This is a genomic window from Escherichia sp. E13S3, from assembly GCF_004212325.1.
Lineage (GTDB): Bacteria > Pseudomonadota > Gammaproteobacteria > Enterobacterales > Enterobacteriaceae > Escherichia.
The window spans coordinates 1-110,632 of record NZ_RHJR01000019.1 but is presented as its reverse complement, the minus strand read 5'-3'; the positions used below and the strand labels follow the sequence as shown (position 1 = coordinate 110,632).

127 protein-coding genes, 2 tRNA genes and 8 pseudogenes are annotated in these 110,632 nt (G+C 48.9%); 50 read left to right on the top strand and 87 right to left on the bottom strand.

Annotation, left to right across the window (positions count from 1 at the left end; all coding sequences use genetic code 11):
- Together D9597_RS20055 and D9597_RS20050 are read left to right on the top strand one after the other, a co-directional pair.
- Nucleotides 1-673, top strand: a 673-nt coding sequence (locus tag D9597_RS20055; protein WP_130224223.1) for an autotransporter outer membrane beta-barrel domain-containing protein, incomplete at its 5' end; no start/stop codon positions are given.
- A gap of 133 nt (nucleotides 674-806) precedes the next feature.
- Complete coding sequence (locus D9597_RS20050) at nucleotides 807-1,439, top strand: LysE family transporter (RefSeq protein ID WP_130224221.1); 633 nt, start codon at nucleotides 807-809, stop codon at nucleotides 1,437-1,439.
- A 400-nt stretch (nucleotides 1,440-1,839) separates the two neighbouring features.
- On the opposite strand, the gene yahK is transcribed toward D9597_RS20050, so the two are convergent.
- From yahK to D9597_RS20010, 9 genes and pseudogenes are all read right to left on the bottom strand, one after another.
- Nucleotides 1,840-2,889: an NADPH-dependent aldehyde reductase YahK gene (yahK, locus tag D9597_RS20045; RefSeq protein WP_130224219.1), complete on the bottom strand. Its 1,050-nt coding sequence runs from the start codon at nucleotides 2,887-2,889 to the stop codon at nucleotides 1,840-1,842.
- Between the two features lie 86 nt (nucleotides 2,890-2,975).
- Nucleotides 2,976-3,056: pseudogene (locus D9597_RS23410) on the bottom strand (hypothetical protein); the annotation flags it as partial.
- Between the two features lie 83 nt (nucleotides 3,057-3,139).
- Nucleotides 3,140-3,550 (bottom strand): ASCH domain-containing protein, encoded by a 411-nt coding sequence (locus D9597_RS20040; protein ID WP_130224217.1) that lies wholly within the window; start codon nucleotides 3,548-3,550, stop codon nucleotides 3,140-3,142.
- Nucleotides 3,551-3,869: 319 nt separating this feature from the next.
- Nucleotides 3,870-5,252, bottom strand: a complete 1,383-nt coding sequence (locus D9597_RS20035) for an amidohydrolase family protein (RefSeq protein ID WP_130224215.1) — start codon at nucleotides 5,250-5,252, stop codon at nucleotides 3,870-3,872.
- 9 nt (nucleotides 5,253-5,261) lie between these two features.
- Entirely contained in the window at nucleotides 5,262-6,212 is a 951-nt protein-coding gene (locus tag D9597_RS20030; RefSeq protein ID WP_130224213.1) for a carbamate kinase family protein, read from the bottom strand.
- Between the two features lie 153 nt (nucleotides 6,213-6,365).
- Nucleotides 6,366-7,784 (bottom strand): DUF1116 domain-containing protein, encoded by a 1,419-nt coding sequence (locus D9597_RS20025; protein ID WP_130224211.1) that lies wholly within the window; start codon nucleotides 7,782-7,784, stop codon nucleotides 6,366-6,368.
- Nucleotides 7,784-9,331 carry an acyl-CoA synthetase FdrA gene (gene fdrA / locus D9597_RS20020; protein ID WP_130224209.1) on the bottom strand — a complete coding sequence of 516 codons (1,548 nt, stop codon included), beginning with the start codon at nucleotides 9,329-9,331 and terminating at the stop codon, nucleotides 7,784-7,786. The genes D9597_RS20025 and fdrA overlap by 1 nt, the downstream gene beginning before the upstream one ends.
- Nucleotides 9,321-10,184 (bottom strand): DUF2877 domain-containing protein, encoded by an 864-nt coding sequence (locus D9597_RS20015; RefSeq protein ID WP_130224207.1) that lies wholly within the window; start codon nucleotides 10,182-10,184, stop codon nucleotides 9,321-9,323. Before D9597_RS20015 ends, fdrA begins: the two co-directional genes overlap by 11 nt.
- 39 nt (nucleotides 10,185-10,223) lie before the next feature.
- Nucleotides 10,224-10,829: an ankyrin repeat domain-containing protein gene (locus tag D9597_RS20010; RefSeq protein ID WP_130224205.1), complete on the bottom strand. Its 606-nt coding sequence runs from the start codon at nucleotides 10,827-10,829 to the stop codon at nucleotides 10,224-10,226.
- A gap of 257 nt (nucleotides 10,830-11,086) precedes the next feature.
- On the opposite strand from D9597_RS20010, the gene D9597_RS20005 reads away from it, so the two are divergent.
- Complete coding sequence (locus tag D9597_RS20005; protein WP_001013880.1) at nucleotides 11,087-11,584, top strand: DUF1097 domain-containing protein; 498 nt, start codon at nucleotides 11,087-11,089, stop codon at nucleotides 11,582-11,584.
- 91 nt (nucleotides 11,585-11,675) lie between these two features.
- On the top strand, nucleotides 11,676-12,608 hold the full coding sequence (locus D9597_RS20000; RefSeq protein WP_001084392.1) for a LysR substrate-binding domain-containing protein: 933 nt from the start codon (nucleotides 11,676-11,678) through the stop codon (nucleotides 12,606-12,608).
- Nucleotides 12,609-12,649: 41 nt separating this feature from the next.
- Here the strand turns inward: D9597_RS20000 and D9597_RS19995 are convergent, their stop codons facing one another.
- Together D9597_RS19995 and D9597_RS19990 are read right to left on the bottom strand one after the other, a co-directional pair.
- Entirely contained in the window at nucleotides 12,650-13,738 is a 1,089-nt protein-coding gene (locus D9597_RS19995) for an EAL domain-containing protein (protein WP_130209778.1), read from the bottom strand.
- A 139-nt stretch (nucleotides 13,739-13,877) separates the two neighbouring features.
- Nucleotides 13,878-17,879 carry an autotransporter outer membrane beta-barrel domain-containing protein gene (locus D9597_RS19990; protein WP_130224203.1) on the bottom strand — a complete coding sequence of 1,334 codons (4,002 nt, stop codon included), beginning with the start codon at nucleotides 17,877-17,879 and terminating at the stop codon, nucleotides 13,878-13,880.
- 597 nt (nucleotides 17,880-18,476) lie between these two features.
- Here D9597_RS19990 and D9597_RS19985 point away from each other — a divergent pair.
- A pseudogene (locus tag D9597_RS19985) lies at nucleotides 18,477-18,706 on the top strand (choline dehydrogenase); the annotation flags it as partial.
- A gap of 95 nt (nucleotides 18,707-18,801) precedes the next feature.
- On the opposite strand, the gene D9597_RS19980 reads toward D9597_RS19985, so the two are convergent.
- The 4 genes from D9597_RS19980 to D9597_RS19965 all read right to left on the bottom strand — a co-directional run bounded on the left by D9597_RS19980 (nucleotide 18,802) and on the right by D9597_RS19965 (nucleotide 23,034).
- A complete protein-coding gene (locus tag D9597_RS19980) occupies nucleotides 18,802-19,497 on the bottom strand; it encodes a lactate utilization protein C (protein ID WP_130224199.1) in 696 nt (231 codons plus the stop codon).
- The gene (locus D9597_RS19975) at nucleotides 19,490-20,917 is read right to left on the bottom strand and encodes a LutB/LldF family L-lactate oxidation iron-sulfur protein (RefSeq protein WP_130224197.1); all 1,428 of its coding nucleotides are present in this window, start codon (nucleotides 20,915-20,917) and stop codon (nucleotides 19,490-19,492) included. Before D9597_RS19975 ends, D9597_RS19980 begins: the two co-directional genes overlap by 8 nt.
- Before the next feature lie 10 nt (nucleotides 20,918-20,927).
- Nucleotides 20,928-21,647 carry a (Fe-S)-binding protein gene (locus tag D9597_RS19970; RefSeq protein WP_130224195.1) on the bottom strand — a complete coding sequence of 240 codons (720 nt, stop codon included), beginning with the start codon at nucleotides 21,645-21,647 and terminating at the stop codon, nucleotides 20,928-20,930.
- Between the two features lie 517 nt (nucleotides 21,648-22,164).
- Complete coding sequence (locus D9597_RS19965; RefSeq protein ID WP_130224193.1) at nucleotides 22,165-23,034, bottom strand: aldo/keto reductase; 870 nt, start codon at nucleotides 23,032-23,034, stop codon at nucleotides 22,165-22,167.
- A gap of 394 nt (nucleotides 23,035-23,428) precedes the next feature.
- Here D9597_RS19965 and D9597_RS19960 point away from each other — a divergent pair, with 394 nt between their 5' ends.
- Nucleotides 23,429-24,280 (top strand): helix-turn-helix domain-containing protein, encoded by an 852-nt coding sequence (locus tag D9597_RS19960; RefSeq protein WP_130224191.1) that lies wholly within the window; start codon nucleotides 23,429-23,431, stop codon nucleotides 24,278-24,280.
- A gap of 139 nt (nucleotides 24,281-24,419) precedes the next feature.
- Here the strand turns inward: D9597_RS19960 and fdeC are convergent, their stop codons facing one another.
- Nucleotides 24,420-28,673, bottom strand: a complete 4,254-nt coding sequence (gene fdeC, locus D9597_RS19955) for an inverse autotransporter adhesin FdeC (protein WP_130224189.1) — start codon at nucleotides 28,671-28,673, stop codon at nucleotides 24,420-24,422.
- A gap of 564 nt (nucleotides 28,674-29,237) precedes the next feature.
- Here fdeC and D9597_RS19950 point away from each other — a divergent pair.
- A complete protein-coding gene (locus tag D9597_RS19950) occupies nucleotides 29,238-30,089 on the top strand; it encodes an aldo/keto reductase (RefSeq protein ID WP_130224187.1) in 852 nt (283 codons plus the stop codon).
- A gap of 26 nt (nucleotides 30,090-30,115) precedes the next feature.
- The gene (locus D9597_RS19945; protein ID WP_130218362.1) at nucleotides 30,116-31,105 is read left to right on the top strand and encodes an aldo/keto reductase; all 990 of its coding nucleotides are present in this window, start codon (nucleotides 30,116-30,118) and stop codon (nucleotides 31,103-31,105) included.
- A 34-nt stretch (nucleotides 31,106-31,139) separates the two neighbouring features.
- Here the strand turns inward: D9597_RS19945 and D9597_RS19940 are convergent.
- Nucleotides 31,140-31,586, bottom strand: a pseudogene (locus D9597_RS19940) (LysR substrate-binding domain-containing protein); the annotation flags it as partial.
- Between the two features lie 119 nt (nucleotides 31,587-31,705).
- On the opposite strand from D9597_RS19940, the gene D9597_RS19935 reads away from it, so the two are divergent.
- The 4 genes and pseudogenes from D9597_RS19935 to rpmJ form a co-directional block, all read left to right on the top strand.
- Nucleotides 31,706-32,011, top strand: coding sequence for a hypothetical protein (locus D9597_RS19935; RefSeq protein ID WP_130224185.1), 306 nt, complete (start codon nucleotides 31,706-31,708; stop codon nucleotides 32,009-32,011).
- A gap of 133 nt (nucleotides 32,012-32,144) precedes the next feature.
- Complete coding sequence (locus D9597_RS19930; RefSeq protein ID WP_130210792.1) at nucleotides 32,145-32,396, top strand: DUF1471 domain-containing protein; 252 nt, start codon at nucleotides 32,145-32,147, stop codon at nucleotides 32,394-32,396.
- 329 nt (nucleotides 32,397-32,725) lie between these two features.
- A complete protein-coding gene (ykgR, locus tag D9597_RS19925; protein WP_064530486.1) occupies nucleotides 32,726-32,827 on the top strand; it encodes a small membrane protein YkgR in 102 nt (33 codons plus the stop codon).
- Nucleotides 32,828-33,214: 387 nt separating this feature from the next.
- A pseudogene (gene rpmJ, locus D9597_RS19920) lies at nucleotides 33,215-33,316 on the top strand (50S ribosomal protein L36); the annotation flags it as partial.
- A 113-nt stretch (nucleotides 33,317-33,429) separates the two neighbouring features.
- Here the strand turns inward: rpmJ and D9597_RS19915 are convergent.
- The 3 genes from D9597_RS19915 to D9597_RS19905 all read right to left on the bottom strand — a co-directional run bounded on the left by D9597_RS19915 (nucleotide 33,430) and on the right by D9597_RS19905 (nucleotide 36,212).
- Nucleotides 33,430-34,119, bottom strand: coding sequence for a tetratricopeptide repeat protein (locus D9597_RS19915; RefSeq protein ID WP_130224183.1), 690 nt, complete (start codon nucleotides 34,117-34,119; stop codon nucleotides 33,430-33,432).
- 59 nt (nucleotides 34,120-34,178) lie between these two features.
- Nucleotides 34,179-35,474, bottom strand: coding sequence for a PHB depolymerase family esterase (locus D9597_RS19910; RefSeq protein WP_130224181.1), 1,296 nt, complete (start codon nucleotides 35,472-35,474; stop codon nucleotides 34,179-34,181).
- A 90-nt stretch (nucleotides 35,475-35,564) separates the two neighbouring features.
- Nucleotides 35,565-36,212 (bottom strand): class I SAM-dependent methyltransferase, encoded by a 648-nt coding sequence (locus D9597_RS19905; protein ID WP_130218372.1) that lies wholly within the window; start codon nucleotides 36,210-36,212, stop codon nucleotides 35,565-35,567.
- A 120-nt stretch (nucleotides 36,213-36,332) separates the two neighbouring features.
- Between D9597_RS19905 and D9597_RS19900 the strand changes: the two genes are divergently transcribed.
- Both D9597_RS19900 and D9597_RS19895 read left to right on the top strand, forming a co-directional pair.
- On the top strand, nucleotides 36,333-37,031 hold the full coding sequence (locus tag D9597_RS19900) for a TetR/AcrR family transcriptional regulator (RefSeq protein ID WP_130218374.1): 699 nt from the start codon (nucleotides 36,333-36,335) through the stop codon (nucleotides 37,029-37,031).
- A 116-nt stretch (nucleotides 37,032-37,147) separates the two neighbouring features.
- The gene (locus tag D9597_RS19895) at nucleotides 37,148-37,486 is read left to right on the top strand and encodes a DUF1294 domain-containing protein (protein ID WP_130210782.1); all 339 of its coding nucleotides are present in this window, start codon (nucleotides 37,148-37,150) and stop codon (nucleotides 37,484-37,486) included.
- Nucleotides 37,487-37,534: 48 nt separating this feature from the next.
- Here the strand turns inward: D9597_RS19895 and D9597_RS19890 are convergent.
- A pseudogene (locus D9597_RS19890) lies at nucleotides 37,535-37,907 on the bottom strand (tyrosine-type recombinase/integrase); the annotation flags it as partial.
- A 266-nt stretch (nucleotides 37,908-38,173) separates the two neighbouring features.
- Between D9597_RS19890 and D9597_RS19885 the strand changes: the two are divergent.
- Genes D9597_RS19885 through D9597_RS19875 form a run of 3 tightly spaced genes read left to right on the top strand, consistent with a single transcriptional unit; the run spans nucleotide 38,174 to nucleotide 40,706 of the window.
- Nucleotides 38,174-38,536 carry a GtrA family protein gene (locus D9597_RS19885; protein ID WP_130224179.1) on the top strand — a complete coding sequence of 121 codons (363 nt, stop codon included), beginning with the start codon at nucleotides 38,174-38,176 and terminating at the stop codon, nucleotides 38,534-38,536.
- Complete coding sequence (locus tag D9597_RS19880; protein WP_130224177.1) at nucleotides 38,533-39,456, top strand: glycosyltransferase family 2 protein; 924 nt, start codon at nucleotides 38,533-38,535, stop codon at nucleotides 39,454-39,456. Before D9597_RS19885 ends, D9597_RS19880 begins: the two co-directional genes overlap by 4 nt.
- On the top strand, nucleotides 39,453-40,706 hold the full coding sequence (locus D9597_RS19875; protein WP_130224175.1) for a glucosyl transferase: 1,254 nt from the start codon (nucleotides 39,453-39,455) through the stop codon (nucleotides 40,704-40,706). The genes D9597_RS19880 and D9597_RS19875 overlap by 4 nt, the downstream gene beginning before the upstream one ends.
- Nucleotides 40,707-40,828: 122 nt before the next feature.
- Here the strand turns inward: D9597_RS19875 and D9597_RS19870 are convergent, their stop codons facing one another.
- From D9597_RS19870 to D9597_RS19770, 21 genes are all read right to left on the bottom strand, one after another.
- Nucleotides 40,829-41,269, bottom strand: a complete 441-nt coding sequence (locus tag D9597_RS19870; protein WP_165383554.1) for a tail fiber assembly protein — start codon at nucleotides 41,267-41,269, stop codon at nucleotides 40,829-40,831.
- Nucleotides 41,241-42,032 (bottom strand): phage tail protein, encoded by a 792-nt coding sequence (locus tag D9597_RS19865; RefSeq protein ID WP_130224171.1) that lies wholly within the window; start codon nucleotides 42,030-42,032, stop codon nucleotides 41,241-41,243. The genes D9597_RS19870 and D9597_RS19865 overlap by 29 nt, the downstream gene beginning before the upstream one ends.
- A complete protein-coding gene (locus tag D9597_RS19860; RefSeq protein WP_130224169.1) occupies nucleotides 42,032-42,712 on the bottom strand; it encodes a DUF2612 domain-containing protein in 681 nt (226 codons plus the stop codon). Before D9597_RS19860 ends, D9597_RS19865 begins: the two co-directional genes overlap by 1 nt.
- Complete coding sequence (locus D9597_RS19855; RefSeq protein WP_130224167.1) at nucleotides 42,709-43,908, bottom strand: baseplate J/gp47 family protein; 1,200 nt, start codon at nucleotides 43,906-43,908, stop codon at nucleotides 42,709-42,711. Before D9597_RS19855 ends, D9597_RS19860 begins: the two co-directional genes overlap by 4 nt.
- A complete protein-coding gene (locus D9597_RS19850; protein ID WP_001270634.1) occupies nucleotides 43,908-44,261 on the bottom strand; it encodes a hypothetical protein in 354 nt (117 codons plus the stop codon). Before D9597_RS19850 ends, D9597_RS19855 begins: the two co-directional genes overlap by 1 nt.
- Nucleotides 44,261-45,013 carry a Gp138 family membrane-puncturing spike protein gene (locus D9597_RS19845; protein WP_130224165.1) on the bottom strand — a complete coding sequence of 251 codons (753 nt, stop codon included), beginning with the start codon at nucleotides 45,011-45,013 and terminating at the stop codon, nucleotides 44,261-44,263. Before D9597_RS19845 ends, D9597_RS19850 begins: the two co-directional genes overlap by 1 nt.
- A gap of 64 nt (nucleotides 45,014-45,077) precedes the next feature.
- The gene (locus tag D9597_RS19840; RefSeq protein ID WP_000110002.1) at nucleotides 45,078-45,506 is read right to left on the bottom strand and encodes a hypothetical protein; all 429 of its coding nucleotides are present in this window, start codon (nucleotides 45,504-45,506) and stop codon (nucleotides 45,078-45,080) included.
- Nucleotides 45,506-46,237 carry a hypothetical protein gene (locus D9597_RS19835; RefSeq protein ID WP_130224163.1) on the bottom strand — a complete coding sequence of 244 codons (732 nt, stop codon included), beginning with the start codon at nucleotides 46,235-46,237 and terminating at the stop codon, nucleotides 45,506-45,508. The genes D9597_RS19840 and D9597_RS19835 overlap by 1 nt, the downstream gene beginning before the upstream one ends.
- A gap of 149 nt (nucleotides 46,238-46,386) precedes the next feature.
- Complete coding sequence (locus D9597_RS19830) at nucleotides 46,387-46,728, bottom strand: hypothetical protein (RefSeq protein WP_001214055.1); 342 nt, start codon at nucleotides 46,726-46,728, stop codon at nucleotides 46,387-46,389.
- A gap of 3 nt (nucleotides 46,729-46,731) precedes the next feature.
- Nucleotides 46,732-47,793: a hypothetical protein gene (locus tag D9597_RS19825; protein ID WP_130224161.1), complete on the bottom strand. Its 1,062-nt coding sequence runs from the start codon at nucleotides 47,791-47,793 to the stop codon at nucleotides 46,732-46,734.
- 2 nt (nucleotides 47,794-47,795) lie between these two features.
- On the bottom strand, nucleotides 47,796-48,098 hold the full coding sequence (locus D9597_RS19820) for a hypothetical protein (protein WP_130224159.1): 303 nt from the start codon (nucleotides 48,096-48,098) through the stop codon (nucleotides 47,796-47,798).
- Complete coding sequence (locus tag D9597_RS19815; protein WP_001420197.1) at nucleotides 48,098-48,685, bottom strand: phage baseplate protein; 588 nt, start codon at nucleotides 48,683-48,685, stop codon at nucleotides 48,098-48,100. Before D9597_RS19815 ends, D9597_RS19820 begins: the two co-directional genes overlap by 1 nt.
- On the bottom strand, nucleotides 48,685-50,673 hold the full coding sequence (locus tag D9597_RS19810) for a lytic transglycosylase (RefSeq protein ID WP_130224157.1): 1,989 nt from the start codon (nucleotides 50,671-50,673) through the stop codon (nucleotides 48,685-48,687). The genes D9597_RS19815 and D9597_RS19810 overlap by 1 nt, the downstream gene beginning before the upstream one ends.
- Nucleotides 50,663-50,839 (bottom strand): hypothetical protein, encoded by a 177-nt coding sequence (locus D9597_RS23405; protein ID WP_023141050.1) that lies wholly within the window; start codon nucleotides 50,837-50,839, stop codon nucleotides 50,663-50,665. The genes D9597_RS19810 and D9597_RS23405 overlap by 11 nt, the downstream gene beginning before the upstream one ends.
- An 11-nt stretch (nucleotides 50,840-50,850) precedes the next feature.
- A complete protein-coding gene (locus tag D9597_RS19800; protein WP_000393960.1) occupies nucleotides 50,851-51,303 on the bottom strand; it encodes a phage tail assembly chaperone in 453 nt (150 codons plus the stop codon).
- Nucleotides 51,304-51,306: 3 nt separating this feature from the next.
- Nucleotides 51,307-51,747, bottom strand: a complete 441-nt coding sequence (locus D9597_RS19795) for a DUF3277 family protein (RefSeq protein ID WP_000109249.1) — start codon at nucleotides 51,745-51,747, stop codon at nucleotides 51,307-51,309.
- A gap of 10 nt (nucleotides 51,748-51,757) precedes the next feature.
- Entirely contained in the window at nucleotides 51,758-52,903 is a 1,146-nt protein-coding gene (locus tag D9597_RS19790; protein WP_097736400.1) for a DUF3383 family protein, read from the bottom strand.
- Between the two features lie 3 nt (nucleotides 52,904-52,906).
- On the bottom strand, nucleotides 52,907-53,470 hold the full coding sequence (locus D9597_RS19785; protein WP_130224155.1) for a hypothetical protein: 564 nt from the start codon (nucleotides 53,468-53,470) through the stop codon (nucleotides 52,907-52,909).
- Nucleotides 53,445-53,834 carry a hypothetical protein gene (locus D9597_RS19780; protein ID WP_001142484.1) on the bottom strand — a complete coding sequence of 130 codons (390 nt, stop codon included), beginning with the start codon at nucleotides 53,832-53,834 and terminating at the stop codon, nucleotides 53,445-53,447. Before D9597_RS19780 ends, D9597_RS19785 begins: the two co-directional genes overlap by 26 nt.
- A complete protein-coding gene (locus D9597_RS19775) occupies nucleotides 53,821-54,375 on the bottom strand; it encodes a hypothetical protein (RefSeq protein ID WP_054413226.1) in 555 nt (184 codons plus the stop codon). The genes D9597_RS19780 and D9597_RS19775 overlap by 14 nt, the downstream gene beginning before the upstream one ends.
- On the bottom strand, nucleotides 54,372-54,779 hold the full coding sequence (locus tag D9597_RS19770; protein WP_032197767.1) for a DUF4054 domain-containing protein: 408 nt from the start codon (nucleotides 54,777-54,779) through the stop codon (nucleotides 54,372-54,374). Before D9597_RS19770 ends, D9597_RS19775 begins: the two co-directional genes overlap by 4 nt.
- Here D9597_RS19770 and D9597_RS23150 point away from each other — a divergent pair.
- The gene (locus D9597_RS23150; RefSeq protein ID WP_161622305.1) at nucleotides 54,778-55,011 is read left to right on the top strand and encodes a hypothetical protein; all 234 of its coding nucleotides are present in this window, start codon (nucleotides 54,778-54,780) and stop codon (nucleotides 55,009-55,011) included. The genes D9597_RS19770 and D9597_RS23150 overlap by 2 nt on opposite strands.
- Here D9597_RS23150 and D9597_RS19760 read toward each other — a convergent pair.
- From D9597_RS19760 to D9597_RS19645, 24 genes are all read right to left on the bottom strand, one after another.
- A complete protein-coding gene (locus tag D9597_RS19760; RefSeq protein ID WP_001473318.1) occupies nucleotides 55,008-55,949 on the bottom strand; it encodes a major capsid family protein in 942 nt (313 codons plus the stop codon). The two genes, D9597_RS23150 and D9597_RS19760, sit on opposite strands and share 4 nt — an antisense overlap.
- Nucleotides 55,950-55,960: 11 nt before the next feature.
- Nucleotides 55,961-56,467, bottom strand: a complete 507-nt coding sequence (locus D9597_RS19755; protein WP_130224153.1) for a hypothetical protein — start codon at nucleotides 56,465-56,467, stop codon at nucleotides 55,961-55,963.
- Nucleotides 56,468-56,470: 3 nt separating this feature from the next.
- Nucleotides 56,471-57,691, bottom strand: a complete 1,221-nt coding sequence (locus D9597_RS19750) for a DUF2213 domain-containing protein (protein WP_086259026.1) — start codon at nucleotides 57,689-57,691, stop codon at nucleotides 56,471-56,473.
- Nucleotides 57,692-57,705: 14 nt separating this feature from the next.
- Nucleotides 57,706-58,440, bottom strand: a complete 735-nt coding sequence (locus D9597_RS19745; RefSeq protein ID WP_141033465.1) for a phage minor head protein — start codon at nucleotides 58,438-58,440, stop codon at nucleotides 57,706-57,708.
- Nucleotides 58,331-59,797, bottom strand: coding sequence for a DUF1073 domain-containing protein (locus tag D9597_RS19740; RefSeq protein WP_130224150.1), 1,467 nt, complete (start codon nucleotides 59,795-59,797; stop codon nucleotides 58,331-58,333). Before D9597_RS19740 ends, D9597_RS19745 begins: the two co-directional genes overlap by 110 nt.
- Nucleotides 59,797-61,419 (bottom strand): TerL protein, encoded by a 1,623-nt coding sequence (locus D9597_RS19735; RefSeq protein ID WP_130224148.1) that lies wholly within the window; start codon nucleotides 61,417-61,419, stop codon nucleotides 59,797-59,799. Before D9597_RS19735 ends, D9597_RS19740 begins: the two co-directional genes overlap by 1 nt.
- A 2-nt stretch (nucleotides 61,420-61,421) precedes the next feature.
- Nucleotides 61,422-61,976, bottom strand: a complete 555-nt coding sequence (locus D9597_RS19730; RefSeq protein WP_130224146.1) for a terminase small subunit — start codon at nucleotides 61,974-61,976, stop codon at nucleotides 61,422-61,424.
- A 133-nt stretch (nucleotides 61,977-62,109) separates the two neighbouring features.
- On the bottom strand, nucleotides 62,110-62,352 hold the full coding sequence (locus tag D9597_RS19725; RefSeq protein WP_240780448.1) for a hypothetical protein: 243 nt from the start codon (nucleotides 62,350-62,352) through the stop codon (nucleotides 62,110-62,112).
- A gap of 387 nt (nucleotides 62,353-62,739) precedes the next feature.
- Complete coding sequence (locus D9597_RS19720; RefSeq protein ID WP_130224144.1) at nucleotides 62,740-63,177, bottom strand: lysis protein; 438 nt, start codon at nucleotides 63,175-63,177, stop codon at nucleotides 62,740-62,742.
- A complete protein-coding gene (locus tag D9597_RS19715) occupies nucleotides 63,174-63,650 on the bottom strand; it encodes a glycoside hydrolase family protein (protein ID WP_130224142.1) in 477 nt (158 codons plus the stop codon). Before D9597_RS19715 ends, D9597_RS19720 begins: the two co-directional genes overlap by 4 nt.
- Nucleotides 63,634-63,957: a phage holin, lambda family gene (locus tag D9597_RS19710; protein WP_000783734.1), complete on the bottom strand. Its 324-nt coding sequence runs from the start codon at nucleotides 63,955-63,957 to the stop codon at nucleotides 63,634-63,636. Before D9597_RS19710 ends, D9597_RS19715 begins: the two co-directional genes overlap by 17 nt.
- 433 nt (nucleotides 63,958-64,390) lie before the next feature.
- On the bottom strand, nucleotides 64,391-65,014 hold the full coding sequence (locus D9597_RS19700; protein WP_130224140.1) for an antitermination protein: 624 nt from the start codon (nucleotides 65,012-65,014) through the stop codon (nucleotides 64,391-64,393).
- On the bottom strand, nucleotides 65,011-65,676 hold the full coding sequence (locus D9597_RS19695; protein ID WP_130224138.1) for a serine/threonine protein phosphatase: 666 nt from the start codon (nucleotides 65,674-65,676) through the stop codon (nucleotides 65,011-65,013). Before D9597_RS19695 ends, D9597_RS19700 begins: the two co-directional genes overlap by 4 nt.
- A complete protein-coding gene (locus tag D9597_RS19690; RefSeq protein WP_130224136.1) occupies nucleotides 65,673-66,284 on the bottom strand; it encodes a recombination protein NinG in 612 nt (203 codons plus the stop codon). Before D9597_RS19690 ends, D9597_RS19695 begins: the two co-directional genes overlap by 4 nt.
- The gene (locus D9597_RS19685; RefSeq protein ID WP_064529141.1) at nucleotides 66,277-66,447 is read right to left on the bottom strand and encodes a protein NinF; all 171 of its coding nucleotides are present in this window, start codon (nucleotides 66,445-66,447) and stop codon (nucleotides 66,277-66,279) included. The genes D9597_RS19690 and D9597_RS19685 overlap by 8 nt, the downstream gene beginning before the upstream one ends.
- Nucleotides 66,444-66,626: a NinE family protein gene (locus tag D9597_RS19680; RefSeq protein ID WP_001254221.1), complete on the bottom strand. Its 183-nt coding sequence runs from the start codon at nucleotides 66,624-66,626 to the stop codon at nucleotides 66,444-66,446. Before D9597_RS19680 ends, D9597_RS19685 begins: the two co-directional genes overlap by 4 nt.
- Nucleotides 66,623-67,033, bottom strand: coding sequence for a recombination protein NinB (locus D9597_RS19675; RefSeq protein ID WP_130224134.1), 411 nt, complete (start codon nucleotides 67,031-67,033; stop codon nucleotides 66,623-66,625). The genes D9597_RS19680 and D9597_RS19675 overlap by 4 nt, the downstream gene beginning before the upstream one ends.
- Before the next feature lie 2 nt (nucleotides 67,034-67,035).
- A complete protein-coding gene (locus tag D9597_RS19670) occupies nucleotides 67,036-67,356 on the bottom strand; it encodes a hypothetical protein (RefSeq protein WP_130224132.1) in 321 nt (106 codons plus the stop codon).
- A 17-nt stretch (nucleotides 67,357-67,373) separates the two neighbouring features.
- A complete protein-coding gene (locus tag D9597_RS19665; RefSeq protein WP_105476856.1) occupies nucleotides 67,374-67,580 on the bottom strand; it encodes a hypothetical protein in 207 nt (68 codons plus the stop codon).
- 72 nt (nucleotides 67,581-67,652) lie between these two features.
- Nucleotides 67,653-69,029: a replicative DNA helicase gene (locus tag D9597_RS19660; protein WP_130224130.1), complete on the bottom strand. Its 1,377-nt coding sequence runs from the start codon at nucleotides 69,027-69,029 to the stop codon at nucleotides 67,653-67,655.
- Nucleotides 69,026-69,847 carry a replication protein gene (locus D9597_RS19655; RefSeq protein WP_130224128.1) on the bottom strand — a complete coding sequence of 274 codons (822 nt, stop codon included), beginning with the start codon at nucleotides 69,845-69,847 and terminating at the stop codon, nucleotides 69,026-69,028. The genes D9597_RS19660 and D9597_RS19655 overlap by 4 nt, the downstream gene beginning before the upstream one ends.
- The gene (locus D9597_RS23145) at nucleotides 69,834-69,995 is read right to left on the bottom strand and encodes a hypothetical protein (RefSeq protein WP_000166961.1); all 162 of its coding nucleotides are present in this window, start codon (nucleotides 69,993-69,995) and stop codon (nucleotides 69,834-69,836) included. The genes D9597_RS19655 and D9597_RS23145 overlap by 14 nt, the downstream gene beginning before the upstream one ends.
- A 34-nt stretch (nucleotides 69,996-70,029) precedes the next feature.
- Entirely contained in the window at nucleotides 70,030-70,308 is a 279-nt protein-coding gene (locus tag D9597_RS19650) for a lambda phage CII family protein (protein WP_001177649.1), read from the bottom strand.
- Between the two features lie 108 nt (nucleotides 70,309-70,416).
- Nucleotides 70,417-70,602, bottom strand: coding sequence for a Cro/CI family transcriptional regulator (locus D9597_RS19645; RefSeq protein WP_000276886.1), 186 nt, complete (start codon nucleotides 70,600-70,602; stop codon nucleotides 70,417-70,419).
- A gap of 80 nt (nucleotides 70,603-70,682) precedes the next feature.
- On the opposite strand from D9597_RS19645, the gene D9597_RS19640 reads away from it, so the two are divergent.
- The 20 genes and pseudogenes from D9597_RS19640 to D9597_RS19540 all read left to right on the top strand — a co-directional run bounded on the left by D9597_RS19640 (nucleotide 70,683) and on the right by D9597_RS19540 (nucleotide 80,068).
- Nucleotides 70,683-71,333: a LexA family transcriptional regulator gene (locus D9597_RS19640; protein ID WP_001095981.1), complete on the top strand. Its 651-nt coding sequence runs from the start codon at nucleotides 70,683-70,685 to the stop codon at nucleotides 71,331-71,333.
- 318 nt (nucleotides 71,334-71,651) lie between these two features.
- Entirely contained in the window at nucleotides 71,652-71,957 is a 306-nt protein-coding gene (locus D9597_RS19635) for a hypothetical protein (protein WP_085455276.1), read from the top strand.
- Nucleotides 71,958-72,076: 119 nt separating this feature from the next.
- The gene (locus tag D9597_RS19630) at nucleotides 72,077-72,298 is read left to right on the top strand and encodes a hypothetical protein (RefSeq protein WP_240780447.1); all 222 of its coding nucleotides are present in this window, start codon (nucleotides 72,077-72,079) and stop codon (nucleotides 72,296-72,298) included.
- A 32-nt stretch (nucleotides 72,299-72,330) separates the two neighbouring features.
- A pseudogene (locus D9597_RS23400) lies at nucleotides 72,331-72,423 on the top strand (regulator); the annotation flags it as partial.
- An 8-nt stretch (nucleotides 72,424-72,431) separates the two neighbouring features.
- Complete coding sequence (locus tag D9597_RS19620) at nucleotides 72,432-72,902, top strand: hypothetical protein (protein ID WP_000167595.1); 471 nt, start codon at nucleotides 72,432-72,434, stop codon at nucleotides 72,900-72,902.
- A gap of 142 nt (nucleotides 72,903-73,044) precedes the next feature.
- On the top strand, nucleotides 73,045-74,013 hold the full coding sequence (locus D9597_RS19615; protein WP_130224124.1) for a cell envelope biogenesis protein TolA: 969 nt from the start codon (nucleotides 73,045-73,047) through the stop codon (nucleotides 74,011-74,013).
- Nucleotides 74,014-74,037: 24 nt separating this feature from the next.
- A complete protein-coding gene (locus D9597_RS19610) occupies nucleotides 74,038-74,169 on the top strand; it encodes a protease FtsH-inhibitory lysogeny factor CIII (RefSeq protein WP_000638547.1) in 132 nt (43 codons plus the stop codon).
- Complete coding sequence (gene kil, locus D9597_RS19605) at nucleotides 74,154-74,306, top strand: host cell division inhibitory peptide Kil (RefSeq protein ID WP_130224122.1); 153 nt, start codon at nucleotides 74,154-74,156, stop codon at nucleotides 74,304-74,306. Before D9597_RS19610 ends, kil begins: the two co-directional genes overlap by 16 nt.
- Nucleotides 74,307-74,390: 84 nt before the next feature.
- Complete coding sequence (locus D9597_RS19600) at nucleotides 74,391-74,699, top strand: hypothetical protein (protein ID WP_000604106.1); 309 nt, start codon at nucleotides 74,391-74,393, stop codon at nucleotides 74,697-74,699.
- Nucleotides 74,696-75,598, top strand: a complete 903-nt coding sequence (locus D9597_RS19595; RefSeq protein WP_000065849.1) for a RecT family recombinase — start codon at nucleotides 74,696-74,698, stop codon at nucleotides 75,596-75,598. Before D9597_RS19600 ends, D9597_RS19595 begins: the two co-directional genes overlap by 4 nt.
- Entirely contained in the window at nucleotides 75,582-76,064 is a 483-nt protein-coding gene (locus D9597_RS19590) for a siphovirus Gp157 family protein (protein ID WP_074532610.1), read from the top strand. Before D9597_RS19595 ends, D9597_RS19590 begins: the two co-directional genes overlap by 17 nt.
- An 11-nt stretch (nucleotides 76,065-76,075) precedes the next feature.
- Nucleotides 76,076-76,390 (top strand): hypothetical protein, encoded by a 315-nt coding sequence (locus D9597_RS19585; RefSeq protein WP_000753555.1) that lies wholly within the window; start codon nucleotides 76,076-76,078, stop codon nucleotides 76,388-76,390.
- A gap of 16 nt (nucleotides 76,391-76,406) precedes the next feature.
- Nucleotides 76,407-76,688: a DUF5405 family protein gene (locus tag D9597_RS19580; RefSeq protein WP_130224120.1), complete on the top strand. Its 282-nt coding sequence runs from the start codon at nucleotides 76,407-76,409 to the stop codon at nucleotides 76,686-76,688.
- Nucleotides 76,685-76,852: a DUF2737 family protein gene (locus D9597_RS19575; RefSeq protein WP_001214451.1), complete on the top strand. Its 168-nt coding sequence runs from the start codon at nucleotides 76,685-76,687 to the stop codon at nucleotides 76,850-76,852. Before D9597_RS19580 ends, D9597_RS19575 begins: the two co-directional genes overlap by 4 nt.
- Nucleotides 76,849-77,634: an ead/Ea22-like family protein gene (locus tag D9597_RS23395; protein WP_130224118.1), complete on the top strand. Its 786-nt coding sequence runs from the start codon at nucleotides 76,849-76,851 to the stop codon at nucleotides 77,632-77,634. The genes D9597_RS19575 and D9597_RS23395 overlap by 4 nt, the downstream gene beginning before the upstream one ends.
- 107 nt (nucleotides 77,635-77,741) lie before the next feature.
- Complete coding sequence (locus D9597_RS19565) at nucleotides 77,742-77,984, top strand: hypothetical protein (protein WP_240780446.1); 243 nt, start codon at nucleotides 77,742-77,744, stop codon at nucleotides 77,982-77,984.
- Nucleotides 77,962-78,241: pseudogene (locus tag D9597_RS19555) on the top strand (DNA polymerase III subunit theta). Before D9597_RS19565 ends, D9597_RS19555 begins: the two are co-directional and overlap by 23 nt.
- A gap of 89 nt (nucleotides 78,242-78,330) precedes the next feature.
- Nucleotides 78,331-78,675, top strand: coding sequence for a hypothetical protein (locus tag D9597_RS19550; RefSeq protein ID WP_097729908.1), 345 nt, complete (start codon nucleotides 78,331-78,333; stop codon nucleotides 78,673-78,675).
- 2 nt (nucleotides 78,676-78,677) lie between these two features.
- Nucleotides 78,678-79,028: a helix-turn-helix domain-containing protein gene (locus D9597_RS23390; RefSeq protein ID WP_130224114.1), complete on the top strand. Its 351-nt coding sequence runs from the start codon at nucleotides 78,678-78,680 to the stop codon at nucleotides 79,026-79,028.
- A complete protein-coding gene (locus D9597_RS19540; RefSeq protein WP_240780449.1) occupies nucleotides 78,950-80,068 on the top strand; it encodes a site-specific integrase in 1,119 nt (372 codons plus the stop codon). Before D9597_RS23390 ends, D9597_RS19540 begins: the two co-directional genes overlap by 79 nt.
- 14 nt (nucleotides 80,069-80,082) lie before the next feature.
- Here D9597_RS19540 and D9597_RS19535 read toward each other — a convergent pair.
- The 3 genes from D9597_RS19535 to proB all read right to left on the bottom strand — a co-directional run bounded on the left by D9597_RS19535 (nucleotide 80,083) and on the right by proB (nucleotide 82,641).
- Nucleotides 80,083-80,158: transfer RNA gene (locus D9597_RS19535), tRNA-Thr, on the bottom strand.
- Between the two features lie 114 nt (nucleotides 80,159-80,272).
- Nucleotides 80,273-81,526: a glutamate-5-semialdehyde dehydrogenase gene (gene proA, locus D9597_RS19530; protein ID WP_130224110.1), complete on the bottom strand. Its 1,254-nt coding sequence runs from the start codon at nucleotides 81,524-81,526 to the stop codon at nucleotides 80,273-80,275.
- A gap of 11 nt (nucleotides 81,527-81,537) precedes the next feature.
- Nucleotides 81,538-82,641: a glutamate 5-kinase gene (proB, locus tag D9597_RS19525; protein ID WP_001285288.1), complete on the bottom strand. Its 1,104-nt coding sequence runs from the start codon at nucleotides 82,639-82,641 to the stop codon at nucleotides 81,538-81,540.
- A gap of 287 nt (nucleotides 82,642-82,928) precedes the next feature.
- Between proB and phoE the strand changes: the two genes are divergently transcribed.
- A complete protein-coding gene (gene phoE / locus D9597_RS19520) occupies nucleotides 82,929-83,984 on the top strand; it encodes a phosphoporin PhoE (protein WP_130218396.1) in 1,056 nt (351 codons plus the stop codon).
- A gap of 100 nt (nucleotides 83,985-84,084) precedes the next feature.
- Here phoE and crl read toward each other — a convergent pair whose 3' ends face one another.
- From crl to gpt, 3 genes are all read right to left on the bottom strand, one after another.
- The gene (crl, locus tag D9597_RS19515; protein WP_130209675.1) at nucleotides 84,085-84,486 is read right to left on the bottom strand and encodes a sigma factor-binding protein Crl; all 402 of its coding nucleotides are present in this window, start codon (nucleotides 84,484-84,486) and stop codon (nucleotides 84,085-84,087) included.
- Nucleotides 84,487-84,543: 57 nt separating this feature from the next.
- Entirely contained in the window at nucleotides 84,544-85,788 is a 1,245-nt protein-coding gene (frsA, locus tag D9597_RS19510) for an esterase FrsA (RefSeq protein ID WP_130224108.1), read from the bottom strand.
- A gap of 92 nt (nucleotides 85,789-85,880) precedes the next feature.
- A complete protein-coding gene (gpt, locus tag D9597_RS19505) occupies nucleotides 85,881-86,339 on the bottom strand; it encodes a xanthine phosphoribosyltransferase (protein WP_001291990.1) in 459 nt (152 codons plus the stop codon).
- A 260-nt stretch (nucleotides 86,340-86,599) separates the two neighbouring features.
- Here gpt and pepD point away from each other — a divergent pair, with 260 nt between their 5' ends.
- Nucleotides 86,600-88,057 carry a cytosol nonspecific dipeptidase gene (gene pepD / locus D9597_RS19500; protein ID WP_130224106.1) on the top strand — a complete coding sequence of 486 codons (1,458 nt, stop codon included), beginning with the start codon at nucleotides 86,600-86,602 and terminating at the stop codon, nucleotides 88,055-88,057.
- 56 nt (nucleotides 88,058-88,113) lie between these two features.
- Here the strand turns inward: pepD and prfH are convergent, their stop codons facing one another.
- The 5 genes from prfH to lafU form a co-directional block, all read right to left on the bottom strand.
- Nucleotides 88,114-88,728 carry a peptide chain release factor H gene (gene prfH / locus D9597_RS19495; RefSeq protein ID WP_130224104.1) on the bottom strand — a complete coding sequence of 205 codons (615 nt, stop codon included), beginning with the start codon at nucleotides 88,726-88,728 and terminating at the stop codon, nucleotides 88,114-88,116.
- Nucleotides 88,725-89,864, bottom strand: a complete 1,140-nt coding sequence (locus D9597_RS19490; RefSeq protein ID WP_165383553.1) for an RNA ligase RtcB family protein — start codon at nucleotides 89,862-89,864, stop codon at nucleotides 88,725-88,727. The genes prfH and D9597_RS19490 overlap by 4 nt, the downstream gene beginning before the upstream one ends.
- Nucleotides 89,865-90,109: 245 nt before the next feature.
- Nucleotides 90,110-90,562, bottom strand: coding sequence for a GNAT family N-acetyltransferase (locus D9597_RS19485; protein WP_001059855.1), 453 nt, complete (start codon nucleotides 90,560-90,562; stop codon nucleotides 90,110-90,112).
- Nucleotides 90,559-91,614, bottom strand: coding sequence for a DNA polymerase IV (dinB, locus tag D9597_RS19480; RefSeq protein WP_001226157.1), 1,056 nt, complete (start codon nucleotides 91,612-91,614; stop codon nucleotides 90,559-90,561). The genes D9597_RS19485 and dinB overlap by 4 nt, the downstream gene beginning before the upstream one ends.
- Nucleotides 91,615-91,684: 70 nt before the next feature.
- On the bottom strand, nucleotides 91,685-92,470 hold the full coding sequence (lafU, locus tag D9597_RS19475; RefSeq protein WP_000207556.1) for a putative lateral flagellar export/assembly protein LafU: 786 nt from the start codon (nucleotides 92,468-92,470) through the stop codon (nucleotides 91,685-91,687).
- Here lafU and D9597_RS19470 point away from each other — a divergent pair.
- From D9597_RS19470 to D9597_RS19460, 3 genes and pseudogenes are all read left to right on the top strand, one after another.
- A pseudogene (locus D9597_RS19470) lies at nucleotides 92,442-94,154 on the top strand (flagellar biosynthesis protein FlhA); the annotation flags it as partial. The gene lafU and the pseudogene D9597_RS19470 sit on opposite strands and share 29 nt — an antisense overlap.
- Before the next feature lie 104 nt (nucleotides 94,155-94,258).
- Entirely contained in the window at nucleotides 94,259-94,537 is a 279-nt protein-coding gene (locus D9597_RS19465; RefSeq protein WP_130209691.1) for a type II toxin-antitoxin system HicA family toxin, read from the top strand.
- Nucleotides 94,530-94,886 (top strand): type II toxin-antitoxin system HicB family antitoxin, encoded by a 357-nt coding sequence (locus D9597_RS19460; RefSeq protein ID WP_130224098.1) that lies wholly within the window; start codon nucleotides 94,530-94,532, stop codon nucleotides 94,884-94,886. The genes D9597_RS19465 and D9597_RS19460 overlap by 8 nt, the downstream gene beginning before the upstream one ends.
- Nucleotides 94,887-94,942: 56 nt before the next feature.
- Here D9597_RS19460 and D9597_RS19455 read toward each other — a convergent pair whose 3' ends face one another.
- Nucleotides 94,943-95,692: a C40 family peptidase gene (locus D9597_RS19455; protein WP_130224096.1), complete on the bottom strand. Its 750-nt coding sequence runs from the start codon at nucleotides 95,690-95,692 to the stop codon at nucleotides 94,943-94,945.
- A 312-nt stretch (nucleotides 95,693-96,004) separates the two neighbouring features.
- Between D9597_RS19455 and dpaA the strand changes: the two genes are divergently transcribed.
- Nucleotides 96,005-96,745, top strand: coding sequence for a peptidoglycan meso-diaminopimelic acid protein amidase (gene dpaA, locus D9597_RS19450; protein ID WP_001225684.1), 741 nt, complete (start codon nucleotides 96,005-96,007; stop codon nucleotides 96,743-96,745).
- On the opposite strand, the gene D9597_RS19445 is transcribed toward dpaA, so the two are convergent.
- Both D9597_RS19445 and lpcA read right to left on the bottom strand, forming a co-directional pair.
- Nucleotides 96,716-97,483 carry a class II glutamine amidotransferase gene (locus D9597_RS19445; protein ID WP_000333380.1) on the bottom strand — a complete coding sequence of 256 codons (768 nt, stop codon included), beginning with the start codon at nucleotides 97,481-97,483 and terminating at the stop codon, nucleotides 96,716-96,718. The genes dpaA and D9597_RS19445 overlap by 30 nt on opposite strands.
- A gap of 104 nt (nucleotides 97,484-97,587) precedes the next feature.
- On the bottom strand, nucleotides 97,588-98,166 hold the full coding sequence (gene lpcA, locus D9597_RS19440; RefSeq protein WP_016159301.1) for a D-sedoheptulose 7-phosphate isomerase: 579 nt from the start codon (nucleotides 98,164-98,166) through the stop codon (nucleotides 97,588-97,590).
- A gap of 239 nt (nucleotides 98,167-98,405) precedes the next feature.
- Here lpcA and fadE point away from each other — a divergent pair, with 239 nt between their 5' ends.
- Nucleotides 98,406-100,850, top strand: a complete 2,445-nt coding sequence (fadE, locus tag D9597_RS19435; protein ID WP_130224094.1) for an acyl-CoA dehydrogenase FadE — start codon at nucleotides 98,406-98,408, stop codon at nucleotides 100,848-100,850.
- Nucleotides 100,851-100,892: 42 nt separating this feature from the next.
- On the opposite strand, the gene ivy is transcribed toward fadE, so the two are convergent.
- Nucleotides 100,893-101,339, bottom strand: a complete 447-nt coding sequence (ivy, locus tag D9597_RS19430) for an Ivy family C-type lysozyme inhibitor (protein ID WP_205712914.1) — start codon at nucleotides 101,337-101,339, stop codon at nucleotides 100,893-100,895.
- 180 nt (nucleotides 101,340-101,519) lie between these two features.
- Here ivy and yafV point away from each other — a divergent pair, with 180 nt between their 5' ends.
- Entirely contained in the window at nucleotides 101,520-102,290 is a 771-nt protein-coding gene (gene yafV, locus D9597_RS19425; protein WP_130224090.1) for a 2-oxoglutaramate amidase, read from the top strand.
- A 99-nt stretch (nucleotides 102,291-102,389) separates the two neighbouring features.
- Here yafV and D9597_RS19420 read toward each other — a convergent pair.
- Both D9597_RS19420 and dnaQ read right to left on the bottom strand, forming a co-directional pair.
- A tRNA-Asp gene (locus D9597_RS19420) sits at nucleotides 102,390-102,466 on the bottom strand.
- Nucleotides 102,467-102,598: 132 nt separating this feature from the next.
- Nucleotides 102,599-103,330, bottom strand: coding sequence for a DNA polymerase III subunit epsilon (gene dnaQ, locus D9597_RS19415; protein WP_001366128.1), 732 nt, complete (start codon nucleotides 103,328-103,330; stop codon nucleotides 102,599-102,601).
- Nucleotides 103,331-103,394: 64 nt separating this feature from the next.
- Here dnaQ and rnhA point away from each other — a divergent pair, with 64 nt between their 5' ends.
- Nucleotides 103,395-103,862, top strand: coding sequence for a ribonuclease HI (gene rnhA / locus D9597_RS19410; RefSeq protein WP_096939563.1), 468 nt, complete (start codon nucleotides 103,395-103,397; stop codon nucleotides 103,860-103,862).
- Here the strand turns inward: rnhA and D9597_RS19405 are convergent.
- Nucleotides 103,859-104,581, bottom strand: a complete 723-nt coding sequence (locus tag D9597_RS19405) for a class I SAM-dependent methyltransferase (RefSeq protein WP_130224088.1) — start codon at nucleotides 104,579-104,581, stop codon at nucleotides 103,859-103,861. The two genes, rnhA and D9597_RS19405, sit on opposite strands and share 4 nt — an antisense overlap.
- A 33-nt stretch (nucleotides 104,582-104,614) precedes the next feature.
- On the opposite strand from D9597_RS19405, the gene gloB reads away from it, so the two are divergent.
- The gene (gene gloB / locus D9597_RS19400) at nucleotides 104,615-105,370 is read left to right on the top strand and encodes a hydroxyacylglutathione hydrolase (protein ID WP_130224086.1); all 756 of its coding nucleotides are present in this window, start codon (nucleotides 104,615-104,617) and stop codon (nucleotides 105,368-105,370) included.
- Between the two features lie 71 nt (nucleotides 105,371-105,441).
- Nucleotides 105,442-106,800 carry a murein transglycosylase D gene (gene mltD, locus D9597_RS19395; protein ID WP_130224084.1) on the top strand — a complete coding sequence of 453 codons (1,359 nt, stop codon included), beginning with the start codon at nucleotides 105,442-105,444 and terminating at the stop codon, nucleotides 106,798-106,800.
- 47 nt (nucleotides 106,801-106,847) lie between these two features.
- Here mltD and D9597_RS19390 read toward each other — a convergent pair whose 3' ends face one another.
- A complete protein-coding gene (locus D9597_RS19390; protein WP_130224082.1) occupies nucleotides 106,848-107,618 on the bottom strand; it encodes a class I SAM-dependent methyltransferase in 771 nt (256 codons plus the stop codon).
- Nucleotides 107,619-107,694: 76 nt separating this feature from the next.
- Complete coding sequence (locus D9597_RS19385) at nucleotides 107,695-108,495, bottom strand: endonuclease/exonuclease/phosphatase family protein (protein ID WP_089628352.1); 801 nt, start codon at nucleotides 108,493-108,495, stop codon at nucleotides 107,695-107,697.
- Nucleotides 108,496-108,735: 240 nt separating this feature from the next.
- Between D9597_RS19385 and yafC the strand changes: the two genes are divergently transcribed.
- Entirely contained in the window at nucleotides 108,736-109,650 is a 915-nt protein-coding gene (yafC, locus tag D9597_RS19380) for a DNA-binding transcriptional regulator YafC (protein WP_130224080.1), read from the top strand.
- Here the strand turns inward: yafC and dkgB are convergent.
- Nucleotides 109,647-110,450, bottom strand: coding sequence for a 2,5-didehydrogluconate reductase DkgB (gene dkgB / locus D9597_RS19375; protein WP_130224078.1), 804 nt, complete (start codon nucleotides 110,448-110,450; stop codon nucleotides 109,647-109,649). The genes yafC and dkgB overlap by 4 nt on opposite strands.
- Nucleotides 110,451-110,632: the final 182 nt, after the last annotated feature.

Here is a 110,632-nt window from a genome sequence, read left to right as displayed (position 1 = left end):
CAAGTGTGACACGCATTCCAATCTGACCGGGTACAACTCACGTGGGCAAATCGACGGCTACAGTGTGGGCGTGTATGGCACCTGGTACGCTAATGAAGCAGACAAAACAGGGACTTATGTTGACAGCTGGTTGCTCTATAACTGGTTTGATAACACCGTCTCCGGCGAGTACCTGCCGAGTGAGAAATATCACTCTGACGGCATCACCGCCGCCATTGAAGCGGGTTATACCTTCCGTCTTGGTGAAAGCGCAGATGCCCGCACCAGCTACTGGCTGCAGCCCAAAATGCAACTGACATGGATGGATGTGAAGGCAGACAACCATACGGAAGACAATGGCACGCTGGTTGAGGACAGCACCGAAGGCAACCTGCAAACACGTCTGGGGGTGAAAGCATATCTGCAGGGTCATCATGCTATTGATGATCATAAAGAGCGTTCTTTCCAGCCTTTCGTGGAAGCCAACTGGATTTATAACTCCCGCAATTACAGCGTGAAGATGGATGGCATCAGTGATGAGATCATCGGCGCGCGTAACGCAGGCGAGTTAAAAGTCGGGGTGGAAGGTCAGCTTACTCCGCGTCTGCAACTGTGGGGTAACCTCGCCCAGCAGTTGGGCGACAATGGTTACAGTGATACCCAGGGAATGCTGGGCATGAAATATCTCTTTTAATGCCACTTTGCCACCTGTCACGTACAGGTGGCACTCTTTTGAGATCCACGGTCTTTGTGATCGCGCTCGCATTCAGTCATTTTTACTATAAATATGATGAAGTTAATTCAGCTTATTTATGGGTGAAATCACTATGGACCCTTTGCACGCCGTTTACCTGACCGTCGGACTGTTCGTCATCACCTTTTTTAATCCTGGGGCAAATCTTTTTGTCGTGGTACAAACCAGCCTGGCCTCAGGCCGTCGTGCAGGTGTACTCACCGGGCTTGGCGTGGCGCTTGGCGATGCCATCTATTCCGGGTTGGGATTGTTTGGGATGGCGACGCTCATTACCCAGTGTGAAGAGATATTCTCACTCATTAAAATCGTCGGCGGCGCTTATCTTTTATGGTTTGCCTGGAACAGTATGCGCCGACAATCAACACCACAGATGAGTGCATTACAGCAGCCGCTTAATGCTCCCTGGTATGTATTTTTCCGCCGTGGACTCATTACCGATCTCTCTAATCCACAAACAGTTTTATTTTTTATCAGTATCTTCTCAGTGACGTTAAGCGCAGAAACGCCGACCTGGGCGCGGTTTATGGCCTGGGCAGGGATTGTGCTCGCATCTATTATCTGGCGTGTATTTCCTAGTCAGGCGTTTTCTTTACCCGCCGTGCGTCGTGCATACGGGCGTATGCAGCGCGTTGCCAGTCGGGTTATTGGTGCGATTATTGGTGTCTTCGCGCTACGGCTGATTTATGAAGGAGTGACACATCGGTGAGCTGATAATTGTAACCAACCCAATTGAGAAATTGGACCGCCATCGAGGCCTCGAACCCCGTACCATACAACAATCCTGGTTGTCGTCTGCTCTTCCTGATGAGCTAATGGCGGTTTTTTGATACGAACCTTACAGCATATTTCCTGTCAGGCCCTGGTGCGATGCATAAGATACAGAAACTGCCCTACGCGAACATGACGGAATTATGATTTTTTTCATATGAATGTCAACTCATACATTCACAAAATATCTTTGTTGATCATTTAGCAAGCAACACTAAGTTTATGTCGGCTGAGCACTTTACACAGGCAGCGAACTCTTGCCCCTGCGCTGAATGTTGTCGCTCTCTTAGTGCCGGAGAGCGACGTTATATGCAGCACTATGCGCTATATTTAATTTTTCAGTCCGTTAGCGTGCCATTATCAATCACAAAGCGATATTTCACATCGCCGCGCAACATTCGCTCATAGGCTTCGTTAATTTGATCGGCCCGAATCATCTCTATATCAGCAACGATGCCATGTTCGGCGCAAAAATCGAGCATCTCCTGAGTTTCTGGAATGCCGCCAATCATCGAGCCGGCAATTGAGCGACGTTTCATGATCAGGTTAAAAACCTCCGGCGACTTATGCGGCGTAGCGGGAGCGCCAACCAGCGTCATGGTGCCATCGCGTTTCAGCAAAATCGTAAAATCATCGAGATTATGCGGCGCAGCAACTGTATTTAAAATGAAATCAAAACTCTTCACATGGGCCGCCATTTCATCGGCATTACGCGAGTTAACGACTTCATCAGCCCCCAGGGCTTTTGCCGCTTCGCGTTTTGATTCAGAAGTGGTAAACGCCACCACATGCGCCCCCATCGCGTGGGCCAGCTTGATTCCCATATGCCCCAGACCGCCAATGCCGACCACGCCCACTTTTTTACCTGGCCCGGCCTGCCAGTGGCGCAGCGGTGAATAGGTCGTAATGCCTGCACACAGCAACGGCGCAACGGCGGCAAGCTGCTCTTGCGGGTGGCGAATACGCAAAACGTAACGCTCATGAACAACAATTTGCTGCGAATAACCGCCCAGAGTATGGCCCGGCTCGTCTGGCGTCGGCGCGTTATAGGTCCCTGTCATGTGGTCACAATAGTTTTCCAGCCCGTCTTCACACTCTTCGCAGTGTTTACAACTGTCAACAATACAGCCGACGCCCACCAGATCGCCCGGCGCATGTTTTTCCACCTGATCACCAACGGCCACCACGCGCCCCACAATTTCATGGCCAGGCACACAGGGATAAACCGTCCCCGCCCACTCCGAACGGACCTGGTGGATATCGGAATGGCAGACACCACAATAAGCGATTTCGATTTTGACATCATGCGGTCCCGGTTCACGTCGGGTGATGTTCATCGGTTCCAGCGGTTGTTTAGCGGAATATGCACCAATAGCTTTGATCTTCATTGCGTTTACTCCTGGTTAGCTATGTGTGTTTGGCGATGCCTGATATGTCATCGCGGCAAAACGCGTCCATTGAATATAGCCAATATTTAAGCCGCCCGATCCAGCCCCAACATACCGCGTACCTGAATGAAACAGAGCAGCAACGTTCCCCACAGGGCCAATAGAAGTGTTTTTTGCCATGCGTAAAAGCGCAAAATAAATAAAACTGGCGATATTTATGTTGGTTTTGGGGCGCAGATAAATTAATTATCTACACAACGTCAATAAGGGCATACTCTTCGAAGATAACGTCCATTTCTGGCGAATAACTTCCTTCCGCCTCGAAAAAACGACGGTGTTCATTACGCCAATATTTAAGACTGAGATCACCTTCGCCTTCTTTACGGGCAAACTCTTCAGTGACATCAGAAAAGCGCAGTAAATGCAGGCCAATAATTCTGATAACACAAACAGGCTCGCCAGCGCTATTTTGCACAATCTTATACTCACCAATCATCGGAAACGCGTTGTCATCAATACATCCCGCCAGCGAACCACAGGAAGCAGTTTTAACACCAGTCGCAATCAACGTTGCGAGGTGATCGGCCAACGCTGCTGAATCGCCAAAAGTACAACAGGAAGCATGAGGATATTTTTGTGAGATATTTTCTTCTATGGACATGGGAATATTTACGCAATCATGGAAAAATAAATCACATCATAATTACTCTTGATAATAATCAGCAAGAGTATCATTGGTTTTTCTACGCTTAATCTTTTTTATCCGAAGCAGGTCACATTTATGGCTTGATAAATATCTTTGTTAACACTCTTTTTTTGTGTATTTCTCTCAAATAATCCCCTAAAAATTAGGCCTGGAGATTATAAAGTTCAGGATGATTCATGAGCAAACCACTGCCGACACACTCATATTCAGATAGCCCCACTCCCTGGGGCTTTAAATCTCTTACTTTCACCGTTGCAAACACATCAAATGCGTATCAACCTGCCACACTCCCCCACACCAGCTGTCCTTTATGGAACGTCGCCGTTCTCGGCGAGATACGCGCCACCGCCTCGGCGGAACAGGAGGCATCCACCAGCACAAAGCTGGCGTCATCCTGCGCTTTTGGCCACACACGCTCGCCTTTTTCATTCAGCGGCAACACATCGCCAGTGGCTAAAAACAGCGAGCGGGATAAATTCTGTTCGTTAGGACGAATATAAAGCTGCGCGTAGAGATTGGCTTTTTCCAGCATGTCGCCCAGGCCGTAAGGCGACCAGTGGTCGATAACGCTGTCAGTGCCAGTCATCACTTTTACACCTTTGTCGTGGAGCTGTTTGAGCGGCATATGCAACGTGCCAATCGGCACCGTCGAGGCGATAGAAATTTGCTGCGCCACCATCCGGTGCGCCAGTTCATCTACTTGTTGCTCGTTGAGCGTAGCCAGCGCAAAGGCGTGGCTGATGGTCAGCTTGCCTTTCAGCTGCGGCGTTTTCTCTACCGTTTCAACCATATAATTGATGGCTGCCACGCCCGCCGGAGTGGTTTCGTGCAGGTGAATATCGACGCCTTTGTCGTAGTCCAGCGCAATCTGGAACATGGTGTCGAGGGATTTTTCCATCGCGCCATCGACACTGGTCGGGTCCAGCCCGCCGACGTAATGCGCCCCCGCCTGCATCGCTTCGCGCATTAAAGGTTCCGATTTCGACAGCAGCAAACCGTGCTGCGGGAAGGCGACGATTTCACACTCGAAGCCCGCCTGACGTCGTGCCAGCACCGCCTGCAAATTTTGCAGATTTTTCAGGCCGGAAACCGGTTCGATATTACAGTGGCTGCGGGCAATGGTGGTGCCTTTCGACTGCAATAAATCGATCAGCTTTTCTGCCCGCTCCTGAGTGTACGGTTGCAGCTCCGGCAGCATTTTCTGCTCGAGCTTGATCATGTCCTGGATGGTGGTGCCTGCCGGACGATTGAGCGAGCGCCACGGCCCGCCGTAAAAGGTTTTGTCGAGATGAATATGCATGTCGCGGGTGGTGGGCAGCATCAACTTACCGCCAGCATCATAGTGCGGCAGCGTGGCGTCCGGATGCTGTTTGTTCTCGCGCAGGGCGACAATTTTACCGTCCTGAATCTCCACGGTCTGGCGCGCCGTGCGGGTCTGCACCGCCACGCCATTTTCGTAGTCAAATCCAGTTTCCAGCAGCACGTTGTCGAGATAGTAATGCGGGTCCGTGATTTTCATGGTGTTGTTCGCTTCGCAGTTTAGGGTGCCAGCTACCGCCGCATGGGCGAGCGGCACAGAGGTACCGAACAGCGCGGCGGCGGTGACCATCTTACTGCTCTGGCTCAAAAACTCACGACGGCTATTGCTTTCTTTCATCTTACGTCCTTACGTTTTAATAATATGGGTGCCCGTTTCCCCGCGCAGCGCCGCAGGCAGGCATTCCGGCGTGGTGATAATCACTTCTTTGCCGCCCTGTTCCAGGAACGTCAGGCTGGCGATGATTTTTGGCAACATGCTGCCGGGCGGGAAATGCCCTTCCTGCATATAGCGGATCATGGTGGCAATATCCACCCGATCGAGCGCCTGCTGCTGCGGTTTGCCAAAGTGGATACAGACTTTTTCGACGCCGGTGGTGATCACCAGAATATCGGCGTGAATTTCGCGAGCCAGTAGCGCGGTGGAGAGGTCTTTGTCGATAACCGCGTCCACGCTTTGGTAATCCCCCGCTTCGCTACGCACCACCGGAATTCCGCCGCCGCCTGCGCCAATCACCACAAAGCCTTGTTGGATAAGCGCCTTAATGGCAGGCGCTTCGACAATACGTTTCGGTTCCGGCGAGGCGACTACGCGGCGATAGCCCCGTCCGGCATCTTCAACAAAACGCCAGTCAGGGTTTGCCTTTTGTAGTTCGTCACGCTGGCTTTCACTGAAGAATGCGCCAATGGGTTTGGTGGGATGAGCAAACCCAGGATCGTTTTTATCCACTTCCACCTGAGTCACCACGGTGACGGCTTTTTTCTCGCCGTGACGCGCCAGTCGGTTGTTCAACGCCTGTTGGATCAAGTAGCCAATGCCGCCTTGCGTATCCGCCACACAGTTCGCCAGCGGCGTTAAGGGCAGCCCTTCGCGCTCGTGGGCAATCTCCGCACGGCGTAAATCCAGCCCGACCTGCGGCCCGTTGCCGTGGGTCAGCACAATGTCGTAATCGGAAGCCAGCATTTCCAGCACTGTATCGGCGACGGCTTTTACCGCCTCCGCCTGATGCTCAATCGACTGGCTGGCGTTATCTTTGATAATGCTGTTGCCACCAATGGCAACGACCACAAGTTCTTTCATGTTGTTATGTCCGCTACAGAGGGTGATGAGGTTATGACCAACGCCAAATTGCCTGATGCGCTACGCTTATCAGGCCTACAAATTCTCGTGCCACTCGTAGGCCGGATAAGGCGTTCACGCCGCATCCGGCAGAAACAACGCGCACTTTACAGTTCAGACGCCGTAACGTTCGCACCAGCCAAGAATGGCTTTCTCGAAGCAGGCGAATGGTGGATGCACAATACCCGCACCAATCATGCCGACGCCCGCATCTTTATGGGCGATGGCGGTGTTGATCACCGGTAGAATGCCGCTGCTACCGACGCGGGTGATGTCGATAGCCGACGGCACGCCCATAAAACCGAGCAGCGGAATGGTGACGTTCGGGTTTTCACCGAGGGTGATTTCACGCATCTGACGGGAGAAATCGATAGCTTCTTCCACCGTGCCGCCCACCAGCGCGACGATCGCAGGCGCGGTCGCCATAGCAAATCCGCCAATGCCGTAGGTTTCGGTGATGGCGCTGTCGCCGATATCCAGCCCCGAATCTTCCGGCTTATAACCGGCAAACATCGGGCCGATGACCTGCTGCGCCGGGCCGGTAAACCATTGCCCCGGTAATCCGCTGACCCGCAGGCCAAACTCGACGCCGTTACGCGCCATGGTGGTGACCACGGTGCTGTATTCGATGCCGTGCGCCGCATCCATCGCCGCTTTACACATCGCCATCCACGTCGGGCCGGAGAAGTAGTCGCTGCTGGCGACAAACTCAAACACTTCGCGCTGTTGCTCGACGGAATAACCTGCCTGAATAATCCCCGGCGTCAGCGCCTGAATCAGCAGCGTCGTCCCGGCGTTATTGCGGTTATGGCATTCATCGCCCATATGCAGCGCCTGCGCCAGCATTAAGCGCAGATCGATCTCGCCGATAATTTTCAACGCGTCGCGCAGCATTGGCCCCTGCACATCGCGCATCCAGTTCAGGCGGTCAATCACGCTCTGGTCGTTAGCGCCCATACGCAATATCTTCGCCATCTGCTCGCTCATATTGGTATAAGCGATGTTGCCGTAGGTTTTGTTTTTCACGATGTGCATAAACATCGAGGCAGAGGTAACGCCCGCCATCGATCCCACGCAGTCGTGCTCGTGGCACGGCGAGAAGGTGATCTCCCCGGAGGCCGCCAGTTCAGCCGCCTCATCGAGATCTTTCGCCAGCCCTTCGAACACCAGCGCTCCGGTGACCGCGCCTTTCATCGCGCCGCACATTTTTTCCCAGGTGATGGGCGGCCCGGCGTGAAGAATGGTTTTCGCCGTCATGCCCGGCACCACGTTAATCGCCTGATCAAAACCAATCAGCACCGGATGCGACTGGATAATGCGTTCCAGCGCCTGCTGGTTAGCGGCGGCGATTTTGTCTGCCAGCGGCGAATCGGCAATGTTATCCAGCGCCTGCACCACCTGCATATTGCCCTGCCCCGGCGGCGTCCAGTCGAGTTGAGTCACTTCTACATGCTGCTTTTTCAGGTCATCGCTAAACATGGCGATGCCGACGTTAATAACGTTCAATGGTTGGCTAAACAGTGACTGGCTCATCAGGCTTCCTCCCCTTTGCAGATAAATTCACGCGCCAGCAATCCGGTATTGGTGCTGCTGCTCGCCAGAATCACTCCGGCATCAAGCAGCATCTGGCTTTGTTGTTCTAACGATGGCGTATCGAGATCGGTACCCAGCACATAGGCGAGAATGATCAACTCGCGTCCTTCGGCAGCGGCGATCGCTTTCGCTTCTTTGATCGCCTCGATGGTGGAGCCGACCGGATCTTCATGCGATCCAAATCCGAGCACAAAATCCATCACGATCACCGCCACTTCTGGATCGCGCGCTTCTTCGATCAAGCGGCTAATGCGGTTGGTGGGGTCAATCATTGGATGCGGCTTGCCGTTGGTGAAGTCGTCATCGCCAAAGTCGAGGAAGGTGTGTTTGATGCTGCGGTTGATATCTTTCAGGCGGAATTCAGGATCGGGCTGAATGTTGCTGTAGACATCGCCATGTTTTTCCATCACCGCGAACATGGTTTCGTCGCACAGCGTACCGCCGCAGAACAGGCCACGAATGTATTTCTGTTGCGGCTTCAGGCGAGCGCGCACGTCAGCAATCAACGGCTGGTTCAGGGTATGCAGGTCGAGATGTTCTTGTTTCACGCCGGAGAGCATTACCGCTTTCAGCGCCGCTTCTTTGGTGCCGCGAGCAAACTGTAGCCCCTGCTCATCCACTGGCGTTTCGCCACGACCGAGGAAGCAGACCACCACCGGCTTGCGGCAGGCGCGTGCGCGTTCCAGCACTTTGCGGGCCACCGCAGGCGCGGGCGGTTTGGAGATAAGCACAATGATTTCAGTTTGCGGATCGTTTTCCAGCATCCCGATAGCGTCGAGCATCATCAGGCCGCCGATTTTCTCGCTCAGGTCGCGCCCGCCGGTGCCAATCAGTTGCGAAACGCCGCCGCCAAATTCATGGATACGGACGCTCAGTTCCTGGCTGCCGGTGCCGGATGCGCCAACAATACCGATGTTGCCGCGACGCACGGCGTTACCAAAACAGAGCGCCGCGCCGTTGATAATCGCCGTGCCGCAGTCTGGCCCCATCATCAGCAGCCCTTTTTCATGGGCCAACTGTTTGAGCGCCAGTTCATCTTCAACCGAGACGTTATCGGAAAACAGCATCACGTTAAGATCGTTTTGCAGCGCCTGACGCGCTTCGCGCGCGGCAAACAGACCGTTGACCGAAATCACCGCCAGGTTACTTTCCGGGATATGCTTTTTGGCGCTGGCAATAGTGGCGTAACGCGCCTCGTGCGAGCCGCTTTGCGCTTTGGTGTTGAACAGCTCTTCAATCTCCACCAGCAACTGCTCGTTGTCCGCGCCTGCTTTGCCGTTGATGACAATCATCAGGTCGCCATTTTTCGCCTGCTCCAGCTCCGGCGTCAGCAGCCCTAAATTCTTCAGCACGCCTTTGTTCATTTCGGTCGCCATCGCCACAAATGCCTGCTCGACGCCGTCGAGTTTATTTGCACGCGTGGAGATAGACATCAGCGAGACAGAATCAAAATAGGTATTCGGTTTAATGACTATTTTAACTGACATAATTCCCTCCGTAGGTTTGGCTCAGCGCACAACCATCGGCCATGCCATACAGCATGTCGCAGCCGGAACTGGAGCCAATATGTTTAATTTTTTCTATTGCCTGAGTTGCGTTCCCAGGGATGTCATAAATAATGTCGTGTATAAAACGATGAATATTTTCCCGGCGGCGTTGTTGTAATGCGGCTTCCAGCGTTATGGCACTTAATAACGTGGTATTATTTTTGCCGCGTTGCAGACCGAGATAAAATTCCTCTTTGTATTTTTCCGCCGGATGCCCGGATATAAATAAAATAAGCGCCAGTCCTGTTAAATAATCGTCAGCTGATGGCGTAAGGCCAATCCCTAAGCCCATCATACTGGCGACTGCTAAGGCGATATTTTGTTTATCGTTTACTGCCTGAATAACTGCCCGTCGTTTAATATGTAATTCTTTATTTAATGCCTGATAAAACGGATTATCGCCGCGATAATTAAACAGGGTTTCATTTTCCCCCAGGTGCTGATGAATAATGTCGTGCCACTGTTGCCAGGCGATAAGGTGAAAATTCACAGCGGTCATTTGCAAGGTTGGGGACAGCCAACGCTGACATCGACTCATCTCTATATGAAGATGTTGACCAACCGTAATGCCTTGATCGTCAAACTGAACCTTATCACCATGCCGGAACAGACCATCAAAGTGAGTGAGTGCCAACCGACAACTGTTTGGCGCATTGTCGTACTCTTCACAAAGCAGCGTCAGCAACTGCTGGCGGGCCGGGAGTGCGATATTTACCGCTCTGGCAAAGACCTGTTCAACCTGTCCTTGCCCCCGCTGCGCCAGAAAATCCGCATCCGCAGTTAGCGCCCACACACACCGTCTTTCTGGTGTGTCGATAGCCAGCCTCCTGGGTTATGCGCCTGCGGCAATCAGCAACTGCGCAATCTCTTCAAAACCGCGTTCCCGCGCCAGCTCCAATGGCGTTTTGCCATATTTATCGGTCATGTGCGGACTGGCCCCGTGTTCCAGCAATAGCTGGACAATCGCCTGCTGTTTAATCCCGCCATCATTAAGCACAATCGCTTCCAGTAGCGGCGTCCAGCCAACATGGTTGGTCTGGTTAACGTTAATCTCCGTATGCGCCAAAAGTTCTTTCACAATACTTAAATGACCTTTTTCACAGGCTGGCGTCAGGCCGACACCACCGAAACGGGTGACGCAATTAAGGTCTGGTTTAGCCGGTAAAATAATTCGTAGCAGCGTTAAATCACCGTTCAGGCAGCTCATTAAAAAAGGATTTAAACATGTCAGGTCTTGTTTATTAATATCCGCTCCGGCATCAATTAATGCCTGAACGCAAGCATATTGCTGATATAAACTTGCCAGCGTAATTGCCGTTTTCCCCTGGTGATCGCAGGTATTAATATCGACACCCAGCGCAAGACAGGTTTTTACTTTATCGATATCGCCCTGTTGTGCAGCCAATAAATAGTCGGCAGGTAGATTTTTTATCGTCATTCACATTCCCCTGGTTTTTGTGGCTGTTTTCGATGAATTGAGAATAGCAACGATAATCTGATAAAAGAACCCGCTTAAATTTAATTCGCCGTATTTCGCCTTTTTGTTGAATGATGTTCAACAATCTTTTCGTAGTGTGCGGTAGTGCAATATTTGTTTCTTTGACCCGATACCCTTTCACTCAATCAGGTTTTATTTCTCTATAGTCTGCACATGTAAGAGTAGCTTTCGTCCATGTCTAACCAGAGGGGAACAAGATGAACGGACTCACGGCAACGGGTGTCACCGTCGGTATTTGTGCAGGGCTTTGGCAGTTAGTGTCTTCACATGTCGGGCTCTCTCAGGGATGGGAATTATTAGGAACCATTGGCTTCGTCGCCTTTTGCAGTTTTTATGCCGCAGGCGGCGGTAAATCGGGGTTTATCAGAAGCCTGGCGGTTAATTATTCCGGGATGGTGTGGGCATTTTTCGCCGCGCTGGCTGCCGGTTGGCTGGCCTCGGTGAGTGGACTGTCCGCGTTCTGGGCGAGCGTAATTACTACCGTGCCTTTCTCAGCGGTGGTGGTCTGGCAAGGGCGTTTCTGGTTACTGTCATTTATTCCCGGTGGCTTTCTCGGCATGACGCTGTTTTTTGCCAGCGGGATGAACTGGACGGTAACGTTACTGGGTTTTCTGGCGGGTAACTGCGTGGGGATAATTTCAGAATATGGTGGACAAAAATTAAGCGAAGCGACGACTAAACGCGACGGGTATTAAAAGTTATTCAAAAATGATTATCTATCTTTAACCGATACCTCTACAGTCATAGCTGGAGAAATTCATAGTAGATAATGGCGAGAATGGTTTAATGAACTCAATTTTTACCGAAGAGAATCTGTTGGCATTTACTACCGCTGCGCGTTTTGGCAGTTTCAGTAAAGCCGCAGAAGAGTTGGGTTTAACCACTTCCGCCATTAGTTACACCATCAAGCGTATGGAGACGGGGCTGGATGTGGTGCTGTTCACTCGCAGTACCCGCAGCATTGAGTTAACGGAGTCCGGGCGTTATTTTTTCCGCAAAGCTACCGACCTGCTGAATGATTTTCACGCCATCAAACGCAGTATCGATACTATTTCACAGGGCATAGAAGCGCGTGTGCGCATTTGTATTAACCAACTGCTTTATACGCCCAAACACACCGCGCGCTTATTACAGGTGCTGAAAAAGCAGTTTCCTACCTGCCAGATTACCGTCACCACCGAAGTATATAACGGCGTCTGGGATGCGATTATCAATAACCAGGCCAATATCGCTATCGGCGCACCCGACACGCTGCTGGACGGTGGCGGCATTGATTACACTGAGATTGGCGCGATTCGCTGGGCTTTTGCCATCGCGCCGGATCACCCGTTAGCCTTTGTGCCGGAACCCATCGCCGAAAGCCAACTGCGTCTCTACCCTAATATTATGGTGGAGGACACCGCGCATACGATTAATAAAAAAGTGGGCTGGTTGCTGCACGGGCAGGAGTCAATTCTGGTGCCAGATTTCAACACCAAATGTCAGTGCCAGATTTTAGGTGAAGGGATTGGTTTTTTGCCGGATTACATGGTCCGTGAGGCGATGACGCAATCCCTGCTGGTTACCCGACAAATCCATAATCCACGCCAGGATTCGCGCATGTTACTGGCGACTCAGCATTCTGCTACGGGTCAGGTGACGCAGTGGATTAAAAAACAATTTGCGCCAAATGGCATATTAACGGGGATCTATCAGGATTTACTGCATCGGGAGAATTAATCGCTGCCAACCTCCCGATGCGCTGTGAATAGCGGTTTACATCAACCACCTGCTTTCATTACCCATTCAGAGATAAATTTATTACCCGGAACTGGCGGGGAGTACAAATAGCCCTGCAAAAAGTGAACGCCTTTACCGATCATTAAATCCGCCTGCTCCTGGGTTTCTACCCCTTCCGCTACGATACTCAGACCAGGCTTACGCGCCAGCTCGACAATATTGTCGACAATATGACCGGAGATTTCGTCCACGCTCGCCATTTGCACAAATGACTTATCGATCTTAATAAAATCGACCGGGAACGCCTGCAAGTAACGATAGGTCGCATAACCCGTACCAAAGTCATCCAGCGCAAAGGTAATATTGTGCTGATGAAGGCTATCAAATATCGCTCTGGCTTCTGGCGTTACCGGAATAGGATTACGTTCCGTCAACTCAAGAACCAGCTTGATTTTATCGTTACCTAATTTCTTAACCAGGTTCAGACACTCTTTTTCAAATCCCGCAGCCAAAAAACAGCCCGCCGAGACGTTGATACCAATATGGAAGTTGTCCGGCAGCAAATGTTTTACCGGCATCAGAATATCCGCAGTCTGTTTCATCAACTGGCGGGTCATTATGACGATAAGACCAGATGACTCCGCCAGAGGAATAAATTGATCCGGCGGGATGATTCCCGTTTGCGGATGTTCCCAGCGAACAAGCACTTCACAACCTGTCAGTACTCCTGTCTGAGCACAAAATACCGGTTGGATCCATGGTTTGAATTCATGGTTTTCCAGCGCCAGACTGATGGCTTCAGGTGTGACAATATGGTGACAACGGTTGTCAGGAAGATAAATTTTATTTTTATTTCCCGTGGCAGTGGTTACCTGCGGGTGATACTGAAAAAAGATATCCCGCCAGAAGGTAATATCACTCTGGATGCCTAATTTCTCATACAACTGCTTCTTTTGATGTGAAATTGTCTTTGCACTGCGATTTCTGTACTGTGAGATTTCTGTAACCGACATCCCCTCCATTAGCAGCTTGAGTAAAAGCCGTTCTTTTTCGGACACAATACCAGGCAACGTCAAATTCACCGTTGCGCCGAACTCTTCCAAAAAAACACTCAAATCATGCGAAGCCATTTAACACACCTTGATTAAATCTTGTGCGCCAGCTTAATCTGCTTGTCTTCACTCTGGCAGGAAAAGCTGGCTGCAAGAAAATGACACAGAGAGCCGAATTGGTACCCATTCGGCTCTCTCCTTTTACTTATTATTCAGATCAGAATTGCCACTTAACGCCAATCATTGCAGAGGTGTCATTATATCCCTTATCGGCAACCTGAACGCCCACATTTCCCCAGACATTCAGGTTGGCATTTAGCTGTCCTTCCACACCCGTTTTTATCTCGGCAATATTTCGGGCTCCATCCTGAGTGACTGACACGCCATCCATGCTGGTGCTGAAATCCTTACTGTTATGCAGCCAGTTCACTTCTACAAACGGCTGGAACTCGCGGGATTTACCGTCGTCCATTTTATGATGACTCTTCAGCCAGGTTTTTACACCAAGTCGAGTCTGAATGTTGCCATCACCGTTGCTATGAACGAGGGTTCCGTTGCTTTCGCGGTGCTTATCGGCTTTGACTCCCATCCAGGTAACCTGTGCTTGCGGCTGAACATACCATTCATTACGCGTTCCCTGGCTGCCATTAAATTCAGCTAATTTGTGTTTGTATCCAGCTTCCAGTGAAGCGGTAAATCCTTTTGATTTATAGGATTCACTTTGTAAATCATCACCTTTCACTGTGTTATCAAACCAGCTGTACTGCGCCCAACTGTCGAGATACGCGCCATTATGCGATTCGTCATCGGCATACCAGGTGGCATACAGGCCGGTGCTATATCCGTTCACACTCGCTTTTGCACGATAACCGGTTCGCGAGGAAATGGTTTTGCTGTCGCTGTTGCCATATCCCGCCATGACCCCAACATGCCAGCGGTCGCTGCCGTTTTGGCTCCACTGCGCGATATCACCTCCCAGTTGCAGAACATAGCGATTGCTTTGGGTTTTCAGCTGGCCGCTGCCATCGCGCCATTTATTATGACCACCTTCATGGCGCATCCACATAGTGGTTTGTTTCTGCTCACCCGTCACCATGTCGGTATAGTACGTATTACCCAGACGCTCATGCAGACGCGTGGTGAACATGGTATTCGCTGCTGCAAGGTTCGCGATGTAGCTACCCGCCTCCGGTCGCAGGTCATTATCCACATTCAGATCCGGACCCGGCGTAGGTGTCGGGTTAGGGTTCGGCTCTGGATTCGGGGTTGGCTCTGGATTCGGGTTTGGCTCCGGGTTCGGCATCGGCTCTGGCTCCGGTTGCGGTTCAGCTGAATCACCACCACTGGTCAGATACCAGTTTCCGCTGTTTGCCCCCTTACCACGCGCGAGAGTGTAGTCATACGCGCCCGCAACGATACGCCCCGCCTGAACAAATTCCCCCTCAGACTTACCATCAACATGGATAAGTTCAATGCCGTTAAGCGTTTTAGCGCCAGAACCACCAGCGTTATTCACCGTAACGGAGGTCGTGCCGCTGGTATCGCCCTCAACAACCAGTTTATCCGTCACTGAATCATCGCCATTCAGTGCCGTATTCATCACCAGTCGGCCGTTATCACCATGGTAGTTCCCCTTCACCACTAACGCGTTGCCCGCTTGCTGTCCAGACTCTCCGGTCATCAGCGTACCGTTGTTGGTCAGATTGCCGCCCAGGGTGTAATTCACAGGCACAGCCGCTCTTTTTTCAGCGCTATTATTCAACACCAGGGTACCGTTGTTCTCAACGTTTGCGCCCCCCAATCCCTGTGCATGACTTACCAGCACTTTAGCCGAGTTGGCAATATTCATATTAGCCGCCAGGTTGCTGTTATCGCCCGCGACGTCCAGCGTGCCGCTCTGAATATTCAGCTCTCCGTTCCCCGTTAACGAACCGGCTGAAGTCCCCCCGTTGGCAAGAGTCAGACTGCCGCCGTTTAAGTTCAGCAGCGAATCGGCGCCGCCATTGAGCGTACCCACGGTCTGGCTGTGGCCATTCATATCCAGTTCAGTCTCCGCCGCCAGACGCAGTTCCTGGGTATTACCCAACACGTTATCGTTATTCAACAAGAGCGTCCCGCTGCGCAGATCGGTAATACCGGTATAGTCGTTGTCTTTGTTAGAAAGCGATACGGTCTGACCTTTCTGGCTGCTGAATGCCAGGTCACCACTGCCGGTAATCTTTGCACTCAGATCGGCGGCATTCTCGCTTTTACCGTTAGAGCTCAGCACCAGAGCATCGCTGTCGGTAGCGTGTAAATCAAGCTGGGTCAGGCCGTAACCGATATACAGACCGTCATTGTTTACCCCACTCGTCAGACGATAGTCGTAAGTGCCGACGGCGGCTTTTTTCCCATTCTGCTGAATATCACGTTGGGCGCTGCTGGAGAGGATTTGCCCATTTTTATCCTGCAATTGCAGGTTGCCCGCATCGCCCAGAACTTCCGCACCTTGCGCATCAACCAGCTTAATGGCGCTGTTACCATCATCGACTTCAGTGAGCGATAACGCAGAGTCAATATCACGAGATACTGAGCGGACAACGTCACTGTCAGAAACCTGAATCACACCCTCGCCGCGCAAATCCAGCGTTTTACTAACGTTGACCGTCCCTTCTGTCATCTGTGCACCTGCTGTCAGGGCACCAAAATCAACGGTTCCGCCGGAGAATCCCAAAGTGCTAATGGAGTGAGCGCCCTTACCCACTGTTACCAGGCTTCCCTGACCCGCAGTGATCCCGCCTTTCTGCAGAAACTCAGCATTCTTTTCCAGGTTAAATGTCGTGTTCTGGAACGCCAGTGAACCCTGGAACCAGTCTGTATAAGCAAACTCATCGAAGGAGAATTCGTGATTCCCCATGTTTATTTCAACAATGCCTCTACCTTCAAGATCGTTATCAAATACCCAATCTTTATTGGCATTGATTTGCAGTTTGCCATCAACATCCAGTTCTGCACGGCCGATGTTCTTGTCTTCAGAAATAACAGCGACAGCATCGGAAGCAACATCAATATATCCGTAGAATGCATAGTTATTGCCGCTCAACTCCACCGTCCCACTGTCGATACTTATTGTACCGTTGCCGGAAATCTTATTGGCAAAGGTCATGCTATCGTCAGCCTTCAGGTGTAATTTCCCGCGGTTAGTGATTTCTGCTGTACCTATATTTTGGGTGATCCCCAACGCCCCATTTTTCTCAATCGTTACTTTGCCGCTAAAGGCAGAGTTATCACCGGTTAAGTAAGTCGTGCCATTGAGCGCATTGATGTAACCCAGGCCCTCGCTGCCACTGACAATATCCGCGGAAATAGTCGCATTTTTATCCGTGTGGTTTAAGGTGATTTTCTTCTCGGATGTCTTTGCCCACACAAACTCAATTTTTTCGGCATCAATAATCCCTGCAGCCTTCGCCTCATTCCCTTGCTGTGCACCTAACGCCAACTCAGAGTTGGTACTTAAACTAATAGTCGGCGCAGAAATTTTACCACCTTCTGAAACAGCAAGTGTTGTATCGGAGACTTGATCATAATAGCCCAGGCTAATTTTTTCACTGGCATTAACTTCACCGCCGTTATTAACTGACAGGTACTGATTACCACCGTAACTGCCGTAAACGCCCATAAAGAAGGTTTTGGAATTTACCTGGCTACCTTCACCGCTAACATTTCCCTGCAAATAGGTCAGACGGCTGGTGCCCTTAACATGGATTTTGCCGCCGTTGGAGACGTTAAAATAGCCTCTATCGTGGGTAATATTAGAGTAAGATTCATATAAATCATCAGCATATAACTCACTGCCGGCATTGGCGACGTTCAGAAACCCCGTCCCTTTTAACAAAAAGTTAAGCGAGCCATTGATATGCACCTTCCCTCCGGTGATATCCAGCCCACCACCAGAAGCGAGAGTCAGACGTGGACGAGAAGAGTCTGTCGCATCGATTACCAGATTGGCATTGTCGGTCACTGAAATACGGTAATCAATAGTCTGGTTATCTTTACCGAATACAGCTGTGTAATCTTCACTTACAGCAACATCTTTAGACAGTGCCAGAGATGAATATAAACTTATCGCGCTAATTAAAACAGCCCGGGATTTTTTGCCTTTTATTTTGCTTCCCAGTTCAGAGCAGACGCTCCAACAGTTACGGGACCTGTTCCACTTTAGCCGATATATTTTATTCATCACAATCTCCAGCAATACATCCAAATAAAACCAAGATTGCATAAACAGCAACGCATAAAATGCCATCCCGGTTGCTGCTCATGGCATATATAAATTCAAAAAAATCGCATAACATTGATAACCACATACCTGGGTATGCAGTTCAGAGAGTAATAATAGATTAACTTACTACCGGACACCTATTTCAAATTAACAATATTAACTTAATCCTTACATTAGCCCCCAGTCTCGAACATATGCGCATTATATGTATCTAAGAGCTCAAATCAACTCAAAATATAAACAAGAAGCAGGCATCACCTCCATAATATATAACCAACGAAAGCGATAACTCTTATTAGGTATTTAATTATAAGAATTGTCTTATTAATAAATATATATGCGAATAAGACTGAATCCATTCAGCTTTCACCCATATAAAACCGTTAATTAATAGAATATAAGATTTACAAGCGACTAAGAGAAATTACAAGATATGAAATTACAACCATATATTATATATGCATAAATTTCTACAACGAATCAATGATCCTCGCACCATATGCAGACATGGCGCAGTTTTATGCACGTCCTGGAACATCACACTATTCCCTGTGTGTCGATTGTCAGACCGATGAACACCTCAACGAACTTGTGCGTAATTGCACCGAAACCGCCTTTCCCCCGTGCGATGCGTACAGAACAGACTCCGACGAGACGGCGGGCCGTATACGAACTGGAAGGCCTGCGCGTGGTGGATGCATCAATTATGATTGGCGAGAAGCACGGCTGCGTATTTTGTGGCGAATAGAATGCTGCTACGAGCTAAAAATTCAGTCGCGACTTGATTTGACTGTAGGCTTTGCAAGGTTGAGAGTTACCGTTTTGATACGGGACCGAATCCCGCTATAAAAACGTGAGGTAACTCTCATGTTACTCCCTCTCAGCAATCCTCAATAATCAGGTATACCGCTTTCACCGGGCCATGAACCCCGACGACTTTAATAAGCTCAATATCCGCCGTTGAACTAGGACCGCTAATGATGTTAATGCAGGACGGCATACGCTCACCAGACAGCGCTTTCTGATGCAATTTTTCTGCGAGTTGAGCCACACGTGGCAGGATGGTGCTTTTACGCAGGATAAAAATTGAGGACTCAGGGAGCAAACTCAACGAGCGCCCACGCTCAGCAGCGGAAAAAAGCACCACGCCTCCCGATTCTGTTAAGCCATATTCAGCATACACTACGCCAACTTTAGCCTGCTCTGCCTGCGAGATATTCTCGGCACCTTTCAGCGGATCCCACACGGCGGCATTGCATTCCTGTTGTAAACGCTCACGGATCCCCAGCTCTTCCAGTCGCCTGTCACCGCTAATCACCACCGACTGCTCTCCCAGCTCTTTACACAGGCGTAATGCAGCATCCGCGGCCTGCGTCTCGCTGGTCAGTTCACAACGCGTCAACATGACATCACTGGCAAACTGGATAAACGCGTCACAGCGCTGTTGCGGGTTAAGTTCAGTAAGACGCTCGTTTGCATAGTTGTTAAGCGGCACATCTTCCGTTTGCGGTTCGAGTCGCAGCGGGCGGCCCAGTGCCTGAGCAACGTTTTGCAAGAATTCGCTTCGATTATCCATTTTTTTTCTCCTGCGCCTGATGTTTCTTAAACCAACTACGGAAACTCTCGCCGTCAGCTTCAGGAAGATCGCGTGCTTCCATCCAGTCACTAATCGCGCCAAATTTGAGTGGTGTTTTGCCGCCATTGATAAACCAGCTTGCCGCATGAGCACCGGCCATCATCCCGACTTTCCACAATCCCGGATGGCTATTGGCATAAGCGAACATTTTGATCGCCCGTTGCTCTGCTTTTGCGGTGATCCCTTTTTCAGCCATCACCCGACGATGACGCAAAATCAGTTTCGACAGAGGAATACGCACCGGACACACGCTGTCACAGGCCGTGCATAAAGAGCAGGCGTAAGGTAAATCTTTAAAATCTTTATAGCCGCCAAGTAGCGGAGAAATCACCGCGCCGATTGGCCCTGGGTAAATTGAGCCGTATCCGTGACCTCCAATATGGCGATATGCCGGACAAGTATTCATACAGGCTCCGCAGCGAATACAGCGCAGCACATCCCGAAATTCAGAGGCCAGCACTTCAGAACGCCCGTTATCAACAATAACCAGATGAAACTCTTCAGGCCCGTCCACATGCCCCGCTTCGCGCGGCCCTGTCAGCCAGGTGTTGTATCCCGTCAAACGTGCGCCAACGGCACTACGCGCCAGCATGGTGATCAATACATCAACCTCGGCAAACGTGGGGGCAATACGCTCCATCCCCATCACCGCGATGTGCGTTTTAGGTAGCGTGGTACACATTCGCGCATTGCCTTCATTGGTCACCAGGCATACCGAACCGGTTTCTGCTACCGCGAAATTACAGCCGGTTATACCGATTTCGGCACTGAGGAAATCTTCACGGATCTTTTGACGAATGAATAAGGTCATCGCTTCAGGCGTCTCCGGGCCATCATAGCCCAGACGTTCGTGTAGCACCCGGCGGATCTGGTGGCGATCTTTATGGATAGCCGGGACCACAACATGAGATGGCGGATCTTGATCCAACTGAAGAATGTATTCACCCAGATCGGTTTCAATCACCTGAATGCCAGCATCCTGCAACACATGATTGACGCCAATCTCTTCGGTCACCATCGATTTAGATTTCACCACTTTCCGGGCATTTTTGCGTTGGGCGACCTGTAAAATGTAGCGGGTAGCGTCTTCTTTGGTTTTTGCAAACCAGACGTGACCGCCGTTTTGCGTCACTTTTTCGGAGAGCTGGTACAGATAAGCGTCGAGATTACTCAGAACATGATCACGTATCTGGCTGGCACGATCGCGCCACTCCTCCCAGTGACCTAATTCATCGACCATTTTTTGCCGATTTGCTCCAATACGCTGCTGCGCGTTTGCCACCGCTTTGCGCATGATCGGATCTTCAATTTGCTGACGGATGCGTGTCTTGAATTCTGTATTACTGGTTTTGATCGACATCTTTATACCCTCAGCGGCTCATCAGCACTTCAGCAATATGCATCACTTTGACTTTCTGCCCTTCCCGTTGTAATCGCCCACTTATATTCAGCAAGCAACTAATGTCGGCACCAATTAAATACTCAGGACAAACCTCCATCAGGTGTGAAACCTTTTCTTTCACCATCTCGCCGGAAATTTCGGCCATTTTGACCGAGAACGTACCGCCAAACCCGCAGCAAGTATCCTGTTCGGCAAAGGGCAACAGCTCCAGTCCACGTACATTTTTTAGCAGCGTAAGTGGTTCTTCCTTCACACCCAGCTTACGGGCCAGACTACAGGATGGATGATATACCGCCCTCCCTTGCAAGCTGGCGCCTACATCGACTACCCCTAATGTATTGACAATAAAAGAAGTGAGATCCTGCATACGCGCGGCAACCTTTTCTGCACGTGATGCCCATTCTGGTTCGTCAGCCAGATATGTTGGGTAACTTTTTACGGCGTAAGTGCAGGAACCGGCGGGAGAAATAATGGGATCGTCGTTATCTTCAAGTGCAGCGATCAGATTTTTCATTCCTGGGATCGCTTCTTTGATATAACCACTATTGATCGCAGGCTGACCGCAGCATCCCTGTTTCTCAGGAAAATTTACGCGACAGCCGAGTTTTTCCAGGAGCAGCACGGAGTCGCGTGCCATCCTTGATTTCAGGGCATCACCGATACAGGTAACAAAGAAATTTACATTCACAACCAATACTCCATTGCTTCATTTCTATTTATGCCTGATCGCAACCACTCCTTCCGGGTTATCAGACATCAATAAAAATGGCGGCTTTTTTATTGGGTAGCAGAATACAAATTCAAACTGATTTGTATGACAAATCAATAATCCATCATTGGATACCTGGATGCAATAGCTAATTTTATTTCTTTCGGCGTCGCTCACATTTTTATAGTGATCGCCACTAACAACACGGAATCATGCATTCGATACAATAACGTATTGAATTTCATTGGATTTATCTTAAATGCCTATTTAAAGATACTCATTTGGTATCTATTAGAACAGTCCCCCAAATGAGTATAAATGAAATTATTAACAATAATTTCACAACCATTAATAACTGTAATTTTATCTTACTGAAGCGATTCAGTGTGTGTTTTTTATTTTTATAATGAGATCCCGCCTTCGGAAAATATATAATAACATCTGCTATAAGTCATATTTTCAGAGTGCGGGTCAGGTAGTATTCTGATAACTCTAATTAGTTATGTATTTTTACACCAAGACAGCCACGAACAAACTCAGGATTAAAATGTTTTACGGATTCGCCAACATACCCCAGATCAAGTGAGCTTATTTGCGCCATTTCTTTCTCTGTCAGTGAAAAATCCCAGATAGCGAAGTTCTCTTCAATACGATGCTGATGAGTCGATTTTGGAATAACAACCACTCCCCGTTGAATATTCCAGCGTAGAATTACCTGAGAAATCGATTTTTGGTGGGCATTTGCAATACCCTGAAGCAGGCTGTTTTCAAATGGTTTATGTCTTCCACCGCCTAATGGTGCCCATGCTTCAGGCTGCACGTTGTAGTACTTCATGGTTGCCAGCGCTTCTGGTTGGGCAAAATAGGAATGCAACTCAACCTGGTTGACCATTGGCTTAATTCTGACTGTTTCACAAAAGTTTGCCAGAACATGAGGATAGAAATTGGAAACCCCAATCGCTTTCAGTTTGCCCTCTTCATAGGCCTCTTCCAGTGCACGCCATGCATTGAAATAATCGCGCATTGCCTGGTGCAATAAATAGAGATCAAAGTATTCAAGTCCCGATTTTTTTAATGACGCTTCAATACCTGCTTTTGCCGTATCCTGATCAACCATGTCCTGCACCCATAATTTAGACGTAATAAACAACTCCTCGCGGGTACAGAAACCTTCCGAAATGGCTTCACGAATAGCGTCGCCGACGGCGTCTTCATTACCATATACCGCTGCAGTGTCGATGAGTCGATAACCGGTTCGGATAGCATTCAACACTGATTGTTTACATACTTCTTTATCGGTAACCTGAAAAACACCAAATCCCATCATCGGCATTTTCAGATTGTTGCTTAATACGGAAAATTCCACTAGCAGTCCCTCCATTACGTATGAATCATCAGTCTACGTTAAAACATGACCGCAGATTAGTATGTGGATTTTGATATCACTTATGTAAAAATTTCATTAATAATAGGGGACTGTAATTTCTCTATTATGGGAAAAATGAAGCAGACACGATGAGATTGATGACAAGCACAAAATTGCCTGATGCGCTATGATTATCATGCCTACCAGAGAATCGCAATTTATTGAATTTGCGCTATTTTGTTGGCTGGATAAGTTCCGGCATACACAACAAGCATTAGCCAACAATCTGAGATACTGTCAGTCGCCTGGCCTCGGACCGTTCTGTTTTTGATACACTAATAGCCTTTGTCATACGAAAAATGTACGAAATGGCGAAGGGTAAATGGAGAATGTTATGATCAGGCAGAAGATTTTGCAGCAACTCCTGGAGTGGATTGAGTGCAATCTCGGTAACCCTATCTCAATCGAAGATATCGCACAGAAATCTGGCTACAGTAGACGCAATATCCAGCTCCTGTTCAGAAACTTCATGCATGTGCCGCTGGGAGAATACATTCGCAAACGAAGACTTTGCCGGGCAGCTATTCTTGTCCGACTTACAGCGAAATCTATGCTTGATATTGCACTATCTTTGCATTTTGATTCACAGCAGTCATTCAGTCGCGAATTTAAAAAGTTGTTCGGATGCTCTCCCCGAGAATACCGGCTCCGTGATTATTGGGATCTGGAAAATATCTTCCCTCCATTTTTAGCACGCCAACATACAAAAACTGATTGCACATTAATTCATTTTCCTGAAACACGTATTTTTGGCAATTCATTTAAGTATGATGCTGAAATATCGAATAAATCACCGGATGAAGAAGTCAAATTGCGGCGTCATCATTTAGCCAAGTGCATGAAGGATTTTAAGACGGATATCTATTTCGTCTCAACGTTTAAACCATCAACAAAGTCGGTCGATTTACTCACAGTTGAAACCTTTGCTGGTACGGTATGTGAATATGCTGACATGCCGAAAGAGTGGACAACGACCCGAGGACTTTATGCCTCTTTCCGTTATGAAGGAAATTGGGAACATTACTCTGACTGGGTTCGGAACATCTATCTGATAGAGTTGCCTGCCAGGGGGTTAGCCAGAGTGAACGGCAGCGATATTGAGCGCTTTTATTACAATGAAGATTTCGTAGAAAAGGATGGCAATGATGTTGTTTGCGAAATTTTTATCCCCGTTCGTCCGGTTTAGTTTGTCGCTATGTCTTATTGAGTTTTATCCTTGCCTGATACTATTTAATCAATATCAGGCAAGGTATTCAGTGAATAATGGCATTGAATATTTCAATGCCATTATTCTTTATTAGATCGTAACGTTCATACTATTCAAATTATGGCATCTCCTCCTCGCCCTTTTCAGTATCTGCAGCAACGGCGTTAATTGTCACCTTCACAGGCTTCATTTCGTACCCGCCATACGTCAGTGCGTTGAATGTGAACGTATAGACACCTGGCTTGCTGGTACTAAATTTGCGCTTGATTTCCCCGCTCGAGAAATGGTCGGCCTTCGACGGCAGGAACTTATAATCCGCCTCTGTCACCCCTTCCGGAGCGTCAATGTCGACCCACATACTTCCTCCTACGGGATTGTTTGCCGAGAACAGGGTAACCGTCAGTGTTGCGGTCGTTACCCCATCCGCCACCAGAGAAGGTGTATCAGTTGAGGCCTCGAGCTCCGCGTTTTTATCATCCGCGACGAATTTAGATTCGGCAGTTTTCGTCGATTCCTGACCGTCGGCCTGACTCACTTTCGCCGTGAGTGTATATTTCGCTGCGACAGTGGTCGTGGCGGTGAAAATAGCCTGCCCCTGCTCATCGGTCTTCGCTGTGCCAGACGGATCCAGAGCTAAATTTGCCGGGCTGGCAGTCAGCGTCACCTCGCTATCTTTCAACAGGTTGTTATTGGCATCAGTCACCGTAACTTTATACGTCTGTTTGGCTTTGCCATCCGCCAGTGCGTAGTTGCCAATCACCTCAATACCGGAGACGGTTGCGGTCGCCTTATCGGCCACAAACGTTATAGTCTGCGCATCCGAAGGCTGGTCATTTCCTGCCGACGCCGTGATCTCATAGGTTCCGGCAGTCACGGAAACCACTTTCAGTACCGCTTTACCCTCCTTGTCGGCATTCACCATGATATTACCGTCTGCAAGCGGTTTGACGCCTCGAGGCAGATTAAAGACGACCACAGCGCCAGGCAGAAGGTTGCCGTATTGATCCTTAACCGTTGCCGTCAGCGTAAAGGCATCTTTGTCGTTTGCCACTTTTTCCGCGGCGGTATCAACCTCCAGGGTCGCCTGACCGGTACTGAAATCCGCCTTGAATTTCACCGTAACCGTCTTCTTAGCACCATTCACCGAAGCCGCGATGCTGTGTTCCCCGGCAACCGTTGACATCAGCTCAATGTCGGCTTTACCTGCCGCATCGGTTGTTACCGTATTCCCCGTCTTGCTGGTCACCCCCTGCGGTAAAGTCAGCGTAACTTCTTGCCCCTGCAACGGGTTACCATAGGTGTCCACAACGGTCAGGGTTACCTGGTTAGTCGACTGTCCATTTGCCAGCTGGTTATCAACCTTCACCGTCATATCACGAATCTCAGCCTTAGATGCGTCACCAGCAACATTCAGCACCAGTGGCTGAGCAACGGCATTTTGGCCGTTCACTCGCGGCATCACAGACAGCTGACCCGCGGCAGATCCCAGAGTTAAGGTCGCCACGTAGACCCCATTACTTGTTTCTGTCCAGTCTCCTGCTGAAGGTCGCTCTGTCCCCGTGCTGGCGGCACCACTAAACTGCGGTGCATCTGGTTTCAGCCCGGTGACAAGGTTCCCGTACGCATCCTTCACGGTGAAGGTGAGTTTCGTCGTCGTTTTGACGGTCGGAGCCTCATTGTCAGCAACAAGCGTAGAGTTCGCTGATGACATCTCCCCCGCTACGACAGTCAAATGCGCAGCATCGGTGGCTGCTGGCTGGCCGTTGAATAGCGGCATGACGAGAAGCTCACCTGTCTTTCCGCCTGCGGTCAGCGTAGCGACATAGGAACCATCGCCTTGCTCGGTCCAGTTGGATACCGTCGCCCCTGCAGATGCAACACCTGTCAGGCTTGCCGACAGGGAAAGGCCGCTGATAGCGTTGCCATGCACATCTTTTGCAATAAGCGTCACGGTTGTGCTTTCTCCTGCTTTTACGTGATCTTTTGCCACAGAGACTGTCGACTGGCCTGAAGATAAAGCATCGGCCACCACGGTCACTTTAGCCGCATTCGCTGCCGCGTTCTGCCCATTGAGCTTCGGCATAACCTCTAATTCACCCGCCGTAGTGCCGAGAGAAATCTGCGCAGTCCAGGTCCCGTCGCCATTATCCGTCCAGCCTGAGGCCTTAGAACCTGCAGCGGCTGCGCCCGATAATGACGGTGCATCCGGATTGAGGCCAGTTACAGGGTTGTCATTAGCATCTTTTGCCGACCAGATTGCCGTAACTGTACCGCCAACCACCGGTTTATCCGGATTCAGGGCGATGGTCGAATGTGCTGCATCAAGCGGCCCGGCGACAAACTTCAGCGTTTGTTGTAATGAGCCCAACTGATACTGCTCGCTAAAGGCACGCACAACAACGTTTCCGGCACGGGTCGAAGAAACCGTAGCGCTGTAAACGCCTGGTTTTACCTCCGAAATGGTACCAATGGTGACACCGCTGCTATCCTGCGGAACAAATCGCAAGCGGCTGGCCTCTCCCGTCACCGGGTTGCCATCAGTATCCACCGCAGTCAGCATCAGCGTGTGGGATTGCTGACCATCGGCAACCACGTCTCCTGAAGATTCATTCGCGCTCAGAGTAGACTTCGACACATCCATCATCGTAGCGCGCAATTCTGCAGTGACGGTTTTGCTCATGCCATCAACGCTAACCGTAATCGTTGCCTCACCTGATTGCGTTCCGGTAGTAAAGACAGACTGGTACACCCCAGCTTCAGTTTCGGTGAACTCACTCAGTGTTGGCTGTGCCTGTGATTTAGTGGCCTTCAGGGTACGAGTCACAATATTTCCAGCTGGCTTGAACGTCAGCTCAGACTTGATCTGATCTTTCATACCCGTGACTGGCTGCCCCTCGGCGTCGCGCAGAGAAAGCACCAGTGGCTTTTGCTCACTACCGTTAGCAAGCATTTGGATACGGCTCTGACCGTCAAGCGTTAACGCCGTGCGCTCGGCACTCATACCTGCTCCGGTAATGACCACCTCTGTCTGCACGCGTTTTGAGGCATTGCCTTTGTTATCGTAGGCAACCGCAGAAATCGCATAATAATTGTCTTTGCCTGCCTGATAAGCCGGGAGCGTCACTTGCCACTGATTACCCTGCCCGGTAATTTTTCCGCCTGCGGCCAGCAAAGATGGCGCTTCCCATTGAACATTTTTCAGACCGTGTGTTGCTTTGCTCACCACAAGCCCCAGGGAAACCGTCTGCCCGCCCTTACCTTCAATGCGCTCAGGCAGAGCAATACGGATCACTTCAGATTTGCGATACTCAAGAACGATATTGTTATTACGCTCAACCAGGTCATAGCGGCTGCCTGCCAGTACCCGACGCTCGCGAATGCTATCCGTATCGAGTTGTTTCGCCAAAGGTTCGCCAATTCGGTAGTTAACTTCCAGGCCAAAGCGAGTGTCATTCTCACCGCTCTTGCCCTGCTTATGCCCGGCGCTCAGTGTCAGAAGAGGCACTGGCGTATAGGTCACCTCGGCAGAAATAGCATGCGGATCTTTCTGGCGCTTATCTTTACCAAACAGCCCGACTTCATCGCCATAATACTGTTCATACATCAGGCTTGCGCCAAGCTGCGGCCAGGCAGGTAAATAGCCCTCTGCGCGGATATCCCAACCATTCGCCGGGCGTTCCTGATAATCCTCAATATCCGGCGATTTTTTCCAGCCAGAAGCGCGGATATAACCATTGGCGCTCAGTTTCAGATAATCGCGCCAGTATTCCGCACCAACACCAATGCGGGTATGACTACGGGATAAATCATGGTCGATAAAGGTGTTCACCCCCGCCATCCAGTCATTTCCTGAAAAATGACGCCAGCCAAAACCAATATTTGACTGAGTACGATCGTCTGTACGATGTATTGCCCCCTGAGTGAACAACATATTTGTCGGCGTATCATAAATCGGATAAAGCATTTCCAGCGAAGAATCCTTCAGCGAGAAATCTTTATCGACATTCAGTTTAACGCGCGCAGTACCATATTTCCCGAGCCACTCCTGGATTTCCTGGGTAGCTTTAGTGGTGGCCATCCCGGTAATAAAATTACGTGTCGCATCGCTATCTGGCTGACTACTCAAAAATGTCCCGGCATTTGCGGCAAACGACGCGACATTTTTCTCCACATTATTATCAGCAGTTACCGTAGTATTTTCCATGCTCAACCGTGGCTGAACCGCATTCTGCGCACGTGCCGCCATTACTGGCGTAAAGGTGACTGCAAGTGGAAAAAGAACCTGAACAGAGATATTTGCCCACGCCACGCAGCGGGCCAGAACTGAATAACGAAATCGTGGTTGTTTATGACCTGTTTTATAACGTGACATTGAGATAATTTCCTGATGAACGAATTAACGAACATAGGCAGACACAAATAATGGCGTCTGCTTGTCAGAAAAACCGGGGATTTCCCGGTTTCCTTTTCCGCAGAAAAGGAAATACCTTTATGTAAGAAAGTACACCGCCACCTAATATATCCAGTGTCTGTAGCCACTCATCAGGTGGTTGGGCGCGGGATTATATTTTTATTTATGGATGAAAATTTAGCTTTTTGTGCAAGTCATTAAATAGATACCTAAGTTATATTTCTTACTCTGCGGACAGTGAATAATTCATTATTCAGAGTGAATAATAATGACCTATCTTTAATTTACCACGATTGGCAATACGTCGAAGTAGGTATATACGCCAGGATAAACCAATATATTTTTATGGATATTCATTTTTCTTCATCGGACTGTAAATTCCGGGGATATCGAACTTGCACTACTCATCTCAACACTCAAACAGATTTATGAATTTCGTTCATAAACCCTGACAAATCCTGCCGTCTAATCGAGCTCTTCCCTTTACGTTATGCTTCTCATGAACGATAACGGAAGGATAACACCATGCAAAAAGTAAAACTGAACAACGGTATTGAAATGCCCCTGCTGGGCTTTGGTGTATTTCAGATGACCGATGCCGCCGAATGCGAAAGAGCGGTCATTGACGCTATTAACACCGGTTATCGACTGATTGACACCGCCGCCTCCTATCAAAATGAAACCCAGGTCGGGAACGCACTGAAACAAAGCGGCATTGCGCGTAACGAGCTCTTTGTCACCACGAAACTCTGGTTGCAGGATACCAGTTACGAAGGGGCCAAAGCCCAGTTCGAACGCTCTCTGAATCGACTGCAACTTGATTACGTTGACCTGTATTTGATTCATCAGCCTTACGGTGATGTCCACGGTGCCTGGCGCGCCATGGAAGAACTGCAACAGGCAGGCAAGATCCGCGCTATTGGCGTCAGTAACTTCCATCCTGACCGACTGGCTGACCTTATCGCCTTTAATAACGTCGTTCCGGCGGTAAACCAGATTGAAGTTAACCCCTTCAACCAGCAATTACAGGCCGTTCCGTGGATGCAAAGTCGTGGCATTCAGCCAGAAGCCTGGGCACCGTTTGCGGAAGGGAAAAATGGTCTGTTCCAGCATCCTGTTCTCACGGCAATTGGCGAGAAGTATGGCAAAAGCGTGGGCCAGGTTGTTCTGCGCTGGATCTACCAACGAGGCATTGTTTCACTGGCAAAATCAGTGCGAAAAGAACGCATGGAAGAGAACATCAACATTCTCGATTTTGAACTCAGCCCTGAGGATATGCTGCAAATTACCGCCCTGGATACCGCAACCAGCGCGTTCTTCTCTCACCGCGATCCCGCAATGGTGGAATGGCTGACTGGCCGCAAACTTGATGTTTAAGCCGCGATAAAAGAGGTATTCATTCAATGCAAAAACGTTATCTGGGTAAATCCGGACTCGAAGTCTCCGCCCTTGGGCTCGGTTGCATGGGCTTAAGCCACGGCTACGGCCCGGCGACCGATACCCGCCAGGCTATCGAACTTATTCGTGCTGCGGTTGAACGTGGCGTCACCTTCTTCGATACCGCCGAAGTGTATGGTCCGTATCTGAATGAAGAAGTGGTCGGCGAAGCCTTAAAACCGTTTCGTGACCGTGTGGTGATTGCCACTAAATTCGGTTTTACCTTCGGCGATGATAATAAGCAGCAGATTTTAAACAGCCGCCCGGAACATATCCGTGAAGCCGTTGAAGGCTCATTACGCCGCCTTAAGACTGATGTCATTGACCTTCTGTATCAACACCGTGTTGATCCGGATGTTCCTATTGAAGATGTTGCAGGAACGGTGAAAGACCTAATTGCAGAAGGTAAGGTCAAACATTTCGGCCTATCTGAAGCGGGAGCACAAACCATTCGTCGTGCACATGCGGTACAACCTGTCACCGCCCTGCAAAGCGAATATTCCATGTGGTGGCGTGAGCCTGAACAGGAAATTCTGCCGTTGCTGGAGGAACTGGGGATTGGTTTTGTCCCCTTCAGCCCACTAGGTAAAGGTTTCCTGACGGGGTCGATTAAGCCAGGAACCACTTTCGGCAAGGATGATTACCGTAGCACCGTACCGCGTTTCGCGGCACAAGCTATTGAAGCCAATGAAAAACTGGTCACCTTGTTAGGTGAACTGGCCGCGGAGAAAGGGGTAACATCTGCACAAATCGCACTGGCATGGCTGTTAGCACAAAAGCCATGGATTGTACCCATCCCTGGCACCACTAAACTGCACCGGCTGGAAGAAAACCTGGGTGCTGTCGACATTGTTCTTTCGCGCAATGATACGCAGCAGATAACCGAGGCACTGGAAACAATTAAAATCGTCGGTGAACGTTACTCGCCTGAGCACCAGGCACGCGTAGGCCGTTAATGCCCAAACGGGTCCACAACAAAATGTGGACCCGTTACTCTGAATAGCGAAGTGCATCGATCAACAGCGCAAAAGCTGGCGGATGCTGCTTGCGGCTGGGGTAGTAAAGGTAATATCCGGGAAAAGTTGGACACCCCTCCTGCAACATATGAATAAGCTTGCCTGACTTTACATACTTCTGAACCATGTCTTCAGGGAAAGCGATCCCAAACCCTGATAACGCGGCATCAATTCTTACTGGCAATGGGCTACACGTCAGTTGCCCCTCAACCTTGACGCGAAGTGGTTTCCCTTCTCGCTCGAACTCCCAGTGGTAAAGCCCACCGGCGGTTGGCAAACGCATATTGATGCAGCGATGATTTTGTAGCTCGTGAGGCGTTTCAGGTAAGGCGTTAGCGGCAAAATACTCCGGTGCCCCCACCACGGCCATCCGCATCTCTGGTCCAATCCGCACTGCAATCATATCCTTATCCACACTTTTCAATGCGCACTCATGAAGGGCGTTCATAGATACAATTATTTTAGCCACATTACTGACAATTATGATAATTGATAATCTGTATGTATCGAAAATAAAGATTAATTATCATGAGGTTTACCATGAAAATACTCGTTGCAGGAGCAACAGGATGCATCGGTATTCATGTAGTAAATACCGCTATTGCAATGGGTCATCAGCCCGTGGATCTGGTCAGTACCCTGAGCAACGACGCCGCTAAAAATAAAACATTCGAACTGGTCGCAGAACGAGGAGAAGCGCAGCAGGATCTGCCCCCTCTGTTTGCAAACCTGCAGAGTGATAATCCTCAAAAAAACGATGGGGTTTTCGATATAGACAATATGCCTCTGCATGAAGAACCTGAATGTATTATTAATGACCTGAATCTGCACACCAAGGTTAACTAATTTTAAAATATGACAATTTTATCATATAGCGGTCAGTATTATGACAGCTTTAATCTGTACAATTATCAGGAAAGAGACGTTCTCTCCTATATTAATTCATTTTCAAACATATAACTTAGATTAGGTATTAGTTATGAAAACACTACTTGTTACTACATTAGTCATGGGCTTTATTTCGGTGAATGTTGCATTTGCAGCGCAAGAAATTAATCATACAGATGGCAAAGAAAAGATTGGTGTAATCTCAGCCAGCAATGCCTTGACGCTTGATGAGTTATCGAATGCGCTTTCTCGTAAGGCTGATGAGCAAGGAGCAACGTCGTTCAAAATCCTGTCTACCACGGGGAATAACAAACTGCACGGAGTTGCTGAAATCTATAAGTAAATAGTAAATGATGTGCCATGGACTGTTTATCATGAGCATCGGTTCCATGGCTTGTCCTTACGACGAAAATGCAGTCTCAGCAGATTGTAAACACGGTACATTTCTAAGTGTGAATAGCACAATTATGCGGGGATCATACAAGGAGAGCAGCGTAATCCTCAGGGCCAATCTCAGCGTAAACTATGGATCACTTGTGTGCGATTAGTAATAATTGATGTAATACATCTTTCCAAATTTGTGATACAGTTCAAAAAATTGGTTGACCAAACTCGTTATCTATATAAGAGGCGCTTATGAGGTGCGCTCTTTTTTAAAGCGAGGAAATACCAATGAAAGAGAATAAGATACAAGAAATCAGTAATAAGCTGATTAATATTGTTGTTTTGGTTGCAGTTGTAGAATATGCTTATTTATTCCTCCATTACTATTAATTACATCTAAAAACAATTCCCTTAGGTGATATTTAAAATATGTATCCTCCACCTACTTTGTAAGAGTTATGCCAGGGGGGAAGGATATTCGTACGGTTTCGAAGGGAAGTTTAAAGAAACCGTATTTGTGCCGCACTAAAAGAGATTGCGCATTGAGTCAGCATTTTAGTTACCCAATGCGCATGTTGGTTTACCAAATTGTTACTTTGGCTGCGTGATAAATAATCAGCCGGTAAAGCAAGGCTCACCCACATTCTCAATGCGTTCATACCGATCAGCGGGTAGTGACATAAATCAGCAGTTCGGCTACTGAATAGTGCCGTCACCAACGATAGCCAACAACATATCTCACTTCCGGCACGTTCAGTTAGCTGCGGGAATCCCACATATCCAGACTGTCAGATTGTGAAGCGAAAAGGACGGCTATATGTCATTTGCAAATCTAATCCCCGCTTTAAGGCTGTTCAGAGGCGCAAGAAAAAGCGTTAACTCTGAGTTTGAAGGTTCAACGACACCAGGCTGGCTGCATAATCATGCCTGATTAACGCTGGTGTATTCAGTACGCCAGCATTAACTTTCCTGCAAACGTATCTTCTTACTCATTAATGGCTTGCTACCTGCTGATGCTGTGTATGAGCCGCATCAACCGCTTTTTGATACCATTTTTTAGCCAGTTGTGGATTTTTCTCTACGCCCAATCCCAAAGAATAAATATCACCTAAAGCCACAAAACTGGGAGCAGTGATATGATCCATTCTGCTGATATGTTTAAGATAAAGGTTTATCGCTTTTTGATAATCGCGTTTTACGCCATTACCTTGTTCATAAAGTTTAGCCAGACGATACTGCGCTGTAATATCATTATTTTTATCGCCTTTCTTATAATATTTCGCCGCTTTATTATAATCCTGAGGAACGCCTAATCCTCTTTCATAAATAATCCCAAGATAACGTGCAGCTTTCATTTCTCCCGCCAGGTCAGCTTGCTCAAAAAGGCTTAAGGCTTTTGCATAATCAAACGGTACGCCATATCCATTAAGATATAAAATCCCTAAATCCAGTTTCGCGCGGGGGTTTCCGCTGGCTGCTGATTTCGTCAACCATTTAAAAGACTCAGTATAATTCACCGTTTGATTGTAGTTTCCATTCAGGTATGCTTCCCCCAATCTGGCTTGCGCTTCTGCATCTCCCTGAGCAGAGCGCGTTATTATTTCATCAAAATTCATTTTTGGTGGAGTATCTGCATATACAGATGCAGAAAAAAATAGAATTACAAATAATAACGCCTTCATTCTGTCTCTCGGTAAAAATGACTGCCAACACGATACCTGATGACAGTCTGGCCTACACTTTATTGTTTGCGTTGGTTAAATAACCATTCACGAACTGGTTCTATGCTGTAAGCAATACGCCATGTGTTACGATGCCCGCTGGCACCTTCTCGCGAAGAGTATTCATCAAATACACTGTCTTTTATAAAAACGGTATAACGGATATTACTTTGTTCTTCAAACAATGTGTCGGCAGCAAATCGATATTGTTCAGGGTCCCATTGACCATTCCATGCTGCACGAGAAACTTTTCCCCCAAACTGCTCAAGACGTTCAGTAATCGCGTTGAAGCTAGGAAAAGCCCCTGCATCATCTTCTGAGGCCATAAACCACAATTTGTTTTTAGCTATTGGAGCAACCTGTTCCGCATCCCATTTTCCTGCAACCAGGTAACTCGCTGTGAAAAAGTCAGGATATTTGATATTCATAGCGATGGCCAGCATACATCCCCCTGACTGACCAGTAACATAAATACGTTCAGGATCTATTTTATATTCTTTCATCAAAGACTGAACAAGATTTATTGTTGTATCAAGCAATGTAGATGTACGCCAGTCATCATCAGCAATGATTTCATTATACTGAGGAGCTAAAACATAGCAGGGACGTTTCAGTTGTTCTTCCGGTTCTGCCCAAATTACTGCACCTAGCCCCTGAAACAGAGTCGTTGTTATTTGTGCACTGGTAGCTCCTGCATCATGCATAAAAAGAACCAATGGCAATACTTTATTTTGTTCTTCAGGAATAAAGAAATTATATTCTAGTATTTTTCCGCTTTCATTGTCTTTATATTTACCTTGTCTAAAACTATCGACCACCAGATTTGAAACGGCGTTAGTTTCCAGCGTGGTATATTGTGTAATCACAGTTGCAGATGCATCTTTATATCTAATAGTTTGGTTTAGTTTTTCTCCTGCAACCCAGGAGGGTTTACCTTGCCCTTGTTTGGGAACTGCTTTTTGTATTGTTGGGTCCGTTATAGTTTCTTGCCATTCATTTTGTGGTTTGCTGTAGTCCAGTTCAAGAATCGCGTACTTACCTGATTTTGCCTCAACCAAAGCTGTTGACTGACTGATAAACACTTTATTGATATGATAATTTTTTACGCTAAACTCTGTTGACGAAAGTTCTTCCTTATTTATAGGCTTTTCAAATTCTACAGCTATCGCAATAAGTCGAACTCCGTCACCAAAAACTTGTGTAATAGCTGTAGCCTTTATTGCCTTGTTGTTTGTGTTTGCGAATACAATGCGAGGCATTGAAACAACTAAAGCACCCGCAACACTTTTAATTAAAAACTCTCTGCGCGTCGGCATAAATGACCTCTTTACTTTTGATAAAAATTAAATGAATATCAGCATGATACCAGGACTATATTTTTTCAACTTTATCATTCGTACTTGTATTTAACTTATCTTCAGTGCTAACTCTGTACCTCGTTTTATCGGCAATGTTATAGAAATAAAACCATTCTGTGGATCACGAATATAAGATAAAAAATCTGGTTCTGCGTTATCATTTAATATATATCCTCCTACTCGTAACTGCGGCGCAACGATCTCAGTAACCTTACGAGCGAGGCTTGGGCCATCCGCAAGAGGGAAACCATCAATAAGAATAAAATCGACAGGACCACCGAGATCTTTCAGCGTTTCTCTCGCATCACCGACACGAATATCAACAAAAGACGTAAGACCTGCCTCTGCCAGATTTCGAGACGCGACTTCAGCCTTTTCCCGTACCATTTCAGAACCAATCACCAGTCCGCCACCATTATCTTTCATCGCAGCGGCAAAATAGAGCGCTGACATACCTACAGAAGTTGCAAAGTCCACAACGCGAGTGGCTTTCATTGCCCGGCACAGTAAGTAGATAAGTTCCCCCTGTTCTGGGGCTATGGAAAAGCCATAACTGGAAAATTTTTCAGGATCAAGTGCCGGAGCTTCGCGAAACAGTTCCTGCGGGGGATGTTTGCGTTCATTATTCATGCGTTCCAGAACACGTATAACCTGGGGATCACGAATGGGGCAGATACTATTATTTAATCGACTCATAAATAAGGACCTGTATTTTATGAAGTGATGTTACCTGGTTGTTTTCATACACCATGTTATGATCATTGCTTATGTTGTTGGTATAGTGATACCATTTTTGGTACTGGTCAAGTACCAAAAATGAATGCAGGAGTAAATGTTTTGAAGAACAAGAGCGAAGTGAGAACACAGGTGCGACGGGGAAGACCTAAAAGTGCGGGGCTTGATGAGCGTAAGAAAGCGATAGTTATTGGCGCGTATAGTGCCTTCATTGAGCTTGGTTTTGCCCAAACCTCAACCACAGAAATTGCTCGTCGGGCAAAAGTATCAAAAAGAACAATTTATGAGGTATTCAGTAATAAGAAGGAAATTTTTTCTGAAGTAATTAAAGAATATAAAGCCCTGTTCCTCGATCTCCCAAGACCGGAAAACGAGATGCTCCCCATTAATGAAACTCTGTTTCGTATATTCCGATTAGATATAAGTCAAGAAGAAGCTAAAGAGAGAGAAGCACTCTTAAAATTAATGACACGTGAATCAATTCTCTTTCCAGAGCTTTCAGACTATTTATATGCCACTAAAACGCTTCGCTCAAGAGAACTGTTAATCGAATGGCTGGATCTTCAGCAATCTCAAGGGCGTATTGCTGTTAAAAATACGGGTAATTGTGCTGGAATGCTAATGGATATTGTTTTTGGCGCATTGCTTCCTCGTCGATGGGTTTTGGATGTTAACGAAGATCAGACATTAACACCTGAAGGTCGTCAGCAACAACTTGAGGAAATAAAAGAGCGTATCGAAACTGTTATACAAGGGATTGAAGTGGTCAACAAAAACTAGCCACGATTATGCGGGATACTTACACAACATCATAATCCCCAAAATTGAGTCCATTCCGTTTAGGGAGATATACAAAAATGATAGCAAGCGCATGCCTGGTATGACTAAAATACGCCATGAATCTGAATCGTTTTTGCTATTTGCTCCTCCTTTTAACGGCTGCCAGCAGTGTGTTACTGGCGGAGCCGTTTGCTGCGTGGGTTACATGCGTAAACCTGCTCACCCTGGTAATTTATGGTACTGATAAGCTGGCTGCACGTAGAGGCTGGCGCAGAGTGCCAGAAGCAACTCTGCTGGTGTTTGGCTTTGTCGGAGGTTGGGTTGGTGCAATTATTGGTCAACAGGTCTTTCGACATAAAACACAGAAACAGCCATTCAGAACCTACTTCGCAATCAGCGTCGTATTGAACGTGATGATCCTGTCAGTTGTGATATATGAATTGTATCAACCATAAAACCCGGTATCCGCTCCGGGAGTTACAGGCAGTAGCTCCATGCTATTTCACCGGCGCTTTACTCATGCACTTATTTGGATCCTTACGACCAGGAAACACTAGAGGATAATTTCCTGTCATTATCTGAAGCGTTTTGAGTATTGTAATTGCCTGAATTGAAAGCGGAACAATATGTGGCCGCCTCATTTTCATCCGTTGCGCAGGGATCTCCCATATCGCTTTATCGAGGTTGAATTCGCTCCAGAGCGCCGCTCTCCACTCTCCGGTTCGAACACCTGTAATAATCAACAATCTCGCCACCAAAACAACCAGCGGACTACCTGTGTAACCAGATAACGCATTAAAGAAAATACGGTTGATAATGGAAGATAAGGAACGGGCAGTGAGCTGTAGTATGTGCGGGGTCAATTGACTTAGATAGACTTGGGAAGAGTTTGAAATGGTGCCGATAATAGGAGTCGAACCTACGACCTTCGCATTACGAATTATAAGAATCCGCTTCTAATTCAAAGCATTACACCATCAACACTGCGCTCACACGTCCCACCACATCAAAACATGTAAAGCCTTGCAAGCCATTGTGAGGCCTTATGTGTCTCAGTTTTGTCTCATCAGCCACAGCAAGTATCGATCAATTGAGACTTGGATGATAGACTTCGTGTTTTTTGGAGCCCATTGGTTAAATAAATGTTAAAGTTGTTTGTAAGGTACACATCTATAGGTGTGCTGAACACACTTATACACTGGGTGGTTTTTGGTGTATGTATCTATGCCGCGCATACCAGTCAGGCCCTGGCAAACTTCACAGGTTTCGTAGTGGCTGTGAGCTTTAGCTTCTTCGCGAATGCAAGATTCACATTCAAAGCATCGACTACAGCGATGCGCTACATGTTATACGTGGGATTCATGGGAATATTAAGTGCGATTGTTGGTTGGGCTGCTGATAAATGCTCACTTCCTCCAATAGTCACTCTTATCACCTTCTCCGCCATCAGCCTGGTGTGCGGTTTCGTCTATTCAAAGTTCATTGTCTTTAGGGATGCGAAATGAAAATATCTCTTGTCGTTCCTGTCTTCAATGAAGAAGAAGCGATACCTGTTTTCTATAAGACGGTACGTGAATTCCAAGAGTTGAAGCCATATGAAGTAGAAATTATATTCATAAATGACGGAAGTAAAGATGCCACAGAGTCAATTATTAACGCGCTGGCTGTTTCAGACCCGCTAGTTGTTCCGCTGTCATTTACACGCAACTTTGGTAAAGAACCAGCCTTATTTGCAGGGTTAGACCATGCAAGCGGCGATGCTGTAATTCCTATTGATGTCGACCTGCAAGACCCTATTGAGGTTATCCCTCATCTTATTGAAAAGTGGCAGGCAGGTGCTGACATGGTGCTTGCTAAACGTTCAGACCGCTCAACTGATGGACGACTGAAACGTAAGACAGCGGAGTGGTTCTATAAATTACACAACAAAATAAGCACCCCAAAGATCGAGGAAAATGTCGGAGATTTTCGACTCATGTCTCGTGAGGTTGTGGAGAACATTAAACTGTTGCCTGAGCGCAATCTTTTCATGAAAGGCATACTAAGCTGGGTGGGTGGTCAGACGGATGTCGTTGAATATGTACGAGCAGAGCGCGTTGCTGGCATCTCAAAATTTAATGGCTGGAAATTATGGAATCTGGCACTTGAAGGTATCACAAGTTTTTCAACCTTTCCTCTTCGCGTATGGACTTATATAGGCTTGTTTGTTGCAAGCATTTCATTTTTATATGGTGCATGGATGATTATAGACACTCTTATCTTTGGTAACCCAGTACGCGGGTATCCCTCCCTGCTTGTATCAATACTTTTCTTGGGTGGAGTGCAGCTGATCGGGATTGGTGTTCTCGGTGAATATATAGGCAGAATCTATATTGAAAGCAAACATCGTCCCAAATACATCATCAAAAATGAGAAACAAAAATGAAAAGCCTTAAAACATCATATGTAAAAAAACTATTTTTCTTAATTGCTGTATTTTTCATTGCGGTTATTTTGATGTATTTGCGCCGTCCTGATATAATCAGAACACCGCAGTTTTGGGCAGAAGATGGTCATGTATGGTATGCTATGGCATACAATAATGGCATATTCACATCAATGATATTCCCTCAAAATGGATATTATCAAACCATATCAAAACTTATTGCCTCCATATCATTAAATTTTAATTTAATGTATGCCCCTTTAATTTTTAACATCTCCGCAATTATTGTTAGGGCATTGCTTGTATCTTTCATACTCTCTGGAAGATTTAGTTACGTAAACATAACACCAAGAATATTTACTGCTTTATTTATTATAATAATGCCGGAAGTATCAGAAGTGCACGCCAATGTTACTAATGATCATTGGTATTTATCACTATATTTACTTCTTGTTATGTTAGCTCCAAAGCCTACAAATAATTATCAAAAAGCACACGATTATATAGCGATAATCATATGTGGACTAAGTGGTCCATTTATAGTATTCATGGCTCCAATGGTAGGGATAAATATACTTATACAAAAACGCTTATCTACAAAAAAAATAACCACTCACGAATACGTTTTCATTGCCATTTGTTTGATTCAATTTATTTCTATTATTATGACATCCTCTGAGACCAGAGTTGATATGGTTCTTGGAGCTAATTTCGCAACACTTTGCAAAATATTAACAACAAAGGTTTTTCTGGGTTTATGGGCTAATGGTGACTTTTTATCACCTTTATGGAATCATGATTCAATTTGCATTGCAATTACAATGATTTGTCTTTCCATCACTATTTTTACATTTATTGTTTCCAATTACCCCATGCGCTCGGCAATAGTTTTCGCAATACTAACATTAACGTTTTCACTAGCAAAACCAATGCTTTCATCTACAAGTGAGCAATGGCCATTATTAATTCATGGCGGAGGAAGATATTCTGTCATACCAACAATTATATGGTACTCTGTATTGGTTTACTTCTTAAACTATATTTCCCACTTGCACTTTAAATTCCTACCATGGATGTTATATACAACATCGTTAATCTCATGTTTATATTTTTTCAATCTTACCCCACTCCCAGATTACGGGTGGAAAGAGCAAGTTAAAAAATTTGAAAGCTTAGCACCAGGAGAATCGTATTCTTTCAAGTTCAACCCTGCAGGATGGACGATGACATTAATAAAAAAACAGCCTTAATGTTGAATGGTAGTTACTTAATGTTATTGATCTAAGTTTTGCATCAATAACCCCCCCCGAAACTTAGGGGGGGCATCTGCAGTTATAATTAACGGCCTCTTTCTTCATCCGATAACGCCCCCTTATTTATTTCCCTCTGGTTTTTTCGGCCACTCTGTATTTTTTATATCAACACGCATCAATAGCACCCGATATTTTTTCCATGCCAGTAATAGTTTCGTTTCATCATCTGTTGCCATACCTAAATCAACCGCATCCTGAAGCGGAGCTATTACATTCGTTGCCTCTGCTATCAGTGCAGATTTCTTTTCATCATTTATTAAGGCTAATTGTTCTAGTGTTGGAGAAGGACGGTCAACAATGACAGGGTGACCGTCCTCACCACAGGTAATCATTTTTGTGACACTCTGTGAGTTAATCAGTGTTTTCCACTCTGATTCCGAGATTTCCACTGCATCATCAGGAATATTGGTGCCGTGAAATTCAGTCGAATAAAATCCGTTTGTCGATGCAGAATAAAAATATGACATTTCGTTAATATCCCATTGCAATGTAATACGCATCAGCAGATGAACCATATCCTGAACCGGGCGACACCGTAATATTAAATCCAGTGTTCTGGACACTTGTCGCCGATACAGTCGGCTGCCCTGCCGCGCCAGTAACGTTCAATGTAACTACGACAGCAATGACTCTTGAGAACGTCATCGGGAACCTCATCCCGTATGTTGAAGATACATTCGGGGCACCATTCAACTGGCCACACTGTAAAATTAATCCAGACGGAAATTTTTGCGCAGCAGCCGTTACGGTATTAATTGACGCGAATAAACTCATATCAGGTATCTGATTTGCTCCTGTCCCTACATCCCGTTTTGCCGCTTCTCGTAAACCAAGGTATGCGAGAATGTCAGCAATAGTATTTTTGCCGATAATATCACGGCCTACCTTAGTGAGGTCGGTCTGCGCAGCCTTATCTGTGCCAGTGAAATACGGTAGCTTATTTGCCCCAGTCGCCAGTCCTGCCAGAGCCGTCAACGTGGCATCAAGCGCCTGATAATCCTTACCGAACGCAGAAGACATTTTGGTAATGAACCCATTCAGGTCGCCATCATCCAATACATCCAGTCCGCTTTTGTTTGCTGTGTACTGTGCAAGTGCTGCTGCTATAAAGCTGGCCTGCCGAATAACCTTATTGACTTGCGCACTGGATGCTTTCCCTGCTGTAAATCCGGATAAAAGCGCGGGCAACGCTTCCCATTCCTCCTGCGATATAACATTGGCATTTCGATCCGTTGCAAACGCTTTAAAGTCATTTTTCGCCATCAGAGTAATACTCCCCATGCTCCTACATCAAAACCACTGATGAATTCGTTATCCATATCAAAACCAAAAAATTTTGAGCCTTCCGATGGGGTTTCCACCGAAGGCGTTTCAATGCCACCCGCCCACACCCCGGCGGCTTTTACTGTGAGATACCCCTGTTTAATTGCCGCAATTAACTCACGCGATACATCTGAAATATCAGTATCAGGAAAGACCCAGACCGATATCGTCATGTCCTGGTTATCGACTATCTGCATTCGCAGTCCGGATCCTGCTGTTGCCTCGTCAAGAATTGCCGGAAGCGAATCATTCCGTCCGTCCCAGTTATTAATCGCAATCTTCGCTTTAAGAATGACACGATAAGTTTCATCGCTGAGATACATGTATCCGGAATCAGGATCGTATGGTCCCTGCCATACCCCCTGATCATATCCAAGCCCGTCGGTATCCCAGCTGAAATAGACACCTGAGATAGGCTGGCTGACAACACGGCTACGTCCGATCCACAATCCCAGAATATCAAGTTGCACACCAACCGCAGAGTCAATATCAAATGCAGTAATCAGCCCTCTGGTGGCGGCCGCAACATCAATAAGTGGCCGGGTCATCAGATCAACATGCGCAAGAAATTTAGGTTTGGTGGCGTGGTAGTTTGTGATTAGTTCGGTGTATTTGCTCATGACTCCACCGTTATAACGATATTTTCCGGGGTACAGGACGCAGATTCGTTATATCTGATATCAATGTTTGATGACGACAAAGCCCCCGGGGATTTACCAATCGTCAGTTCCTGAATATCGTAATAGCGTGCATTCCCGCCACTCACCACGCCAAGATTCGCCGGTGAGTAAATGCGACTTAAAAGGACCGAATCACCGATCGTCAGACTATTGATATAGTCGGAAATAGCCTGCTGGATCTGCTGACCTATCTGTGATGTATAACCCGTAAAAACTTTTAATTTAATCCGGGCATAAACAGGCACATCACTGGAACGCGAGAATTTGATTATATGGGGATTGCCGTATTTATCCGGAACCGTAACGGATGTTGTACCGTGAGTGGCTGTCCCCTGGCCTTTATTCCCTCTGATAGCCTGAGCAATATCCGTCACATCACCGCCATCCACAATTACAGCAACAGAGTGTGGCGGTAACCCGTTACCGTCCTCCGAACCAGTATCGTTTTCATAGAGTTTGTGGCGGGTTACACCGGTAACATTAGAAACGGCACCATCCAGTGCTTCAAATGGGGTTATTGATGGCAACGCAACACTTTGCGACTGGCGGATACGTAACTCCGCATCAGTTTCTGCTGGAGTGCCTACAGTAGCTGCAGCAGGATTGGTTACCGAAACCCAGCCACGGGTTGGCGTATTAATTTCAGTGATAGTTCCAGCCAGCGCCGCCACTGCACCACTGACGGAACATGTTGCGGTCACCATCACTGTACCATCCACGCCGACCACCACTGAAGCAGGCAAACGCCATATCACATTATTACTGTCTTTCACGCTGCCATTAATGATGGTTGCCCCGGCAGTTCCTGTAAGAAGCAAATCAACCGTAGAGTTCGTCGCGCCTTTACGTGAAATACCATTTATTTTCACGTTACTGGTCAGTGCAGCCCCATAGCCGGTTGCCGGTGAAAAACAGTTGTAGACAGTTATCGCCGTATTATTGGCATCATGAATCGCCAGCGCCATCAGAGCCACCATCTGGCCGTCTTTGCTGTCCGGTTCGAGGTAGGCATCACTGCCATAAATCTGCTGAAAATAGCTAATCAGGGTGCTGAGTATCGTCTGATAATCAGGCGCACTGATCCCCTCCGCGGTTACCTTTGCAGATAAACCGAGAGAATCAAGGTTCAGAGCCATTACGCCTCCGATGTAACAGTCGTTATTCCATAAAGAGTGTCGATTTCAGCGGAAAACATGACACGTCGGGTCGTGGTATCCACCGTCGTATTGAAAGAGAGGATTGATTTAACGCCCCGCGTTTCGAGGATGCGCTTACGGATCGCTAGGTTGTAGGTTTCCGGCTTCTGCTTACCGAGTACGGACTGGATCCACGGAGTCCCCTCGGTGGTGTCGAGAAACCATTGCCCATACCACAATTCGAATCGCGTTTTTACCGCCTGCGCCACGGCCTCCGGTGAGTTAATCAGCCAGGTGTCATCACCGCTGCCAAAGGTGTAATCGCCATCGGCGTCTTCACGTCTGTATCGCATCAGTTTACTCCGTCGGTATTGCTTCCACCGCGCTGAACACCACCATGAGTGTGCGTATCATCGATTGGCTTGCCATTAGCCTTCACGCTCCCCAAAAACTCAACAGCACCAGTGATTTTTGAAGCCACACCAGAAACCACAGACCCCACCATGCCCCCCATCCAGGTTAACAGGCCATGAATGGTTACTTTCTCAGAAAAATCAGCCAGAGGGGCAACCACATCAAGGCCCCCCGGAGCGACAATTTTAATTTTCCTGGTATCAGGATTAAGCTCAAAATAGGTGCTGCCGTCATCACTACGCAACTGTGTGGCACTGGTATTAATACCGCTAATCTTCCTTGCCTGCGACTGGGGACCGACAATACAAAACGCATCCGATAAATCATGCATTCTGTCATCGACCGACTCCTGTATCCCGCCACTCTGCCACCAGAAATCAATACAACGATCGGCAAAAATCACCAAACATTCATCACCGGCTTTAACTGGGAACGTTAGCGTACATCCTCCGCCGCGCGGGAATACCACTGGCACATCCACCAGCAATGGGTAATTTTTGGTAATGCGGTTGCCGTCGTTATCAATTTCAACGTAGCGGATAGCAGGCTGTACAACCGCCGTCACCGCATCAGGAGCGAATGACTGAACAATGCCAGGCAAGGCGACACGGATCTGGTTCTTTGTTGTTTCCCGTTCAGATTTAAATGTTTCGGCAAGGTCGCCGCTGCGGGTCTGGTCAGATACTGCCATTTAGTAGGCTCCAGAAAGCAAAAAACCCGCCAAGCGGCGGGTTTGAATTTTGAGAAATTTCAGCTTATGCAGTTAACGAGTCATCACCAATCTTCAGTAATTGATTAACGATTGCATCGACCTCTTCCGCATCCAGAATTACACTTCTCGCGGTAATCCGGTTGATTTTCCGCTCAAGCTTGTAATCAGAATTAACACGTTGGGCATGCGTCATTTTCAGTTTAACGCCGATTTTCTTTACTGCGTTAACATCAACATCGTTAAGTGCAGCTGCCTCACCACTACAAAAGGCCGTATAGACTCGCATGTGAACTCCACCTTTTAGTTTTTCACCATCTTGTGTAGCGGTCGGTACCAGATTGTTGGTGATCCGTAAGGCGGAATGGTACATACCATAGTATGCTCGGCTAATAGCATTTCTCGTCCACATCTCACCGTTTAGAGCCAGGGAATGCTTAGCTAATTCAAGAAAACAGGTATGCTCAACCGACATTAGAGTTCCCCGGCTTCAAAGCATCCGACGCATTCTGAATCCGCAAGCCCCGCAATAATAATCTCATCAGCCAAGGCATTATTCATCTGCGAAAGAAGCACTGGATCGTCTGTTTTGACTTCAACGAACAGCGTATCAAGTTCTGACATTACATAAAAAGCATGAGCGCCAGCAAGACGAGCGCGGTACTTTTCTGCAACGTTCATCATGAGCCGCCCAATAGTTTTTAGCTCCTGAGCATGATCTTTTTGGGTATGCAGATAATTGAGCGTGTCATACCATTTGCCCATATATTCAGGGCGCGGTACTTCCATTGCAGTTAGCATCGGCATCACCTTTTCAAGCAAATCGATATCAACCCAGTATGCAGAAATTGTAGCAACCTCAGCCAATATCGTTGGATTAAGTGAATCAGATGCTTTCTGAATCATCACATACTGGCGAGCGTGCAAACCTAAGTTACGCAGCGCAATCGTATAGTTACAAAAAGAAACTGGATCGTTAGGCGCTATTCTCAACCCCCGCTCACAGAGTGAACATCCTTCATCTATTTCACCAAGAACAAGCTTAGCTAAGCCTTCAATTGATAGCCCCTGATAACGTTCAGGTAGTTTCTTCGCTTCACGAATGATTCGATGGATTTCAAACTCACTCAGAAGGTTTTCACCCTTAGTTAATGAAGGAGTCAGAAGATCTAACAGTTCTCCTGATTTTGGCTGCGCTAAACTCATGTTTTAGTTATTCCTGGCTTTAATGAAGTAGCATATCGATGGCAATCCACCATCAAAAAGTCAGTGCAGTGTAATCGCTCGTCTCAAAAAACAACAGTTTTTAGAGCACATTTTGTTGTTTTTCAGGCGTTACGAATTTCAGGTTACCTTCACCCAGCCACTTTTTTACAAGGGAATGATCCGATGATTTTAGGCGCATCCATGCTGTTCTGCAGAAGCTGGACATTAAGGAATCGCGTTTCGGTACCAGGGCGACGAATGTATTCAAAGCCGTAGTTGTTACCGTCTTTGGCAGGCATAAGCCCCATGTCTACTTTCAAACCATTGGTACCCAGTTCGGTGATTTTTTGAGAGGTAACTCTTTCACCGTTGATTGTCGATAACTCGCCCTGGTTTGCAACCATAGTGTAGCCACCGCATTTAACCGTGAAGCCATCCGCCCACGCGCTGCACGCAGAAAAGACAGCTAACAGAAAAATAATCCCCCTCATTGCTCATCCCCTTTGCAAAGCCGATTGCGTATACAGATCCGCCGCGCCACGCGCTTCGCACATCATATCCATGTACCACGCCTGGCCCCTTGTGTCGCCAGTGTACATAATCCCGCGCACAATATAAACGCCATCCGTTGCGATGCTGGCAGGCTGTGATGTGGTGCCGCTGAGCGTAATATTTCCGTCCGTGTTCTGGTCGGTGATCTGCCCACCAGCCATAGCGATATCGTTGTTCGACAACGCGGTGCGATATACAGAAGCCTGATCCAGTTGAATGAGCCCATTAACCCGGATGTTCGGATTAATGAGCGCACGGACGTTTACGCCGTTACCGATGGTCTGCTGCGGCATGCCAATAAGCCCGGTAGCACTGTTGAGCACAATCGCTTCGTGAACATATTCATTAGTCGCCACCATCTGGCGCTGACCGTCCACGAATTGCCATGTTGCGCCACATTGCCCGGCTACGTTATCCATTAGATGCCGCGTCATGCCAAAGAGCACCCGCCCCCGGGGGAATACAGTAGCAGGCATTTCAGGCGTCAGGCCTTCGGTCGCACCTTTGGCTTCGAAGTCTTTCATCAGCGCACGGTTCACATCAGCGACCGTGTAACCGGCAGCCAGCGTCTGTGAGGTTATACTGGTGGCAAAAGCCAGATCAGTATCTGCTGCCTGAATCAGGACGTAGGAATCAACCGGACTGTCTTTTCCTGTAACCGAGTAGCGAATTTCACCGCTGAAAATCAGTCCGTAGTTGCGGCCATCTCTCTGGCCCACGTCCGCCGCATCAACCTCCCGCACGATCCCGACGTCGCTTGCCGACACCTCCGGCGCGATACCGTCGTAACCCGCAATCAGACGCACTTTCGAAAACTCCTGCCCGGTGATTCGGTTCACAGTATCTGCCGAGAGGTTATAAATTTTGATAGTCCCTACCCGGGACGCGCTGCTGATGTTGAACCAGTCGATCGTAAAGGTGACTTTAAAATCACTTAGCTCAATTCCCTGACCGTTCTCGTCCACAAGCTGCAGTTCGAAATGTCTCATCCAGTTCTGTGACATGCTTACTCCGTTGATACCAGTAAATGGCTGCGACCGCCCAGGTCAGTTTTTGTGGGGTAATCCTGTGTGTTGTCATCACAGACCACCACCAGCTTAAAACCAAGCCCCATACAGGCGTACTGCGCCAGCAGGTCAGCACCAGTGACGAGAGGAATACCGGAGATTACCGGCACCCCTCTGTCGTTCTGCAGGTCCATAATCCAGTACAGATCGCGCCATATGATGCTAATCCGCCAGGTAACACCACCCAGGACGATGCTGAACTGCTGGTTGTCCGCTGTCAGCGGAATTTCCTGAATTGTCATTAGCCGCCCCCCAGTAATGACGCCACGTTACCCGTGATGCTTTTCAGCAGTGAAGTATCTGGAGGCTTTGTGGTTTTGTTGCCGCTATTCTGTACCGCCGACGTGCTGGCCCCTTCCTTCATGTTGGTTTTATCCGCGACGGTAATCTGCTGTGTCCGGGAGATAATGACCTCCCTCAGGGTGAGGACGGCGGACAGGACGTTTTCGGTTGTCTTGTCCGTCGTCACTTCCAGCGCCCGGATCAACATGTTGCTGTACAGCCGTTTACCGGTTACCACATCGAAGGGGATACGGCTTTCCTGCAGATCCAGTAGCTCCTGATACGTCTGCTGAGGACTCAGGCCGAGCAGGCTGGTAGCCGTCAGGTTACTGGCAAAATCCAGCAATGCGCCGCCACCGGCGAAACCAACCTCCATCACCACTTCTGACGGTTTTTTATAGGCATGATCAGCGACAGCGGCCCCGACCTCTACCGGATGCTCTGTTATTTCAAGCATATCTGTATGCTTCTCTGAAATAACAACACTGGGAACAATCATTCCTATTTTTCTGCTCTGCTGATGAAAAAGTGTAGAGAGAATATCCACTAACCCACCCTCACCTGATTACTTCGCATGACCTGAGCATTTGCAGACTGTTGCCGACGTGCAACCTCATTACCGACAGCGTGCGGATCTCCGCCACCGTAAATGTGGTAGGTATTTTGCTGGTTAACCTCTGTCACTTTGCCACTAATTCCCGCCACGGCAGCCTTATTAATCAGCTCTCGAGAATAGATATTTCTTCCATTCTCATGCTGGATAATGCTGCTCATCAATGCTGACATGGTTTGCGGATCGCTCATATTCAGGGCAGCCCGGGGATCCACTCCCAGTCGTTGCGATACAGCCCTGATATACGCAGTTGTGTTGTTATTATCAGACGCAGGTGCCCAGGTAGAGATAATTTTCTCCACACTGTTTATTCCCCGTCCGGCGTACAGCATTAACTGACGAGCAAGAGCCCGTAATCCATCAAAGGCCGTTTCAAATCTGGCAAATCGCCCGCCCGGGCGTTCAAGAGAAGCCCCTGCCTGACCAGCAAAATTAAGGTTTCCCGGATTGTTATTCCGTTCTCCTCGTTTCGTAGCCTGTGCATGTTGTTCCGGCTCATCATCACCAAACCAGCCGCGTACCGTCCGGCCCACTCTGCGGGGATCAAATCCCCAGTGCTCTTTAATCCAGTCGGCAGTACTGTTAGCGCTGTCTGTAACCATCGGCATCGCTGACGGATTTTCGCTGCCCTGATTAAGTATCTGTTTGCCGATGCTGACGGCATCAGCCCAGCGGCCATCTTTGATAGCGTTGAGCAGGTCGGCGATCATGTTCAGCATTTTGCTGAATTCGCCCATCTGGTCGATGAAGTTGCTGAAATCCCACTTCAGGGACCATGATTTGGGGTCAATATTGAGCAGTTTCGCCAGCGCTTTCACCAGGTCGTTAACGGTCGTTTTAAGGTCACGAACCATCTTCAGCGCGGCATCAACCTCCGGTTTCCACTTGCCCCAGTCAATCAGGCTGTCGCCGCCTTCCTTCCAGGTCTGATAGTCCTCCCACAGAAGGGCAATCCCCGCCGCCAGCGCAGTAATGAGGCCAATCGGCGACATCCAGAACGTACTGTTCAGAATGCGCAGCGCAATCGTCAGTGCGCCAAACAGCGAGATCAACTCCCGCGTTTGCTTATCCAGCGATTGCCACCAGGTGATAAGGCCTGATGTCCCCTCAATCAGTCTGAAGAACAGCCGCCCGATAATATCCCCGAGCGCCAGAATGCCTTTTATGGCTTTCGTCAGGGTCTGCTCGATACGCGGGAAGTTGTCCAGAATATGGCGGCGCAGGGTGTCCAGCGAACCCGCAAGTCCCCCCGCAAGATTAGAGCCGATTTTGTCACGGGCCATTCCTGCCATCGCGCTAAACTCACGCAGGGAGGTCATAAATTTGTTGGAGCTTCTGGCCGCCTCGTCAGCATTGAAGCCGATAGCTTTCGCCATTGCGCTGTACTGCCCGGAGAAGCCACCCACACCCCGGCGCATCGCCATAAGGGTATTTTCGTCAATGCCCAGCATCTGCGCATACTGGTTAGCCCGGTAATACGGCATGCTGCTGAGTTTCTGTCCAACGCCCGTAAAGATAGCAGCCATGTCACGCATGTTACCGCTGGCATCACGGGTCTGTACGCCCAGGCGATTCAGAAAGCCTTCTGCTCCGGGATTGTTACGAATAAACCGGGAGAGGCTTTCCAGAGAAGATCGCGCAGCGTCCACACTGCCGCCAACCTGCGAAACCGCATAGCCAATAGACTGAATTCCCTGGACCGTCGCGCCGGTGCGCTGTGACGCCCAGTAAAGATTATCCAGACCGGAGGCGATCTTAGCCGTGAAGGCCACCACGGACAGCGCAGTTCCTTCGACGGCCAGCCCCATTTTGATGACATTTGCAGTTGTACCGGCGAGGACAGAACCGAACTTTTTCGCTCCTGCATCATCCACACTGAAGCCAAGCGAGACGAGGAAATCTTTAATAGTTTCAGCGTTCATTATCCTCTCTCCATTTCTCAATGCGCCGCTGGTTATCCGCTTTTACCGCCAGATGGTCATTCAAAAGAGCAATATCGTACAAATCGACAGAGCCATCTTTAAGTGCTGTATAAGGAATTAACCCGGCGTCAACCGGATTGAGAAGGTAGGACAGCCCGTCCGGCAGGCTGTTAAACGTCAGCCCTGTTGCAGGCTCTGCGTCGTGCTGGTAAGGGGTGTAGGCAAAAAATTTCCCAGCGAATCGGCGACCACCCGCGCCACCAGCTGCAGCATGACCAGCAAGTCAATATCATCAAACATCAGTTCGCCCTGGGTAAATACCGGAACCCATCCGTCCATATGACGCCGCGATACCACCGCAAGACAGGGATGAATAATCGCATCGGTGTCATCTTCGGTCAGGGAAGACAATTCCTCAGCGATACGCGGGAGCATGGTTTCAAACACCGGTTTTAACTGCTCGAATTTCACGGTGTCGATTTTGCCGTCAGCAGGCAAACGGGAGCGAATGCTCCCGAAATCTGACATCATTCCCGCCAGTACCGGCAGAAGTTTGCGGGTCACTTTCAGCTGGTCAAAAACGCTGAGTTTTGCCACGCGATATTTCACGCCTTTGATTTCGAATTCCATGTATTAAAACTCCCCGAGAACCTGGTCAATCTTGCCGCAGTCAAACACCCACGGCATCGTATTACCGGTTTTAGCGTTGGCGTTATCCGGTTGTTTCTGGAACGCAACGCTGCGTGCCGTGATGATGTCGCCGCTGACCTTGTTGCGGATCACGATAACGTTATTCCCCCATGTGGCAGAAGACTGGCTCTGTGCGTTATACGCCAGCGACAATTTTTTATTTGTCGGTGATGTCTTCAGAAGGTTAACGGTAATCGTCCCGCTTTTATCTGCATGGAGACTGTGCATCACTTCGCCATCAGCACCGATGGTCATGGTGTTTTTAGGACCGCCCATCGCAACCACAATCCCCTCTTCAGAACTTGCAGAACCGTACCCGAGGTCAATCGAACCGGTCGGCCCGGTCAGCGTCGCAGTGACATCCATAAAAGAATAGGTAGACATTCACTTCCCCTTAGCGAACAACGTTAATCTGTACGTCAGCGTAATGAACCGCGCCTGCAAGTTTTATTGCAGCCTGAATCACCGGAGCCTTACGGGCTTCACGTTCTGATTGTGCCTGTTCATCCAGCGGCTGGGCGTATACGTAATAACCTTTGGGCAGCGTGTCACCTGATGACAACTGACCAAGGTCGCCACCGTTCCATACGCCCGGAGCAATCAGTCCATTCTGAACGGCCTGATCCAGTGATTTTTCAACATTTGATAACAGTCGGGTAATACCGGCTTCAGTCTGGGGAACTTTCGTGGTGCTGGTATAAAGCAGGTTATAGAGGTTGGTCTGCACATAATTCTGTAACCAGTCCAGGCCGTGGCGTTCATCAAAGAAATCGCCGTTAGCCATCACTCCCTGCTGGAGGATAGCCGTATCATTCTGGTAGTACACGAATACATTGCAGTTTTTTGCATCAAGTGCCGATGCCTGGCTGACGGTCAGTGTTTCATACCCAACACCCGGCTCCTGCTTAAACTTGAGCGTAATCGCGGTATTACTGCCATTGAAATTAACCGTGAATGCCCGGCCAAATGCAGATAACGCAGCGTATTTATTACCCGATGAATACTGAATAAAACTGCGTGAATATCCGGCGGTTTTCAGTTTTGATGCCAAATCATCGCTGGATGCAGTCTGCAGGCATTTATCATCGCTTGTCGTAATCGCCAGAATACGGCTTACAGAAGAGGATTCGATCGCCGCAGCCACTTTCAGCCAGTCTGCATTCGGAATATCTTCATCGTCTGCAATCCCCAGCCCATACCATGAAGTATAATCGAGCATGGCATTCACAGCCTGCTCCAGCGTCTCAGGCGTGGCCTGTTCGCTGTCTCCCTTCGTTTTCACCCAACGACCAACAAAAACCTCCTGAGGTTTCGGTGATTGAGAGAAAAACACCTGCGCAGCCTTATATTCTGGTGATTCCACGCCAAAATCTTTTCCAATATCTTCCGCGGCAGAATAACGGCGAATGCGCTCACTTACCGGAATGATTGTGGACGGGCCGAGAATGAGTAATGCACCAAAATTTCGCCCTGATGCTGCACGCGGCGACATGATCACATCAACATTAACAACGTTTGATACAGGCAAGCCCTGTGCCATAGCTTAATCTCCGAAAAAGATGACTGGTGCTTCCACCAGCGATTTAATACCGTACTCGCGCACAACCTTCCGGCACAGACGCACCGTCATATCGTAGCGGCGGACCCATTGCTGATTAATAAGTTCAGGGAAGGGAGTCAGACCTGTGTAATCGCCAAGAGACAGCCCCAGCGCATTCAGTGCTGCATTGTTCTGCGGTACAGATATACCGTCACGAAACCGGGACGCATACACCATCCCCGCCGGTCCATAAAACGAAGCCATACACTCAATCGTTTCATGCCGCCAGAGCTGAGAGCCATCATCGGTCTGTCTGGTGAATGCCGGGCTGTCATCACCTGACCATTCGATAACCCCAAACGCACACCAGTTCGTTTCAGCCGGTAGCAGTGGCGGCTGCTCTTTCTGCCAGCGCGGACGAACCATCCCGGCAGACAGACCGGAAACGTTACGCATCCACTGGCTTAACAGCCTGTCGAGAGCTTCGTCATAATCCGGATCGCCACTGGTTGGTATCAGCCATCCGCGCTCTGTACTGGTGTTATTGCTCAACCGGAGTTCCCCCATCAAACGGCATCAACTCACAATGCGCCTGAACGAATCCGGCCCCATAAGCTGTATACGGGTCGACGAAGGTCACACGATAATCACGGCCCTGATACGTCACGATATCGGCATCACGGCCAGTCTGTCCCTGCGTCAGTCGCTCAGTCGTCACAATCAGAATTGCACCGCTGATTACCTGCCCTGCCTGCATACGGCGGTTTTCCAGAGAGCGATCAACAGTTACGACTCCGGCAAACTGCTTTTTAACTTCACTGTCGCTGCCGATCCCGTCCTCATCCACCGTTTGCACACGCCGTGTTACCCACAAATTGAAGTCGCAAAAATCGGGGTCAAAAAGCACATCTGTTACATCAAGAGTCGGCATCTTTATCCCTCACAATATGGGTAATAGCTCTGCGATATTGCCCGGTATCAATTAATGGTTTCGCCAGTTCGGTTCCCGGAGATTCGCCAGCAGCACGCCGGGCAAGTTCCAGTGTTGCTCCCTTGCGCCCCCGACGAGCCCGGGCTTCAACAGTACTGTCAGCAAGCGGCGTAAAGCCGGTAATGGTCATGTAACGCCTGACGCCATTAACGGCCAGCGTCCCGGCACGGTTGAGTGCACTTTCTGCTCCCGCAGCATTACCATCAAGTGCAGCCTGCGCCGCGGTTTTGAGCTGCGGCACCGTCTGCTCTTCTGCCGATTTAACACCGGGGACCAGGTGAGGTCGTGGCGGGATGTTCTGCTCTGGTGAACCGTATTCGTTGAGGTAACCGATGCCCGCATTACCAAACGGAACATCATCCCGCTCGCTGTCTTCCGAAGGGATGCCGACCAGCACATCTTTTTTGGTTAACGACCTGAGCGCATCCAGAATGGCCTTAGCGTTATCCACCCTCGTTGTTACACCGCTTTTGAAACTCATAGCTGGCGACCGCCTGCACCGAACATCGTGATCAACTGATAAAATTCAGCGCCATATCGGGTGTTATTCCAGAAACCTGCATCAGGATTCAGCGTCGCGCTGGTGTCATAACTGACGCTTACCTTATCCACGGACTTTGAGGACTGAACACCATTGGTTGAACCGCCCGAACCACCAGCCAGCATCGCCCGGCTGTCTGCCGCCCAGAGCGTCATGTAGTGCGCAACGAACAACCCGGCAAAGTACGGAAACAACTTTTTGCCGGTGACGTTTTCGCTCAGCAGTTCATCGGCCAGATTCAGACGAAACTGGATTTGCGCTTCGGGATATTTGGCAGGGTCAGCAAACTGCGGGAAGTCGCGGCGAAAATCACTTACCGCTGGCAGACTTTGATTCTTTGGCATTTTTTACCTCGTTACGCGCGTCTGTGGCTTTGCCAACGGATACTTCCGCGTGCGCACGAGTGAACCAGTGCGTGGCAACGTCTTCCTCCACAGCATGACGGCCTTTAACAAACTCGCGCCGAGAACCGTCGGGAAGCGTGAGCACAAACGGGGTATGTACGTGTATTACTGCATCATTTTTTGCCATCGGGTCATCCTTAATGGCCCCGCCAGGGGGCCATGTGGCTGTTAAATGCCATCAACGTACGAAATGGTTTCTTTGTACACTGGCTCAACCGCACCCAGCTTGCCGTAGTAAGTGACGATCTGATACAGACCGCGATACTGCACCGGCACGCTCTGAAGCGGAACCAGCGGGTAGCGGACGTATTTTTTATCGTTGGTGTACGCAACCATGCGATCCTTTTTCCCCACACCACGGCCTTTCAGCCATTTAACCGCGCGGATATTCAGCGGAACACCGTTCTGGTGATAGCTGATGGTGTTGGTCTGAAGATACGTCAACAGGGACTGGTTACCCGCAGATGAAACGATGATGCTGGACAACAGAGCAAACTGCTCAGGCGGGATCAGCAAATCACGCGGAACCACAGAGTAACCGGAAGCGGCCCACGCATCAGACAGCACCTGGTTAATGCTTGCGCGGATTTCGTCCGGTGTTGAGGTTGCCCACGTTTTGGCAGCGTTGTTGACAGGCACGCCGTCCAGGGTAACAAGGCCTTTCAGGTTTAATGCAGAATCGCCAACATATACCTGTTCATCGTTATCCATCTGCCATTTCAGTTGCATACCGTCATACTTCTGCGTATCAATCGGGCGGCCGACCTGCTGAGCAGCCTGCAATTCTATGACCGTCCAGCCAAGTTCCATCCCCCACAGGTTCAGCGGGTTACCGGATTTGCCGATATCCACGTTCACGCCAGCAATAGCGGTTGAGTCTTTGCCTACCCAGTTTTTGCCATTCGGATTTGCACCAGTACCCGCAGCGGCGAAGCTGGTATTCGTCCAGCTGGAAATGTCATCTGCGATGGAGACATCTTCACGCAGTTGGATATCGCGGGTCCAGGTGTACCCCACCAGTGGCAGGTTCAGCGTCTGGTCGAGTCGCTCCAGCTCCCCGATGAGAAAGGCACCAGAGCTGTCAACGGTTGCCTGATCAAAAGTAATCATTCGTCTGTTCCTTAAATCTTCCAGGAAATTTCTGCATTGCCGTCAGCATCACCGGCACCTGTGAATTCAGCGTTGGTCAGCACCACGTTTTTGCCACTGACTGACGTGGCCATGAATCCACCCAGCGGCACTTTGATGGATTCATCAGTGGAGACGACAACGTATACCGGGTCGCCTTTTTTGATGGTGCTGGCATCAAAATCAGAACCGAGGTTAACGGTCACGTAGCCACGCTTCATGGCGTCGCCCGGGAAGTTCTTGCCACTCCCCACCTGGCGAACCATGTCCGGCTGCGACGTGGTAGGATAAGGGCGCACGTAGATCCCATTCACCTTGTCTGCGGTATCACCATCTGCCAGCGGCACGAAAAAACCGTCATCATCGTATTTACCAGCCAGGCCATAGGCAGCGAAGGCGTTATCGGATTTAAGGACCACCGGTTCGACGGTTAAGTCCTGCGGGCGAGAGACAGCCCCGGCAATGCCAACAGGCATCCGGTACAGAAATACATTATTCATTTTTTACCCTTTACGGTTTGCCCAGAATTCAGCGTTTTGTTTGTTCAGGGAAGCGATACTGGTCATGCCCATGTTTGGGCGCTGTGCATCGCCGGTGGTGGCGCGGGTGTTTCGCCCTTTGGCAATCTCAGACACGGCATTAAACGCCATGTCGACCGATTGTTTCGGTAATTTGCGGATATCCGCATCACCGACTATCTGGCGAACCAGCGTTTTGTCAGCAGAAGCCAGGACCTCACGTTTGAATGCGGTCGGTTTCATCTTACGGCTCAGATCGATACCCGGAACGATAACCTCGGCACGCCAGGCTGAGTCACCAGTAATCGTGGTTTCCTCTTCATCGTCCTCGCCGTCACCGGTCGGATTATCGTCAGGCTTATTGTCGTTATCGCCCGTCGCATTTCCTTCCAGCTTAGCCAGCAGGGCTTTCAGTAATGTTTTGAGGTCATCATCACTGTCGCCGGTTGGACCTCCGCCCATCTCTGGTGCTTTGTCCGGTAGTGGTTGCTGCGGGGACAGGTTGATGTTGAGATTAACGCCCTGCGGCAAATCCCCCTCATCTCCTGTAACCGATGCGGGAGCCGACTCCACCAGTTCGTTCATGGTGTCGGCATCTCCTGTCTTGATGGCTGCACGCATGCGGTTCCACCAGTTTTTCTTTTGATTTGCCATTGTGTCTCTGTCTCCAATTGCACAACGATTTCCGGCTCTGCCTTTGGGGACAAGAGCCACATGGTTTCCGGTAATATCGACCTGCTCGGCTTTACCTGGCTCGGTCTGCTCGTACTCCGCGTCATAGCCGCACGACACTTCACGCAGGCCATCTTCGATAAGCTGAATGGCGTTTTCGTCTTTGACGATAAGGTCAGCCAGCATCAAATCAGACTGCTCACCCGTCCCGCGCCGGACATTCTGGAGGTGCCCGACAGCAAGCTCTTTCCAGTTCTCGGGATTTACCAGCCGCACATTCCCGTTTTCATCTTCAGGATGCAGGATCGTGATGCTCATCCCTTCGAATGAGGCAAGCGTGGCCGGATGGAATACCTGCTCAGGAGAACGCGTGACGACTATTTCACCGAACTTATCGGGTTTCAGTTTTGGCAGGTCATCAGCACCATAGAGCTGCTTACCTGTTCGTCCTATCGGCACGTCTTTGCACAGCAACGAGCCGTCAGCCAGCTGGTAGCGGGTTTCTCCCAGCCGGGTATTGAAAAAATATTTCATGGGTTACCTGCGATTCAGGCGGGATAAGATTGGGAGGTGGGAAAAACGATTTCTTTATAACAGCGACAATTCGGGAGCTCGCCAGCATGACCTGTCATGCCGTCAAGCGTTGGAGGTTTGCCCCATTCGACAAATTTACCTTCCATTTCCTGATGAGAATGCCTGACGTCACCATCTTCGGCTGTACGCCAGATATAACCATTCGAACCAATTGACAGCGCACGCGCCTGATCCAGCGCGCCGGTTGCACGTCCAAGTTCAGTACGGGCAATCAGGTCAGCTCTGGACTTTGCTATATCACCCGATGCGGCTATTTCTTTAGCAAAATGTTCCGCTCTCCCACCGGTAACAACAGCTTCAATCGCCCGATTCTGGATGTCGTACACCCTGTCAGCCGCCTCGAGGGGTAGCGATTTAATGTACTTAACCTGTTCGGCAACGATGGATTTCATCACCTGCCCTGGAGGGGCACTGTTTACCAGATTGCGTAGCTCACGGCTGATGGTTTTGCTGTGTTTACGCCACTGCTCATCATTCTTGCGCACAATGTCGGCGGTAAAGTTTTCCGCGACCTTTATCGCCCAGGGGGTGATGATTTCACTGTAGCGTTCCAGCGCCTCAATAATTTCCGTGATACTGTCATTTGAACCATCGTAGTGACCATTTACGATGTCCCCGACCGCCCGCGCTATCCTGCGTAGGCTGGTTCGATACCGGATTTCCGCCTGACGGTTCCTGCGGTTCGTCATCAGGTTCGCCGATGCCGGGCGGCGCTTCGTCTTCGGCATTCTCTATGTCCTCGTCGGTAATGGATGCCCCGATGCCGGTTACGTCAGAATTTTCGCGCAAATCAGTCATAGCGGCTTTCAGTGTCATCAGACCATCACCCAGCGCTGTACTGATTGCGTTGGTGGTATTTAACGCCACCGTTGAACGATCGACATCAGACATTTGCCAGAGCGGGTTAAACTCAAACGTGAAATCATCCGGGAGCGGCTTGCCAAGTTCCGAACGATGCATGATGTCCAGTATCCGCCGCACCGGAAGACGTAAACGCCTCTCCTGCAACGAACTGATGCGATCGTAATAGTTGGCAAGGTCTGCATCACCGGTAGAAAATCCTTTCGGGGACTGTCCGAACAACCGCACCAGTGGGATACCAACAGCGCCACTAATCTGTTCTGCAAACTGCGATAGGATGTCATCCAGACCACTGAAGCTGTACTGATGGGTTTCAAACTTATCCCGCGAGTCCATGAGCGTCATGCCTTCATTGCTCTGGAACTGTCGAATCAGGTCGATATTCTTCAGCAACGCTTCATACGCAGGACCACCAAGTGCAATAATCTCGCGTAGCTTCTCCACGCTGTAGGTACGCAGATGCGCCTTGTAGACCAGCTGCGCCGCGCCAACAGTAGCGCTGTCGAACGCGGTAAGACGATCCCAGATACGCTCTACAACCGACATTCCCCATTCGTTCTCGGTCATCTTCTGCTGAAATGGCAGCGTGACGCCATCAAAGCGAATCAGGCGACTGTGATGAATGCGCCAGGCAGGAATTCCCGTTGCTGTGGTCACCACATCGTAAAACTCAGGTTTACCCAGGTCCGGCCCCATATCTTTAATGCGGCGGGTCAGTACCGGGTCGATCATCCAGCGGTCGAGCGGGAGAATCCCCTTAAACTTGCCCTTACCGATGGTTTCGGGTCGCAGCGGGGTCATTGGTGCCTGCCCCTCAATCATGATGAAACCCACCGCGCCGCCGTAGAGGCGCGACCATTTCAGCACGTCGTTCAGCGCATCCCAGATTTGCAACTCATCCAGTTGTGATTCGAGAATGCCACGATCTTTTGCATCAATTTCCGACGTGATGCGAATGCCTTTGCGGGTCATATCATCCGGGATAGCATCGACCGCTTCGCCGATGATCCAGGACGAACGATAGGACCATTCCACCAGCATGCGGTTACGACTGGTGAAATTAGCCCGGTAGGTAGATGCTGAGTGCTGGTTAGGTGTCTGCATCCCTACGCGGGCAATAAAATTCTCATAACCATCAGCTGTGGCCTGCGCAGTTCGCCGCAGGGCTTGTTTGTTTCGTGCCATCAGGCCTGTCTCCCTAGCAGCTCCCAGATGTTCAGGGCTGAATTCATTGGGGCATAGTTGATCATCACCGAGTCGGCAAGGTTTGGCGACCGGGTTCCATCAGGCTGTTTATCAATAACGATTTTTCCCACACCATTAATGGAATAGGTCGGCTGCGAAAGCTCGATGATGAGTTTATCTTTGAGTGCCATGCTACTGCTGATTGAGATGATTTCGTCCGGGTTGTAAGCCATACCTTCAACCACGGCGCGCCAGGTATTCTGAAAAAGTTTACGTAACCGCCACCAGCTCTGGGCTTTGGCGTTAGCGAAGAAGTCCTTGTTCAGACGTGCGGCTTGCCCGTTGTCCCCGCGAACAGCTTCATCATCCGGATCAAATACCGCGCCACTACCTCGAAACGGTGTGGCGAGTATTGACGGTCGGCGCGCAGCGTTACGCAGTTCGTTGATAGCGCGTGCATCGCCGCGAACGCCAGCGCCCAGCCCGTCCTCATCAAAGCGAAACTCTTCGAGGTTGTCCTGTTCGCAAAAACCGAAGACCATCTCGACGGACTGATAAATGTCGCTGCCCACACCAGACCATTCCCGCACATTTTCCAGGAGGAAGCCATGACGGGTGGAAAAGGCATTTTTGTCCCTGCCTTCGTCGGCGACATCCATCGCGCCAAGTCGTTTGCCTGTTGGCTGGATACCCAGTTTGATATGTGCATCAACGGCAGCCTGTACCCATTCGGATGGAATCAGGACGCCTTCCGCTGATGCGCTGTAGTTCAGATCAAGTTCCTGTGCCACCACCACCGGATTATCGATTTTCTCGCATTCCCTGCGATACCACTCTTCATCCTTGCGAGGATCATCCCGCCAGTGGAATGTGAATACCGGTATCTTCCCGCCATGACGCTTCTGAGCGAACGGGTTAGCCATGCCGTTAACTGAACTCAGGTCGATACGGCAACGCGTCGTTTGTGACAACGCCGCATCAATCAGCAGAGGGCGCTGAAGGAATGCAGCCTCATCAACCAGATAAAGCGTGGTACGGTCACCACGACCAATATTATCGCCAGCCTCGCCTTTGATAACGGCACCAGTTTCAGGAAACTCAACACGCATATATGGCGCGTGCTTCTTCTCGCTCCACGAACCGCGAAACTCTACAGGTACTGTTTCCACGAACTTGCGCGCCTTCCAGAACAATGCTTTCGGGTCACCGGTACTGTCGACGTATTCCTCTTTACGGGAGCCGAAACCGATAACCATTTCTTTGTTGAAGAGACAAAGCGAGCAGGCCAGTCCGATCGCGGTCCAACTGAGCCCCATTTCACGGGATTTTTCGGTAATACCATTCTCCCGATTGCTCCAGCGTTCCATAATCCAGTGGATCCACTCCTCCTGCTTAGGGAAGAGTAAAAACGGAATGGTCACCGGCAGGCCATAATCAATATTACGCGGGTCCGTTGTCATGCCCCAGTCGATGATGAACTGAGCCGGATTGGTTCGGTAAAACTGCTTCAATACGGGCAATATTTCAGGATTCTGGCGAATGCGCTGTAGGCGTTCCATCCGCCATTCAAAAACCATCTGGTAATCAGGATGTTTAAAATCGAAGGGGAATGGTAACGGCATACTTAGCCCATCATTTTTCTATACGCCTCTGCAGCCTGCTCTGGCGTTAAGTTGGTAATTTCTGTTCTGACTGGTCCTCCATCAGCGCCAGTCACTTCATTTTTGACGTTGTCTTTAAACGCCTGAACAGAAACATGCTTACCAAGAAGTTCGAGGTTTTTAACCTTATCAGGCCATTTGATTTTCTTCAGGAGTGCTGCACTATCTGCGGATACCATCTCCACAACATCCATTCCTGATAACGTTGTGCGCCATACCTTAGGCCAGTCTTTAATGGGCTTTAGCTCACCGTTTTGCAGGAGAATGTCGAGCACATCCATCTGGTCGATTTCAACCAACCTACGAAGAACATAGGCGGCATCTATACCCGTCTGCTCAACGCGGGCGGATTTAAGTTCAGCAACGAATTTTTGAACATTAACATTTGCTAATAATCGAGATGCCTGCTCATTGGCGGTCTTCTCGCTGTAGCCCGCCCTGATAGCTGCCTGTGTTCCATTCAGATCTTTCAGGTACTCACGGGCAAACAGCTCTTGTTTGTCGGTGAGCTTTGCCATTATTTGTGCTCCGTTTATCCGTTAAAAGGGATATCAGTTAAGTTATCCCGTGTAAGGTATAAGCCATTATCAAAGCCACTCTGTAGGGAATGGCTTTTGTAATGGCAATAAAAAACAGCCGTAGGAGGTTAGATTAAGTATTCACGTTTTTCATTTCATCGATGTGATAAAGATGTATAAACTTTTCATCATGCCCACCAAATATCTGTGTTATCGATTCGTCATCCCGGCCTTCAACAATTAAATGCTTTTCATGTGTTCCTGGCATAAATGACGCCTTTACAACATGTTCTAAGTGGTGTTTGAACTGTACGTGAAGCTCTCTTGCATCCTCAAAAGGAATATTTTCTGTAAGTTCAAAATAACGAAATGCCATATCTACCTCCCGTATAATGAGAGCCCATCATTAATGAATTTTGTTGTCATGACAATGACAAATTATTTCAGGCTCCATTAGATATAGCTATGTAATGAACTGGCTCTTATCTCAACGCTGCGTATTCCGACCCAAATCGACCATTGATTCCGATGTAATCCGATCGCACTTTCCGATTTAATTCGACCACGAATTCCGATTTGTTCCGGCCAGATTTGGCGCTCCGTCGGAATCCGTGATCGGATTGTCGGAATTGGCGCTTCTGTCGTCGGAATCCCGCGCTTTTCACTTTGAAAACAATGGACAACACTTTCTCCTGATAACCCATCTTCCGGAGACGTGTCGCCATGGCAAGACTGAGAACGCGGATGAGTAAAATTATCGCTATCATCGAAGGCACTGAGTCCTGATGTATTCCTGCAGGTAGTTAACCTGCGCGGTTATCTTGTCGATTCCACTTCGGAGACGGTAATAATTGAGTTCAGCATCTGCTGTAAGTCTTGGGCTTTCTCCATCGCCCATGCTGCTGGCTCCGGTCGTTGACTTTGCACAGGTGGCGGCGACTTGCAGGCGCTTACGACCAGCAGAAACATCAGCACGGAGACTTTCGATAGTCGCGTTAGCATCAGCAAGCTCCTTTGTGTATCTGGCGTCGAGTTCTGCTACATCACGTTGACGCTTCTGCATGTCAGCGATGATGGATGCGGCCTTATCGCGCTGCTCTTTGTAGGCGATGGCGTTATCACGGTAATGATTAACAGCCCATGACAGGCAGGCGATGATACAAATAACCAGAGCGGAGATAATCGCGGTTACTCTGCTCATACCTCAATCTCTCTGATCGTTCCGCCAGCCTCTTTGAATTTTGCAATCAGGCTGTCAGCCTTATGCTCGAACTGACCATAACCAGCCCCCGGCAGTGAAGCCCAGATATTGCTGCAACGGTCGATTGCCTGACGGATATCACCGCGATCAATCATCGGTAAAGCGCCACGCTCCTTAATCTGCTGCAATGCCACAGCGCCCTGGCTTTTCGGAGAGAAGTCTTTCAGGCCAAGCTGCTTACGGTAGGCATCCCACCAACGGGAAAGAAGCTGGTAACGTCCGGCGGCTGTTGATTTGAGTTTGGGGTTTAGCGTGACAAGTTTGCGAGGGTGATCGGAGTAATCAGTGAATAGCTCTCCGCCAACAATGACGTCATAACCATGATTTCTGGTTTCCTGACGCCCGTTATCAGTTCCCTCTGACCACGCCAGCATATCGAGGAACGCCTTACGTTGATTATTGATTTCCACCATCTTCTACTCCGGCTTTTTTAGCAGCGAAGCGTTTGATAAGCGAACCAATCGAGTCAGTACCGATGTAGCCGATAAACACGCTCGTTATATAAGCGAGATTGCTACTTAGTCCGGCGAAGTCGAGAAGGTCACGAATGAACCAGGCGATAATGGCGCACATCGTTGCGTCGATTACTGTTTTTGTAAACGCACCACCATTATATCTTCCGCGAAGGTACGCCATTGCAAACGCAAGGATTGCCCCGATGCCTTGTTCCTTTGCCGCGAGAATGGCGGCTAACAGGTCATGTTTTTCTGGCATCTTCATGTCTTACCCCCAATAAGGGGATTTGCTCTATTTAATTAGGAATAAGGTCGATTACTGATAGAACAAATCCAGGCTACTGTGTTTAGTAATCAGATTTGTTCGTGACCGATATGCACGGGCAAAACGGCATGAGGTTGTTAGCGCAGCCTCTTGCCACCCGCTTTCACGAAGCCAGCCATTGCGCTGGTTTTCATTTATGCAAAGCACACCGCACCGTAGCCTCAGCGGATAAGGTGATTATTTTTGTCTGTCTGGTATTTGGTTTGATGTGCTTTCAGAAATGTCGTGTTTAAAACGCAAAAAGCCCCGAGCTATTAACTCAGGGCTTTATTTAACGAGTGCATTTATCCATCGTTGGGTCAAATTTACCCAACTTTATTCAAAAAGTCAATATTATGCCGTTAATATGTTGCCATCCGTGACAATCATGCTGTTAACGTGTAACTGAATTCAAAATGTTGTCTGCGATTGACTCTTCCTTGTGGCATTGCACCACCAGAGCGTCATACAGTGGCTTAACAGTGCGTGACCAGTTGGGTTGAGTAAGGTTTGGGATTAGCATCGTTACAGCGCGATATGCGGCGCTTGCTGGCATCCTTGAATAGCCGACACCTTTGCATCTTCCGCACTCTTTCTCGACAACTCTCCCCCACTGCTCTGTTTTTGCTATATCAACCGCACGGCCTGTACCGTGGCAATCTCTGCATCTTGCTCCCGGCGTCGCGGCACTACGGCAATAATCCGCATAAGCGAATGTTGCGAGCACTTGCAGTACCTTTGCCTTAGTATTTCCTTCAAGCTTTGCAACGCCACGGTATTTCCCCGATACCTTGTGTGCAAATTGCATCAGATAGTTGATAGCCTTTTGTTTGTCGTTCTGGCTGAGTTCGTGCTTACCGCAGAATGCAGCCATTCCGAATCCGGCTTGTGATTGTGCCATCCCCATAGCAGCCATCACATCAGTACCGGAAAGAGAGTCAGAAGCTGTAGCCCGTGGTGAGTCGCTCATCATCGGGCTTTTTGGCGAATGAAATTTAGCTACGCTTTCGAGTCTCATGCGCCTTCTCCCTGTACCTGAATCAATGTGAGGTTTCCGCAGAACACTGCGCCGGTATCGATATACATCTGGTTGGCAAATTTAAGTGGTTTCACTACTGGCGTATGACCAAAGATGAACGTGTCCGCGCCTTTGATTTCTTTCACGATCCCGTCTTGTGAGTTGCTGATTCGTTCGCGGTTCCAGATTACCTGCTGATGATCAACTGGCTTTCCAAACTCGTATTCGTCACAAGGATAATCGGCGTGGCAGATGACATATTTTTTATCTTTGCTCACCAGTTCGATGATTAACGGAAGTTCATCTGCTTTATGGGCAAGAGCTTTAGCCAGAATTTCTTTGTCGTAATCGAGATTAAAGAACCAGCCACCGCCATTAAGCAGCCAGTGATTGACGTTTCCACGCTCTGATAAGCCATCAATCATCATGTGCTCATGGTTTCCACGTACAGCTCTGAACCAGGGGAATGTGATTAATTCCAGGCATTCAACGTTCTCTGCACCACGATCAACCAAATCGCCAACCGAGATAAGCAGGTCTTTTTTGGTGTCGAATCCAATCGTATCCAGTTTGTTTATCAGGTTCGTGTAGCATCCGTGCAGGTCGCCAGCTACCCAAATATTTCGGTATTTGCTGCCATCAATTCTTTCGTAGATATTCATGCTGCCTCACTTCTGCTGTTTCGCAGATTTTTAAGTTTCTGCTGATACTCCGCCTTGATGGCCCTGCACTCTTCGACAGTCCAGCGATGGCGGTTATGGTTTGATTCGATTTCGTCTACTGCTTCCTGCCCAATGCGATTAATCAGTTCGACGCGATACGGAACGAGATTTCCGCTTTTGTGCTGGTTGCACACCACGCATTGCTTGTGAATATTGCGTTCATCAAATCGGAGTTGAGGTGCCGCAGCAGTTGTCCGGTAATGCCCGGCATCCCACTGAGCAGACGTGAGCGTTCCGCACGAGATACATGGTAAGTCGCGGTCTCTTTCTCTGATGAAGGCGTTTACGGCTTGTTGGGCTTGTTTAATCCAGTAACTGCGGGGCTTTAAGGCGAGTTTTCGAATCTTAATTTTATCTTTCTGTTTCTGCTCCTCTCGTCGTCGTTTCTTCTCTGCTGCTTTTTCCGCTTTTTCGCGTTCTTTGCTTCGTCGTTCGAGTGCTATCTTGGTTCCACACTCTGGAGAGCACCACCACTGATTAGCGAATGCAGGGTGAAACCATTCCCGACATTCATCGTTTTTACATCGTCTTCGCGCTGGTTTAGCCATCGTCTTCTTCCTCGTGCATCGAGCTATTCGGATCGCTCATCAGTTCTGCGCAGCAGTACTCACACACGTGAACTTCCAGCACATGCAGCTTCTGACCGCAGTTAGCGCACGTTAAAGCCTGCTCGACGCTTTCTTGTTCGTAACTTCGATTTGGGTCAATCACCTTGTTTTCCTCGCACGATGTCTTAGCCACCGGATATCCCACAGGTGAGCCGTATAATTGAAGGTTTTTACGTCAGATTCTTTGGGGATTGGCTTGCGTTTATTTCTGGAGCGTTTCGTTGGAAGGTATTTGCAGTTTTCGCAGATGATATCGGTGAAACTTCGTCGCTGTCGCCTCATTCATGCCTCCTGTCGGTAAATCTGACACCCTGACCAATAGCCCATGCTGTCGTGTACTCAATCAGACTTGCCATACGCTTCACACTCATCTGCGCGCTGCTTTCGCGAATGTTGACGTATTCGCCTTCAAGGCCGGGCAAAACATCAGCTTCCTGTTTTGTTGCCACTGCATGACCGCTTATCAACAAAACCTTCCATTGTTCTGGTTTTAACCATTTGCCGCACCATTGAACCTGACGAGCGATATCCGCCAGCATCGCGTGAAATTTTGCGTTCTGGTCAAGGTTGCGCTTGTAGTCAGTAATGCGGATGGTGACTGGCTTGTCTTTATCGAGTGGTGTTGCGAGGATGGCATTTATTGCGGCTTGCTGTTGTTGCTTACTTCGGAGGAAGATTGTTTGCTTCATCGTTACTCCTTCAATTTGACTCCAGCAGCGCGGATGTTTTCCTCATAAGCATCCATTGCATCACCGAAGCCATTGGAATAATCAACAGTAAACCCTTTGGCTAATGCTTCTCTGCTGTCGATAAACTTTGGCGCGGTTATTTCAATAGCTGATCGCGATGCCTGCCACGTTTGCCAGTGGCCTTGAACATCGACCATCACGTATTGACCACCAATATTACCGCTGCCAATTTCATGGTGATTTTCAGGGTAACGGATAAGGTCTGAAGATTCGCCCCCACGTCGCAACCAGCTTTCTTCAAACTGCTTTCTTGATTCGTCCATCGGTACTTACCATCAGTTCAACTCACAAAACGCCACGCCATTTTTGCTACAGCGACAGGCGCAACACCGATAATCACCCACAGGAAAATGCTACCGAAAAGCACACCCACCAGGTCTTTACCTTCGCCTACCAACCGGACAAAACTGCTGGCAACCACAATGAATGTCGCCACCATCCACAGAGCACCGAGAAGCCTCAATGCAGAGAAAATCAACTCAACCACGATTTACTCTCCCCCAAATAAAAAGGCCTGCGATTATCAGCAGGCCTGTTATTAACTCAGTGATGTAGATGGTCATACGTCAGCCCCTTGTGCATATCGTCTGCCACGCGCAGCAGGTGCATTTGATGCTGTGCAAATCTGTCTGGCCTCATCCTGGTCACATGCAACAAAGTGTCCGTTACAGAACCGCTGGTAAACCGTACCAAGCGAGCCAAAACGGTTTTTCGTCACAATGATTTCAGCAAATGGCGCGGCGCTACTGTTCTCGTCATATACCGCTTCCCGATAGAGCATGATGATTGAGTCTGCGTCCTGTTCAATGCTTCCTGAATCACGCAAATCTGCGTTTGTCGGGCGTTTGTTTGGTCGCTTCTCAACATCGCGCGAAAGCTGACTTAGGGAGATAACTGGCGTTTTCAGGTCTTTCGCCATCGCCTTCAGGCTTCCGGAGATGTGAGCAATTGCGAGATCGTTGCGATCTGCTTTCGGCTTCTCAATCAGGCCAAGATAATCCACCATGATGAGTGACAGGTTTGGATTTTCCTGTTTGTGCCGTTCTGCGATTGAGCGTATTTCTTCGACCGATAACCGCGAGGCATCGACTACCCATACATCCAAATCTGCAAGCTGACTCATGCCGTTAGCAACGCGCGCCCATCCTTCGTCATCCATCGATGCAGGATTTCGCAGCACGCTAACCGACATCCTCCCGGCGTTGGCAATGCTTCGCTCTGCAATCTGCAATGCGCTCATTTCCATCGAGAAAATCAACACTCCGCGCCGGACGTCAGAACCAGGAATAACGCGGCTTGCAACGCCTTCGGCAATCTTCAGCGCCAGTTCGGTTTTCCCCATACCAGGACGAGCAGCGATTATCACAAGGTCTTCTGCGTTCATCCCTCCGGTGATGGCATCAAGTTCTTCGATTCCGGTCTTCAGGGTATCTGACTCTTCTCCGTTCCTCAGACGCCTGTCAAGCGTGTCAGTGTAGTCAGTGATGATTTCCCCTAACCGCACCGGTTTAACCTCGTCACGGGGCTTTCTGATGGCTGAGAGACGCTTTACAAGCTCATCCATCGCCTGACTCGATGCGTCGATGGTTCCGCTCCGAATTGGTTCACGCATTTCATCCATGATTTCCAGCACCAGACGGCGGTGATAGTTATCCGCGACCATTCCGGCATATCCCTTCAGGTTTGCGGCACTCGGGCAGTTTTTGCTGGTCATCAGGATTGACGTGAAATGCTCCTCTCCGCACTCCTCGGCAACCAGCAGCGCGTCGATTAGGTTTCTGTTTCTCGCCTGCTTGCGGATAACCTCGAAGGCTTTTCTATAGAGCGGAATTGAAAACGCTTCCGGCTCAAGTGTTGCCAGAACGTCACTGGCGGTTGGAGTTAATCCACCAATCAGCAGGCCACCGATAACGCTCGCTTCGATATCCTGTCTCATGCAATCCCCCTGTCTGCAAACTTCCCTTCCCGAACTCCCGTTAACGAGTCTTCCCTCAACAGGTAATCAAAATCAGCCGTCCAGCCCGTGTCGTTGTCTCCGAAGTAAAACGGCTTGGCCTGATGCACAAACGCCCTGACATACGCTCTGAAACCGTCCACGTTTGGCGTTTTCAGTTGTGGGATGATTTTCTTCAGGCGGCGTTTTCGTTTCTCGTTGACCGCAACAGCGTGTGGAAGTCTGTCACCGACTTCGGTGTTGTAGGCGTTCAGGAAGGATTCGTAGTCGATTCGTTCTGCCTTGCGACGTTCAGGTTTAACCTGCCCATCGCCGCCCCCGTTAGGGGGTAAGGGGGTATTTGTATTTATTGTCTTTTGTATATTGTCTTTTGTGTTTAGCTGACTTGGCTTATACCCATTAGCCGACTCGGCTAATGTTTTATTAGCTGTTTTAGCTAATGTTAAGCTGCCCTGGCTAATCCACTGAGAAACCACCTTGTTCACTCCTATTTTCACGCCATCAGCAATGAGGAATTTACGCTCAATAAGCTGGCGCTTGGCAGCGCAAACATGAGTGTGATGAATACCTGTCATGGCTGCTATCTGCGTGTTTGTGAGTCGATCCATCGGCTTATTGAATCCGTATGTCTTGCGCATGATAGCGAGCATCACCTTCAACTGCCGGACAGTTAAATCAGCCATCAGCAGACTGTCGGTAATCTCGTTAGCAACGCGCATGAAACCATCTTCGGTATCTGCCACGCGATGCTCCACGACCTCCAGTTGAGGCCTGTAATCAGCTAACTTAACGACGCCCATGTTTCACTCCTGCTTTGGCTAGTCTGTAAACACCAACAAGGCGCTCTGCGAACGCCCTGTTATTTGCTGCGGCTACCACTAATCCCTCAGGTGAATCAGGGTGTCGAATCTCTTCTTTTTCCTGGTATTTCTTACGACGTTTTGTCATAATTACTCCTGTGGATTGATCCAGTCTTTCTACATCAGGCCTCAAAACTGTTGCAGCAGTCTTGAGGCTTTTCTTTTGTCAGCACCATGGCTACTTTCTTTGCCAGCTCTGCTAATTCCTCGTCTTCAACACCCCACTCCAGCACAGCCAAAAGCATGGCCATCTTTGGGATAAAGCTGTCTTTCCATCGCGAAATTTGCGATTCATTAATCCCTAATGCATCAGCAACCTTTCGCTGACCACGTACAGCAATTCGATTTAGGATATTGCTTGTGATTGCATTCGCTTTCTTGCGAGTACTTGTAAGTTGCATATGTAAGTATTTCCTTAACAAATAAGAAGTTATACGCACCAACTGATGCGCGTTGTATTCCCGCATTTCGGCGGGAATGAGGACCATGACTGTTAAAGAGCAATTTGCTTATGCCGCTTTGCGGTAAGCACTTTCTTGATACTTCAGGGCGCCAGCTGTAACGACTTCCAGTCGATAGGCGTCTTTCTCTGGGATGACTTCCTTCCACTGAGAGACTGCTGCATCGCTAATGCCTAACGCTTTAGCTACCGCACGCTGGGTTCCGAAGTGGTCGATAACATCTTTCTTGTACATAGACTCGCTCCGAAATTAAAGAACACTTAAATTATCTATCAAAGGAATCTTAAGTCAAGTTTATTTAAGATGTCTTAACTATGAATACACAACTGATGGGTGAGCGTATTCGCGCTCGCAGAAAAGAACTCAAGATTAGGCAGGCTGCCCTTGGCAAGATGGTTGGCGTGTCTAATGTTGCTATTTCCCAATGGGAGCGTTCTGAAACTGAGCCCAATGGCGAAAACCTATTGGCCTTAGCCAAGGCTTTGCAGTGCTCCCCTGATTACTTGTTGAAAGGAGAAGATAGTCTTTCAAACATTGCCTATCACAGCAGGCATGATCCAAGAGGTTCGTATCCTCTAATTAGTTGGGTAAGCGCAGGATGTTGGATGGAAGCTGTAGAGCCATATCATAAGCGTGCAATAGATAACTGGTACGATACAACCGTAGATTGTTCAGAAGATTCGTTTTGGCTGGACGTAAAGGGGGATTCGATGACGGCTCCAGCCGGTCTTAGCATCCCGGAAGGGATGATAATACTAGTCGATCCTGAAGTAGAACCTCGTAATGGGAAGCTGGTAGTGGCAAAGCTCGAAGGAGAAAACGAGGCAACTTTCAAGAAGTTAGTTATTGATGCTGGCAGAAGGTTTCTAAAACCACTTAACCCACAATATCCGATGATTGAGATCAACGGGAACTGCAAAATCATCGGTGTAGTTGTCGATGCAAAAATAGCAAACCTTCCATAAGGGGCATTCGCCCCTTTTTTCTTTCCTTTAAAAATCAAAGCAAAACTTAAACTTCGCAATAAAATTTAAGTTTTCTTCAAAAATACCCTTGACCATTAATTAAAGAAATCTTAAATTTAAGTCATCAGCAGGACGCTGGTAGCCAAACGGAACAGATTGGCAGGCTCTTTAACATTGATGGGATTGTCCCGCCGAAATGCGGGAACCAAAGAGTAGTTGGCTTTGGGGTGACGTAAAGTGCAGCCGCGCAACAGCATCAGGGAGTTAACCTCCCTCCCCCAGTTACGTCACCGCTAAAGTCAATCATCGGAGGTCAACATGACAGTAGTCATTACATATCTGGCTGACGATAACGCCAGAAATCGCCGCAGAGCACGCAGACAGGCTCAACGTGAACAGGCAATGAAAGAACAGAGACTGGCGCGAAAGATTGCGCTAAAACTCTCTGGTTGCGTCAGAGCAGACAAAGCAGCATCACTTGGCAGCCTTCTCTGCAAGAAAGTAGATGAAGTCGAGCAAAAAAATAGGAGGGTTTACTACAAGGATTTAAACCCATTAGGAAACAAGATACATGCAGTTCAAAGAATAAGATTGTATAGTAAACCACCGTACGGTGCTTATTGAGTATGCTTATGGTGAAAAAGACTATCTATGTTAACCCTAACTGCGGACAAAACAGGAAAGTATTTGATAGAGGTCTTACATCTCAAGACAGAAGGAGAATAGCGAGATGGGAAAAGAGAATGGCATATGCATTAGAAAACGGTGTAACACCTGGATTTAATGCTATAGATGACGGTCCGGAATATAATATTAATGAAGACCCAATGGACAAAGTTGACAAAGCATTAGCAACACCATTTCCTCGAGATGTAGAAAAAATTGCAGATGAAAAATATGAGGATGTAATGCACAGAGTTGTTAACCACGCTCACCAACGAAATCCAAATAAAAAATGGTCATAGCCCACTTCGGTGGGTTTTTTATTGTCTGAACTAACCGAATTTATTACAGCAAGCCACGCAGTGAAATGGGTGTAACTTGTGTTGGTCGCCAGAAAATGAAATTAGGCAGCAAACCACTTATTTGAGGTGAGATATGACAAAATCATGGAGCGTACCTTTTCCTGAATCAGAAACTGAACATGATGGAATGCCTGTTTTCTGGAGATTCCAGGCGACAGTTGAAGAAGATGGGATAAAAATATTCGCACTTCAATATATAGCTTTTCATCAGACAGAGCATTATGCATGGTTGGTTCCTGCGCATTGGATTGTTAATTTTAAACCAGCACCAAATCAGTGGTTACAGGAATGGAAACAAAGGAGAAATAGATATGCAATTAAGAAAGTAGCAAAAAATGCAGAAAGATCTTTTGCATTCCCGACGAAGAAACTTGCCATTGAAAGTTTATTGCGCCGAAAGAAATACCATTTGATGAGAATCAAACAAGATTTGGCTGTTGTATCAACTCTTGTTGATGGGATGAAGAATATTGATACATCAACACCAGATATTGAATATAACTTTGGACACAACCAAGAAACAGAAAATTGGGTGTTTTATTAGTACGAATAAGCACTGTGTATTCATTCCAACGAGTGAATACACGGAGCAATGTCGCTCGTAACTAAACAGGAGCCGACTTGTTCTGATTATTGGAAATCTTCTTTGCCCTCCAGTGTGAGGGCAATTTTTTGACGGAGGATATATGAGTGAAGTAACAGATTTAGTTGTTATTGAAAAATCAAATGCAATGACTGTATTTCAGTCTGCCGACCAGATTGAAGAAATCCTTCAAAAGGTTGAACGTGAAGTTATGTCCTTTGTGCCTGATATCACAACGGCAAAGGGCAGAAAGGAGATCGCTTCTCTGGCGTATAAAGTTGCGCAGACGAAAACATATCTCGATGGTCTTGGCAAAGACCTTGTTGCTGAACTGAAGGAAATTCCAAAGCTAATTGATGCTAACCGCAAGACAGTGCGTGATCGCCTTGATGAACTGAAAGCCAAGGCGCGCCAGCCTCTTACTGATTATGAGGAGGAACAGGCACGGATTAAAGCCGAAGAAGAAGCTAAGGCAGCAGCTGAAGCTCTTGCAAAGCAAATTGAGTCTGACCATGAAATAGCGATTTTGATGGATCGCGAATTTGACCGTAAAAGAGAAGAGGCAAGACTCAAAGCGGAGCAGGAAAAGCGAGAGCATGAAGAACGCTTAAAAAGAGAAGCTGAAGAGAAAGCCAGAGCTGAAGCCGAAGAAAAGGCAAAAGCCGAAATTGAAGCAGCAGCAAGGCGAGAAGCAGAAGCTAAGGCCGCAGCGGAACGTGCAGAGCGTGAACGCATTGAAGCCGAGCAGAGAGCACAGCGCGAAGCAAAAGAGGCAGCAGAACGAGCTGAAAGAGAAAAGCAGGCAGCAATTGAAGCAGAACGCAGAAAAGCACAGGAGGAGGCTGAACGAATCCGGCGCGAGGCTGAAGCAAAAGAGCAAGCCAGAATAGCAGAAGAAAAAAGAATCAAGGAAGAAGAAGAGCGTAGAGCAAAGGATAAAGCTCACCGGAAAGAAGTAAATAACAAAATACTTGCTGACCTTATCAAGGTTGGTGCATCAGAAGATGTTGCTAAAAATATCATAACAGCCATCGTAAAAGGCGAAGTATTCGCAACAAAAATAGCCTACTAATAAAACCAACATAAGGAACCACCCATGATTTACGCAATCGCGGGAGGCGCTCGCATGGGTGCCTTCCAATTAAATGAATCTTTACTTGAACGAATCACCCGTAAATTACGTGACGGATGGAAAAGAGTTGAGGTCTTATTATGCGCGATGAAATAGCCATCAATCACCAGATGCTTCGTGCGGCACAAAACAAAGCAGTAATAGCCAGATTTATTGGTGATTCCAAAATGTGGCTTGAAGCAAATAAAACGATGAAATCAGCTATCAACCTTCCGTGGTATCGCAGGAAATGAGTTTTACAGATAACTGGTCAGACGAAGAATTCATTCGTCAGATGAACAAAATGCTCAATCAGCACAAAGAACAGGAGAAAGATGATGATTCTGACTCTGAATGATAAGCGTGAAATATCGCAAATAATCGCAAGTTTTACTGATGAAGATTACGAACGAATCAACAGTGAAGTTGATCGCCTCTGCAAACGTTGCGACCCAATAAGCGAAATGCTTCGCTCATATAAACCAGATGAACACACTAAGGACGCTATCGACTGGCTGGAAGATGATGACTGTGACTATCAGGAAAAAGCCGCTGAATGGTTCTGGGATGCAATAACCGAAAGAGTTAAGGCTGAATATGCCTTCGCAATATTCAAACGCAGACACATTTTTGGAGAAGCTGCATGAGCAATATCGTTGAATTCGTTAAACAGCAAGAGCAGTTATTCTGCGGAGCATTGACTGAACAGACGGTGACATGGGCTAAGGAAAGCCAGTTTGCAATTCAGTATTTCCAGAAAAACGATTACCTGGCTAAAACAGCACTGGCAAATCCAACCAGCGCACAGAACGCCATCATCAATGTTGCGGCTATCGGCATCACCTTAAACCCGGCCAGCAAACTGGCTTATCTGGTTCCTCGCGACGGCATGGTGTGCCTTGATATCAGTTACATGGGATTACTTCACCTTGCACAGTCGACAGGATCAATTAAGTGGGGGCAATGCAAACTGGTGTACTCAAACGACACCTATGAATCAAACGGCCTTGATTCAGCACCAACCCACAAATACAACGCATTTGGTGAGCGAGGCTCTATTGTTGGTGGTTATTGTACGGTTAAAACAGCAGATGGTGACTACCTCACTGAAGAAATGAGTCTGGCAGAAATTAAAGCTGTGGAAGCAACGAGCAAGGCAAAGAATGGACCGTGGAAGACATTCTGGGAAGAGATGGCGCGTAAAACAATAGTTAAACGCGCCAGCAAATACTGGCCTAAAGCCCAGCGACTGGATAATGCCATTCACCTGCTTAACGAAGATGAAGGTATGCATCAGGAACCAGTTATGCCGCACAAATCAGAGGAAGATATCCGCGAAGATGAACGGAAACGCCAGCAGGAAATTATGGAAAAAGCACAACTTCTTTGTGATGAAATGGCTCAGGCAGAAAACATGGATGATTTGAAGCGATATTTTGCAGAAGCATATCGCCTGACATCTGGAATGAAATTGCAGCAGAACGTACAAGCCATTTACATAGAATGCAAAGCGAAACTGGAGGTTGCCAGTGAGCAAACTGTATGAAATTGCCAATGAATACGCAAAATTGATGGATTCAGATTTAGAACCAGAGATGATTGCTGACACAATAGAAGGCATGGAAGGAGAATTTACCGATAAAATAGAGCAACTTCTTTCCGTCATTAAAAATGAATCTGGTTATGCTGAACGCCTCAAGGAAGAGGCAAAGTCACTGAATGAGCGAGCCGCAGTAATTCAAAATAAGATTGACAGCATCAAATCATATATAGCGTCATCGCTTGAAATGGTTGGCAAGAAAAAGATTCGAGCAGGTATTCACCAGGTAACAATCCGCAAACCCTCAGAAACTGTAGAAATCATCGACTCAAGCGCCATTCCTCCTGAATACGTTGAGTTTGAAACGACAATTAAAGCCGACAAACTGGCAATCAAACACCAACTAAAAGCAGGAATAAATATCCCCGGCGCTCAACTCAAAGTTGGGAAACCTTCACTTCTTATCAAATAACGGTATCGCCTATGAAAAAGACTCCATGGGAGAAATGGGAAGTCGATTTCTTGCGCGAAGTAGCGGCGACAATGCCAGTTGAAGTTATCGCTGAAAAACTGGAAAGGACTGAAAAAGCAGTAATGGCGAAAGCAACAAGGATTGGCGCTGACATTGTTAGCCGACTTCGTGGAAGACGATGGACAAGAGCCGAAGTATCACTTTTCGGTAAGTTCTCCGCAGAAGAAATAGCAATTGCAACCTGCCGCTCAATTTATTCAGTAAGAGCTATGCGATACAAGCTAAAAAAACTCGATGAAGAAAGAGCAGGCATACGAATAAATTAACATGGAGTAATTAACAATGAAGCTAAACATCGACCTCGGCAAATACGTTATTACTGGAACAAAACACGACCTGATTCTTAATGAAAGAGGAATTATCAAAGAAGGTGAGAATGCAGGGAAAGAAACACTAAGCCGTATCGGTTATTACAGCAAGTTTGAGCATCTGGTCAAAGAGTTATGCAACCGTGAAATCCTGTTATCTCAGGCGCAGACGCTACAGGATATTCAGCAGCATATCGAAACTTTAGGTATGTCACTTAGCATGGCTATTGACCAGTTCGTGGAGAGTAAACCATGAGAGGACTTGCATACAATCCCGGCATTCTTCCGGCAGAAATGATTATTCGCCAACGCGTAAAGCCAATGCCATCGAGAGAGGAATTGCTTAAGAGAAATTCTTTTCCATCAGTGAATCAAAACAAATATCTGAATGCGATGTTGCGCAAAGGAGGCAACCAGTGAGCAAGATTGACTATCAGGCACTGCGTGCTAAGGCAGAAAAAGCAACGTGTGGCGAGTGGTCGCTCGAATATGGAAAGGGCCGATTTGATAGTGATGATGCACTAATTCATCGTGAAGTTGCTGGATATATTCCTATTTGCAGAATTGAAGGAGCGCATCCTGAAAGTGGTTTCGATGAAGATTTCCAAATGGAACAGCAGGCCAATGCTGAATTCATCGCCGCAGCCAATCCGGCTACCGTGCTGACACTGCTGGACGAGCTGGAAACAGCAAAAAAGCGCATAGCAGAACTGGAAGCCGAACCTGTAAGACAAACTTACAAGTTGCCACAAACGCAGTTTGAACAAGTTGCTGACCTCTACGAAATGCAATTTGATGACGGACGCACTTGTGCCTTTCATACTGATGTGCAAAAGGCTGCGCAATGGCTTCAGGCATGCGACGGAAACAGGGTTCAGGAATACGTGAAGCTGGAGCGATTGCGTAATGCGCTATCGGGCAACTCTCCGGTAACTCCGGATGGTTGGGTTATGGTGCCGAAGAGACTAACTATTGAGAACGGCGCTAAAGGTGCACTTTCTGGTGAGTTTTCAGAAACAGTATTCACTAACTGCCCGGAATGTTTTGGTGATGATGATTGCGAAACTTGTGACTGCAGCGGGATAATCGAAATCAAGGTTCCAGTCAGTTGGACAACTATCAAAACTATTTGGGCTAAAGGGTGTGAGCACTTTTCAATAGTAGCACCGCAGCAAGATGGGGATGAAAACAAGCCCTTATAACTTAAAAGCATAAAAAAATCGCTTATAGACTAAAAGGAATCTACGTCAAATGTTACTATATTTCAATGCGTTATAATGACCCCGTCCATAAAATGGGGAGACACAAAATGTTCAAACACTGCATCACCAAGTGTGGAAGCACACCTGACATCCACGCTTTTATTAATGAAGATGGTAAGCTTGTTGTTGAGAGGAGTGGTCATTTTATTAGCAAACAACTTATCATTACCTCTCCAGCGGAGATGGCCGGGGAATGGATAGTTTCTGAACCAGAGGAGTGGCACACCCCTCTTCCTTATGGCCCTCAGGGACTGATTTATAACCGTTATGTTCAGAAGGAGGCGGGTTGACAATGCCAGGCATAACATCGCCGAGCAATCGAAAGAAAAACAGAACAAGGTAAACGTTGACCTTGCAGCATCAGGCGTGGCGTACAGAGAGCGCCTTAACATACCTGTTATCTGAGCAGGTAGCACGAGAGCAACCTGAGCACTCACGCGAGTATTTCATGGAGCGCGTCAGATACTATCGCGAGCAGTCGTTAAACCTGCCCAAGGGAAGCAACCCATGGTATATCGAGATGGATGAACAGAACGCCAAGAAGTAAGCGCAATTTGAACGAATGCGAACCCGCCGAGTGCGGGTTTTCTTTTATCTGAACTCGTTACGGCGGGTTTTGTTTTATGGAGACAAAAAATGTCAGATTTGGCTATGAAGATTTTGAAATGGCAATCGACTGGCGATGTCGGCATCAGTAGCGCAACTCTTGCCTCAATCGCATGTGGACTGAAAAAGAATATCTATGGTCATCACTTCGGCGCTCCACATGACGCAGCAGACTTCCGGCGATGCGTTGCGCTTGTTGAGCAGATTCCAGAAATCAGAGATTCATTCGACAAGGTTGCAAAGCGCGTTCCGGCATTCAAAGGCATCCTCAACGAATGGGATTCTCTCGTTGCTCTGTTGAAGTCTGAAATGAAGATACACGGAAACAAAGCACCAGAGACTTACAGAAGAATCAGAGAACTACGCAAGGACTAACTATGGAATCATACAGCCTCACACTCGATGAGGCCTGTCATTTTCTCAAGATATCCAGACCGACTGCCGTTAACTGGATACGCACAGGGCGTCTTCAGGCAACACGCAAAGATCCCACTAAGAATAAATCTCCTTACCTCACAACACGACAAGCCTGCATTGCGGCGCTTCAGTCTCCGCTGCATACTGTCCAGGTGAGCGCGGGTGATGGCATAACAGAGGAAAGAAAATGTCACTCTTCCGCAGAGGTGAAATATGGTACGCCAGTTTCACATTGCCGAACGGTAAAAGATTTAAACACTCTCTTGGAACAAAGGACAAAAGGCAGGCGACAGAACTCCATGACAAGCTAAAGGCTGAAGCATGGCGGGTCAGCAAACTTGGTGAAATACCTGATATAACGTTCGAGGAAGCGTGTGTCAGGTGGCTTGAAGAGAAAGCACATAAAAAATCACTGGACGATGACAAAAGCCGGATCGGATTCTGGCTTCAACATTTCGCAGGAATGCAACTAAGAGACATTACTGAATCAAAAATTTATTCAGCAATGCAGAAAATGACGAACCGGCGTCATGAGGAAAACTGGAAACTCAGGGCAGAAGCATGCAGAAAAAAAGGGAAACCTGTTCCAGAATACACGCCAAAACCAGCGTCTGTTGCAACAAAGGCTACGCATCTTTCATTTATAAAAGCCCTGCTAAGAGCCGCAGAGCGTGAATGGAAAATGCTGGATAAGGCACCAATTATTAAAGTGCCTCAACCAAAGAATAAACGAATCCGCTGGCTGGAGCCTCACGAAGCACAAAGACTGATTGATGAATGTCCAGAGCCATTAAAGTCTGTTGTTGAATTTGCACTGGCAACAGGCTTAAGACGCTCGAACATCATCAACCTTGAATGGCAACAAATAGACATGCAGCGCCGGGTGGCATGGATAAACCCGGAAGAGAGTAAATCAAACCGCGCAATTGGCGTTGCGCTGAATGATACTGCATGTCGAGTATTGAAAAAACAAATCGGGAATCATCACCGTTGGGTATTTGTGTACAAGGAAAGCTGTACCAAACCAGACGGAACGAAAGCGCCAACAGTCAGGAAGATGCGGTATGACGCAAACACAGCCTGGAAAGCGGCGCTGAGGCGAGCAGGTATTGATGATTTCAGATTTCACGACTTGAGACACACCTGGGCAAGTTGGCTGGTTCAAGCCGGAGTCCCGTTGTCAGTGTTACAGGAAATGGGAGGCTGGGAGTCTATCGAAATGGTTCGTCGATATGCTCACCTTGCACCTAATCACCTTACCGAACACGCACGGCAAATAGACTCGATCCTGAACCCATCGGTCCCAAATTTGTCCCAGTCAAAAAATAAGGAAGGTACTAATGATGTGTAACTTATTGATTTAAATGGTGCCGATAATAGGAGTCGAACCTACGACCTTCGCATTACGAATGCGCTGCTCTACCAACTGAGCTATATCGGCCCTGAAAGGACATGTTCACGAACGTGAATCACGGTGGACAAGGTTAAAACTAACCGGGCGATGCGTCAATGGCCTTGTGAATCAAATGGCTACTTTTGCATCACCCGGTTTTATTTACGCACGAATGGTGTAATCACCAATGCCGATCCACTTGTAAGTGGTCAGTGCTTCCAGCCCCATTGGGCCACGCGCGTGGAGTTTTTGTGTGCTTACCGCCACTTCCGCACCCAGTCCAAACTGGCCGCCGTCGGTAAAACGCGTAGAGGCGTTAACGTAAACAGCGGACGAATCCACTTCGTTAACAAAACGCTGGGCGTTGCGCATATCGCGGGTCAGGATCGCATCGGAGTGTTGCGTGCCGTGTTCACGAATATGGGCGATGGCATCGTCAAGATCGCTGACGATTTTGACGTTCAAATCTAATGACAGAAACTCATCGTCATACTCTTCGGCTTTAACAGCAACCACCTTCGCGGGGCCTGCCTGCAACTGCGCCAGTGCAGCTGCATCTGCGTGTAACGTCACGCCGCTTTCCGCCATTTGTTTGCTAAATGCGGGCAGGAAACTATCGGCGATGTTTTTATTCACCAGCAACGTTTCTACCGTATTACATGTGCTCGGACGCTGAGTTTTCGCGTTGACGATGACTTTCAGGGCTTCAGCGATCTCTGCACTTTCATCAACGTAAATATGGCATACGCCTATACCGCCTGTGATCACCGGGATTGTCGACTGTTCGCGGCACAGCTTATGCAAACCAGCGCCACCGCGCGGGATCAGCATGTCGATGTATTTATCCATACGCAGCATTTCACTGACCAACGCGCGGTCAGGATTATCAATTGCCTGTACTGCACCTGCCGGTAAACCGCAGGATTTCAGGGCGTCCTGAATCACCGCCACCGTTGCAGCGTTAGTGCGACAGGTTTCTTTGCCGCCACGCAGGATCACCGCGTTACCCGTTTTCAGGCACAGCGAAGCGACATCAACCGTCACGTTCGGCCGCGCTTCATAAATCACGCCAATCACGCCCAACGGTACGCGACGACGCTCCAGACGCAGGCCACTGTCCAGCACGCCACCATCGATTACCTGCCCCACCGGATCGGCGAGGTTACACACCTGGCGCACATCGTCGGCAATGCCTTTCAGCCGTGCGGGCGTCAGTGCCAGACGGTCAAGCATCGCTTCGCTAAGGCCATTGGCACGCGCGTCAGCAACATCCTGGGCGTTAGCGTTGAGGATGCTTTCGCTTTGTGCTTCCAGTTCATCGGCGATTTTTTCCAGCACGCGATTTTTTTCGCGGCTGGAGAGTTGCGCTAATTTATACGAGGCTTGCTTCGCGGCAATGCCCATTTGTTCCAGCATCAGCCTGCTCCTTAACGGGTAATCATGTCATCACGGTGAACGGCAACCGGGCCGTATTCATATCCCAGTATTGCATCAATTTCTTGCGAGTGGTGTCCAGCAATACGGCGTAATGCATCGCTGTTGTAACGACTGACGCCGTGGGCGATATCGCGACCTTCGAGGTTGCAAATGCGGATGACTTCACCACGCGAGAAATTGCCAGTCACGCTTTTAATGCCTTTCGGCAACAGGGAGCTGCCGCGTTCAAGAATAGCGGCAGTTGCCCCTTCATCTACCGTGATTTCACCCGCCGGCGGCGCACCGAAAATCCAGCGTTTACGGTTTTCTAATGGCGTTGCCTGGGCATGGAACAGCGTACCGACGGAAATGCCTTCCATCACATCACCAATAACGCCCGGCTTGCTGCCCGCGGCAATAATAGTGTCGATGCCCGCACGGCAAGCCACGTCCGCGGCCTGCAATTTAGTGCTCATGCCGCCGGTTCCAAGACCTGAAACGCTGTCACCGGCGATCGCGCGCAGTGCGTCATCAATGCCGTAAACATCTTTAATCAGTTCTGCCTGCGGATTGCTGCGCGGGTCAGCGGTATACAAACCTTTTTGATCGGTCAGCAGCAGCAGTTTATCGGCACCCGCCAGAATCGCCGCCAGCGCAGAAAGGTTGTCGTTGTCACCAACTTTAATTTCTGCCGTAGCGACAGCATCGTTCTCATTGATTACTGGAACGATGTTGTTATCGAGCAGTGCACGCAGCGTATCGCGGGCGTTCAGGAAGCGTTCACGGTCTTCCATATCGGCACGGGTCAGCAGCATCTGCCCGACGTGAATGCCATAAATCGAAAACAGCTGTTCCCACAGTTGAATCAGTCGACTCTGCCCTACCGCCGCCAGCAGTTGTTTTGAGGCGATAGTCGCTGGCAGTTCCGGGTAACCCAGGTGCTCACGTCCGGCGGCAATCGCGCCCGACGTCACAATGACTATCCGATGCCCGGCGGCATGTAACTGCGCGCACTGGCGAACAAGTTCAACGATATGGGCACGGTTCAGGCGGCGCGATCCGCCTGTTAGCACACTGGTGCCGAGTTTTACCACCAGCGTCTGGCTGTCACTCATGATTCTCTGCCATTCAATTTTAGGAAAAATGATATCAAACGAACGTTTTAGCAGGACTGTCGCCGGTTGCCAACCATCTGCGAGCAAAGCATAGCGTTTTGTTGCGCGGGATCAGCAAGCGTAACGGCAGTTGTTTACGCTTTTATTACAGATTTAATAAATTAGCACATTTTAAGAATATTATTAAGCTGTAATATATCTTTAACAATTTCACGTTAAAAACTTTCCTGTTTTCAACGGGACTCTCCCGAAGAATATTCGCGCGTTAATTAAAATCAGGAATGAAAATGAAAAAGAGCACTCTGGCATTAGTGGTGATGGGTATTGTGGCATCTGCATCCGTACAGGCCGCAGAAGTATATAACAAAGACGGTAATAAACTTGATATTTATGGCAAAGTTAAAGCCATGCATTATATGAGTGATAATGACAGTAAAGATGGCGACCAGAGTTATATCCGCTTTGGTTTTAAAGGTGAAACACAAATTAACGATCAACTGACTGGTTATGGTCGTTGGGAAGCAGAGTTTGCTGGTAATAAAGCAGAGAGCGATACCGCACAGCAAAAAACACGTCTCGCTTTTGCCGGATTGAAATATAAAGATTTAGGTTCTTTCGATTATGGTCGCAACCTGGGCGCGTTGTATGACGTGGAAGCCTGGACCGATATGTTCCCGGAATTTGGTGGCGACTCCTCGGCGCAGACCGATAACTTTATGACCAAACGTGCCAGCGGGCTGGCGACTTATCGTAACACCGACTTCTTCGGCGTTATCGATGGCTTGAATTTAACCTTGCAATATCAAGGGAAAAACGAAAATCGCGATGTGAAAAAGCAGAATGGCGATGGCTTCGGCACCTCGTTAACCTATGACTTCGGCGGCAGCGATTTCGCCATCAGTGGGGCCTATACCAACTCTGATCGCACCAACGAGCAAAACCAGCAAAGCCGTGGCACGGGCAAGCGCGCAGAAGCGTGGGCAACGGGCCTGAAATACGATGCTAATAATATTTATCTGGCCACCTTCTATTCTGAAACACGCAAAATGACGCCAATCTCTGGCGGCTTTGCCAATAAGACGCAGAACTTTGAAGCGGTCGCACAATATCAATTCGACTTTGGTCTGCGTCCATCGCTAGGTTATGTGCTATCGAAAGGGAAAGATATTGAAGGCATCGGTGATGAAGATCTGGTCAATTACATCGATGTCGGTGCTACGTATTATTTCAACAAAAATATGTCAGCGTTTGTTGATTATAAAATCAATCAACTGGATAGTGATAATAAGCTGAATATCAACAATGATGATATTGTCGCGGTTGGGATGACGTATCAGTTTTAATGAATATTGCCGGATGCGGCGTGAACGCCTTATCCGGCCAACGAAAACCAATATTTCAGGCCGGAAGAGATGCTCTAACATCGCATCCGGCACATTTCATTCACGCCGTTAACTTCACCGGCTCGTCACGAAAATCATCCGCCGGTTCCAGTTTCAGATTCAACGTCACCAACAGTTCACGCAGCTTCTCGTGAAACTCACGCAAGGTATACTCCAGCCGCTCTACCACTTCGGCATCTTTTACCGGAACACTCGTCCAGTCGCCTGCTTTATCGAACAGACCAAACTGATAGCTGTATGTAAAACGGGATTCCTGCGCTTCCAGTTCCATCCACCAGCCCCAGAACTCACGCACTTCCGGCGCGGGTTTCACGTTGACGCATACAGCCAGACAATCGAAAAAGAATCGATTATCTTCGCACTTACCTTCACGAATATACGGGCCTAGTGCGGTAAATTTTTTGATCAATCTGCTTTTCGGGTGTCCACTCGGTAACGTCATTGCGATCTCCTGTTGTGATGCAACTGTTTTACCAAATTGACAAAATTTAGCAAATTTTTAACACAATCGCTTTTCGATCCAGTTGGTGATTTCCTGAAGCGCCTTGTCAAAATTCCGATACACAGGGTTAAACGGAATCTCTAACAATTTACCATCAGCAGATGACGACGTGATTAAGCGTGAGTCCTCTTCCGGGCTGAACGGATCGTTCTTCCAGTACCCTGATAACATTGGCGTTGGGCAACGACGCCCCAGCAATCCTTGCACTTTTAATGAGTAGCGATTCAGCTCAACACGCAACGCTTCATCAGATGCATCATGCATTCCCAGTCGACTTGCCAGAACGTCAAGATACATTTCTGGCACTTGTTGCTGGCACTTAAAATCACTCAGCAAAGTGTGAACCACCGGGCCAAGACAGGCCACCGCTTTCAAACGTGATGCCTCGAGATAAGCCAGGCGTACAGCAACGTTAGCACCAAAACGGAAACCAAAGGCTGCGACGCGCGTGTGATCTACCCACGGCACGTTTGTCAACGCCTTTAAGACATGTTGGTGCAGTAGGCTGGAATCCTGGGTGAGTTTCCATTTTGAGGAAAAACCGACCGAAGGCATATCAATAGTCAGCATCGCAATGCCGCGCGGTGCAAAATAGCGCTCATAAAGGGAGTAATAGTCTGTTTGCATCGCATCCAGACCACCACACATTAATACTGTCGGGAATGGGCCATCACCTTTTGGCATATGCAAAAAGCCAGTGATGGGCGCGCCCCCCGGAACGGTAAACTCCATTTGCCGCATTGTTCCAGGCAGACGTTGCGCAGCTTCTTCATACGCGCGATTTGACAACGCCTGTACCTGTTCAGCCAGATCATCGCCCTTCAAGTGCGGATAGGCGGCAATATTGTACAACGTAGCTGCGTGCAGCCAGTGACGCCCGCTGAGTTGCGGATCTTCTTCCGCACAGGCTTTCTGTTGCCACACCATCGCCTGGGTGGCCCACTCGTAAATCCAGTTGCCGCCGCGGTAGCCAATCACCGTATCGTATAAATCATTGTCGGTGCGTTCAGCATCGCTCATCACAATGCGCGCCTGGACGTCGAGGATTTCACGCGGATCAACACCGCGCCAGATCCACATCAGGCGGTTAATCATGCGATACCAATGAGGAATATTTTTGCCATCGAGGGCCGACTGCACCGACGGTTGCGCACCGTGGTTAAAACGGCGGACTAGCGTCGAGGTTTCAGGATGTTTAAAGCGGGGTTTGAACAGGGTTTCGCTCAGGTTAGCCTGTGTCATGGATGCAACCTCCAGGAATACTTACTGGAAGCTATTGTAACCTGCCTGACGTTAAAAAGAACAACGCCCGGCAGTGCCAGGCGTTGAAAAGATTAGCGACCAGAGATAGGCGGGACGAACACAACGCCCATATCCCACGGCTGCTCAATCCAGGTATCTTGTGGGATATCAACCACATAATCATCTACCAGAGGACGACCAGCCGGTTTCGCGAAGATAGTCACAAAGTGTGCTTTAGGATACATTTCACGAATCGCAACCGCAGTACCACCGGTATCTACCAGGTCATCAATGACGATGAAGCCTTCGCCATCGCCTTCTGCGCGTTTCAGTACTTTCAGTTCGCGCTGGTTGTCGTGATCGTAGCTGGAAATACATACGGTATCGACATGACGAATACCCAGTTCACGCGCCAGTAACGCACCCGGTACCAGACCGCCACGGCTTACGGCAATAATGCCTTTCCATTGTTCAGAAGGCATCAGTCGGCTTGCGAGTTTACGTGCATGGATCTGCAACATGTCCCAGGTGACGATGTATTTTTCGCTCATGTGAAGTGTCCCAGCCTGTTTATCTACGGCTTAAAAAGTGTTCGAGGGGAAAATAGGTTGCGCGAGATTATAGAGATCTGGCGCACTAAAAACCAGTATTTCACATAAGTCCGCGTCTTTTTACGCACTGCTACTACCTGTCGCTAGATAAAGTGGTATTCTCAAACATATCTCGCAAGCCTGACTTGTGCTGACAACATTTTCTGCTAACCCTGTGACCTGCAATACTGTTTTGCGGGTGATCGACAAGGAGACTTAACGTGTCTGAACTGTCTCAATTATCTCCACAGCCGCTGTGGGATATTTTTGCAAAAATCTGTTCTATTCCTCACCCGTCCTATCATGAAGAGCAACTCGCTGAATACATTGTAGGTTGGGCAAAAGAAAAAGGTTTCCACGTCGAACGCGATCAAGTGGGGAATATCCTGATTCGTAAACCTGCCACCGCAGGTATGGAAAACCGTAAACCGGTTGTCCTGCAGGCTCACCTCGATATGGTGCCGCAAAAAAACAACGACACCGTGCACGACTTCACCAAAGATCCTATCCAGCCTTATATTGATGGCGAATGGGTTAAAGCGCGCGGCACCACGCTGGGTGCAGATAACGGCATTGGTATGGCGTCTGCGCTGGCGGTTCTGGCTGACGAAAACGTGGTTCACGGCCCGCTGGAAGTGCTGCTGACTATGACCGAAGAAGCCGGTATGGACGGCGCATTCGGTTTACAAAGCAACTGGTTGCAGGCTGACATTCTGATTAACACCGACTCCGAAGAGGAAGGTGAAATCTACATGGGTTGCGCGGGGGGTATCGACTTCACCTCCAACCTGCATTTAGATCGTGAAGCGGTTCCAGCTGGCTTTGAAACCTTCAAGTTAACCTTAAAAGGTCTGAAAGGCGGTCACTCTGGTGGCGAAATCCACGTTGGCCTGGGTAACGCGAACAAACTGCTGGTTCGCTTCCTGGCGGGTCATGCAGAAGAACTGGACCTGCGCCTTATCGACTTCAACGGCGGCACACTGCGTAACGCCATCCCGCGTGAAGCCTTTGCGACCATTGCTGTCGCAGCTGATAAAGTCGACGCACTGAAATCTCTGGTGAATACCTATCAGGACATCCTGAAAAACGAGCTGGCAGAGAAAGAGAAAAATCTGGCCTTGTTGCTGGACTCTGTTGCGAACGATAAAGCTGCCCTGATTGCGCAATCTCGCGATACCTTTATTCGTCTGCTGAACGCCACCCCGAACGGTGTTATCCGCAACTCCGATGTAGCCAAAGGCGTGGTTGAAACCTCCCTGAACGTCGGTGTGGTGACCATGACCGACAACAACGTAGAAATTCACTGCCTGATCCGTTCTCTTATCGACAGCGGTAAAGACTACGTGGTGAGCATGCTGGATTCGCTGGGTAAACTGGCTGGCGCGAAAACCGAAGCGAAAGGCGCATATCCTGGCTGGCAGCCGGACGCTAATTCTCCGGTGATGCATCTGGTACGTGAAACCTATCAGCGTCTGTTCAACAAGACGCCGAACATCCAGATTATCCATGCGGGTCTGGAATGTGGTCTGTTTAAAAAACCGTATCCGGAAATGGACATGGTTTCTATCGGGCCAACAATCACCGGTCCACACTCTCCGGATGAGCAAGTTCACATCGAAAGCGTAGGTCACTACTGGACACTGCTGACTGAACTGCTGAAAGAAATTCCGGCGAAGTAATTATTTGATTTGCTGCCGGATGGCGTTTAATCGCCTTCCGGCAGTTTCATCCTTCATTATCCTTCGATAAATGCCATCCCTGTGAACGTTCGTCGTGGGTTGCCACGTTCAATCTGGTGATGGAACATTCGCCGCTGTGATTTCAGCGCCGCGCTATTTTCCTGTTGCTGTTGTTCCAGCTTCCAGGCAATCAGCAATCGCGCCAGCCGTTTGTTGGCATGTTGGCTGCGCTCTGACTGAACCTTCACGCTAATTCCGGTAGCCAGATGCGTGGCGCGTACCGCCGAGTCGGTTTTATTGACATGTTGACCGCCCGGCCCCGACGAACGCAGCGTCTCATACCGGATCGCATCCGATTGTTCCTGCTCATCAGCGGTAAAACGCCCAATGCCCAGAAACCAGTTTTTGCGCCCATGATGAGGCCGATACGGACTCGGGCAAATCCACTGAATAGTGCCGCACCAGCTTTCGCTTAATGCCCATGCGTTGTCGCCATCCAGAGAAATCAGCGCCGAACGCACCGTGTCAGGATAACGCCCGGCTTCGGTTTCCAGCACCGTTACCGCGACGTCTTGTCGGGTAGCTTCTTTAATTAGCCTGTCCAGCGCCTTTTTCACTGCGAGACAACATTCTTCCGGCCCCTGAGCTGAGGAGAGTTGTTGCAAGATCATCCTTTTTTCCCTCCACCGTTTTTGAGCGTTAACACCGGACGCAGCCGCGCGACAGGAATAATTAAGCCGGCCTGCACCAGACATTGCACCACGCTTTCAGCCGATTTATAGGCTTGTGGCGCTTCTTCGAAGATGAGTTGCTTATCGCGACAAATTACCCGACTGCCAAGTTCAGTCCGCGAGAGCTGCGTCGCCGTGTATTTCGCTGCCAGATGCCCTTTACACTCGGTGCGCCCCCATTTACGCCCTGCCCCATGCGCCAGCGAGTGGAGCGTTTTTTCGTTCGCAACAGGCTGTACAAGCCAGGAGTAATCACCGCGTGAACCGGGAATAATCACCAGCCCATTGTCATCTGGCGTTGCCCCTTTACGATGCAGCCAACCTTGTTGATCGCCGATTTGACACGCGCTAACAAAGTTATGCGCCACATCCAGAACCGAATTTCCGGTGGCCTTCACCTGTTGCATTATGCGCAAAGCGATCAGCTGGCGATTAATACGCGCAAACGCCAGCGCATCGTCATGTTCCGCAATATACCGTAGCGCGTCGTCACAGCCTTCTGGCAAACCATGATGCGAAAACGAGGCAATATGCCGCTGTAAAATAGACTGCCCCAACCCCCGCGAGCCGCTATGAACCAGCAGTTGCAGATGCTGCGCATCCAGACCTGCCTGTGCAAACAACTCAGCGTTGATGATTTGATCAACTTGTTGCAGTTCTGCGAAGTGGTTACCGCCACCGATAGAGCCAAGCGAGCTGCGCCACGGATGCTGTGCAAATGCTGACGGCAGGTTTTCCTCCAGCCAGCTTTCTTCAGCAACGTCATCCAAAGCTGATAATCGCTTTTCAAACTTATCGGCGTTGTATTTGCGAGCGAGAATATCTGTTTGCCATAGCGCCATGCCGCAGCCGATATCATTGCCGACCAGTGCCGGGTAAAAACGGCCTGCGGAGAAGAACGCTGCGCCAATCGGGTAGCCGCGTCCGGGGTGTAAATCTGGCATCCCTACTACGCGCTGCATGTTGGGTAAATTTGCCGTGGTGTGTAATTGTTGGATCGCTAAACTCTCGATCCACAGGTCATCAGATGCGATGGTAAATACCGCATCGGATAAGGGACGAATATAATTGCCCATATACCATTCCGTAAATAGACTCGTCATACTTCAAGTTGCATGTGCTGCGACTCGAATTATTGAGAGTAACAATTAAAAAATCAGGAAATGGCAGACGAATCCAGGGCAAGAAAAAAAGAATTAATCCTGGAAAGGTCTGCAAAGAGTCATTGATAAAGGATTTGTCATGATTTACCTCCTTGCAGTTTGTGGAATAAGAAAACGCGCACATACTAGGCTTGCGTTATTTTCATTGCAAGCTGGATTTAATGTTGCTGTTTATAACGCATATAAAAATTAATAAACCACTCTCCCCGACATTCAACGCGTTGCTGCTTAACTGTCTGAAAACCATAACGTTCAAAAAAGGGTTTTGCGGTTATGCTTGCGTCCACCGTAAGTTCGGATTCAGACTTAATCAAAGGTTTTAACAAAGCGCTGGCAACCCCACGGCGGGTGTATTCAGGGTCAACAAATAACATATCGATATAGTGTTCAACGCAGGTAATAAAGCCGACCAGTTTTGCATTAATGACTGCAACCCGCACTTGTGATTTCGCGAGTTTCTCCTTCCAGCGAGATTCGTCAATCTGCGCCCAGGCGGCAATTTGTTGTGGTGAATAATGCTGACTGGCAGTCATCGTAACCGCTCTAATGAAAATAGCGCATAGTTGCTGAAAATCGCCAGGCTGATAGTCTCTTATTTGTATGTTATTCATAATCCCAGCACCAGTTGTCTTTCCATTTGCGGGTCAAGCAACGTCACATGCAGCCCCACCAGTCGCACACCGCGCCCGCCGCGGCGTTCATCCCAGGTTTTACGCGCGGTGGCGATTAAGTCAGCTTTATTCAGCCGCGGCCAGACGTGCTCCTGAGTGGTTTGCTGAAAATCATCAAACTTTAATTTCACCCCCTGGCGAGCAATCAGTAAATCAGGTTTTACCTTTGCCAGACGGCGTTCAAGTTCCGGATACAGCCGCTCGATAATCGCTTCACATTCAGACCAGTGATGAATATCTTCCGCCATCGTGCGTTCCACGCCGACGGATTTTCGTAACCGTTCGCTGTTAACGTCGCGCTCGTCAATCCCCTGACTACGCTCCCACAAAATGCGGCCAAATTTGCCAAAGCGTTTAAGCAGAGTCACCAGATCACACTTTTGTACATCACCGCAGGTCCGCAGCCCCATCGCTTCCAGTTTTGCCGCCGAGACTTTGCCGACGCCGGGAATTTTTGCCAGCGGTAAGGTTTGCAGAAATGCCGGAACTTCTGCCGGAGTAATCACAAACTGGCCGTTGGGTTTATTCATGTCGGAGGCGATTTTGGCGAGAAACTTGACCGGCGCAATGCCCGCAGATGCCGTCAGTTGCAGCTCGTTGAAAATCGTCTGGCGGATTTCCTGGGCGATGAGGGTCGCAGAACCGTGGCAATGGACGCTATCGGTGACATCGAGATAAGCCTCATCCAGTGACAGCGGTTCAATGCGCGAGGTGTAGCGCGAGAAAATTTCGCGGATATGATTTGAGGCTTCTTTGTAGGCGTCAAAGCGCCCCGGAAGCAAGGTGAGATGTGGGCATAATTTGAGCGCCATCCCTGTCGGCATAGCGCTACGTACGCCAAATTTACGCGCGGGATAATTGGCGGTGCTGATCACCCCCCGACGTTCGCGGCTGCCGCCAATAGCAATAGGGATATCGCGCAGGGCGGGATTGTCGCGCATCTCCACCGCTGCGAAAAAGCAGTCCATATCCACATGAATGATTTTACGCATTGCTCACCTCTCAACACTGGTAAAGTATACAGTGATTTCAGGGTTTGAGAAATGCGTAAAGATTCAGCATTTAACGCGTTCGCTGCGAAAGCACCTGCTGCTTATCCAGCTTTTGTACCAGCGGCTGCACCACTTTATCCCCATGCTGACCAAAGTATTGATACAGCGTATCGGACGCACTTTTGGTCAGCACCATAATCTCAATGCGCCGATTACCCGCGCTTTGCGGATTTTTGGCATCCAGCAGCATCTGGTCCGCCATTGCGCTTACCTGCATCACTTTATCTTCCGGCATTCCGGCCTCTTCCAGCACCCGACGAGCCGAAAGCGCGCGATCGCCCGAAAGGTTCCAGTTGTTGTAGATATTGTTTTTGTAGGCCATCGCATCGGTATGCCCGGTAATAATAATTTTGTTATCGAGCGAGTCGAACACTGGCGCGAGCTCCACCAGCAGCGTTTTAAAGAACGGCATAATCTGCGCGCTGCCGCGCTCAAACATATTGCGGTTCTGGTCGTCTTTAATCAGCACGCGTAATCCCTGCGGGACAATCTCCATCTCCAGATTCGCTTCCATATGCGCATCACGGGCAATAGTGTTGATACTGGTTGCCAGCTCGCCAAGCTCGGTGGCGGATTTCTTCTTCAGCAGCGCCGTTTTCTCATTCACATCACGCGCTTTTTTCTCCGTCTCTTCCGGCACCGCCACGGTGGCAGGTTTTGGCGGATGAGACGGGCTGATTTTATTTAACGGCGACAGCCCGCCACCATTGAAAATCGACTGCCCGTGCAGCGCGGCGATAATGCTTTCACGCTCGGATTTACTGACGCTGTTGACAATCAACTTTATCGTCGTCACCAAAGGGGCCGAGCGTATTTCCGAGGTTTCTGCCCGCTTTACTCTGGACGCGATGCCCGGCAAACAGATGGCGATTGACGCCGATCTTAACGCCGGATTGATCAACCAGGCGCAGGCGCAAACCCGGCGTAAAGATGTTGCCAGCGAGGCTGATTTCTACGGCGCAATGGACGGGGCATCGAAGTTTGTGCGCGGGGACGCCATCGCCGGGATGATGATTCTGGCGATCAACCTGATCGGCGGTGTCTGCATCGGGATCTTTAAATACAACCTGAGCGCCGATGCCGCCTTCCAGCAGTATGTGCTGATGACCATTGGTGACGGCCTGGTGGCGCAGATCCCTTCCCTGCTGCTCTCCACTGCGGCGGCGATTATTGTCACCCGCGTCAGCGACAACGGCGATATCGCCCACGACGTGCGCCACCAGTTGCTGGCAAGCCCGTCGGTACTCTACACCGCCACCGGGATTATGTTTGTGCTGGCGGTGGTGCCGGGGATGCCGCACCTGCCGTTTTTGCTGTTCAGCGCCCTGCTGGGTTTTACCGGCTGGCGAATGAGCAAACAGCCGCAGGCGGCGGAGGCGGAAGAGAAAAGCCTCGAAACACTGACCCGCACCATCACCGAAACCAGCGAGCAACAGGTCAGTTGGGAAACGATACCGCTGATCGAGCCCATCAGCTTAAGCCTCGGCTACAAGCTGGTGGCACTGGTCGATAAAGCACAGGGCAACCCGCTCACCCAGCGGATTCGCGGCGTGCGGCAGGTGATATCCGACGGTAACGGCGTGCTGCTGCCGGAGATCCGCATTCGGGAAAACTTCCGCCTCAAGCCCAGCCAGTACGCCATTTTCATCAACGGTATTAAGGCCGATGAAGCGGATATTCCGGCGGATAAACTGATGGCGCTGCCCTCCAGCGAAACCTACGGCGAGATAGACGGCGTATTGGGGAACGACCCGGCGTACGGGATGCCGGTGACCTGGATCCAGCCTGCGCAGAAAGCGAAGGCGCTGAATATGGGGTATCAGGTGATCGACAGCGCCAGCGTGATTGCTACCCACGTGAATAAGATTGTGCGCAGCTATATTCCTGATTTGTTTAACTATGACGATATTACGCAGTTGCATAACCGTTTGTCGTCGATGGCACCGCGCCTGGCGGAGGATTTGAGCGCGGCGCTCAATTACAGCCAGTTGCTGAAAGTGTACCGCGCGCTGCTGACCGAAGGCGTTTCCCTGCGCGATATCGTCACCATCGCCACCGTACTGGTCGCCAGTAGCACCGTCACCAAAGATCATATTTTGCTGGCCGCCGATGTGCGTCTGGCGCTGCGGCGCAGCATTACTCATCCGTTCGTTCGCAAGCAGGAGCTGACGGTGTATACGCTGAATAATGAGCTGGAAAATCTGCTGACCAACGTAGTGAATCAGGCACAACAGGGCGGGAAAGTGATGCTCGACAGCGTACCGGTGGACCCGAATATGCTCAACCAGTTCCAGAGCACGATGCCGCAGGTAAAAGAGCAGATGAAAGCGGCGGGGAAAGATCCGGTGCTGCTGGTGCCGCCGCAGCTGCGCCCTTTGCTGGCGCGTTATGCAAGGTTGTTTGCGCCGGGGCTGCATGTGCTGTCGTATAACGAAGTGCCGGACGAGCTGGAGTTGAAGATTATGGGGGCGTTGAGTTGATTGGGGATTCTTTTCCATGCTTTGCACCATCTGACACCATTGATTGACGTCACACTGCAAACAGACTACGATGACACCATACAATGACGTCATGGATTGATAGTATGATTAAGGTCAGCGCGCTAGGCTCTCGTCATAGAAAAACATTCGACGATGTAATGACGGAGCCGCCAAAATCTGGAATTAAATGGGATGATGTTGTTGCACTCATTAAAGCGGTGGGTGGAACAATAAAAAATAACAATGGTTCCAGAAGGAAATTTCAGATTGGTACGACCAAATTCAGTACTCATGAGCCACATCCAAAGAATGTGATGGATAAAGGCGCAGTAACAGGTCTTAAGGAGTGGTTTGTTAACTGTGTAGGGGTAGATTATGAATAAAGCATCAAACATTATCACCATTAAAGGTCAACCGGCTGCAGTAACATTTGAAGCTGATATCAACGCATTTCGCGGCAAATTCCTCAATGTAAATGGTTATTGCGACTTTGTGGCGACAAGCATTGAGGCATTGTACCGGGAAGGTGAAAGTGCGCTGGATGAGTGGATGGCGGATTGTGAAGAGGACGGCATTTCCCCTTTTCGTGAAGAAGAAGAGCAAAAACGCCTGACGCTTCGTGTTCCTCATCACATCGATTCACGGCTGACCATTGTCGCCAGACAACATTCCATTTCAAAAAATCAGCTTATTGTTGATGTATTAGAACGTGAGTTTTCATCCCAGATGTAAACAGGTCGGATGCCATATGGCATCCGATTTTTTGCCTGATCGTCAGTATTCTCCATTTACAAAATCGTCTCTTCCGTCAAAATCCGTCGCGCGCCCAAAAAATGGTCCTGCCAGAAAGGTTCGGCTAATCGGCTTATCCGAATGGTTTCCCCGGTACGTGGCGACTCGATAAACTGACCGTCTCCCAAATACACGCCCATATGATCGGCTATCTCGCGGCTGTGGATATGGAAAAACAGCAAATCTCCCCGGCGCAGCTCGTTATTCGCCACAATCGTTGCCCGATGGTAGTGATACATCTCATTGGCCGTGCGCGGGAGCTTCGCCTCAAGGATCTTGTTGTAGGCATAAAAAACCAACCCGCTACAGTCGAAGCCTTGATCGGGCCGCGTGCCGCCCCAGACGTAAGGCTTGCCAAGCTGCTGCTCCAGGCGGTGAATCGCCACTTCGGTGATGTTATGCAGGTGATTGCTGCTTAAAAAGTGGTTGTTTTCCGCCAGCGCCTGCCAGCGTCTGTCACTCGCCTTGAGCGGCGCAGGAAACCATTCTGGATGCTGTTTTATCTGCTCCCGGTTGTGCTGGCGTAGCGCCCTTCTGCTTTCGGCATTGCCTTCCACAATATAGCTGGCCTGTTTTTTCAGATAGGTTTGGTACTGTTTTAATAAACGCGCACGGTTTTGCATCCGCTGGCGGGCGGCGTAGCTGAAAGAGATATGTGATGTGGTGGCGCTGGCAAATGAAGGAAGCAAAAGGGACAAAGAAAACACGCCCAGGCGCAGCAATCTGTCGTGAGAGAACAAATACATGAAGGATATAAACCGGCTGAATGAAGATGAGAATATTAGAGGAAAGGAAGGAGAAGCGGGATTATTAATTGCTTATTTGCATATTACTATCGAGGTTTCATAACCTTAGGAAATAAGAAATAAACCCGCTTTACATGCGCTTTTCGGACTTTTGAAAATCGCCACTTATGCTAAATTTGTAAACCCAGCGCCGACAGGCTTGCGTAAAACTCTTTTGGTGATAATGTGAGCCTTCCAAATCCAGACTATTCCGATTTGGGATCTATTTTGCCGTCCTGGCGTGTATAACCGTTTTATCAAGGAATAAGCAGTATGCGTAAAATCGCATTAATTCTTGCGATGTTGTTGATCCCGTGCGTTTCATTTGCCGGTTTGCTGGGCAGCAGTAGCTCTACCACGCCTGTGAGCAAAGAGTATAAGCAGCAGTTGATGGGATCCCCTGTCTACATCCAGATCTTCAAGGAAGAACGTACGCTCGATCTCTACGTCAAAATGGGCGAGCAATATCAGCTGCTCGACAGTTATAAAATCTGTAAATATTCCGGCGGGTTAGGACCAAAACAGCGTCAGGGCGATTTTAAAAGTCCGGAAGGGTTTTATAGCGTTCAGCGTAATCAGTTAAAACCAGACAGCCGTTACTACAAAGCGATTAATATTGGTTTCCCCAATGCCTATGACCGTGCGCATGGTTATGAAGGGAAATACCTGATGATCCACGGCGATTGTGTTTCCATCGGCTGCTACGCAATGACCAATCAGGGTATTGATGAGATCTTCCAGTTCGTTACTGGTGCGCTGGTGTTTGGTCAGTCAAGTGTGCAGGTGAGCATTTACCCATTTCGCATGACCGACGCCAACATGCAGCGTCATAAGTATTCCAACTTTAAGGACTTCTGGGAGCAACTGAAGCCGGGCTATGACTACTTTGAACAGACCCGTAAGCCACCGACCGTTTCTGTGGTCAATGGCCGTTACGTGGTCAGCAAGCCGTTGAGCCACGAAGTGGTGCAACCACAGCTGGCATCAAACTACACGCTCCCCGAGGCAAAATAAGCGCCATTCGCCTGGCATAATCTTTTGCCAGGTTTCATTGCCCGTCAGCGGCTGTGTCGCAATCACCGTGACCACATCATTCGGTGTGGTCTGCGAGCTGAAGTCGATTTCCACATCCTGATCCAGCAACGTTGCCACGCCAAACGGCGCGCGGCGGGTGATCCAGTGCAGATTGGTCGAGCAATACGCCATTACATAGCGCCCATCCGAAAGCAGCATGTTGAAAACGCCCTTCTGCCGCAGTTCGTCCGCCAGTGAGGCGATATATTTAAACACTGCTGCCATGTTGCCCGGCGTGCGCGGGTAACGCTGCGTTAATTTATGCAGCAGCCAGCAAAAGGCTTTTTCGCTATCGGTTTCACCGACCGGACGGAAGTTGCCGGTTTCCAGTGATTTGTAGCCCGTCAATTGCCCGTTATGGGCGTACGTCCAGTTGCGTCCCCATAACTCGCGGGTAAATGGGTGAGTATTTTCCAGCGCCACCTCGCCCCGATTGGCCTGGCGAATATGAGCCACAACCGAACAGGATTTTATCGGGTAGTCCTGAACAAGTTTGGCGATGGGGGAATTAAAGCTGGGTTGTGGATCTTTAAATGTGCGACAGCCTTTACCTTCGTAAAAGGTAATGCCCCAGCCATCTTTATGTGGCCCGGTTCCACCACCACGCTGCACAAGCCCGGTGAAACTAAAGCAGATATCGGTAGGGACGTTGGCGCTCATCCCGAGCAATTCGCACATCGGTAACCTCCACAACAGCGGGAGCGCATGGCCCCCGGCGAAGATTGATTTAAGAATTTTCAGGTCGGATGCGGCGTAAACGCCTTATCCGGCCTACGCCAGACTTACTTAACCATCTCTTTTTCAATCAACTGGATCAGGATATGGATCACTTTAATGTGGATCTCCTGAATGCGGTCGGCATAACCAAAGTGCGGAACGCGAATTTCGATATCCGCCGTGCCAGCCATTTTACCGCCGTCTTTACCGGTCAGGGTGATCACTTTCATCCCCTTCTCACGCGCCGCCGCAATCGCTTTGATCACGTTTGCAGAGTTACCAGAGGTGGAGATCCCCAGCAGCACATCGCCTTCGCGTCCTACTGCTTCAACGTAGCGGGAGAAAATATCGTTAAAGCCAAAATCGTTGCCAACACAGGTGATGTGGCTGACATCTGAAATGGCAATCGCCGGATAGCCCGGACGGTTTTCACGGTAGCGACCGGTCAACTCTTCGGCAAAGTGCATGGCGTCGCAATGGGAGCCGCCGTTGCCACAGGAAAGCACCTTGCCACCGGCTTTAAAGCTGTCTGCTAACAGGACCGCCGCGCGCTGAATGGCGTGAATATTGGCGTCATCTTTTAAAAAGTTAGCCAGCGTTTCCGCCGCTTCGTTCAGTTCGTTACGAATAAGATCCTGGTACATGAGGATATCCTTCAGCATAAATGAATTAGACAAAATGCAGTGTACCGGATACCACCAAAAGCGAGAAGACCAGCGCGGTGGAATGACCAGGACTTTTTGACCCGAAGTGCGGATAAAAACAGCAACAATGTGAGCTTCGTTGTAATTATATTGTAAACACATTGCTAAATGTTTTTACATCCACTACAACCATATCATCACAAGTGGTCGGACCTCCTACAAGTAAGGGGCTTTTCGTTATGATGATTTTGAGTATTCTCGCTACGGTTGTCCTGCTCGGCGCGTTGTTCTATCACCGCGTGAGCTTATTTATCAGCAGTCTGATTTTGCTCGCCTGGACAGCCGCCCTCGGCGTTGCTGGTCTGTGGTCGGCGTGGGTACTGGTGCCTCTGGCCATTATCCTTGTGCCGTTTAACTTTGCGCCTATGCGTAAGTCGATGATTTCCGCGCCGGTATTTCGCGCTTTCCGTAAAGTGATGCCGCCGATGTCGCGCACTGAGAAAGAAGCGATCGACGCAGGCACCACATGGTGGGAAGGCGATTTGTTCCAGGGCAAGCCGGACTGGAAAAAGCTGCACAACTATCCGCAGCCGCGCCTGACTGCCGAAGAGCAAGCGTTTCTCGACGGCCCGGTAGAAGAAGCCTGCCGGATGGCGAATGATTTCCAGATTACTCATGAGCTGGCGGATCTACCACCGGAGTTGTGGGCGTACCTTAAAGAGCATCGCTTCTTCGCGATGATCATCAAAAAAGAGTACGGCGGGCTGGAGTTCTCAGCTTATGCCCAGTCTCGTGTGCTGCAAAAACTCTCCGGCGTGAGCGGGATCCTGGCGATTACCGTCGGCGTGCCGAACTCATTAGGTCCGGGCGAACTACTGCAACATTACGGCACTGATGAGCAGAAAGATCACTATCTGCCGCGTCTGGCGCGTGGTCAGGAGATCCCTTGCTTTGCACTGACCAGCCCGGAAGCGGGTTCCGATGCGGGCGCGATTCCGGACACCGGGATTGTCTGCATGGGCGAATGGCAGGGCCAGCAGGTGCTGGGGATGCGTCTGACCTGGAACAAACGCTACATTACGCTGGCACCGATTGCGACCGTGCTTGGTCTGGCGTTTAAACTCTCCGACCCGGAAAAACTGCTGGGTGGCGCAGAAGATTTAGGTATTACCTGTGCGCTGATCCCGACCACCACGCCGGGCGTGGAAATTGGTCGTCGCCACTTCCCACTGAACGTACCGTTCCAGAACGGACCGACGCGCGGTAAAGATGTGTTCGTACCGATCGATTACATCATCGGCGGGCCGAAAATGGCCGGGCAAGGCTGGCGGATGCTGGTGGAGTGTCTCTCGGTAGGCCGCGGCATCACCCTGCCTTCCAACTCAACCGGCGGCGTGAAGTCGGTTGCGCTGGCAACGGGCGCGTATGCGCACATTCGCCGTCAGTTCAAAATATCTATCGGTAAGATGGAAGGGATTGAAGAACCGCTGGCGCGTATTGCCGGTAATGCGTACGTAATGGATGCTGCGGCATCGCTGATTACCTACGGCATTATGCTCGGTGAGAAACCTGCCGTGCTGTCGGCTATCGTTAAGTATCACTGTACCCACCGCGGGCAGCAGTCGATTATTGATGCGATGGATATTACCGGCGGTAAAGGCATTATGCTCGGGCAGAGCAACTTCCTGGCGCGTGCTTACCAGGGCGCACCGATTGCCATCACCGTTGAAGGGGCCAACATTCTGACCCGCAGCATGATGATCTTCGGCCAGGGGGCGATTCGTTGCCATCCGTACGTGCTGGAAGAGATGGAAGCGGCGAAGAATAATGACGTCAACGCGTTCGATAAACTGCTGTTCAAACATATCGGCCACGTCGGCAGTAACAAAGTTCGCAGCTTCTGGCTGGGCCTGACGCGCGGTTTAACCAGCAGCACGCCAACCGGCGATGCCACTAAACGCTACTATCAGCACCTGAACCGCCTGAGCGCCAACCTCGCCCTGCTTTCTGATGTCTCGATGGCGGTGCTGGGCGGCAGCCTGAAACGTCGCGAGCGCATCTCGGCCCGTCTGGGTGATATTTTAAGCCAGCTTTACCTCGCCTCTGCCGTTCTGAAGCGTTATGACGACGAAGGCCGTAATGAAGCCGACCTGCCGCTGGTGCACTGGGGCGTACAAGATGCGCTGTATCAGGCTGAACAGGCGATGGATGATTTACTGCAAAACTTCCCGAACCGCGTGGTTGCCGGGCTGCTGAATGTAGTGATCTTCCCGACCGGACGTCATTATCTGGCACCGTCTGACAAGCTGGATCATAAAGTGGCGAAGATTTTACAAGTGCCGAACGCCACTCGCTCACGTATTGGTCGGGGTCAGTACCTGACGCCGAGCGAGCATAATCCGGTTGGTTTACTGGAAGAGGCGCTGGTGGATGTGATTGCCGCCGACCCGATTCATCAGCGGATCTGTAAAGAGCTGGGTAAAAACCTGCCATTTACCCGTCTGGATGAACTGGCGCACAACGCGCTGGCGAAGGGGCTGATTGATAAAGATGAAGCCGCTATTCTGGTGAAAGCTGAAGAAAGCCGTCTGCGTAGTATTAACGTTGATGACTTTGATCCGGAAGAGCTGGCGACGAAGCCGGTAAAGTTGCCGGAGAAAGTGCGGAAAGTTGAAGCCGCGTAATTGAATAACGGAGCCGAAAGGCTCCGTTTCTTTATCCGCTAATTATTTAAAATTAAAGCCATCCGGATGGTTTTCCAGGCTGCCGGTCAACGCCGCGAACAGCACCGTTTTACCATCAATCGAAAGCGCATCGTTCACATTCAACCAGGTGAGTTTCTCTTGCGACGTTTTCTCATCAATAGTCGAGAACAGCCCCGTCATCTGATTAGATTTCTCGGACCACATCACAGCGATACGTTGCGAGCCACAGTCATGCGGTTTGCACGCGCTCATCACCTGATACGTCTCATCTCCCAACGTTACGTTTTGTGCGGGAGTATAAGTACCGCCTTTCATCACCCAGGCAGGCAGCTTATGCCCTTGCACCATCTGATTAAATGCAGCTTTGGTGGTTTCGCCCTTTGCCAGGCTGCTAATGGTTAAATCATCCTGCGCCATTGCACTGGTGGCGATGACCAGTGCGGCGACTGTCATTATTGCCTTAAACATCATTCCTCCCGAGCTTATCCTGCCCATGTTATTAACCTCCTAAAGCCTGGCGATAACACGATAATTTGCAAATCAGATATTTCCAATATCAGCATTTGTTATCAATTTATTCCGCAGTAAGGTAATAGCCTGATAAGGTGTTAAAGTTATAAAACCCTTCGCATAAAGGAGTTGTACACCGTGCCTGGTTTGAAGATTACGCTTTTGCAGCAACCGTTGGTGTGGATGGATGGTCCTGCCAACCTGCGTCATTTTGATCGTCAACTGGAAGGTATTACCGGGCGCGATGTGATCGTTCTACCGGAGATGTTTACCAGCGGCTTTGCCATGGAAGCGGCAGCTTCGTCGCTAGCACAAGATGACGTAGTGAGCTGGATGACCGCCAAAGCGCAGCAGTGCAATGCACTGATTGCAGGCAGTGTTGCATTACAAACGGAGTCTGGTTCGGTTAACCGCTTTTTGCTGGTTGAGCCGGGCGGCACGGTACATTTTTATGATAAGCGTCATCTGTTCCGAATGGCAGATGAGCATCTGCATTATAAAGCGGGCAATGCGCGAGTGATTGTGGAATGGCGCGGCTGGCGTATTTTGCCGCTGGTGTGCTACGACTTACGTTTTCCGGTGTGGTCGCGCAATCTCAACGATTACGACCTCGCCCTGTACGTCGCCAACTGGCCTGCTCCGCGCTCTCTGCACTGGCAGGCATTGCTGACGGCCCGCGCGATTGAGAATCAGGCGTATGTGGCGGGATGTAATCGCGTCGGCAGCGATGGCAACGGCTGCCATTATCGCGGTGACAGCCGGGTGATTAATCCACAGGGCGAGATTATCGCTACTGCCGACGCGCATCAGGCAACGCGCATTGATGCGGAGCTGTCGATGGTGGCATTACGGGAATATAGAGAAAAGTTTCCGGCATGGCGGGATGCGGATGAATTCACATTGCGTTAAGGGGTAAATATGGCTACGAGATGAGTTTTCGTGGCTATTTTTCTCTGGAGCTTAAACGACGAAAGCCTGAATCATTACTGACTCAGGCTTTCTGAATATTGGCGGAACGGACGGGACTCGAACCCGCGACCCCCTGCGTGACAGGCAGGTATTCTAACCGACTGAACTACCGCTCCGTGTTGTGTTCCGTTGGGAACGAGGCGAATATTACGGATTGCCTCGGCCTTCGTCAACGACTTTTCTCATCTTTTGAATCGTTTGCTGCAAAAATCGCCCAAGTCGCTATTTTTAGCGCCTTTCACAGGTATTTATGCCCGCCAGAGGCAGCTTCCGCCCTTCTTCTGCACCAGATCGAGACGGGCTTCATGTGCTGCAAGCTCTTCATCTGTCGCAAAAACAACGCGTAACTTACTTGCCTGACGTACAATGCGCTGAATTGTTGCTTCACCTTGCTGCTGTTGTGTCTCTCCTTCCATCGCAAAAGCCATCGACGTTTGACCACCGGTCATCGCCAGATAAACTTCCGCAAGGATCTGGGCATCGAGTAATGCCCCGTGCAGCGTTCGTTTACTGTTATCTATTTCGTAGCGAGCACATAATGCATCGAGGCTGTTGCGCTTACCGGGAAACATTTTCCTCGCTACCGCAAGGCTATCGGTGACCTTACAGAAGGTATTCGTCTTCGGAATATCGCGCTTAAGCAACGAAAACTCGTAGTCCATAAAGCCGATATCGAACGCTGCGTTATGGATAACCAGCTCCGCGCCGCGAATATAGTCCATGAACTCATCGGCTACTTCGGCAAACGTGGGCTTATCGAGCAAAAATTCATCGGCAATACCATGTACGCCAAAGGCTTCCGGATCCACCAGCCGATCGGGTTTGAGATAAACATGGAAGTTATTGCCCGTCAGTCGACGGTTCACCACTTCAACGGCACCAATCTCAATGATCTTGTGGCCTTCATAGTGCGCGCCAATCTGGTTCATACCGGTGGTTTCGGTATCGAGAACGATCTGGCGTGTAATTGCAGTGCTCATAGCGGTCATTTATGTCAGACTTGTCGTTTTACAGTTCGATTCAATTACAGGAAGTCTACCAGAGATGCTTAAACAGGTAGAAATTTTCACCGATGGTTCGTGTCTGGGTAATCCAGGACCTGGGGGTTACGGCGCTATTTTACGCTATCGTGGACGCGAAAAAACTTTTAGCGCTGGCTACACCCGCACCACCAACAACCGTATGGAGTTGATGGCCGCTATTGTCGCGCTGGAAGCGTTAAAAGAACACTGTGAAGTCATTCTGAGTACCGACAGCCAGTATGTCCGCCAGGGGATCACCCAGTGGATCCATAACTGGAAAAAACGTGGCTGGAAAACAGCAGACAAAAAACCAGTAAAAAATGTCGATCTCTGGCAACGTCTTGATGCTGCGTTGGGGCAGCATCAAATCAAATGGGAATGGGTAAAAGGCCATGCAGGTCATCCAGAAAACGAACGTTGCGATGAACTGGCTCGTGCCGCGGCAATGAATCCCACACAGGAAGATACGGGCTACCAAGTCGAAGTTTAAGCCTGTGGTTTACGAAATTGCCGGGTGGCGCCGACCGCCTGGCGAATTCGCGGTTTGTTTTTGCTCTGTTTCATCGGGTTGAGCGTTAAAGGAATAGTCCGTTTCCGGGCAACGATAAGTTGTAAGCAACCAAGCGCAGGAATATGCGCGCTCAATAGTTTTCCACCATGTTTATTCCACGGGAGAACGTGGAAACGGCTGGCGTGTAGCACTTCAAAATTCAACAAAGAGAGCCAGTCCAGTTGCCGCATTAGGGTAAACATCCGGCTGTTATAAGGCGATGTTTTTCGCAAGACTGGCACAAGTTTACGTAATCCCATTAAACTGATGGGATTGAAGCCACTAATGACCAGCCAGCCATCATCAATCAATACCCGATCGGCTTCACGCAACAAACGATGCGGATCGGTGCACCATGGCAACGTATGCGCCAATAGACAAACATCGACGGATTTATCGGCAAAAGGAAGATGAAGTGGGTCCGCCTGCACCTGTACGGGCATTCCTTGCGCAGAAACATTCACTTGATGAGAAACCGCGCACGCTTCGCAATTGATTTCTGCGCTTAAATTGCCAATCTTAAGCAGATGAAAACCATACATTTTTGTGAACCATGGGTTGAGCTGGCGCTCCAGCGCCTTGCGATAAAGCTCTCCCCAGGGCAAATCGCCCCAGCAATCAGGAGCCACGACTGTTTGAGGGTTCCTTGCCGGTTTCATCACAACCTTCCGTTTCACACTGAGAGGTAATATATGAATCTTAACAGTATTCCTGCCTTTGATGACAATTACATCTGGGTTTTGAATGATGAAGCAGGCCGTTGCCTGATTGTCGATCCTGGAGAAGCGGAGCCGGTAGTAAAGGCCATTGCCGCCAATAACTGGCAACCGGAGGCCATATTTCTCACCCACCATCACCACGATCATGTTGGCGGCGTAAAAGAACTGGTGGAAAAGTTTCCGCAAATTGTGGTCTACGGTCCACAAGAGACACAAGATAAGGGAACAACGCAGGTAGTCAAAGATGGTGATACTGCCTTCGTTTTGGGGCATGAATTTAGTGTAATTGCTACACCAGGTCACACTTTAGGACACATCTGTTACTTCAGCAATCCTTATCTATTTTGCGGTGATACTCTTTTCTCTGGTGGCTGCGGGCGATTATTTGAAGGTACAGCTTCTCAAATGTATCAATCACTTAAACAATTAAGTGCTCTACCTGACGATACACTGGTGTGTTGTGCTCATGAATATACTTTATCAAATATGAAGTTTACCTTGAGTATTCTTCCGCACGATTTGTCCATAAATGATTATTATCGTAAAGTTATTGAGTTACGGGCAAAAAATCAAATTACACTCCCCGTAATTCTGAAAAATGAGCGGAAAATTAATGTTTTTTTAAGAACAGAAGATATTGATTTAATTAATGTAATTAATAAAGAAACATTATTGCAACAACCTGAGGAACGTTTTGCCTGGTTAAGGTCAAAGAAAGATAGATTCTGATAAAACTTTCTTGTCATCGGCTTCGTTCGCCGTTATGATCGGTCGTCTTTTAAGCAACTATTGACACACACATGAAGGCAAAAGCGATATTACTCGCCTCTGTCCTGCTCGTGGGTTGCCAGAGTACCGGTAACGTCCAACAGCACGCACAGAGCCTTTCTGCAGCTGGTCAAGGGGAAGCAGCAAAGTTTACAAGTCAGGCACGATGGATGGACGATGGGACGTCTATCGCGCCAGATGGTGACTTGTGGGCTTTCATTGGCGACGAGCTAAAGATGGGAATTCCGGAAAATGACCGGATTCGCGAACAGAAACAGAAATATTTACGCAATAAGAGCTATCTCCACGATGTAACTTTACGGGCAGAGCCGTATATGTACTGGATAGCCGGGCAAGTTAAAAAACGTAACATGCCTATGGAACTGGTACTACTACCCATAGTGGAGAGCGCTTTTGATCCTCACGCGACGTCTGGCGCCAATGCCGCAGGCATCTGGCAGATCATTCCGAGCACGGGGCGCAATTATGGTTTGAAACAGACTCGCACTTATGACGCGCGTCGCGATGTTGTTGCTTCAACAACCGCCGCGCTGAACATGATGCAACGTCTGAACAAGATGTTTGACGGCGACTGGCTTTTGACCGTAGCGGCTTATAATAGCGGCGAAGGTCGGGTCATGAAGGCAATTAAAACGAACAAAGCACGTGGGAAATCCACCGACTTTTGGTCGTTACCGTTGCCGCAGGAAACGAAGCAGTACGTGCCTAAAATGCTGGCATTGAGCGATCTTCTCAAAAACAGCAAACGTTATGGCGTACGTCTGCCGACGACCGATGAAAGCCGTGCTCTGGCGCGTGTACACCTGAGTAGCCCGGTTGATATGGCGAAGGTTGCAGATATGGCGGGAATTTCCGTCAGCAAGCTGAAGACATTCAACGCTGGCGTGAAAGGCTCCACGCTGGGCGCAAGTGGTCCGCAGTACGTGATGGTGCCAAAGAAGCATGCAGATCAACTGCGTGAATCTCTGGCTTCCGGCGAAATTGCTGCTGTACAGTCGACACTGGTTGCCGACAATACGCCGCTTAACAGTCGTGTTTACACCGTTCGTTCTGGCGACACGCTTTCAAGTATCGCTTCACGTCTCGGCGTAAGCACCAAAGATTTGCAGCAGTGGAATAAATTGCGCGGATCTAAGCTGAAACCAGGCCAAAGTTTGACGATTGGCGCAGGTAGTAGCGCACAGCGACTGGCAAACAACAGCGATAGCATTACGTATCGTGTGCGCAAAGGCGATTCGCTTTCAAGCATTGCTAAACGCCACGGCGTGAACATCAAAGATGTGATGCGCTGGAACAGCGACACTGCGAATCTGCAACCAGGCGATAAGCTGACGTTGTTTGTGAAAAACAACAACATGCCAGATTCCTGACAAACCAGATAATAAAAAGGCACCGATTCCCCCGGTGCCTTTTTTATTTATGCCGCTTTATGTGCTTCTACCATGATGATATCACTGGTGAAAGAGCCATCATTCTGCAAGGCAAAATACGTTTTCACCTCTGTCGATGCGCTCTGTTGGTAAATGCGAATAGCATCTACTAACGCTTCTGGCGTACGCATTCTGGCGACCCATGAAGAAAATTCCAGTGGTAACTTATCTGTAATTAAATTATCAACTATCAGATTGGCTTCATTGATTAACGTCAACCACTCACCGCTGGCGTAGTTTCGTACGTGAGAGGTATCGCGTAATGCTTCTACCGTCTGTAACCAGATGTCGCGCACTGGGTGACCCGGAGACATTACGTCCATCACAATCAGCCTACCGCTGGGTTTCAATATCCTATTCACTTCACGCAGTGCTGCACCAACATCATGCCAGTGATGGGCAGAATAACGGCTGATAACAATATCAAATGCGTTATCGGCAAATGGCAGACTTTCGGCATATCCCTGGCGGGTGGTGATATTTTTCAGTTGCCGGGCTTCGGCAGCTTGTGCCACGACATCCAGCATATGGGCAGATAAGTCATACGCCACCACCGTGCTCACGTTTTGCGCAGCGACAAAGCTGGCATGCCCTGCTCCGCAGCCCATATCAAGTACACTTGCATCAGGATAATCAGCCAGACGCACCGCCAGGCGCTGTAAGTCTCGCCCGGATGCATGTACGGTACTGGTTAAATACTCACTGGCCTGCGAGCTAAACTGCTTTTCTACGTGGTCATGGTGGGATTGTGTTGTCATTGCGCTGTCCTTTTGTTGTTTGAGTATAAAGGGCAGCGCCAAACGTTGGTCTGCCCTGTGGCAGACCTGACATACCTTATTTATCAGGCTTGCCGGGACTGAATTCAACGAGTAGCGGATTGTGATCGGAAGCGCGCGTAACCAGTACAGAAGCTTCGCTGACGTTCAGACCACGGTAGAAAACAAAATCGAGCGGGCGACCAAACGCCCGACGGCGCTGATCATCGGTAAAACGCACCTGGCGCAGCGACATTTCCCGCGCAAAGCGATATAACGCGTTCATCCTTCTACGGCTCCAGGCATTGAAATCTCCCGCCATAATGACCGGGCCGCTGTGATGGGCAATCTGATCGCCAATAGGAAGCAACTGCTTACTGTAAACATCTACGCCCAGACTAAAGTTGACGGCGTGAATATTGACGACCATCAACAGGCGGGTATCAGGTAATGGGTAGACCGTCACCAGCGCTGATTTCGCCAGACGTAAAATAGGTTCACGTTCACGTAACGGGCAGCAATAAATGGGATGCGCCGCCGAAAGGGTCATGACACCGGAAGGATGCTGCGGCAGCACGAAAGCGGGTACCTGATCGGCAGCAAGATAGTTAGCAGTCGCAAACTGTACTAACTCTGGCGTTGTTTGCGCTTCCTGCAATAACACCAGATGTGCATCTTTGCCGTAGTTCTTTAATACCGACAACCATTCAGCGCGTTGCTGTTTGTATATGTTCCACACCAGGATCCGAATACGCTCTTCGGTACTTAACGGTTCGCCGGGCGGTAATGCCTGGCCAATGCTCGCAAAAGACCCCGGCGGTAAAATCCTTTCCGCAGGTTGTCCGGCAACATAGCGCATGGCATAGGTGTTTTTTCGCACTTTTGACTTTGAAACCTCGATTACGTCACCCCTTCCGCATTCAGGAGGGTTCTACTGTTATAGGGATTTTAGCTCACTCTTTCAACGAGCAATTGTAGATTGTTATGTAAGCAAGTACTTACACCAGGCTGAATTTTACTCTTTATAGATATCATTAAATCGGATGACATATCACGTATCCTGATGGTTTAATGACAAATAAATTCAAAATATCTCTTCTATTTTGCAACAGGAGCAAAAATGAAAGCCACGTCGGAAGAACTCGCCATTTTTGTTTCGGTCGTCGAAAGCGGCAGCTTTAGCCGGGCAGCGGAACAATTAGGGCAAGCAAACTCAGCGGTAAGCCGGGCGGTGAAAAAGCTGGAGATGAAACTAGGCGTTAGCCTGCTTAATCGGACCACGCGACAACTTAGCCTGACGGAAGAAGGCGAGCGTTATTTTCGTCGCGTACAGTCAATTTTGCAGGAGATGGCAGCGGCAGAATCAGAAATTATGGAGACGCGTAATACACCGCGTGGACTGTTACGGATCGATGCCGCAACTCCAGTGGTGCTGCACTTTCTGATGCCGTTGATTAAGCCTTTTCGTGAATGCTATCCGGAAGTCACTTTATCGCTAGTCTCCTCCGAAACGATTATTAATTTGATCGAAAGAAAAGTGGATGTCGCGATACGCGCCGGTACGTTAACGGATTCCAGCTTACGTGCCAGGCCGTTATTTAACAGTTATCGAAAAATTATCGCCTCCCCCGATTATATTTCCCGCTACGGGAAGCCAGAAACGATCGACGATTTAAAGCAACATGTTTGCCTGGGATTCACTGAACCCGCTTCCCTCAATACCTGGCCGATAGCCTGTAGTGATGGACAATTACATGAGGTGAAGTACGGTTTGTCATCCAATAGTGGGGAAACACTGAAACAGCTTTGCCTGAGTGGCAACGGGATTGCGTGTTTGTCCGACTACATGATCGACAGAGAAATCGCTCGCGGAGAATTGGTGGAGTTAATGGCAGATAAAGTGTTGCCAGTGGAAATGCCATTCAGTGCAGTCTATTACAGCGACCGTGCGGTAAGTACGCGCATCCGGGCTTTTATCGATTTCCTTAGCGAGCATGTAAAAACAGCTCCCGGAGGAGCTGTCAGAGAGGCTTAATCCCATTCAGGAGCCAGACCTTCCGGGCTAACCAGGCGGTCGTTGCAATCCAGTGCGGCGATCGCTTTTTTATCTTCGGCATCAAGCTGTAAATTTTGTGCCTTAAGATTACTCTCCAGGTTTTCACGTTTAGTAGAAGAAGGTATTACTGAGAAACCTTCCCCCATCGCCCACGTCAGAATCACTTGTGCCGGGGTCGCATTGTGTTTAGCTGCAATACGAGCAATAACCTCATCTTTCAGTGCCTTACCATAAGCCAGCGTCATATAGGAAGTGATATGAATGCCGTGCTGTTTGGCCCAATCAACCACTTTACGGTTTTGCAGATAAGGAGAGAGTTCAATCTGGTTGGTGGCGATGTTTTCAGCGCCAACAGCAGCAATCGCTTTTTCCATCAATGGGATCGTGAAGTTGGAAATACCGATCTCACGCGTCAGCCCTTGTTTTTTGGCTTCCAGCAGCGCCTGCATAAACTCTTCAACAGAGACTTCATCGTTTGGTGACGGCCAGTGGATTAGCGTCAGATCAACATAATCAGTACGCAATTTTTGCAGGCTCTCTTTCAGACTCGGGATCAATTTGTCTTTGCTGAGATTTTCAATCCAGATTTTAGTGGTGATGTAGAGTTCATGACGTGGCACGCCACTTTCTGCAATCGCCTGACCTACTGCGGCTTCGTTATCATAGATTTGTGCGGTATCAATTGCGCGATAACCAAGTTCAAGCGCCGTTTTCACAGATGAAATAACAACGTCGTCTTTGAGACGGAAAGTACCTAAACCAAATGCAGGGATAGCCATAATATGCCTCTTTTAATGCTATTTTCGTTAACTAAGGTGATTATGAGCTTTAGACTGTTGCGGAAAAAGGGCGTAAAACGCAGAGGATTTTTGCGATTTTGGCAATAATAGAAATACAGACGAAAAAAAACCTCGAGCGTTAACTCGAGGCTTCTTAATAAGTGGCGGAACGGACGGGACTC

Bases quoted from the DNA above. Each gene is read 5' to 3' on its own strand.
- D9597_RS19830 (WP_001214055.1), bottom strand. From the start codon at position 46,728: ATGAGGGGGATTATTTTTCTGTTAGCTGTCTTTTCTGCGTGCAGCGCG.
- D9597_RS20040 (WP_130224217.1), bottom strand. From the start codon at position 3,550: ATGTCCATAGAAGAAAATATCTCACAAAAATATCCTCATGCTTCCTGT.
- proB (WP_001285288.1), bottom strand. From the start codon at position 82,641: ATGAGTGACAGCCAGACGCTGGTGGTAAAACTCGGCACCAGTGTGCTA.
- D9597_RS19660 (WP_130224130.1), bottom strand. From the start codon at position 69,029: ATGAGACAGGATATCGAAGCGAGCGTTATCGGTGGCCTGCTGATTGGT.
- D9597_RS19550 (WP_097729908.1), top strand. From the start codon at position 78,331: ATGTCAGATTTGGCTATGAAGATTTTGAAATGGCAATCGACTGGCGAT.
- D9597_RS19680 (WP_001254221.1), bottom strand. From the start codon at position 66,626: ATGAGGCGACAGCGACGAAGTTTCACCGATATCATCTGCGAAAACTGC.
- D9597_RS19490 (WP_165383553.1), bottom strand. From the start codon at position 89,864: ATGGGCAATTATATTCGTCCCTTATCCGATGCGGTATTTACCATCGCA.
- D9597_RS19635 (WP_085455276.1), top strand. From the start codon at position 71,652: ATGACAGTAGTCATTACATATCTGGCTGACGATAACGCCAGAAATCGC.
- D9597_RS20030 (WP_130224213.1), bottom strand. From the start codon at position 6,212: ATGAAAGAACTTGTGGTCGTTGCCATTGGTGGCAACAGCATTATCAAA.
- D9597_RS19975 (WP_130224197.1), bottom strand. From the start codon at position 20,917: ATGTCGATCAAAACCAGTAATACAGAATTCAAGACACGCATCCGTCAG.
- D9597_RS19715 (WP_130224142.1), bottom strand. From the start codon at position 63,650: ATGGTGGAAATCAATAATCAACGTAAGGCGTTCCTCGATATGCTGGCG.
- D9597_RS19775 (WP_054413226.1), bottom strand. From the start codon at position 54,375: ATGAGTTTCAAAAGCGGTGTAACAACGAGGGTGGATAACGCTAAGGCC.
- fdrA (WP_130224209.1), bottom strand. From the start codon at position 9,331: ATGTCAGTTAAAATAGTCATTAAACCGAATACCTATTTTGATTCTGTC.
- D9597_RS19640 (WP_001095981.1), top strand. From the start codon at position 70,683: ATGAATACACAACTGATGGGTGAGCGTATTCGCGCTCGCAGAAAAGAA.
- D9597_RS20005 (WP_001013880.1), top strand. From the start codon at position 11,087: ATGAACGGACTCACGGCAACGGGTGTCACCGTCGGTATTTGTGCAGGG.
- D9597_RS19900 (WP_130218374.1), top strand. From the start codon at position 36,333: ATGAATGCAGGAGTAAATGTTTTGAAGAACAAGAGCGAAGTGAGAACA.
- gloB (WP_130224086.1), top strand. From the start codon at position 104,615: ATGAATCTTAACAGTATTCCTGCCTTTGATGACAATTACATCTGGGTT.
- D9597_RS19930 (WP_130210792.1), top strand. From the start codon at position 32,145: ATGAAAACACTACTTGTTACTACATTAGTCATGGGCTTTATTTCGGTG.
- D9597_RS19885 (WP_130224179.1), top strand. From the start codon at position 38,174: ATGTTAAAGTTGTTTGTAAGGTACACATCTATAGGTGTGCTGAACACA.
- D9597_RS19695 (WP_130224138.1), bottom strand. From the start codon at position 65,676: ATGAATATCTACGAAAGAATTGATGGCAGCAAATACCGAAATATTTGG.
- D9597_RS20035 (WP_130224215.1), bottom strand. From the start codon at position 5,252: ATGAAAGAAAGCAATAGCCGTCGTGAGTTTTTGAGCCAGAGCAGTAAG.
- D9597_RS19945 (WP_130218362.1), top strand. From the start codon at position 30,116: ATGCAAAAACGTTATCTGGGTAAATCCGGACTCGAAGTCTCCGCCCTT.
- D9597_RS19390 (WP_130224082.1), bottom strand. From the start codon at position 107,618: ATGACAACACAATCCCACCATGACCACGTAGAAAAGCAGTTTAGCTCG.
- frsA (WP_130224108.1), bottom strand. From the start codon at position 85,788: ATGACACAGGCTAACCTGAGCGAAACCCTGTTCAAACCCCGCTTTAAA.
- fdeC (WP_130224189.1), bottom strand. From the start codon at position 28,673: ATGTCACGTTATAAAACAGGTCATAAACAACCACGATTTCGTTATTCA.
- D9597_RS19785 (WP_130224155.1), bottom strand. From the start codon at position 53,470: ATGGGGGAACTCCGGTTGAGCAATAACACCAGTACAGAGCGCGGATGG.
- D9597_RS19910 (WP_130224181.1), bottom strand. From the start codon at position 35,474: ATGCCGACGCGCAGAGAGTTTTTAATTAAAAGTGTTGCGGGTGCTTTA.
- D9597_RS19735 (WP_130224148.1), bottom strand. From the start codon at position 61,419: ATGCCGTTACCATTCCCCTTCGATTTTAAACATCCTGATTACCAGATG.
- D9597_RS19645 (WP_000276886.1), bottom strand. From the start codon at position 70,602: ATGTACAAGAAAGATGTTATCGACCACTTCGGAACCCAGCGTGCGGTA.
- dpaA (WP_001225684.1), top strand. From the start codon at position 96,005: ATGCGTAAAATCGCATTAATTCTTGCGATGTTGTTGATCCCGTGCGTT.
- D9597_RS19860 (WP_130224169.1), bottom strand. From the start codon at position 42,712: ATGAGCAAATACACCGAACTAATCACAAACTACCACGCCACCAAACCT.
- D9597_RS19745 (WP_141033465.1), bottom strand. From the start codon at position 58,440: ATGACGAACCGCAGGAACCGTCAGGCGGAAATCCGGTATCGAACCAGC.
- dinB (WP_001226157.1), bottom strand. From the start codon at position 91,614: ATGCGTAAAATCATTCATGTGGATATGGACTGCTTTTTCGCAGCGGTG.
- lpcA (WP_016159301.1), bottom strand. From the start codon at position 98,166: ATGTACCAGGATCTTATTCGTAACGAACTGAACGAAGCGGCGGAAACG.
- ivy (WP_205712914.1), bottom strand. From the start codon at position 101,339: ATGTTTAAGGCAATAATGACAGTCGCCGCACTGGTCATCGCCACCAGT.
- D9597_RS19670 (WP_130224132.1), bottom strand. From the start codon at position 67,356: ATGGACGAATCAAGAAAGCAGTTTGAAGAAAGCTGGTTGCGACGTGGG.
- D9597_RS19600 (WP_000604106.1), top strand. From the start codon at position 74,391: ATGATTCTGACTCTGAATGATAAGCGTGAAATATCGCAAATAATCGCA.
- rnhA (WP_096939563.1), top strand. From the start codon at position 103,395: ATGCTTAAACAGGTAGAAATTTTCACCGATGGTTCGTGTCTGGGTAAT.
- D9597_RS19750 (WP_086259026.1), bottom strand. From the start codon at position 57,691: ATGAAATATTTTTTCAATACCCGGCTGGGAGAAACCCGCTACCAGCTG.
- D9597_RS19580 (WP_130224120.1), top strand. From the start codon at position 76,407: ATGAAGCTAAACATCGACCTCGGCAAATACGTTATTACTGGAACAAAA.
- D9597_RS19835 (WP_130224163.1), bottom strand. From the start codon at position 46,237: ATGAGTTTAGCGCAGCCAAAATCAGGAGAACTGTTAGATCTTCTGACT.
- D9597_RS19650 (WP_001177649.1), bottom strand. From the start codon at position 70,308: ATGCAACTTACAAGTACTCGCAAGAAAGCGAATGCAATCACAAGCAAT.
- D9597_RS20010 (WP_130224205.1), bottom strand. From the start codon at position 10,829: ATGACGATAAAAAATCTACCTGCCGACTATTTATTGGCTGCACAACAG.
- proA (WP_130224110.1), bottom strand. From the start codon at position 81,526: ATGCTGGAACAAATGGGCATTGCCGCGAAGCAAGCCTCGTATAAATTA.
- phoE (WP_130218396.1), top strand. From the start codon at position 82,929: ATGAAAAAGAGCACTCTGGCATTAGTGGTGATGGGTATTGTGGCATCT.
- D9597_RS19995 (WP_130209778.1), bottom strand. From the start codon at position 13,738: ATGGCTTCGCATGATTTGAGTGTTTTTTTGGAAGAGTTCGGCGCAACG.
- D9597_RS19725 (WP_240780448.1), bottom strand. From the start codon at position 62,352: ATGGCATTTCGTTATTTTGAACTTACAGAAAATATTCCTTTTGAGGAT.
- D9597_RS19760 (WP_001473318.1), bottom strand. From the start codon at position 55,949: ATGATTACTTTTGATCAGGCAACCGTTGACAGCTCTGGTGCCTTTCTC.
- D9597_RS19870 (WP_165383554.1), bottom strand. From the start codon at position 41,269: ATGCGTATTACATTGCAATGGGATATTAACGAAATGTCATATTTTTAT.
- D9597_RS19895 (WP_130210782.1), top strand. From the start codon at position 37,148: ATGAATCTGAATCGTTTTTGCTATTTGCTCCTCCTTTTAACGGCTGCC.
- dnaQ (WP_001366128.1), bottom strand. From the start codon at position 103,330: ATGAGCACTGCAATTACACGCCAGATCGTTCTCGATACCGAAACCACC.
- D9597_RS19710 (WP_000783734.1), bottom strand. From the start codon at position 63,957: ATGAAGATGCCAGAAAAACATGACCTGTTAGCCGCCATTCTCGCGGCA.
- D9597_RS19810 (WP_130224157.1), bottom strand. From the start codon at position 50,673: ATGAACGCTGAAACTATTAAAGATTTCCTCGTCTCGCTTGGCTTCAGT.
- dkgB (WP_130224078.1), bottom strand. From the start codon at position 110,450: ATGGCTATCCCTGCATTTGGTTTAGGTACTTTCCGTCTCAAAGACGAC.
- D9597_RS19880 (WP_130224177.1), top strand. From the start codon at position 38,533: ATGAAAATATCTCTTGTCGTTCCTGTCTTCAATGAAGAAGAAGCGATA.
- D9597_RS20000 (WP_001084392.1), top strand. From the start codon at position 11,676: ATGAACTCAATTTTTACCGAAGAGAATCTGTTGGCATTTACTACCGCT.
- prfH (WP_130224104.1), bottom strand. From the start codon at position 88,728: ATGATCTTGCAACAACTCTCCTCAGCTCAGGGGCCGGAAGAATGTTGT.
- D9597_RS19615 (WP_130224124.1), top strand. From the start codon at position 73,045: ATGAGTGAAGTAACAGATTTAGTTGTTATTGAAAAATCAAATGCAATG.
- D9597_RS19720 (WP_130224144.1), bottom strand. From the start codon at position 63,177: ATGAGCAGAGTAACCGCGATTATCTCCGCTCTGGTTATTTGTATCATC.
- D9597_RS20025 (WP_130224211.1), bottom strand. From the start codon at position 7,784: ATGAGCCAGTCACTGTTTAGCCAACCATTGAACGTTATTAACGTCGGC.
- D9597_RS19865 (WP_130224171.1), bottom strand. From the start codon at position 42,032: ATGGCGAAAAATGACTTTAAAGCGTTTGCAACGGATCGAAATGCCAAT.
- fadE (WP_130224094.1), top strand. From the start codon at position 98,406: ATGATGATTTTGAGTATTCTCGCTACGGTTGTCCTGCTCGGCGCGTTG.
- D9597_RS19455 (WP_130224096.1), bottom strand. From the start codon at position 95,692: ATGTATTTGTTCTCTCACGACAGATTGCTGCGCCTGGGCGTGTTTTCT.
- D9597_RS19575 (WP_001214451.1), top strand. From the start codon at position 76,685: ATGAGAGGACTTGCATACAATCCCGGCATTCTTCCGGCAGAAATGATT.
- D9597_RS19740 (WP_130224150.1), bottom strand. From the start codon at position 59,797: ATGGCACGAAACAAACAAGCCCTGCGGCGAACTGCGCAGGCCACAGCT.
- D9597_RS19485 (WP_001059855.1), bottom strand. From the start codon at position 90,562: ATGAATAACATACAAATAAGAGACTATCAGCCTGGCGATTTTCAGCAA.
- D9597_RS19630 (WP_240780447.1), top strand. From the start codon at position 72,077: ATGGCATATGCATTAGAAAACGGTGTAACACCTGGATTTAATGCTATA.
- D9597_RS19675 (WP_130224134.1), bottom strand. From the start codon at position 67,033: ATGAAGCAAACAATCTTCCTCCGAAGTAAGCAACAACAGCAAGCCGCA.
- D9597_RS19755 (WP_130224153.1), bottom strand. From the start codon at position 56,467: ATGAATAATGTATTTCTGTACCGGATGCCTGTTGGCATTGCCGGGGCT.
- yahK (WP_130224219.1), bottom strand. From the start codon at position 2,889: ATGAAGATCAAAGCTATTGGTGCATATTCCGCTAAACAACCGCTGGAA.
- D9597_RS19610 (WP_000638547.1), top strand. From the start codon at position 74,038: ATGATTTACGCAATCGCGGGAGGCGCTCGCATGGGTGCCTTCCAATTA.
- D9597_RS19820 (WP_130224159.1), bottom strand. From the start codon at position 48,098: ATGACAATTCAGGAAATTCCGCTGACAGCGGACAACCAGCAGTTCAGC.
- D9597_RS23390 (WP_130224114.1), top strand. From the start codon at position 78,678: ATGGAATCATACAGCCTCACACTCGATGAGGCCTGTCATTTTCTCAAG.
- D9597_RS19950 (WP_130224187.1), top strand. From the start codon at position 29,238: ATGCAAAAAGTAAAACTGAACAACGGTATTGAAATGCCCCTGCTGGGC.
- D9597_RS19990 (WP_130224203.1), bottom strand. From the start codon at position 17,879: ATGAATAAAATATATCGGCTAAAGTGGAACAGGTCCCGTAACTGTTGG.
- D9597_RS19960 (WP_130224191.1), top strand. From the start codon at position 23,429: ATGATCAGGCAGAAGATTTTGCAGCAACTCCTGGAGTGGATTGAGTGC.
- D9597_RS19780 (WP_001142484.1), bottom strand. From the start codon at position 53,834: ATGCCGACTCTTGATGTAACAGATGTGCTTTTTGACCCCGATTTTTGC.
- D9597_RS19875 (WP_130224175.1), top strand. From the start codon at position 39,453: ATGAAAAGCCTTAAAACATCATATGTAAAAAAACTATTTTTCTTAATT.
- D9597_RS19465 (WP_130209691.1), top strand. From the start codon at position 94,259: ATGATTAAGGTCAGCGCGCTAGGCTCTCGTCATAGAAAAACATTCGAC.
- D9597_RS19980 (WP_130224199.1), bottom strand. From the start codon at position 19,497: ATGGATAATCGAAGCGAATTCTTGCAAAACGTTGCTCAGGCACTGGGC.
- D9597_RS19620 (WP_000167595.1), top strand. From the start codon at position 72,432: ATGACAAAATCATGGAGCGTACCTTTTCCTGAATCAGAAACTGAACAT.
- D9597_RS19915 (WP_130224183.1), bottom strand. From the start codon at position 34,119: ATGAAGGCGTTATTATTTGTAATTCTATTTTTTTCTGCATCTGTATAT.
- gpt (WP_001291990.1), bottom strand. From the start codon at position 86,339: ATGAGCGAAAAATACATCGTCACCTGGGACATGTTGCAGATCCATGCA.
- D9597_RS19655 (WP_130224128.1), bottom strand. From the start codon at position 69,847: ATGGGCGTCGTTAAGTTAGCTGATTACAGGCCTCAACTGGAGGTCGTG.
- D9597_RS19585 (WP_000753555.1), top strand. From the start codon at position 76,076: ATGAAAAAGACTCCATGGGAGAAATGGGAAGTCGATTTCTTGCGCGAA.
- D9597_RS19595 (WP_000065849.1), top strand. From the start codon at position 74,696: ATGAGCAATATCGTTGAATTCGTTAAACAGCAAGAGCAGTTATTCTGC.
- D9597_RS23145 (WP_000166961.1), bottom strand. From the start codon at position 69,995: ATGACAAAACGTCGTAAGAAATACCAGGAAAAAGAAGAGATTCGACAC.
- D9597_RS20050 (WP_130224221.1), top strand. From the start codon at position 807: ATGGACCCTTTGCACGCCGTTTACCTGACCGTCGGACTGTTCGTCATC.
- D9597_RS19845 (WP_130224165.1), bottom strand. From the start codon at position 45,013: ATGGCAGTATCTGACCAGACCCGCAGCGGCGACCTTGCCGAAACATTT.
- D9597_RS19565 (WP_240780446.1), top strand. From the start codon at position 77,742: ATGTTCAAACACTGCATCACCAAGTGTGGAAGCACACCTGACATCCAC.
- yafC (WP_130224080.1), top strand. From the start codon at position 108,736: ATGAAAGCCACGTCGGAAGAACTCGCCATTTTTGTTTCGGTCGTCGAA.
- D9597_RS19790 (WP_097736400.1), bottom strand. From the start codon at position 52,903: ATGGCACAGGGCTTGCCTGTATCAAACGTTGTTAATGTTGATGTGATC.
- D9597_RS19730 (WP_130224146.1), bottom strand. From the start codon at position 61,976: ATGGCAAAGCTCACCGACAAACAAGAGCTGTTTGCCCGTGAGTACCTG.
- D9597_RS19795 (WP_000109249.1), bottom strand. From the start codon at position 51,747: ATGTCTACCTATTCTTTTATGGATGTCACTGCGACGCTGACCGGGCCG.
- D9597_RS19460 (WP_130224098.1), top strand. From the start codon at position 94,530: ATGAATAAAGCATCAAACATTATCACCATTAAAGGTCAACCGGCTGCA.
- D9597_RS19700 (WP_130224140.1), bottom strand. From the start codon at position 65,014: ATGAGACTCGAAAGCGTAGCTAAATTTCATTCGCCAAAAAGCCCGATG.
- D9597_RS19445 (WP_000333380.1), bottom strand. From the start codon at position 97,483: ATGTGCGAATTGCTCGGGATGAGCGCCAACGTCCCTACCGATATCTGC.
- D9597_RS19770 (WP_032197767.1), bottom strand. From the start codon at position 54,779: ATGCCAAAGAATCAAAGTCTGCCAGCGGTAAGTGATTTTCGCCGCGAC.
- D9597_RS19690 (WP_130224136.1), bottom strand. From the start codon at position 66,284: ATGGCTAAACCAGCGCGAAGACGATGTAAAAACGATGAATGTCGGGAA.
- mltD (WP_130224084.1), top strand. From the start codon at position 105,442: ATGAAGGCAAAAGCGATATTACTCGCCTCTGTCCTGCTCGTGGGTTGC.
- D9597_RS19905 (WP_130218372.1), bottom strand. From the start codon at position 36,212: ATGAGTCGATTAAATAATAGTATCTGCCCCATTCGTGATCCCCAGGTT.
- D9597_RS19800 (WP_000393960.1), bottom strand. From the start codon at position 51,303: ATGGAATTCGAAATCAAAGGCGTGAAATATCGCGTGGCAAAACTCAGC.
- D9597_RS19825 (WP_130224161.1), bottom strand. From the start codon at position 47,793: ATGTCACAGAACTGGATGAGACATTTCGAACTGCAGCTTGTGGACGAG.
- D9597_RS19935 (WP_130224185.1), top strand. From the start codon at position 31,706: ATGAAAATACTCGTTGCAGGAGCAACAGGATGCATCGGTATTCATGTA.
- D9597_RS19855 (WP_130224167.1), bottom strand. From the start codon at position 43,908: ATGGCTCTGAACCTTGATTCTCTCGGTTTATCTGCAAAGGTAACCGCG.
- kil (WP_130224122.1), top strand. From the start codon at position 74,154: ATGCGCGATGAAATAGCCATCAATCACCAGATGCTTCGTGCGGCACAA.
- D9597_RS19840 (WP_000110002.1), bottom strand. From the start codon at position 45,506: ATGTCGGTTGAGCATACCTGTTTTCTTGAATTAGCTAAGCATTCCCTG.
- ykgR (WP_064530486.1), top strand. From the start codon at position 32,726: ATGAAAGAGAATAAGATACAAGAAATCAGTAATAAGCTGATTAATATT.
- D9597_RS19850 (WP_001270634.1), bottom strand. From the start codon at position 44,261: ATGCGATACAGACGTGAAGACGCCGATGGCGATTACACCTTTGGCAGC.
- crl (WP_130209675.1), bottom strand. From the start codon at position 84,486: ATGACGTTACCGAGTGGACACCCGAAAAGCAGATTGATCAAAAAATTT.
- D9597_RS19405 (WP_130224088.1), bottom strand. From the start codon at position 104,581: ATGAAACCGGCAAGGAACCCTCAAACAGTCGTGGCTCCTGATTGCTGG.